General features: G+C 71.5%; 107 protein-coding genes and 2 tRNA genes (2 of these 109 running past the window's edge). 67 read left to right on the plus strand and 42 right to left on the minus strand.

The features are described 5' to 3' along the window. Positions 1-161, plus strand: partial view of a hypothetical protein gene (locus tag ACFE7H_RS00520; RefSeq protein ID WP_375399237.1) — the end only. 589 nt of this gene lie to the left of the window's left edge; 161 of the gene's 750 nt are visible here — the last part of the coding sequence; its start codon lies off the left edge, out of view; it ends in the stop codon at positions 159-161. 214 nt (positions 162-375) lie between these two features. Here ACFE7H_RS00520 and ACFE7H_RS00525 read toward each other — a convergent pair whose 3' ends face one another. Genes ACFE7H_RS00525 through ACFE7H_RS00545 form a run of 5 tightly spaced genes read right to left on the minus strand, consistent with a single transcriptional unit; the run spans position 376 to position 4,459 of the window. Further along, complete coding sequence (locus ACFE7H_RS00525; RefSeq protein WP_375399238.1) at positions 376-1,113, minus strand: class I SAM-dependent methyltransferase; 738 nt, start codon at positions 1,111-1,113, stop codon at positions 376-378. Continuing rightward, positions 1,110-1,811 (minus strand): DUF2064 domain-containing protein, encoded by a 702-nt coding sequence (locus ACFE7H_RS00530; protein ID WP_375399239.1) that lies wholly within the window; start codon positions 1,809-1,811, stop codon positions 1,110-1,112. Before ACFE7H_RS00530 ends, ACFE7H_RS00525 begins: the two co-directional genes overlap by 4 nt. Beyond that, a complete protein-coding gene (locus ACFE7H_RS00535) occupies positions 1,808-2,521 on the minus strand; it encodes a glycosyltransferase family 2 protein (protein WP_375399240.1) in 714 nt (237 codons plus the stop codon). The genes ACFE7H_RS00530 and ACFE7H_RS00535 overlap by 4 nt, the downstream gene beginning before the upstream one ends. After that, positions 2,518-3,585 carry an NAD-dependent epimerase/dehydratase family protein gene (locus ACFE7H_RS00540; protein WP_375399241.1) on the minus strand — a complete coding sequence of 356 codons (1,068 nt, stop codon included), beginning with the start codon at positions 3,583-3,585 and terminating at the stop codon, positions 2,518-2,520. Before ACFE7H_RS00540 ends, ACFE7H_RS00535 begins: the two co-directional genes overlap by 4 nt. A 40-nt stretch (positions 3,586-3,625) precedes the next feature. Next, complete coding sequence (locus tag ACFE7H_RS00545; protein WP_375399242.1) at positions 3,626-4,459, minus strand: MTAP family purine nucleoside phosphorylase; 834 nt, start codon at positions 4,457-4,459, stop codon at positions 3,626-3,628. Between the two features lie 129 nt (positions 4,460-4,588). Here ACFE7H_RS00545 and ACFE7H_RS00550 point away from each other — a divergent pair, with 129 nt between their 5' ends. Beyond that, the gene (locus ACFE7H_RS00550; RefSeq protein WP_375399243.1) at positions 4,589-6,373 is read left to right on the plus strand and encodes an ABC-F family ATP-binding cassette domain-containing protein; all 1,785 of its coding nucleotides are present in this window, start codon (positions 4,589-4,591) and stop codon (positions 6,371-6,373) included. Between the two features lie 16 nt (positions 6,374-6,389). Here ACFE7H_RS00550 and ACFE7H_RS00555 read toward each other — a convergent pair whose 3' ends face one another. The 5 genes from ACFE7H_RS00555 to ACFE7H_RS00575 form a co-directional block, all read right to left on the minus strand. Continuing rightward, positions 6,390-6,857: a ribose-5-phosphate isomerase gene (locus ACFE7H_RS00555; protein ID WP_375399244.1), complete on the minus strand. Its 468-nt coding sequence runs from the start codon at positions 6,855-6,857 to the stop codon at positions 6,390-6,392. A gap of 57 nt (positions 6,858-6,914) precedes the next feature. Further along, on the minus strand, positions 6,915-8,630 hold the full coding sequence (locus ACFE7H_RS00560; RefSeq protein ID WP_375399245.1) for a dihydroxyacetone kinase family protein: 1,716 nt from the start codon (positions 8,628-8,630) through the stop codon (positions 6,915-6,917). Then, positions 8,627-9,643 (minus strand): sugar phosphate isomerase/epimerase family protein, encoded by a 1,017-nt coding sequence (locus ACFE7H_RS00565; protein WP_375399246.1) that lies wholly within the window; start codon positions 9,641-9,643, stop codon positions 8,627-8,629. Before ACFE7H_RS00565 ends, ACFE7H_RS00560 begins: the two co-directional genes overlap by 4 nt. Positions 9,644-9,821: 178 nt before the next feature. After that, a complete protein-coding gene (locus ACFE7H_RS00570) occupies positions 9,822-11,099 on the minus strand; it encodes an MFS transporter (RefSeq protein WP_375399681.1) in 1,278 nt (425 codons plus the stop codon). A 118-nt stretch (positions 11,100-11,217) separates the two neighbouring features. After that, positions 11,218-11,976, minus strand: coding sequence for an SDR family oxidoreductase (locus ACFE7H_RS00575; protein WP_375399247.1), 759 nt, complete (start codon positions 11,974-11,976; stop codon positions 11,218-11,220). Positions 11,977-12,053: 77 nt separating this feature from the next. On the opposite strand from ACFE7H_RS00575, the gene ACFE7H_RS00580 reads away from it, so the two are divergent. The 9 genes from ACFE7H_RS00580 (at position 12,054) to ACFE7H_RS00620 (ending at position 21,516) form a co-directional block, all read left to right on the plus strand. Continuing rightward, positions 12,054-13,064 (plus strand): SMP-30/gluconolactonase/LRE family protein, encoded by a 1,011-nt coding sequence (locus ACFE7H_RS00580; RefSeq protein ID WP_375399248.1) that lies wholly within the window; start codon positions 12,054-12,056, stop codon positions 13,062-13,064. A gap of 191 nt (positions 13,065-13,255) precedes the next feature. Then, positions 13,256-13,327 (plus strand) — tRNA-Gln (locus ACFE7H_RS00585). A 59-nt stretch (positions 13,328-13,386) separates the two neighbouring features. Then, positions 13,387-14,892: a bifunctional UDP-N-acetylglucosamine diphosphorylase/glucosamine-1-phosphate N-acetyltransferase GlmU gene (gene glmU / locus ACFE7H_RS00590; protein ID WP_375399249.1), complete on the plus strand. Its 1,506-nt coding sequence runs from the start codon at positions 13,387-13,389 to the stop codon at positions 14,890-14,892. Further along, positions 14,889-15,866 (plus strand): ribose-phosphate diphosphokinase, encoded by a 978-nt coding sequence (locus ACFE7H_RS00595; RefSeq protein ID WP_375399250.1) that lies wholly within the window; start codon positions 14,889-14,891, stop codon positions 15,864-15,866. Before glmU ends, ACFE7H_RS00595 begins: the two co-directional genes overlap by 4 nt. 51 nt (positions 15,867-15,917) lie before the next feature. Next, complete coding sequence (locus ACFE7H_RS00600; RefSeq protein ID WP_375399251.1) at positions 15,918-16,562, plus strand: DUF2510 domain-containing protein; 645 nt, start codon at positions 15,918-15,920, stop codon at positions 16,560-16,562. 349 nt (positions 16,563-16,911) lie between these two features. Next, entirely contained in the window at positions 16,912-17,985 is a 1,074-nt protein-coding gene (locus ACFE7H_RS00605; RefSeq protein ID WP_375399252.1) for a CoA transferase, read from the plus strand. A 124-nt stretch (positions 17,986-18,109) separates the two neighbouring features. After that, positions 18,110-18,421, plus strand: coding sequence for a putative quinol monooxygenase (locus tag ACFE7H_RS00610; protein ID WP_375399253.1), 312 nt, complete (start codon positions 18,110-18,112; stop codon positions 18,419-18,421). 82 nt (positions 18,422-18,503) lie between these two features. After that, the gene (locus ACFE7H_RS00615) at positions 18,504-20,360 is read left to right on the plus strand and encodes a cytochrome c biogenesis protein CcdA (protein ID WP_375399254.1); all 1,857 of its coding nucleotides are present in this window, start codon (positions 18,504-18,506) and stop codon (positions 20,358-20,360) included. A 145-nt stretch (positions 20,361-20,505) separates the two neighbouring features. Next, the gene (locus tag ACFE7H_RS00620; protein ID WP_375399255.1) at positions 20,506-21,516 is read left to right on the plus strand and encodes an aldo/keto reductase family protein; all 1,011 of its coding nucleotides are present in this window, start codon (positions 20,506-20,508) and stop codon (positions 21,514-21,516) included. A gap of 52 nt (positions 21,517-21,568) precedes the next feature. On the opposite strand, the gene ACFE7H_RS00625 is transcribed toward ACFE7H_RS00620, so the two are convergent. Continuing rightward, the gene (locus ACFE7H_RS00625) at positions 21,569-21,934 is read right to left on the minus strand and encodes a VOC family protein (protein WP_375399256.1); all 366 of its coding nucleotides are present in this window, start codon (positions 21,932-21,934) and stop codon (positions 21,569-21,571) included. Positions 21,935-21,988: 54 nt separating this feature from the next. On the opposite strand from ACFE7H_RS00625, the gene ACFE7H_RS00630 reads away from it, so the two are divergent. From ACFE7H_RS00630 to ACFE7H_RS00680, 11 genes are all read left to right on the plus strand, one after another. Beyond that, the gene (locus ACFE7H_RS00630) at positions 21,989-22,462 is read left to right on the plus strand and encodes a MarR family winged helix-turn-helix transcriptional regulator (RefSeq protein ID WP_375399257.1); all 474 of its coding nucleotides are present in this window, start codon (positions 21,989-21,991) and stop codon (positions 22,460-22,462) included. Beyond that, positions 22,459-23,496, plus strand: a complete 1,038-nt coding sequence (locus ACFE7H_RS00635; protein ID WP_375399258.1) for an LLM class flavin-dependent oxidoreductase — start codon at positions 22,459-22,461, stop codon at positions 23,494-23,496. Before ACFE7H_RS00630 ends, ACFE7H_RS00635 begins: the two co-directional genes overlap by 4 nt. A 213-nt stretch (positions 23,497-23,709) precedes the next feature. Continuing rightward, complete coding sequence (gene msuE / locus ACFE7H_RS00640) at positions 23,710-24,342, plus strand: FMN reductase (protein WP_375399259.1); 633 nt, start codon at positions 23,710-23,712, stop codon at positions 24,340-24,342. Positions 24,343-24,386: 44 nt separating this feature from the next. Further along, entirely contained in the window at positions 24,387-25,328 is a 942-nt protein-coding gene (locus ACFE7H_RS00645) for an NAD(P)-dependent oxidoreductase (RefSeq protein WP_375399260.1), read from the plus strand. 126 nt (positions 25,329-25,454) lie between these two features. After that, complete coding sequence (locus ACFE7H_RS00650) at positions 25,455-26,870, plus strand: O-acetylhomoserine aminocarboxypropyltransferase/cysteine synthase family protein (RefSeq protein ID WP_375399261.1); 1,416 nt, start codon at positions 25,455-25,457, stop codon at positions 26,868-26,870. Between the two features lie 10 nt (positions 26,871-26,880). Continuing rightward, the gene (locus ACFE7H_RS00655) at positions 26,881-28,200 is read left to right on the plus strand and encodes an LLM class flavin-dependent oxidoreductase (RefSeq protein WP_375399262.1); all 1,320 of its coding nucleotides are present in this window, start codon (positions 26,881-26,883) and stop codon (positions 28,198-28,200) included. 215 nt (positions 28,201-28,415) lie between these two features. Then, entirely contained in the window at positions 28,416-28,823 is a 408-nt protein-coding gene (locus ACFE7H_RS00660) for a BLUF domain-containing protein (RefSeq protein ID WP_375399263.1), read from the plus strand. A gap of 264 nt (positions 28,824-29,087) precedes the next feature. Continuing rightward, positions 29,088-30,425, plus strand: coding sequence for a mannose-6-phosphate isomerase, class I (gene manA / locus ACFE7H_RS00665; protein ID WP_375399264.1), 1,338 nt, complete (start codon positions 29,088-29,090; stop codon positions 30,423-30,425). Positions 30,426-30,572: 147 nt separating this feature from the next. After that, positions 30,573-31,349: a CDP-alcohol phosphatidyltransferase family protein gene (locus ACFE7H_RS00670; protein WP_375399265.1), complete on the plus strand. Its 777-nt coding sequence runs from the start codon at positions 30,573-30,575 to the stop codon at positions 31,347-31,349. A 39-nt stretch (positions 31,350-31,388) separates the two neighbouring features. Beyond that, a complete protein-coding gene (locus ACFE7H_RS00675; protein WP_375399266.1) occupies positions 31,389-32,117 on the plus strand; it encodes a hypothetical protein in 729 nt (242 codons plus the stop codon). Between the two features lie 256 nt (positions 32,118-32,373). Continuing rightward, a complete protein-coding gene (locus ACFE7H_RS00680; RefSeq protein WP_375399267.1) occupies positions 32,374-34,008 on the plus strand; it encodes a hypothetical protein in 1,635 nt (544 codons plus the stop codon). A 105-nt stretch (positions 34,009-34,113) separates the two neighbouring features. Here ACFE7H_RS00680 and ACFE7H_RS00685 read toward each other — a convergent pair whose 3' ends face one another. Further along, a complete protein-coding gene (locus ACFE7H_RS00685; protein ID WP_375399268.1) occupies positions 34,114-36,630 on the minus strand; it encodes an oligosaccharide flippase family protein in 2,517 nt (838 codons plus the stop codon). Between the two features lie 151 nt (positions 36,631-36,781). On the opposite strand from ACFE7H_RS00685, the gene ACFE7H_RS00690 reads away from it, so the two are divergent. From ACFE7H_RS00690 to ACFE7H_RS00700, 3 genes are all read left to right on the plus strand, one after another. Continuing rightward, positions 36,782-38,062 carry a hypothetical protein gene (locus ACFE7H_RS00690; RefSeq protein WP_375399269.1) on the plus strand — a complete coding sequence of 427 codons (1,281 nt, stop codon included), beginning with the start codon at positions 36,782-36,784 and terminating at the stop codon, positions 38,060-38,062. Positions 38,063-38,171: 109 nt separating this feature from the next. After that, the gene (locus ACFE7H_RS00695) at positions 38,172-39,581 is read left to right on the plus strand and encodes a hypothetical protein (RefSeq protein WP_375399270.1); all 1,410 of its coding nucleotides are present in this window, start codon (positions 38,172-38,174) and stop codon (positions 39,579-39,581) included. Between the two features lie 34 nt (positions 39,582-39,615). Further along, entirely contained in the window at positions 39,616-40,653 is a 1,038-nt protein-coding gene (locus ACFE7H_RS00700) for a glycosyltransferase (protein ID WP_375399271.1), read from the plus strand. A gap of 74 nt (positions 40,654-40,727) precedes the next feature. Here ACFE7H_RS00700 and ACFE7H_RS00705 read toward each other — a convergent pair whose 3' ends face one another. Then, a complete protein-coding gene (locus ACFE7H_RS00705) occupies positions 40,728-41,720 on the minus strand; it encodes a glycosyltransferase family 2 protein (RefSeq protein ID WP_375399272.1) in 993 nt (330 codons plus the stop codon). 154 nt (positions 41,721-41,874) lie between these two features. Here ACFE7H_RS00705 and ACFE7H_RS00710 point away from each other — a divergent pair, with 154 nt between their 5' ends. The 4 genes from ACFE7H_RS00710 to ACFE7H_RS00725 all read left to right on the plus strand — a co-directional run bounded on the left by ACFE7H_RS00710 (position 41,875) and on the right by ACFE7H_RS00725 (position 44,666). After that, the gene (locus tag ACFE7H_RS00710; RefSeq protein ID WP_375399273.1) at positions 41,875-42,519 is read left to right on the plus strand and encodes a hypothetical protein; all 645 of its coding nucleotides are present in this window, start codon (positions 41,875-41,877) and stop codon (positions 42,517-42,519) included. Between the two features lie 116 nt (positions 42,520-42,635). Next, a complete protein-coding gene (locus ACFE7H_RS00715; RefSeq protein ID WP_375399274.1) occupies positions 42,636-42,818 on the plus strand; it encodes a hypothetical protein in 183 nt (60 codons plus the stop codon). Then, entirely contained in the window at positions 42,815-43,606 is a 792-nt protein-coding gene (locus tag ACFE7H_RS00720) for an HNH endonuclease family protein (RefSeq protein WP_375399275.1), read from the plus strand. Before ACFE7H_RS00715 ends, ACFE7H_RS00720 begins: the two co-directional genes overlap by 4 nt. A gap of 166 nt (positions 43,607-43,772) precedes the next feature. Then, on the plus strand, positions 43,773-44,666 hold the full coding sequence (locus ACFE7H_RS00725; protein ID WP_375399276.1) for a DUF2382 domain-containing protein: 894 nt from the start codon (positions 43,773-43,775) through the stop codon (positions 44,664-44,666). Between the two features lie 249 nt (positions 44,667-44,915). On the opposite strand, the gene ACFE7H_RS00730 is transcribed toward ACFE7H_RS00725, so the two are convergent. Next, a complete protein-coding gene (locus ACFE7H_RS00730) occupies positions 44,916-45,119 on the minus strand; it encodes a cold-shock protein (RefSeq protein WP_375399277.1) in 204 nt (67 codons plus the stop codon). Positions 45,120-45,431: 312 nt separating this feature from the next. Here ACFE7H_RS00730 and ACFE7H_RS00735 point away from each other — a divergent pair, with 312 nt between their 5' ends. Next, positions 45,432-46,745, plus strand: a complete 1,314-nt coding sequence (locus tag ACFE7H_RS00735) for a UDP-glucose dehydrogenase family protein (RefSeq protein ID WP_375399278.1) — start codon at positions 45,432-45,434, stop codon at positions 46,743-46,745. Positions 46,746-46,851: 106 nt separating this feature from the next. Here the strand turns inward: ACFE7H_RS00735 and ACFE7H_RS00740 are convergent, their stop codons facing one another. Continuing rightward, complete coding sequence (locus ACFE7H_RS00740) at positions 46,852-48,009, minus strand: right-handed parallel beta-helix repeat-containing protein (RefSeq protein WP_375399279.1); 1,158 nt, start codon at positions 48,007-48,009, stop codon at positions 46,852-46,854. Positions 48,010-48,140: 131 nt separating this feature from the next. Then, complete coding sequence (locus ACFE7H_RS00745; protein ID WP_375399280.1) at positions 48,141-50,087, minus strand: hypothetical protein; 1,947 nt, start codon at positions 50,085-50,087, stop codon at positions 48,141-48,143. 414 nt (positions 50,088-50,501) lie between these two features. Between ACFE7H_RS00745 and ACFE7H_RS00750 the strand changes: the two genes are divergently transcribed. Then, positions 50,502-51,290: an HAD-IIB family hydrolase gene (locus ACFE7H_RS00750; protein ID WP_375399281.1), complete on the plus strand. Its 789-nt coding sequence runs from the start codon at positions 50,502-50,504 to the stop codon at positions 51,288-51,290. Positions 51,291-51,296: 6 nt separating this feature from the next. Here ACFE7H_RS00750 and ACFE7H_RS00755 read toward each other — a convergent pair whose 3' ends face one another. Beyond that, complete coding sequence (locus ACFE7H_RS00755) at positions 51,297-51,995, minus strand: SOS response-associated peptidase (protein ID WP_375399282.1); 699 nt, start codon at positions 51,993-51,995, stop codon at positions 51,297-51,299. Between the two features lie 270 nt (positions 51,996-52,265). Between ACFE7H_RS00755 and ACFE7H_RS00760 the strand changes: the two genes are divergently transcribed. From ACFE7H_RS00760 to ACFE7H_RS00785, 6 genes are all read left to right on the plus strand, one after another. Then, positions 52,266-52,682 carry a hypothetical protein gene (locus tag ACFE7H_RS00760; RefSeq protein ID WP_375399283.1) on the plus strand — a complete coding sequence of 139 codons (417 nt, stop codon included), beginning with the start codon at positions 52,266-52,268 and terminating at the stop codon, positions 52,680-52,682. Positions 52,683-52,730: 48 nt separating this feature from the next. Beyond that, positions 52,731-53,699, plus strand: a complete 969-nt coding sequence (gene galE / locus ACFE7H_RS00765; protein ID WP_375399284.1) for a UDP-glucose 4-epimerase GalE — start codon at positions 52,731-52,733, stop codon at positions 53,697-53,699. 445 nt (positions 53,700-54,144) lie between these two features. Then, positions 54,145-54,465 (plus strand): WhiB family transcriptional regulator, encoded by a 321-nt coding sequence (locus ACFE7H_RS00770; RefSeq protein WP_375399285.1) that lies wholly within the window; start codon positions 54,145-54,147, stop codon positions 54,463-54,465. Between the two features lie 305 nt (positions 54,466-54,770). Beyond that, positions 54,771-57,782: a glycosyltransferase gene (locus ACFE7H_RS00775; protein WP_375399286.1), complete on the plus strand. Its 3,012-nt coding sequence runs from the start codon at positions 54,771-54,773 to the stop codon at positions 57,780-57,782. Further along, complete coding sequence (locus ACFE7H_RS00780; protein ID WP_375399287.1) at positions 57,779-59,281, plus strand: DUF5719 family protein; 1,503 nt, start codon at positions 57,779-57,781, stop codon at positions 59,279-59,281. Before ACFE7H_RS00775 ends, ACFE7H_RS00780 begins: the two co-directional genes overlap by 4 nt. Positions 59,282-59,446: 165 nt before the next feature. Then, on the plus strand, positions 59,447-60,694 hold the full coding sequence (locus tag ACFE7H_RS00785) for an acyltransferase family protein (protein ID WP_375399288.1): 1,248 nt from the start codon (positions 59,447-59,449) through the stop codon (positions 60,692-60,694). A 90-nt stretch (positions 60,695-60,784) separates the two neighbouring features. On the opposite strand, the gene ACFE7H_RS00790 is transcribed toward ACFE7H_RS00785, so the two are convergent. Continuing rightward, entirely contained in the window at positions 60,785-61,225 is a 441-nt protein-coding gene (locus ACFE7H_RS00790) for a metallopeptidase family protein (RefSeq protein WP_375399289.1), read from the minus strand. A 73-nt stretch (positions 61,226-61,298) separates the two neighbouring features. On the opposite strand from ACFE7H_RS00790, the gene ACFE7H_RS00795 reads away from it, so the two are divergent. The 3 genes from ACFE7H_RS00795 (at position 61,299) to ACFE7H_RS00805 (ending at position 64,084) form a co-directional block, all read left to right on the plus strand. Continuing rightward, positions 61,299-61,547 carry a DUF3499 family protein gene (locus ACFE7H_RS00795; RefSeq protein WP_375399290.1) on the plus strand — a complete coding sequence of 83 codons (249 nt, stop codon included), beginning with the start codon at positions 61,299-61,301 and terminating at the stop codon, positions 61,545-61,547. A gap of 173 nt (positions 61,548-61,720) precedes the next feature. After that, positions 61,721-62,821, plus strand: coding sequence for a glycoside hydrolase family 6 protein (locus ACFE7H_RS00800; RefSeq protein WP_375399291.1), 1,101 nt, complete (start codon positions 61,721-61,723; stop codon positions 62,819-62,821). Between the two features lie 201 nt (positions 62,822-63,022). After that, positions 63,023-64,084, plus strand: a complete 1,062-nt coding sequence (locus tag ACFE7H_RS00805) for a glycoside hydrolase family 6 protein (RefSeq protein ID WP_375399292.1) — start codon at positions 63,023-63,025, stop codon at positions 64,082-64,084. An 18-nt stretch (positions 64,085-64,102) separates the two neighbouring features. On the opposite strand, the gene ACFE7H_RS00810 is transcribed toward ACFE7H_RS00805, so the two are convergent. Together ACFE7H_RS00810 and ACFE7H_RS00815 are read right to left on the minus strand one after the other, a co-directional pair. Continuing rightward, positions 64,103-64,987 (minus strand): HNH endonuclease, encoded by an 885-nt coding sequence (locus ACFE7H_RS00810; protein WP_375399293.1) that lies wholly within the window; start codon positions 64,985-64,987, stop codon positions 64,103-64,105. Then, positions 64,984-65,388 carry a hypothetical protein gene (locus ACFE7H_RS00815; protein ID WP_375399294.1) on the minus strand — a complete coding sequence of 135 codons (405 nt, stop codon included), beginning with the start codon at positions 65,386-65,388 and terminating at the stop codon, positions 64,984-64,986. Before ACFE7H_RS00815 ends, ACFE7H_RS00810 begins: the two co-directional genes overlap by 4 nt. 227 nt (positions 65,389-65,615) lie before the next feature. Here ACFE7H_RS00815 and ahcY point away from each other — a divergent pair, with 227 nt between their 5' ends. Both ahcY and ACFE7H_RS00825 read left to right on the plus strand, forming a co-directional pair. Continuing rightward, positions 65,616-67,112 carry an adenosylhomocysteinase gene (gene ahcY / locus ACFE7H_RS00820; RefSeq protein WP_375399295.1) on the plus strand — a complete coding sequence of 499 codons (1,497 nt, stop codon included), beginning with the start codon at positions 65,616-65,618 and terminating at the stop codon, positions 67,110-67,112. A 261-nt stretch (positions 67,113-67,373) separates the two neighbouring features. Then, positions 67,374-67,790: a hypothetical protein gene (locus ACFE7H_RS00825; protein ID WP_375399296.1), complete on the plus strand. Its 417-nt coding sequence runs from the start codon at positions 67,374-67,376 to the stop codon at positions 67,788-67,790. A gap of 113 nt (positions 67,791-67,903) precedes the next feature. On the opposite strand, the gene ACFE7H_RS00830 is transcribed toward ACFE7H_RS00825, so the two are convergent. Further along, on the minus strand, positions 67,904-68,740 hold the full coding sequence (locus tag ACFE7H_RS00830; RefSeq protein ID WP_375399297.1) for an RDD family protein: 837 nt from the start codon (positions 68,738-68,740) through the stop codon (positions 67,904-67,906). Between the two features lie 69 nt (positions 68,741-68,809). Between ACFE7H_RS00830 and ACFE7H_RS00835 the strand changes: the two genes are divergently transcribed. Then, entirely contained in the window at positions 68,810-69,805 is a 996-nt protein-coding gene (locus ACFE7H_RS00835; protein WP_375399298.1) for a stage II sporulation protein M, read from the plus strand. A gap of 61 nt (positions 69,806-69,866) precedes the next feature. On the opposite strand, the gene ACFE7H_RS00840 is transcribed toward ACFE7H_RS00835, so the two are convergent. From ACFE7H_RS00840 to ACFE7H_RS00870, 7 genes are all read right to left on the minus strand, one after another. Further along, positions 69,867-70,274 carry a GNAT family N-acetyltransferase gene (locus ACFE7H_RS00840; RefSeq protein ID WP_375399299.1) on the minus strand — a complete coding sequence of 136 codons (408 nt, stop codon included), beginning with the start codon at positions 70,272-70,274 and terminating at the stop codon, positions 69,867-69,869. A 102-nt stretch (positions 70,275-70,376) separates the two neighbouring features. Continuing rightward, positions 70,377-70,646 (minus strand): DUF1778 domain-containing protein, encoded by a 270-nt coding sequence (locus ACFE7H_RS00845; RefSeq protein ID WP_375399300.1) that lies wholly within the window; start codon positions 70,644-70,646, stop codon positions 70,377-70,379. 89 nt (positions 70,647-70,735) lie between these two features. Next, positions 70,736-72,067 (minus strand): DUF58 domain-containing protein, encoded by a 1,332-nt coding sequence (locus ACFE7H_RS00850; RefSeq protein WP_375399301.1) that lies wholly within the window; start codon positions 72,065-72,067, stop codon positions 70,736-70,738. Positions 72,068-72,116: 49 nt separating this feature from the next. Then, positions 72,117-73,070 (minus strand): AAA family ATPase, encoded by a 954-nt coding sequence (locus ACFE7H_RS00855; protein ID WP_375399302.1) that lies wholly within the window; start codon positions 73,068-73,070, stop codon positions 72,117-72,119. Continuing rightward, entirely contained in the window at positions 73,067-74,365 is a 1,299-nt protein-coding gene (locus tag ACFE7H_RS00860; RefSeq protein ID WP_375399303.1) for a DUF4350 domain-containing protein, read from the minus strand. The genes ACFE7H_RS00855 and ACFE7H_RS00860 overlap by 4 nt, the downstream gene beginning before the upstream one ends. Next, complete coding sequence (locus tag ACFE7H_RS00865) at positions 74,362-75,018, minus strand: DUF4129 domain-containing protein (protein WP_375399304.1); 657 nt, start codon at positions 75,016-75,018, stop codon at positions 74,362-74,364. The genes ACFE7H_RS00860 and ACFE7H_RS00865 overlap by 4 nt, the downstream gene beginning before the upstream one ends. Next, positions 75,015-76,241 carry a hypothetical protein gene (locus tag ACFE7H_RS00870; RefSeq protein WP_375399305.1) on the minus strand — a complete coding sequence of 409 codons (1,227 nt, stop codon included), beginning with the start codon at positions 76,239-76,241 and terminating at the stop codon, positions 75,015-75,017. The genes ACFE7H_RS00865 and ACFE7H_RS00870 overlap by 4 nt, the downstream gene beginning before the upstream one ends. 164 nt (positions 76,242-76,405) lie before the next feature. Here ACFE7H_RS00870 and mtrA point away from each other — a divergent pair, with 164 nt between their 5' ends. The 6 genes from mtrA to secA all read left to right on the plus strand — a co-directional run bounded on the left by mtrA (position 76,406) and on the right by secA (position 85,371). After that, positions 76,406-77,086: an MtrAB system response regulator MtrA gene (gene mtrA, locus ACFE7H_RS00875; RefSeq protein ID WP_375399306.1), complete on the plus strand. Its 681-nt coding sequence runs from the start codon at positions 76,406-76,408 to the stop codon at positions 77,084-77,086. 10 nt (positions 77,087-77,096) lie between these two features. After that, positions 77,097-78,824, plus strand: coding sequence for an MtrAB system histidine kinase MtrB (mtrB, locus tag ACFE7H_RS00880; protein WP_375399307.1), 1,728 nt, complete (start codon positions 77,097-77,099; stop codon positions 78,822-78,824). A 50-nt stretch (positions 78,825-78,874) separates the two neighbouring features. Then, positions 78,875-80,563, plus strand: a complete 1,689-nt coding sequence (locus tag ACFE7H_RS00885) for a GerMN domain-containing protein (protein ID WP_375399308.1) — start codon at positions 78,875-78,877, stop codon at positions 80,561-80,563. A 152-nt stretch (positions 80,564-80,715) separates the two neighbouring features. Then, positions 80,716-81,378: a ComF family protein gene (locus ACFE7H_RS00890; RefSeq protein ID WP_375399309.1), complete on the plus strand. Its 663-nt coding sequence runs from the start codon at positions 80,716-80,718 to the stop codon at positions 81,376-81,378. Positions 81,379-81,551: 173 nt separating this feature from the next. Then, on the plus strand, positions 81,552-82,334 hold the full coding sequence (hpf, locus tag ACFE7H_RS00895) for a ribosome hibernation-promoting factor, HPF/YfiA family (RefSeq protein WP_375399310.1): 783 nt from the start codon (positions 81,552-81,554) through the stop codon (positions 82,332-82,334). A 151-nt stretch (positions 82,335-82,485) separates the two neighbouring features. Then, positions 82,486-85,371 (plus strand): preprotein translocase subunit SecA, encoded by a 2,886-nt coding sequence (gene secA, locus ACFE7H_RS00900; RefSeq protein ID WP_375399311.1) that lies wholly within the window; start codon positions 82,486-82,488, stop codon positions 85,369-85,371. Between the two features lie 283 nt (positions 85,372-85,654). On the opposite strand, the gene ACFE7H_RS00905 is transcribed toward secA, so the two are convergent. Further along, positions 85,655-86,089 (minus strand): Rv3235 family protein, encoded by a 435-nt coding sequence (locus ACFE7H_RS00905; protein ID WP_375399312.1) that lies wholly within the window; start codon positions 86,087-86,089, stop codon positions 85,655-85,657. 148 nt (positions 86,090-86,237) lie between these two features. On the opposite strand from ACFE7H_RS00905, the gene ACFE7H_RS00910 reads away from it, so the two are divergent. Further along, complete coding sequence (locus tag ACFE7H_RS00910) at positions 86,238-86,828, plus strand: hypothetical protein (RefSeq protein ID WP_375399313.1); 591 nt, start codon at positions 86,238-86,240, stop codon at positions 86,826-86,828. Between the two features lie 31 nt (positions 86,829-86,859). Here the strand turns inward: ACFE7H_RS00910 and ACFE7H_RS00915 are convergent, their stop codons facing one another. Beyond that, positions 86,860-87,132 (minus strand): helix-turn-helix domain-containing protein, encoded by a 273-nt coding sequence (locus ACFE7H_RS00915; protein WP_375399314.1) that lies wholly within the window; start codon positions 87,130-87,132, stop codon positions 86,860-86,862. Between the two features lie 122 nt (positions 87,133-87,254). Between ACFE7H_RS00915 and ACFE7H_RS00920 the strand changes: the two genes are divergently transcribed. The 4 genes from ACFE7H_RS00920 to ACFE7H_RS00935 all read left to right on the plus strand — a co-directional run bounded on the left by ACFE7H_RS00920 (position 87,255) and on the right by ACFE7H_RS00935 (position 91,771). Beyond that, a complete protein-coding gene (locus tag ACFE7H_RS00920; RefSeq protein ID WP_375399315.1) occupies positions 87,255-87,884 on the plus strand; it encodes a hypothetical protein in 630 nt (209 codons plus the stop codon). Next, positions 87,881-89,149 carry a CpaE family protein gene (locus tag ACFE7H_RS00925; RefSeq protein ID WP_375399316.1) on the plus strand — a complete coding sequence of 423 codons (1,269 nt, stop codon included), beginning with the start codon at positions 87,881-87,883 and terminating at the stop codon, positions 89,147-89,149. The genes ACFE7H_RS00920 and ACFE7H_RS00925 overlap by 4 nt, the downstream gene beginning before the upstream one ends. A 58-nt stretch (positions 89,150-89,207) precedes the next feature. Further along, positions 89,208-90,074 carry an aminotransferase class IV gene (locus tag ACFE7H_RS00930; RefSeq protein ID WP_375399317.1) on the plus strand — a complete coding sequence of 289 codons (867 nt, stop codon included), beginning with the start codon at positions 89,208-89,210 and terminating at the stop codon, positions 90,072-90,074. Between the two features lie 200 nt (positions 90,075-90,274). Then, complete coding sequence (locus ACFE7H_RS00935) at positions 90,275-91,771, plus strand: sensor histidine kinase (RefSeq protein WP_375399318.1); 1,497 nt, start codon at positions 90,275-90,277, stop codon at positions 91,769-91,771. Between the two features lie 75 nt (positions 91,772-91,846). Here the strand turns inward: ACFE7H_RS00935 and ACFE7H_RS00940 are convergent, their stop codons facing one another. Further along, positions 91,847-92,095, minus strand: a complete 249-nt coding sequence (locus tag ACFE7H_RS00940) for a WhiB family transcriptional regulator (RefSeq protein WP_375399682.1) — start codon at positions 92,093-92,095, stop codon at positions 91,847-91,849. A 268-nt stretch (positions 92,096-92,363) separates the two neighbouring features. Between ACFE7H_RS00940 and ACFE7H_RS00945 the strand changes: the two genes are divergently transcribed. Next, complete coding sequence (locus ACFE7H_RS00945) at positions 92,364-92,789, plus strand: hypothetical protein (RefSeq protein ID WP_375399319.1); 426 nt, start codon at positions 92,364-92,366, stop codon at positions 92,787-92,789. Between the two features lie 55 nt (positions 92,790-92,844). Here ACFE7H_RS00945 and bcp read toward each other — a convergent pair whose 3' ends face one another. Continuing rightward, complete coding sequence (gene bcp, locus ACFE7H_RS00950; protein ID WP_375399320.1) at positions 92,845-93,321, minus strand: thioredoxin-dependent thiol peroxidase; 477 nt, start codon at positions 93,319-93,321, stop codon at positions 92,845-92,847. 65 nt (positions 93,322-93,386) lie between these two features. Here bcp and ACFE7H_RS00955 point away from each other — a divergent pair. After that, a tRNA-Lys gene (locus tag ACFE7H_RS00955) sits at positions 93,387-93,462 on the plus strand. 60 nt (positions 93,463-93,522) lie between these two features. Here the strand turns inward: ACFE7H_RS00955 and arr are convergent. Together arr and ACFE7H_RS00965 are read right to left on the minus strand one after the other, a co-directional pair. Next, positions 93,523-93,930: an NAD(+)--rifampin ADP-ribosyltransferase gene (arr, locus tag ACFE7H_RS00960; protein ID WP_375399321.1), complete on the minus strand. Its 408-nt coding sequence runs from the start codon at positions 93,928-93,930 to the stop codon at positions 93,523-93,525. Between the two features lie 496 nt (positions 93,931-94,426). Continuing rightward, positions 94,427-95,398 (minus strand): alpha/beta hydrolase, encoded by a 972-nt coding sequence (locus ACFE7H_RS00965; protein ID WP_375399322.1) that lies wholly within the window; start codon positions 95,396-95,398, stop codon positions 94,427-94,429. 667 nt (positions 95,399-96,065) lie between these two features. On the opposite strand from ACFE7H_RS00965, the gene ACFE7H_RS00970 reads away from it, so the two are divergent. The 8 genes from ACFE7H_RS00970 to ACFE7H_RS01005 all read left to right on the plus strand — a co-directional run bounded on the left by ACFE7H_RS00970 (position 96,066) and on the right by ACFE7H_RS01005 (position 102,954). Then, positions 96,066-96,284: a DUF4177 domain-containing protein gene (locus tag ACFE7H_RS00970; protein ID WP_375399323.1), complete on the plus strand. Its 219-nt coding sequence runs from the start codon at positions 96,066-96,068 to the stop codon at positions 96,282-96,284. Then, complete coding sequence (locus ACFE7H_RS00975) at positions 96,281-96,706, plus strand: arsenate reductase ArsC (protein ID WP_375399324.1); 426 nt, start codon at positions 96,281-96,283, stop codon at positions 96,704-96,706. The genes ACFE7H_RS00970 and ACFE7H_RS00975 overlap by 4 nt, the downstream gene beginning before the upstream one ends. Before the next feature lie 261 nt (positions 96,707-96,967). Further along, positions 96,968-98,002 carry a glycosyltransferase family 4 protein gene (locus tag ACFE7H_RS00980; RefSeq protein WP_375399325.1) on the plus strand — a complete coding sequence of 345 codons (1,035 nt, stop codon included), beginning with the start codon at positions 96,968-96,970 and terminating at the stop codon, positions 98,000-98,002. A gap of 173 nt (positions 98,003-98,175) precedes the next feature. Beyond that, positions 98,176-99,315, plus strand: a complete 1,140-nt coding sequence (locus ACFE7H_RS00985; RefSeq protein WP_375399326.1) for a glycosyltransferase — start codon at positions 98,176-98,178, stop codon at positions 99,313-99,315. Then, complete coding sequence (locus tag ACFE7H_RS00990) at positions 99,312-100,331, plus strand: glycosyltransferase (protein WP_375399327.1); 1,020 nt, start codon at positions 99,312-99,314, stop codon at positions 100,329-100,331. The genes ACFE7H_RS00985 and ACFE7H_RS00990 overlap by 4 nt, the downstream gene beginning before the upstream one ends. Next, positions 100,328-101,815, plus strand: coding sequence for a glycoside hydrolase family 130 protein (locus tag ACFE7H_RS00995; RefSeq protein WP_375399328.1), 1,488 nt, complete (start codon positions 100,328-100,330; stop codon positions 101,813-101,815). The genes ACFE7H_RS00990 and ACFE7H_RS00995 overlap by 4 nt, the downstream gene beginning before the upstream one ends. A 38-nt stretch (positions 101,816-101,853) precedes the next feature. Next, on the plus strand, positions 101,854-102,300 hold the full coding sequence (locus ACFE7H_RS01000) for a GNAT family N-acetyltransferase (RefSeq protein ID WP_375399329.1): 447 nt from the start codon (positions 101,854-101,856) through the stop codon (positions 102,298-102,300). Positions 102,301-102,372: 72 nt separating this feature from the next. Continuing rightward, positions 102,373-102,954 (plus strand): type II CAAX prenyl endopeptidase Rce1 family protein, encoded by a 582-nt coding sequence (locus tag ACFE7H_RS01005; protein ID WP_375399330.1) that lies wholly within the window; start codon positions 102,373-102,375, stop codon positions 102,952-102,954. Between the two features lie 40 nt (positions 102,955-102,994). Here ACFE7H_RS01005 and ACFE7H_RS01010 read toward each other — a convergent pair whose 3' ends face one another. After that, positions 102,995-103,327: a hypothetical protein gene (locus ACFE7H_RS01010; RefSeq protein WP_375399331.1), complete on the minus strand. Its 333-nt coding sequence runs from the start codon at positions 103,325-103,327 to the stop codon at positions 102,995-102,997. Beyond that, positions 103,219-103,662, minus strand: coding sequence for a hypothetical protein (locus ACFE7H_RS01015; RefSeq protein WP_375399706.1), 444 nt, complete (start codon positions 103,660-103,662; stop codon positions 103,219-103,221). Before ACFE7H_RS01015 ends, ACFE7H_RS01010 begins: the two co-directional genes overlap by 109 nt. Before the next feature lie 138 nt (positions 103,663-103,800). On the opposite strand from ACFE7H_RS01015, the gene ACFE7H_RS01020 reads away from it, so the two are divergent. Next, positions 103,801-104,616: a mycofactocin-coupled SDR family oxidoreductase gene (locus ACFE7H_RS01020; protein WP_375399332.1), complete on the plus strand. Its 816-nt coding sequence runs from the start codon at positions 103,801-103,803 to the stop codon at positions 104,614-104,616. A 172-nt stretch (positions 104,617-104,788) separates the two neighbouring features. On the opposite strand, the gene ACFE7H_RS01025 is transcribed toward ACFE7H_RS01020, so the two are convergent. The 4 genes from ACFE7H_RS01025 to ACFE7H_RS01040 all read right to left on the minus strand — a co-directional run bounded on the left by ACFE7H_RS01025 (position 104,789) and on the right by ACFE7H_RS01040 (position 107,398). After that, positions 104,789-105,031 (minus strand): hypothetical protein, encoded by a 243-nt coding sequence (locus tag ACFE7H_RS01025; protein WP_375399683.1) that lies wholly within the window; start codon positions 105,029-105,031, stop codon positions 104,789-104,791. Between the two features lie 234 nt (positions 105,032-105,265). Continuing rightward, on the minus strand, positions 105,266-106,468 hold the full coding sequence (locus ACFE7H_RS01030) for a hypothetical protein (protein ID WP_375399333.1): 1,203 nt from the start codon (positions 106,466-106,468) through the stop codon (positions 105,266-105,268). 52 nt (positions 106,469-106,520) lie between these two features. Continuing rightward, positions 106,521-106,781 (minus strand): hypothetical protein, encoded by a 261-nt coding sequence (locus tag ACFE7H_RS01035; protein ID WP_375399334.1) that lies wholly within the window; start codon positions 106,779-106,781, stop codon positions 106,521-106,523. 161 nt (positions 106,782-106,942) lie between these two features. Beyond that, entirely contained in the window at positions 106,943-107,398 is a 456-nt protein-coding gene (locus ACFE7H_RS01040) for an SRPBCC family protein (RefSeq protein ID WP_375399335.1), read from the minus strand. 253 nt (positions 107,399-107,651) lie between these two features. On the opposite strand from ACFE7H_RS01040, the gene ACFE7H_RS01045 reads away from it, so the two are divergent. Beyond that, the gene (locus ACFE7H_RS01045) at positions 107,652-109,160 is read left to right on the plus strand and encodes a collagen binding domain-containing protein (protein ID WP_375399336.1); all 1,509 of its coding nucleotides are present in this window, start codon (positions 107,652-107,654) and stop codon (positions 109,158-109,160) included. A gap of 71 nt (positions 109,161-109,231) precedes the next feature. On the opposite strand, the gene ACFE7H_RS01050 is transcribed toward ACFE7H_RS01045, so the two are convergent. Together ACFE7H_RS01050 and ACFE7H_RS01055 are read right to left on the minus strand one after the other, a co-directional pair. Beyond that, positions 109,232-111,013 carry a glycoside hydrolase family 15 protein gene (locus tag ACFE7H_RS01050; protein WP_375399337.1) on the minus strand — a complete coding sequence of 594 codons (1,782 nt, stop codon included), beginning with the start codon at positions 111,011-111,013 and terminating at the stop codon, positions 109,232-109,234. Positions 111,014-111,083: 70 nt separating this feature from the next. Continuing rightward, complete coding sequence (locus ACFE7H_RS01055) at positions 111,084-112,595, minus strand: amino acid permease (protein WP_375399338.1); 1,512 nt, start codon at positions 112,593-112,595, stop codon at positions 111,084-111,086. Between the two features lie 177 nt (positions 112,596-112,772). Between ACFE7H_RS01055 and ACFE7H_RS01060 the strand changes: the two genes are divergently transcribed. Next, a protein-coding gene (locus ACFE7H_RS01060; protein WP_375399684.1) for a glutamine synthetase family protein crosses the window boundary here: on the plus strand, positions 112,773-113,004 show its 5' portion. The gene runs 1,169 nt beyond the window's last position; 232 of the gene's 1,401 nt are visible here — the first part of the coding sequence; its start codon is at positions 112,773-112,775; the stop codon falls past the right edge of the window.

Below are 113,004 nucleotides of genomic sequence, written 5' to 3' on the forward strand. Positions count from 1 at the left end.
TGAACTGCGCCTCCGTCGGGTCACTCGCCGCGGGTGCGAGCGTGACCTTCGCGATGCGGGTCACCATTCCGGCGGACGCGCGGGGCGAGACGAAGGTCACCTGGTCCCTCGAGTCGCCGGGCGCCCCCAGCGTCGTGGCGGAGCGCCCGGTCACGCCCTGAGCGGGTCCAGCAGCGGCGTCCGGTCGCCCTAAAGCTGTGGGGTGTCGAAGTCCTCCGAGGCGACGCGGGAGCAGGACAGCAGGACAGGGTCCCGACAGCAGGTTCGTGGTCGACCACCAGCCTGCGATCGGGACCTGGTCCTGCTGACGGGACGGACGGATGGACGGGAGTGACGGGACGGACAGGTGGGTGGGGACGGGCGGGCGGGGGAGCGTCAGCGGCGGCGGAAGCGGCTGAAGGTGCGCTCGCCCACCTGCCAGGTCGCATCGACGTCGAACCCGGCCGTCGTCGCCAGTGCCGCCAACGGGTCGGCCCCCAGTTCGGTCCAGGGGAAGGAGTCGCTGCGGCCGCCGGTCGCGTCGACCAGCGTGCCGAGGAACGTGCGGTCGTGCGCGGGAGTCGGGTGCGTCTCCGCCACCAGCATGCCGCCGGGGCGCAGCAGGTCGGAGCAGCGGGTCAGCAGCGCCGCGACCGCGCCGCCGATGCCGATGTTGCCGTCGAGCAGCAGCACCGCACCCCAGCGGCCCTCGCGCGGCAGCCGATCGAAGACGGAGCGACGCAGCACGGGCAGGCCGGCGCTGACACAGACCTCGACCGCCGCGTGGGCGACGTCGATGCCCATCGCGTTCAGGCCCGCGTCCAGGGCCGCGCGCACCATGCGGCCGGGTCCGCAGCCGATGTCGAGCACCGGCCCTTCGAGTCCGTCGAGGGTGCGGCGGTCGGTGGAATCCGCGGCGGCGGACCAGCGGTCGAAGGCCAGCGCGTGGTCCGTCGAGGGAGCCTCGTGCTCGGCGACCAGGTAGAGGGCCCGGCCCGCTCCGCTGAGCGCGGCGGTCCAGGGTTCCTCGCCGCCGGCGCCGAAGGTGGGCGTTGCAGACGCCGGCCGCTCGCGTGCGAGGACAGAGGCGAGGGCCACGTGCGACCGCGCCGGCATCGGGGGCACCGCGCTCACGATGCGACCGGCTGCAGGCGCTCGACCCGCGGCAGTTCGGCGTCCAGCAGTTCGGGCCGCAGGAGTCCGGTCCGCAGCAGCTCGGGCCGCAGGAGTTCGGCATGCAGCGCCGCGGTGAATGCGGAACCCGGCAGCAGCGCCGCCACCTGACGGGCGGAGTCGATGGTGTCTACATCCGTGACCACCGGCAGGTCGCGCACCCGCAGCCCCGCTGTGGTCAGCCGCGCCCGCTGCTCCGCTCCGGTTGCTGCGAGCGACATGCCGACGCCCCGGATCAGGTCGCCGCGCGGTCGATCCATGCCCAGGGCCCAGAACCCGCCGTCGGTGGCCGGACCGAACCAGGCGTCGGCGCCGGAGTCGTCGTCCAGCACGGACTGCAGCACATCCCGCTCGAGCTGCGGCGTGTCCATCCCGATCAGCAGTGTCCGGTCCGTCATCGCGTCGAACAGGGCCGCCAGCCGAACGTCGAGCGTGCCGGCCGGCTGCTGCAGCACATCAAAGTCCGCCGCCGCCGCCGGAGGCGCCCCCTGCAGAAAGAGCACATGCCGGTCGGCGCGGACGGCACGCGCGGTACGCAGGGTGGCTTCCAGACTCGCCGCGGCGACGCGGGCCGCGCCGGCCGGGCTGAGCGGCGGGGTCAGGCGCGTCTTCACGGCTCCGGGCAGGCACTCCTTCGCGATGACGACAAGAGTGCTCACGCAGATTGGTTCGGCGCGGACGGCGTTTGCGCCTGGTCGCCGGCGTGAGCCGCAAGCGCGACCCGCATATCGCGGATGGCGGTCAGCGTGCCCCGCAGCGTGCCGGTGACCTTCGACCGGCCCACGCGCGGCCGGTACGGCACGCCGATCTCGCGGACGCGCCAGCCCCGAGCGGCCGCCGCCAGCAGCATCTCCAGCGGGTAGCCGCTGCGCCGATCCGTCAGGCCCAGGTCCAGCAGATCCTGGCGCCGCGCGACCCGCATCGGCCCCAGGTCGTGGATACGCAGGCCGGTGGCCCGGTGTACGCGGGCGGCGAGGGCGCGGTTCGCCAGCCGGGCATGCAGGGGCCAGGCGCCGCGGGAGGCGGGTAGGCGGCGGCCCAGCACCAGATCCGCGGTGCCGTCCTCCACCAGCCGGATCAGCGCGGGCAGATCGGCGGGATCCAGGGAGGCGTCCGCGTCGCAAACGGCGACGAGCGGAGCGGTCGCCGCGGTGATCCCGGCGTGCACTGCGGCGCCGAAGCCGCGCCGCTCCTCCGTCACGACCAGGGCACCGAGGTCCGCCGCGATCGCCGCGGAGCCGTCCGTCGACCCGTTGTCGACGACGATCGCCCGCACCCCCCCCGGCAGCCGGCCGAGCACCCAGGGCAGCGCGCCCGCCTCGTCCAGGCACGGCAGCACCAGGTCGACCGCGATGGATTCCTCGGTCATGCGTCCGAGACCGCCGGACGCAGCGGTGCTGTCGCGAACTCGGCGACGCCCTGCTCGAACGGAACCGGATCCGGCACGTCCAGTTCGCGGCGCAGGCGGGCGGAGGAGGCGGTGATGTGCCGCACGTCGCCCAGCCGGTAGCCGCCGGTGACCACGGGCTCCGGCCCGCCGCGCGTCCGGCTGAGGGCGGCCGCCAGGTCCCCGATCGTGTGCACCGCGCCGCTGCCGACATTGAACGGCCGCACCGTGCCGGCCGGTCGCTCGGCCGTCCACGCCAGTGCCGCCACGTTCGCGGCGGCGACGTCGCGCACGTGGACGAAGTCGCGGCGCTGTCGCCCGTCCTCGAGCACCGTGGGCGCCTCGCCCCGCTGCAACTGCGAGCGGAACAGGCTGGCCACCCCGGCGTACGGGGTGTTCTGCGGCATGCCGGGGCCGTAGACGTTGTGGTACCGCAGCGCCGCCACCCGGCCGCCGGTCGCGCGGGCCCATGCCGACGCCAGATGCTCCTGTTGCAGTTTCGTCGCCGCGTAGACGTTGCGGGGGTCCATCGGCGCGTCCTCGTCCACGAGTTCGGGGTCGAGCGGCGCTCCGCTGACCGGGTCGAGCGGCTCGAACCGGCCGGCGTCCAGGTCGGTGACGGCCCGGGGCGGCACGCGCACCGGCATGCCGCCGCTCGAATACGCGCCCTCGCCGTAGACGACCATCGACGAGGCGAGCACCAGGCGGTCGATGCCGCGCTCGGTCATGCCCGCCAGCAGCACCGCGGTGCCCAGGTCGTTGGACCGCACGTAGTCCGGAGCGTCGCGGAAGTCGACGCCCAGCCCCACCTTCGCGGCCTGGTGGCAGACCGCGGTGACGCCGTCGAGGGCCGCGGCGACCGCTGCGGGGTCGGCCACATCGCCGATCCGCACGTCCATGCCGTTCGCTGCATGTATCGCTTCGCCGTGCACGTCCGAACGCAGGGAGTCGAGGATCCGCACCGCCCAGCCGGCCGAGACCGCCGCGCGGGCGACCTCGCCACCGATGAAGCCGGCCCCGCCGGTGACCAGCAGCAGCCCGCTCATCGCAGGACGCTCAGCGCGACCCGGATCGTAACAACCCGGATCACGGCACGACCGGGCGCGTGAGCACCTGCTGCACGGCGTCGTCGGCGATGCCCGTGCGAGGCTCGAAGTCGTCTGGGACCCCCGCCACCACCGCGGCGATGGCCGTCCGGATGACCGGCTGGGCGTCGGCGAGCCGCCGCAGCACCAGCTCGCCGGAAACCGCATCCGCGTGGCCGCGCTCGACGGCGGCGTCGCTGTCCGTGACGAAGGACAGGTTCACGGTGCCGATGCCCAGTTCCAGGGCGAGCGGTACCTCCGGGGCCAGGGTCATGTTGATCGTGTCGCCGCCCATCGCCGCGTACCACCGCGACTCCGCCCGGGTCGAGAAGCGGGGACCCTGGATGACGACGGCGGTGCCGTGGTCGAACAGGGGCACCGCCTGCTGCCCGAGGGCGTCAACCGCCAGCGCGCGCAGTGCGGGATCGAAGGGGTCGGCAGCCGCCAGGTGCTCCACGCGGCCCTCGTCGAAGAAGGTGCTGTCGCGCCCGGTCGTGCGGTCCACCAGCTGATCGGTCACCACGAAGGTGCCGGGAGCCACGTCTGCACGCAGCCCGCCGACGGCTGAGGACGTGACCAGTGCCCGCACGCCGAGCGACGCCAGCGCCCAGATGTTGGCGCGGTAGGGGATGCGGTGCGGCGGCAGGGTGTGGCCGGAGCCGTGCCGGGTGAGGAATGCGACGCGGCGGCCGCCCAGCGTGCCGACCGTGATCGGCGATGAGGTGGGCCCGTAAGGCGTGGCGATGTCGCTCTGCGCGGCGTCCTCGAACAGCGAGTAGAGGCCCGACCCACCGATCACGCCGATCGTCGCCGGTGCGTCCGATCCAGCGGTCACACGGCTCACCCCCTCGGCGTCAGCAGGCGCTCGGCCGGCGTCGTCCCGACCTGATTCTCCCAGGTGTTCGGTGCGGATCACCCGGGCGACTGCAGGGCACCCGCCGGCGCCGCCTACCCTTGGGTTCTCGTGGCACACCTGGTCGGCGCGGAGCGCATCCGCCTGGAGTATCCGACCCGGGTCGTGCTCGACGAATTGAGCCTGGGTATCGAGACGGGCGACCGCATCGGCGTAGTCGGCCGCAACGGCGAGGGCAAGTCGACGCTCTTCGGCATCCTCGGCGGCACGATCGCGCCGGACGACGGCCGGGTCACCCGGCGGGGCGGCGTGACCATCGGGATGCTCGACCAGCGCGACGCGGTCTCGGGCGAGACCGTGCTCGCGGCCGTCGTGGGCGCGCGGGCCGAGCACGAGTGGGCGGGCGACCGCCGCATCCGGGATGTGATGACCGGGCTGCTCGACGGGCTGGACCCCCTCACCCCGCTGGACGACCTCTCCGGCGGCCAGCGCCGACGGGTCGCGCTCGCCGCGCTGCTGGTCGGCGACTGGGACGTGCTGATGCTGGACGAGCCCACCAACCATTTGGACCTGGAGGGCGTGCGCTGGCTGGCGGCGCACCTGCAGGCCCGCTGGGCCACGGGGCAGGGGGCGCTCGTCGTCGTCAGCCACGACCGGTGGTTCCTGGATGCGGTCTGCACCGCGATGTGGGAGGTGCACGACCGCACCGTCGACGCGTTCGAGGGCGGGTACGCCGCGTATGTGCTGCAGCGGCTGGAGCGCGATCGGCAGGCGAACGCGATGGAGTCGCGGCGCCAGAACCTGCTGCGCAAGGAGCTGGCGTGGCTGCGCCGCGGCGCTCCCGCGCGCACGTCCAAGCCGAAGTTCCGCTTGGATGCCGCCAGCGAGCTGATCGGCAACGAGCCCGATCCGCGCGACGGCGTGCAATTGCAGCGGATGGCGACCGCCCGCCTGGGCAAGGACGTGGTCGACCTGCTCGACGCCTCCGCCGGCTACGGCGACGCGCCCGTGCTCCAGCACGTGGAGTGGCGCATCGCGCCGGGCGAGCGCACCGGGATCCTCGGCCGCAACGGCGCCGGCAAGTCCACGCTGCTCGCCCTGATCGACGGAGCGCTGCAGCCCTCCGCCGGTCGGGTGAAGCACGGCAAGACCGTGCACATCCGCCGGCTGACGCAGCAGTTGGAGGAGTTGGCCGGCATGGAGGACGAGCGCGTCCGCGACGTGCTGGCCACGATGCGCACCGCCTACCGGGTCGGCACCACCGAGTTGAGCCCGTCGCAACTGCTCGAGCGGCTCGGCTTCCCGAGCGCCCAGTTGTCCAGCCGTGTCGGCGAGCTGTCCGGCGGGTGGCGGCGGCGCCTGCAGTTCCTGCTGATCCTGCTGGACGAGCCGAACGTGCTGATCCTGGACGAGCCGACGAACGACCTGGACACCGACATGCTGACGGCGATGGAGGACGTGCTCGACTCCTGGCCGGGCACCCTGATCGTCGTCTCGCACGACCGGTACCTGATCGAGCGCGTCACCGACCAGCAGTACGCGGTGGTCGGCGGCCGGTTCCGGCACCTGCCCGGCGGCGTGGACGAGTACCTGCGGCTATCAGACGCTGTCGCGGGCGAGTCGGGCCAGAGCGCGGTGGCGTCGGCCACCGCGGCGTCCCGGCTGGGCGGAGCGGAGCGGCGCATGCTGGAGAAGGAGGTGGCGTCGCTCGACCGGCGCCTCGCCCGCGCGGCCGACGGCATCCGGGCCGAGCACGACGCCCTTGCGTCCCACGACCAGGCCGACTACCCGGGCCTGGAAACGATCGCCGCCCGCCTGCGCACCCGCGAAGCGGAGCAGGCCGCCCTGGAAGCCGCCTGGCTCGCGGCCGCGGAGCGCCTGGAACAGGCCGGCTGACCACCCGCCTGTCGCGCTATGCGGTGACCGGCTCGTAGGAGCAGATCGCGTCCACCTTCTGCGCGGAGGCCGAGGTGGGGTCGAAGCGGTAGTTCAGCCACTCCTTCGCCAGCCGGCGGGCCAGCTCGATGCCCACCACCCGTTGCCCGAAGCACAGCACCTGGGCGTCGTTGCTGAGCACCGCGCGCTCCACGGAGTAGCTGTCGTGCGCCGTGACGGCGCGGATGCCCGCCACCTTGTTCGAGGAGATGGCGACGCCCAGGCCGGTGCCGCACACCAGCAGGGCGCGATCTGCGCGGCCGTCCGCCACCATGCGCGCCGCCTCGACGGCCACGTGCGGGTAGTCGGTGTGCCCGTCGGCGGTCACGCCGACATCGGTGACCTCGGAGACGCGGTCGTCCTGCTGCAGGTCGGCCTTCAGGATGGTCTTGTAGTCGTATCCGGCGTCGTCGCTGCCGACGACGATTCGCCACTGCTCAGCCATGGTCTCTCCTTCGTGTGGTCGTGTGGTCGGTGGTCGTCTCACGATTCTGCGCGCTTACTAGCCGTTCCGGATGCGCTCGGCGATCCGCGCGGCGATGCGCGCGAACGAGACCGCCCCGGGATCGGGGTGACCGATGCTCTTCTCCGCGAGCGGCCGGGCGCGACCGAGCTTGGGCTTCAGGTCGGCGGTGGCCTGCGCGGCGGACTCGGCGGCGTCCGCGGCGGCCGCCCAGGCGTCCGCCAGTGAGGCGTTCTGATCGGCGGCGTGCTGCAGCGCGTCCACCAGCGGCGCGAAGGCGTCGATCAGGGTCTTGTCGCCGACCTGCGCCTTACCGAGCCGCTGCACGGCCTCGAGTGCGGCCGCGGTCGCCCGCGCGCTCGCCTCGGTCGAGCCCACCTGCTTCTCGCCGGCCAGGCTCGCGCCGGCGCTCGTCAGCAGCACGCCCCAGATCGCTCCGGAGGTGCCGCCGGCGTGCTCCGACCAACCGTCGCCCGCCTCCGCCAGCAGCGGTCCGATACCGGCGCCGCGCTCCGCGGCGTACTCTGCCGACTCGACCGCAGCCGTGACTCCGCGGGACATCCCGATGCCGTGGTCGCCGTCGCCGGCGATCGCGTCCAATCGGCCCAGCTCGTCGGAGGCGGCGATGATCAACTCCGCCACGTCCTGCAGGCCGGCGAGCACCGCCGTCGCCTCCGCGGCGTGCCGGGTGTCCTCGTCGGCGAGGTCGTCCTGCTGCGCCTGCGCTTCGTCGCGGTCGGCGGTCGCGGCGGCCTCGGCCGTCGCCGGAACCTTGGTGTACGCCGGGCTGGAGGCCGGCGCCGCCCACAGCTCCAGCAACTCGTCGTCGAGCCAGCTGAGGGTCAGCGAGACCCCGGACATGTCGAGGCTCGTCGTCGTCTCGCCCACCTCGGGCTGCACGATCTGCACACCGGCGTCGCCCAGCCGCTCGGCAACCAGGCCGTACAGCACGAACAGCTCCTCGTACTTGAAGGTGCCGAGGCCGTTCAGCAGCACGACGGCGCGATCGGGGGAGCCGTCGGGCCGCTGCGCCAGCAGCCGCTCGGTCAGCAGGTCGGCGAGCTGCTCCGGCGACGGCAGGGGCAACTCCTCGATGCCCGGCTCGCCGTGGATGCCGAGGCCCACCGACATGGTGCCGGGATCGACCGTGAAGAGCGGTTCGTCGGCGCCGGGCAGGGTGCAGCCGGCGAACGCGACGCCGAACGAGAAGGTGTTCGCGTTGGCCCGGCGTGCGACGGCCTCCACGCCGTCCAGATGCTGCCCCGCCGCGGCGGCCGCTCCGGCGACCTTGTAGACGACCAGGGCACCCGCGATGCCGCGGCGCTTCGCGACCTCGTCCGCGCCGCCGCTTGCGATGTCGTCGGTCACCTCGACGACGCGCACGTCGATCCCTCCGGCGCGCAGCCGCTCCGCGGCCTGGCCGAAGTTCAGCACGTCGCCGGCGTAGTTGCCGAAGGTCAGCAGCACACCGCCGCCGTGCTCGGCCGCCTTCGCGACGCGGTACACCTGGCCGCCGGAGGGGGAGGCGAACACGTTGCCGTACGCGGCGCCGGTCGCGAGCCCCGGGCCGACCAGGCCGGCGAACGCGGGGTAGTGCCCCGACCCTCCGCCGATCACCACGGCCACCCGACCCTGCGGCTCGTCGCCGCGGCGAACCACGCCGCCGTCCACGCGGCGCAGCGCGGGGTTCGCCGCGAGCAGGCCGGTCAGGGCGCGGTCGGCGAACGTGGTCGCGTCGTGCTGCAGCGTGGTCACGGCGTCTGGTGCCCGGTCTCGGCGGGAGGGGTCGCGGGCGCGGTCGACGGAGCGGTGGCCGGCAGGATGCGGCGCAGATACTCGCGGTTCATGGCGCTGACGCCGATGCCGTCGCCGCCGTAGTGCTCGCACACGAACGTCCCGGTGAAGCCCAGCGCGACCGCCTGGCGCACGACGCGGCGGTAGTCGATCAGGCCCAGTTCCAGCGGCGCAGGTGTGGAGAACACGGCGCCGGTCGCCGGATCCTCGTCGCGGGAGTAGTTCTTGATGTGCCAGTAGTTGGCGTGCGGCAGCACCGCGGCATAGGTCGCGGCCCAGTCCACGAGCGGCCGGTGCAGCCGGATCAGGTTGCCGACGTCGGGGTTCAGGCCCACGTTCGGCAGGCCGACCTCCGTGACCATCCGCACGGCGCTCTCGGCGGTGCCGAGGTAGGTGTCCTCGTACATCTCCAGGGTCAGCTGCAGGCCGAGGTCGGCGGCGTGCCGGCCCAGCTCCTGCACGCGGCGCACGACCAGGGCGAAGTGCGTAGCGTCGTCGGGATCGTCGCGCGCCCCGGGCTCCAGCCAGAACCACATCGCCTGCTTCTGGGCCGGGGTGAGTGCCTGGTGGAAGCCGATGGAGACGATGCCGGCCCCGAGGCGGGCGGCGGAGTCGAGGGTGCGGTGCGAGTACGCCAGGTTCTGCTCGCCGTGCTCGGGGTCCGTGACGCTGGAGCGGACGATGGCGACCGAGCCGGGCGCCAGGTTCGCTGCCCGGCCGGCCTCGGCCAGCTCGTCCACGCGCTCGCCGGTCAGGTCGCCGATCCGCAGCCAGTTGTCGTTGACCTCGACGCGGTCGAAGCCGACGTCGGCCAGCTCGGCGAAGGTCGCGGCCCACGCCTGCCCGGAGTCGTCCTGCACGCGGCTGCCGTCGGGGTGCACCGCCGGAAATTGCAGCATCGCCCCGGCGATCGGCCAGTTCTCGCGCGTCAGGGGGGTCGATACGGCGGAGGGATCGAGCGGCGCGGGTGACAAATCGGACTCCTTCGTCCCGTCGGGTGCGAGCGATCCGATCCTAGAACGCGTCCATCCCGCGTTCACCGGCCGAGGAATTCAGGAGAAATCGAGAATTGAGGGCCGGATCAGCCGGTTCGCGCCTTCATTTCGCAATTTCTCCTGAATCCCTCAGCAGGCAGGCAGGCAGGCAGGCTGCTCAGACAGCGGCGTGCTGCCGGCGGCGCAGCACGACTGCGGCCACGACGAGCGCGCCGACGGTCAGGGCGACGCAGCTCGCGGCCAGCGCCACCGGGACGCCGATCAGGCCGCCGATGAAGCCGACGGTCACGCCGCTGCCCACCCGCAGCCCGTTCGCCGCGACGCTGTACACGCCGATCACCCGGCCCCGCTGCTCCGGAGCCGCGCGCAGCTGCACGACCGTCTGCCCGATCGACATCGCCGCGATGCTGGCCACACCGGCGACGAACAGCAGCAGCACGGCGATCACGAAGCTGCTGGTCAGGGCGAAGCCGAGCGTCCCCAGCCCGAAGACGACCGTGGTCCAGACCGCGGCGCGCACGTCGGGACGCAGCCAGCCCGTCGCCTCCAGCACCAGGCCGCCCACCACGCCACCCGCACCCGCCGCGAACAGCAGCAGGCCGTAACCGAGCGGCGAATCCGGCCCCGCCAGCGCGTCCGCGAACACCGGCATCGCCGACTGCAGCGCCTGCCCGACGAACAGCGAGGTGAGCCCGGCGAGCGCGATCATGGCGACAATCGTGCGGTCCGCCGCCACCTCGCGCAGCACGCGGACGGAGTCGAGCAGCCCGACCCGCGGGCGGCGCGCGGTGCCGTCGCGGCGGTGCCCGGTGGCGCGGGTGCGGAACAGGAAGATCGTCAGCGGCAGATAGATCGCGGCGTTGACGAAGATGCCCGCCTCGGGTCCCAGCCCGGTCAGCAGGGCGGCGCCGACGACCGGCCCGAACAGGATGCCCAGGCTGCGGAAGGTGGCGTTCAGCCGCACGGCGCTCGGCAGCGTGGCGGTGCCGACGAAGTCCTGCAGCATCAGCTGCTCCGCCGGTCCCCACAGCGAGCCGGCGATCCCGTGCAGGACCAGTAGCACGCAGGCCGCGGGGATGGAGAGGGTGTGCGTGACGAACAGCACGCCCCAGGCGATGGAGACGAGTACGAACAGTCCCTGCGCGGCCTGGATCACGCGGCGGCAGTCGTACCGGTCGGCCAGTGCGCCGAACCAGACGGAGAACAGCAGGAACGGCAGCCAGTGGCTGATCACCTCGAAGCCGACAAGGGCGGGGGAGTGGAACTGCTGCCACAGCACCCAGTACGTGATGACGTGCTCGACGTTGTCGGCCATCATCGACAGGCAGCCGCCGACCAGGTACGTGCGGCAGTCGGGCACCCGCAGCGCGGCGAAGCGGATCGGCGCCGCCGCCGCTCCTTCCTCGGCACCCCCTCCCTCCGCCGAGGAATTCAGGAGAAATCCAGGACTGCGGGCCGGATCAGCCGATTTGCGCCTTCGTTTCTCAATTTCTCCTGAATTCTTCGGCGGGAGGCGCACGGGAGGGAGAGCGGAGGGAGGGGGCGGGCCGGGTTCAGCCGCGGCCGACGAACGGCATCTTCGTCGCCATGATCGTCAGGTCGGCGACGTTCGTGTGCAGCGGCAGACCCGCCATGTAGAGGACCGCGCGGCCCACCTCCGCGACGTCCATCACCGGCTCCGGCCGAACCGTGCCGTCGGCCTGCGCCGCCCCGCCCGCCAGTCCGCTGCCCATCGAGGTTGACGCGTTGCCGATGTCGATCTGGCCGCAGGCGATGTCGTAGGGCCGGCCGTCGAGCGATGTCTGCTTGGTCAGGCCCGTCACCGCGTGCTTCGTCGCGGTGTAGGCAATCGATCGCGGCCGCGGCGAGTGCGCCGCCATCGAGCCGTTGTTGATGATCCGGCCGCCCTGGGGCGTCTGGGCGCGCATCACCCGGAACGCCTCCCGCGTGCACAGGAAGACGCCGGTCAGGTTGACGGCGACCACCGCGTTCCAGTCGGCCAACTCGAGCGCGTCGATGTCGGTGGGCGGGGTACCCGTGCCGGCGTTGTTGAACAGCAGGTCCACTCGGCCGAACCGCGCCACGGCCCCGTCGAACAGGTCGCGGACCGCCTGCTCCCCGGTGACGTCCGTGGGGACCGGATGCAGCGAGCCCGGCAGGTCCGCGCCGGAGTCGGCGACCTGGCGCAGCGCCTCCGCCCGCCGTCCGGCCAGCACCACGTTCCAGCCGGCAGCCGCGAGCGTCGTCGCGACCGCCGCGCCGATGCCGCTGCCCGCGCCGGTCACCACCGCCGTGCGCGCTGTGTCCGCCACTGAGTCCCCCTCTGTGGGTGCCATCCGACCCTCCGCTCGCCGGGCCCCATTCTGTCGGTCGCCGTCGAGTCGGCGCCGTGCGCCGTGGGACCCTGATCGAGCAGCAGATCGCCCACGGCGGAGAGGCCGACACGATGCCGTTCGAACCCATCCCGGCCGACCGCTGGCCGGACGCGCCGGCCCGCTACCCCGACCCGTCGTTCCGGGTGCTCGACCCGCGGTTCGAGCACGTCGTGCTGCACAACGCGGCGGTGGAGCGGATCGCGACCGGGTTCGTCTGGACCGAGGGTCCGGCCTGGTTCGGCGACCACGACTGCCTGATCTTCTCCGACATCCCGGCGGACCGGATGTACCGCTGGGACGCGAAGTCGGGGGCGACCTCGGTGTTCCGCGACCCGTCCGGCCACGCCAACGGGAACACCCGCGACCGCGCCGGCCGCCTGATCACCTGCGAGCACCTGGAACGCCGCGTCACCCGCACCGAGCACGACGGATCGCGGACCGTGCTCGCGGACGCCGTCGACGGGGTGCCGCTGAACGCGCCCAACGACGTGATCGTCGCACCCGACGGCGCGGTCTGGTTCAGCGATCCGGGCTACGGCATCCTGACCGACTACGAGGGGCGGCGGGCGGAGCGACAGCTGCCGCCGGCCGTGTACCGGGTCGACCCCGACTCCGGCGCGATCGAGCGCGTGCTCGACGACCTGACCGGCCCGAACGGCCTCTGCTTCTCGCCGGACGGCACGCGCCTGTACGTCGTCGACTCCAGCGGCCCGCCGCGGGGCATCCAGGTGTACGACCTGGTCGACGGCCGGCCCACGGGCAGTCGGCCGTTCACGGACATGCGCCCCGGCTCCTCCGACGGCATCCGCTGCGACATCGACGGCAATCTGTGGGCGGCGGCGACCGTGGGCGGCGACGGGTTCGACGGCGTGCACGTCTTCGCGCCCGACGGCACGCTGATCGGCCAGATCGTCCTGCCCGAGATGTGCTCCAACCTCTGCTTCGGCGGCCGCCACGGCAACCGCCTGTTCATGACCGCCAGCAGGTCGGTCTACGCGGTCTACGTGCACACCCGCGGCGCCTGACCCGCCGCGCCGACCCCTCCGCACCGCCCGTCCTCCGCCGAGGAATTCAGGAAAAATCGCGGAATGAAGGCGCGACACGCGCGGATCTGCCTGCATTGCTCGCGATCGCCTGAATTCCTCGAAGTGGAGTGGAGGATCGGCACCCGATGGGAGGGGCTGGCAGACTTGACGCCCGTCCCGGATGCGGGCGATCCGCCTTGGTGTAACGGCAGCACGACAGCCTTTGGAGCTGTTAGGACTAGGTTCGAATCCTGGAGGCGGAGCAGCGTCAGCAGCCGGTCCGGGCTCCGCCGTGCGGCGACGGACAGGTGAGGACGGCCCGATGACCGACTCGCAGTTGGCCGTCGTCGTGCTCGCCGCGGGTCAGGGCACGCGCATGCATTCGCGCGTGCCGAAGGTGCTGCATCCGATCGCCGGGCTGCCGATGATCGCGCACGTTCTCGGCGCCGCAGTGGCGCTGCAGCCGGCGCACCTGCTGGTCGTCGTGCGCCACGAGCGGGACGCCGTGGCGGCCGCCGTGCAGCAGGCAGCGCCGACGGCCCGCGTCGTGGACCAGGACGAGGTGTCCGGCACCGGCCGCGCGGTCGAGGCGGCGTTGGCCGCGCTGCCCGACTTCGGCGGCGACGTGCTGGTGCTGAACGGCGACCTGCCGCTGCTCGACTCGGCGACCGTCCAGGCGCTGCTCGACGCTCATCGCGACGGCCGGGCGGCGGCGACCGTGCTCACCGCGCGCTTCGCCGACCCCTCCGGCGCCGGCCGTATCGTCCGGGGCGCGGACGGCGCGATCGTCCGCATCGTCGAGCATCGCGATGCGACGCCGGCCGAGCGGGCGATCGACGAGGTCAACGCCGGCGTCTACGCCTTCCGCACCGACGGCCTGGCGCCGCGCCTGGCCGCGCTCGGCACGGCGAACGATCAGGGCGAGCGGTACCTGACCGACATCGTGGCCGCGCTGCTGGCGGAGGGGGCGTCGGTCGCCGGGTTCGAGGCCCCCGACGAGCGCACCGTCGCCGGGGTGAACGACCGCGTGCAGCTGGCGGAGGCTGCCGCCCACCTGAATGCCGCGATCGTGCGCCGCTGGCAGCAGGCGGGCGTGACCGTGCAGGATCCGGCCACTACCTGGATCGACGTGACCGTCACCATCGCCGAGGACGTGACGGTGCTGCGCAACACGCACCTCGCGGGTGCGACGGTTATCGCCCGCGACGCGATCGTCGGCCCCGACAGCACGCTCACCGACTGCGAGATCGGCGAGGGCGCGCACATCCGCAGCAGCGAGGCGACCCTGGCCGTGGTCGGTGCACGCGCGGAGGTGGGTCCCTACAGCTACCTGCGCGCCGGCACGCTGCTGGGTGCGGACGGCAAGATCGGCGCCTACGTCGAGACGAAGAACGCGCAGATCGGCGCCGGTACCAAGGTGCCGCACCTCAGCTACGTGGGCGACACCGTGGCGGGGGAGCGGTCCAACATCGGCGCCGGCACGATCACCGCCAACTACGACGGGGTCGACAAGCACCGCACGGTCATCGGCTCCGATGTGCGCATCGGATCGGGAAGCACCCTGATCGCCCCGGTTAGTGTGGGCGACGGCGCCTACACCGGTGCCGGCGCGGTGGTGCGCAAGGACGTGCCGCCTGGCGCACTGGCCCTCACCGTGGCTCCGCAGCGCAACATGGCGGGCTGGGTGGAGTCGAAGCGTCCGGACAGCGCGGCGGCACGGGCCGCGGCCCGCGCAGCGGAGCAGCAGACGGCGACCCCTCGGGCCGCCGGGCAGGACGAGGCGGCCACCCGGACCGCCCGTGATGCAGGAGAGGGCGACCGGACGTGACCGGCATCAAGGCCACCGGAGAGAAGCGGCTGGTGGTCGTCAGCGGCCGCAGCCATCCCGAGCTGGCCGAGGCGGTCGTGCGGGAGTTGAACACCACCCTGCTGCCGGTCGACGCCCGCACCTTCGCGGACGGCCAGATCTACACCCGCATGGACGAGAGCGTGCGCGGCTGCGACGTGTTCGTCATCCAGAGCCACGGGTCGCCCATCAACGAGTGGCTCATGGAGCAGCTGATCATGGTGGATGCACTGAAGCGCGCCTCCGCCAAGCGCATCACCGTCGTCGCTCCGTACTACCCGTACGCGCGCCAGGACAAGAAGCACCGCGGCCGTGAGCCGATCTCCGCCCGCTTGATCGCCGACCTCTTCAAGACCGCCGGCGCCGAACGCATCATGTCGGTCGACCTGCATGCGGCGCAGATCCAGGGCTTCTTCGACGGTCCGCTCGACCACCTGTTCGCGATGCCGGTACTGATGCATCACATCCGCGACACCGTGGACACGCAGAACCTGGTCGTCGTCTCGCCCGACATGGGCCGGGTGCGCGTGGCGGACGTGTGGAGCGACAACCTGCACGTGCCGCTCGCGATCATCCACAAGCGGCGCGATCCGATGGTGCCGAATCAGGTGTCGGTGCACGAGATCGTCGGCGACGTCGCCGGCAAGATGTGCCTGGTCGTCGACGACCTGATCGACACGGGCGGCACGATCGTGAAGGCCGCGCAGGCGTTGAAGGAGGCGGGCGCGATCGGCGTGATCGTCGCCGCGACCCACGCGGTGTTCTCGGGCGACGCCGTGCAGGTGCTGAACTCCGAGCACATCCATCGGCTGATCGTCACGGACACGCTGCCGCTGCCGCCGGAGAAGCGGTTCGAGAAGCTGACCGTGCTGCCGATCGCCCCGCTGATCGCCCGCGCGATCCACGAGGTGTTCGAAGACGGCAGCGTCACCTCCATGTTCGACGGCGCCGCCTGACCCGCGCCGCTCAGTCACTATGGACGCTCGGGTACCGGAGGGGGAGCGACCGTGAGTGAGCCGACCAGGCTGCCGCCCGCGGGGTGGTTCCCGGATCCGAGCGGCAGCGGCCGTCAGCGGTACTGGGACGGCACCGCCTGGACCGAGCACACCGCCGAGACGCGACCCGCTGCCGCACCGGCCGCGATCGAGCAGCCGCCCCTGCCGGACGGCGCGCGCGTGAACACGCTGTGGGCCTGGCTGCTCGCGTTCCTGCCGCTCGTCACCCTGATCTCGCTCCCGCTGCTCGACCTTCAGGCGTTCATTCAGAACAGCCTGAATTCGGCCGCCGACCCCACGGCGACCCTGCGCCAGTTCTCGAACGCGGGCCTGCTCCTCTCCCAACTGATCGGCGTGCTCGCCATCGCCGCCACGGTGGTGTTCGCCGCCCTCGACCACCGCGCGCTGCGGGCCGTCGGCATCGTGCGGCCGTTCCATTGGGCGTGGGCGTTCCTGCAGCCGACGTACATGATCGGCCGCGCCGTGGTGCTGCGACGGCGGGTGCACCGCGGTTCGGCGCCGACCTGGGTCTACTTCGCGGTGTACCTGCTCGTGCTCATCATCACCTTCACGGTCATCGGCATCGCGCTCGCCGCCGCCTTCGCCGATTTCGACCCGTCGTCGTTCAGCTCCGCGGGCCTCAGCAGCGGCACCTGAGCAGCGGCACCTGAGCGGAATCGCATGACGGCCGACGACGCGGCGCTCACCGACCTGCGCACGCAGATCGGAGCTGCACTGCACACGCCTCCGGCAGCCGAGGTGACCGGCTCGGGCAAACTGCGGTCGGTCTTCCCGATCTCTGCGCTCGCCACCGCTGCGATCTGCGCAGTCGCCGACCAGACCGCCGCGCTGGCCGGCCAGAACACCGCGCCGGTCGTCGACCGCGCCCTCGCCGACGCGTGGTTCGTGCAGGCGCTGCGCCCGGTCGGCTGGAAGCTGCCTTCGCCCTGGGATGCGGTCGCCGGCGACTACCGCACCGCCGACGGCTGGATCCGCCTGCACACCAATGCGTCGCACCATCGCGCTGCCGCGCTCCGCGTACTCGGCGTCGCCGCCGACCGAGCGCTCGTCGAGCAGGCGGTCGCCCGGTGGGGCGCCGACGAGCTGGAGTCGGCGGTGGTGGGCGCGGGCGGAGCAGCGGCGACGATGCGCAGCGCCGCCGCGTGGGCCGCACATCCCCAGGGCGTCGCGGTCGCGGTCGAGCCGCTCATCGGGCTGGAACGCACCGAGAGCGAGAGACGCATCGGCAGCGAGAAGTCGGGCTCCGCGCACCGCATCCCGGTGGCAGCCGCAGCCCGGCCGCCCGCTCGCCGGCCTGCGCGTGCTCGACCTGACTCGGGTGCTGGCCGGGCCGGCCGCGACGCGCGTGCTGGCAGGCCTCGGAGCGACGGTGCTGCGCATCGATCCGCCCGACTGGGACGAGCCGGCGATCGTCCCGGAGATGACCCTCGGCAAGCGCACCGCCCGCCTCGACGCCCGCGAGCCGGGCGGGCGGGCGCAGCTGCACCGGCTGCTCTCGCAGGCGGACGTGCTCGTGCACGGATACCGCGCGGGCGCGCTCACCCACCTGGGCCTCGCGGCGGACGAACGCCGCCGGATACGGCCGGCACTCATCGACGTCGCCCTGACCGCCTACGGCTGGACCGGTCCCTGGGCGAACCGGCGCGGTTTCGATTCCCTGATACAGCTGTCGACGGGGATCGCGCAGGCGGGCATGCAGGCCGCGGCAGCGGACCGGCCGGTGCCGCTGCCCGCCCAGGCGCTGGACCACGCGACGGGCTGGCTGCTCGCCGCGGCGGTCCTGCGAGGAGTGCGCGATCGCGCGGCCGACGGGCTCGGCACGACCGCGCGGCTGTCGCTCGCGCGCGCCGCGGCGGCGCTGCAGGGTGTGGCGCCGTCCGCATCGGCGGCCCGCCTGGAATCGGCCGATGCGTCGACCCTGCCCGCCGACCGGATCGACACTCCGTGGGGCGCGGCCGACTTGCTGCACCCGCCGTTCACGGTGGCGGGCGTCGAGTTCGCGTTCCGCGCAGGTCCCGCTCCACTCGGCAGCGATCCGGCGGAGTGGCCGGAAACCTGAGCGAGACCGGCCGTTCCGGATCTGGCGTCCCGCACATCTGCTCGCGCGGGTTGCGTCGTACGGTGAACCCGCCGCACCAGGACCCGCCGCACCAGGACCCATCGCGCCAAGGAGAGGACAACCCATGCCCACGATCGTCACCGCCGTGTTCACGCCGAAGGAGGGGGCGAAGCAGTCGCTGATCGAGGCGTTCGAAGCCACCATCCCGGCCGTGCATGCGGAGCCCGGCTGCGAGCTGTACTCCATCCACGACGCCGAGGACGGCACCATCACCATGATCGAGAAGTGGACGACGCGCGAGCAGCTCGACGCCCACGGTCGGGGCCAGGCGGTGGCCGCGCTCGGCGCCGCCGCGGGCCCCTACCTGCAGCAACCCGCGGTCGTCACGTTCATGACGCCGCTGCCCGCGGGTACTGCGGAGCAGGGCGCGCTCTGACCTGAGGGCGCCCCGGTGCATGGGAGAGGCGCCTACAGTTCGCTCCAGCCCGCGCTGAACGGTACGCCGGAAGGGGATGCGCGTGATCGTCACCCTGCTGTTCATCGGCCTGGTCGGCGGGCTGATCACCGGGATCTCGCCCTGCATCCTGCCGGTGCTGCCGGTCATCTTCCTGTCCGCCGGCGCGCAGGCCGCCCGCCCCAGCACCTCCGGCAGCACCACCTCCGGCCCCACCACGTCCGGCAGCACGACCTCCGAAAGGCCGGTGCCGCCCGCCGCGCCGCCGAACAGCGAGCTGTGGGGTTCGACCACCCAAGCGCCCACCGCTGTCGTCGCCACCCGTCCGGTCGCCGCCCAAGCGTCCCCGCAGGTCTCCAGCTCGCGCCCGTTCCTCGTGATCGCCGGCCTGGTGGTCAGCTTCAGCGTCTTCACCCTGATCGGCACCCTGGTGCTGTCGCTGCTGCACCTGCCGAGCGACCTGATCCGCTGGGCCGGGCTCGTCGTGCTGATTCTGATCGGCCTGGGCCTGATCGTGCCCCGCCTGGAGGCGCTGCTGGAGCGGCCGTTCGCCCGGCTGCCCCGACGGAACGTCGGTACCGACCGGGGCGCGTTCGGCCTGGGGCTGGCGCTCGGCGCGGTCTACGTGCCCTGCGCCGGACCGGTGCTCGCCGCGATCACGGTCGCGGGTGCGACGGCCCGCATCGGCGCCTCGACGATCGTGCTGACCCTCGCGTTCGCCGTCGGCTCCGCCGCCCCGCTGCTGGTGTTCGCGCTCGCCGGACGCCGCGTCGCCGAACGCGTGCGCGCCTTTCGTGCCCGGCAGCGGCAGATCCGCGTTGTGGCGGGCGTCGTGCTGATCGCGCTCGCGGTCGGGCTCACCTTCAACGTCACCGACGCGATCCAGCGGGCCATCCCCGACTACACGGCCGCGTTGCAGCGGGCGGTCGACGATCCCGGTGCGCTCGGCAGCGGCGCCGGCGGCGGCGCCGACGGTGGATCCGCCAGGCTCAGCACCTGCGTGGCCTCCGCGCCCACCGGCCTGACCGACTGCGGTCCCGCGCCCGCACTCGCCGGCCTGACCTCGTGGAGCAACACCGCGCAGAACGCGCCGCTGACCCTGAAGGCGCTGCGCGGCAGGGTGGTGCTGCTCGACTTCTGGGCCTACTCCTGCATCAACTGCCAGCGCGCCATCCCGCACGTGGAGGCGTGGTCGAAGGCGTACGCGACGGCCGGCCTGACCGTGATCGGCGTGCACGCCCCCGAGTACGCCTTCGAGCACAGCGCGGCGAACGTGCGGGCCGGCGCCGCCCGGCTGGGCATCACCTATCCGGTCGCGCTCGACAACGACTTCGCCACCTGGAAGGCATATGCGAACGACGCCTGGCCCGCCGACTACTTGATTGACGCGAGCGGCGCGGTCCGCTCCGTCGCTCTGGGCGAGGGCGACTACGGGCAGTCCGAGCAGGACATCCGCACCCTGCTGACCGCCGCGCGTCCCGGAGTCGCCCTGCCGAAGGCGACCGACGTGGCCGACACGACGCCGACGAATCCTGCCCAGACCCGCGAGGCGTACCTGGGTGCCGATCGCGCGCAGACCTTCGCCGGCGGCATCCTCACGCCCGGCAGTCGCTCCTACCGCTATGCCGCCCTGCTGCCGCAGGATCAGTTCGCGCTCAACGGCCGATGGACCATCACGGGCGAGTCGCTGACCGCCGCCGCCGGCAGCGGCCTTGCACTGCACTACAACGCGGCCAAGGTGTACCTGGATGTGGGCGGCACCGGCACCCTCACCGTGCAGCGCGGCGGACGTACTACGCACTTCGCGGTGTCCGGCGCACCGAACATCACGGCCGTCGTCGACGACACGAAGGCCTCGCGCGACACCGTGCGCATCACCCTGTCCAAGGGCCTGTCGGTCTACTCGTTCACATTCGGATAAGCGCCTGGCACGTTCGGCTGAGCCGACCGGCACCCCTCGGCTGCGCCGCGCCGTCCAGTCGCCGTTCGGCTGCCGCTCAGTACCCTCGGAAGCGGTCATCAGGCGCGGACGGTCCTGCCTGCGGCTCGGACGGAAGGCGCACCACATGCAGTACCGCTACCTCGGCAACTCCGGGTTCAAGATCTCCGAGATCACCTACGGCAACTGGCTCACCCACGCCAGCCAGGTCGAGAACGACCAGGCCATCGCCTGCGTGAAGGCGGCGCTCGAAGTCGGCATCACCACCTTCGACACGGCGGACGTGTACGCGAACACCGGCGCGGAGTCGGTACTCGGCGAAGCGTTGAAGGGCGAGCGTCGAGCGGGCCTGGAGATCCTGACCAAGGTCTTCGGGGCGACCGGCCCCAAGCAGCACAACGACGTCGGCCTGTCCCGCAAGCACCTGTTCGACTCGATCGACGGGTCGCTCACCCGCCTGCAGACCGACTACGTCGACGTGTACCAGGCGCACCGCTTCGACTTCTTCACGCCGCTGGAAGAGACGATGCAGGCGTTCGCCGATCTGGTGCGGATGGGCAAGGTGCGCTACGTGGGGGTCAGCGAGTGGACCGCGGACCAGCTGCGTGCCGGAGCCGCGCTGGCCAAGGATCTGGGGTTCCAGCTGATCTCCAACCAGCCCGAGTACTCCGCCCTGTGGCGGGTCATCGAGAGCGAGATCGTGCCGACCTCGAAGGAGCTCGGCATCTCCCAGGTCGTCTTCTCGCCTATCGCGCAGGGCGTGCTGACCGGCAAGTACGTGCCGGGCGCCGACCTGCCCGCGGGCAGCCGCGCGACGGACGAGAAGGGCGGTGCCGGCTCGATCCAGCGCTGGCTGCGGGACGACGTGCTGACCGGCGTGCAGCAGTTGCAGCCCATCGCGAAGGAGTTGCACCTCTCCATGGCGCAACTGGCGGTCGCGTGGGTGCTGCAGAACCAGAACGTGGCCGCCGCGATCGTCGGCGCCTCCCGGCCGGAGCAGGTGCGCGACAACGCGGGAGCATCCGGCGTGCAGATCCCGGAGGAGTCGATGAATCGCATCGACGCGGCGATCGGCGGCGTCGTGGAGCGCGACCCGGCCCGCACGGCGGAGCGCTCACCCAAGCAGCGCGAGGCCTGAGCGTCGGGCATCGTTCCGGCGCGGGACATCCGCGTGGTGGACGGACAGGCGATCAGATCCGGTCGTGCAGGGTGACGTGGTATCCGTCCGGGTCGGCGAAGGCGAAGGTGCGGCCGAAGGGCCCGTCGAACGGGTCCGTGACGATCGGCACTCCCGCTGCCTTCAGGGCGTCGTGCACGTCCTGAGCGTCGGGCGCGTGCAGCCAGACGGCGACACCCATCCCCGGGTACGGAGCCGCGTCCAAGTCGACGTCGGCGTCGGGCGGCCGGACGGCGAGCGCGATCGGCTTGGTGTCGAACACCACGGCGTTCGGCGGCCCGGCCTGCCGCTGCAGCCCCAGGTACTCCTCGTAGAACGCGGCGGAGCGCGGCACGTCGCGCACCTGCAGCGCGATGAAACTCGGTCCGGTGACCGTCATGATGACTCCTTCTTTGTCACTTTCCTGACACGCGGAGTATGTCAGGCTTCTGACATGAGTCAACACGGGGAGGTCCAGCTGGCCGGCTCGGTCGGGTACCTGCTGAAGGAAGCGGCCTACGGGCTGCGCGTCGCGCTCGACGCGGTGCTCCGCCCTCTGGACCTGAGCGTGACGGAGTACTCCTGCCTGGAGCTGCTCGCGCAGCGACCCGGACTCTCCAACTCCGAGCTGGCCCGCAGTGCCTTCGTCACCCGACAGTCGATGAACGTGGTGCTGCAGGCGATGGAACGCGACGGGCTGATCGTCCGCCCGGCCCAGGCGCCCGCCGGACGTGCCCTGCCGGCGCAGTTGACGGCGCTCGGCCAGCAGCGCCGAGCGCAGGCGAGCACAGCGGCACGAGCGGTCGAGGACCGCATGCTGACCGGTTTCGGGCCCGGCGAGATCGATCGGCTGCGGGAGTTGCTGCAGGTCTGCGCGGCGTCCGTGAACGACGAGCGACGCGATCCGGTCAGCGCGGGCCGTCCATGAGCTTCGAGCTGGGGGCGTACAGCTTCGGCGTCGCGGGACGCAGCCCGGATGGCGAGGTCGTCTCCACCGCGCAGGCGGTGTGGAACATGCTGGAGCAGATCAGGCTCGCCGAGCAGGTGGGCCTCGACTTCTACGGCGTCGGCGAGCACCACACCGCGGCGATGCCCGTCAGTTCGCCGGCGTCCGTGATCAATGCCGCCGCAGCGATCACGTCGACGATCACCCTCTCGACGGCAGTGAGCGTGCTGTCCACGGACGACCCGATCCGGCTGTACCAGCAGATCGCGACCGCCGCGATCGTCAGCGGCGACCGGGTGGAGATCATCGCCGGGCGCGGGTCGTCGACGGACTCGTTCCCGCTGTTCGGCCACGACCTCGGCGACTACGACCGCCTCTACGCCGACAAGCTGGGGCTGCTGCTCGCGATCAACGACAGCGAACGGGTCAGCTGGGAGTCGCCGTTCCGCCCGCCCCTCGAGGACGCGCTGATCGTGCCGCGACCCGAGAAGCCGATTCCGATCTGGCTCGGCACCGGCGGCAATCCGCCCTCCACGGTGCGCGCCGCCCGCGCCGGCCTGCCGGTCTCGTACGGCATCCTCAGCGGCACTCCGCAGTACTGGGGTCAGATGGGCACCCTCTACCGTCAGGCAGGCGAGCAGGCCGGGGTCGAGCCGTCCAAGCTGGCGATCTCGGTCGCCGGCCACGGCTTCATCGGCCGCGACGGCGCCGCGGCGAAGCAGACGTTCTTCCGGCACGAGTCGGCGGCGTACGCGGCCTCCGGCCGGTTCGCCCCCCGCTCCTATGCCGAGGTCGAGGCCGGCTACGCGCCCGGCGGCATGGTGTTCGCCGGCGACCCGTCCGAGATCGCGGACCGCATCATCGACCTGCACCACCACCTCGGCCACCGCCGTCACTTCCTGCAGATGGACATCGGCGGTATGCCCCACGCCCAGGTGCTCAGCTCGATCGAACTGCTCGGCACCGAGGTCGCTCCCCGAGTGCATGCGGAGTTGGACGCCCGGGTCGCGCAGTGATGAGCTGCTTGACGCTCCACTGAGCCTCGACCCCGCGTTCTCACTCACCGACATCCGTGTCGATCAGGTGGAGCGGTCGGATCCTCGCCCTACTGACCGACCAGCGGGTGATCCTCTCGGGCACGATTGTGTCCTGGTGTGACGCGGGTGCGGCGGGCGCACCGGCTCGGTTCCTATCGTCGGAGGGTCCACCGAACCGAGGGAAGCGCCCCTATGACCCGTGCCCGCGTCGTTGCCGTCTCCGGCAGCCTGCATCATCCGTCCAAGACCACCGCGCTCGTCAGCGAGATCACCCGGTCGCTCGGCCGGGTGCTGCCGATCGAGTCGCGGCTGATCCGCATCGACGAGCTTGGGCCGCAGTTCGCCGGGGCGCTGCGCCGGTCCGATCTGCCCGCGCCGGTCGAGGACGCGCTGCGGGCGATCGAGACCGCCGACGTGCTGATCGTCGGCACACCCGTCTACCGGGCGTCGTTCACGGGACTGTTCAAGCATCTCTTCGACTTCGTGGACCAGTTCGCCCTGGTCGATCTGCCGATACTGCTCGCCGCGACCGGTGGCAGCGAGCGGCACTCGCTGATCATCGAGCACCAGTTGCGGCCGCTGTTCGGGTTCTTCCAGGCGCTCACGCTGCCGGTCGGGGTCTACGCCCACGACTCGGACTTCACCGATCATGCCGTCAGCGGCGCCCGCCTGACCGAGCGCATCGACAAGGCGCTGGAGCGAGCGCTTCCCCTGATCAGGTCGTCGTTGGCCGAGTCGCAGCGGATCCGCGCCGAGGTGGAGGCCGGTGATGGCGCCCAGCCGACGACGGCGGATGAACCCCGCCCGGTGCGGCTGATCTCCTGACCCGCCCCCGGCACGCGCAGCCACCCGTCGCGGTGACGGCGCCCATGATCCCTGTCGGCGAACCGGCGATCGACCGCATCGGCGTACTCGGAGTCGGCCGGATGGGGCTCCCCATCGCGACGCGGCTGGCCGTGGCGGTGCCGGTGCGCGTGTACGACCTCGACCCAGCGGCGATCAGGGCTGCGCGTGTCGCCGGCCTCGATGTCGTCGCCGACGCTCCGACGCTCGCCGCTGACGTCGATGTGATCATCGCCGTCCTGCCCGGCCCGGTCGAACTCGAGTCGGCGATGAGCGGCCCGGACGGGCTCCTTGCGTCCATGCCGCCCGGGGCATGTTGGCTCGATCTGACCAGCGGCGACCCCCGGATCAGTGAGCGCCTGGCCGCCGAGGCGGCCGACCGGAACGTGGCGAGTATCGCCGCGCCGATGATCGGGGGAGTCGCCGCGGCGCGCGACGGGTCGCTGCGGTTCGTAGTAGGTGGAGAGGCAGCGGTACTCGACCGGGTGCGGCCGATCCTGGCCCTGCTCGGCCCGGCTGCCGGGATCGACCACGTCGGGACCAGCGTCGGCGCGGGACAGACCGCCAAGCTGCTGGGCAACCTGCTGTGGTTCGGCCAGGTGGTCGCGGTCACCGAGGCGCTGCTGCTCGGGCAGCGGCTGGGGCTGGCACCGCAGGTGCTTCGCGGAACCCTGGCCGCCGGCCCGGGCGGCAGCGCGTTCATCGATCAGCACCTGGACGCGCTGCTGCACGGCGACTACTTGACCGACTTCGGTATCGACCGATGTCTGGAGGAGCTGCAGACCCTGCAGTCGCTCGCCGCCATCGCGGGCGTGCCGTGGGAGCTGTCCAGCACGGTCACCCGTCTGCACGCTGAAGCGCTCGACCGTTTCGGGCCCGTCGGCGGTGAGTTACTCGCGGCCAAGCTGCTGGAGGAGCGCGCCTCAGCCATCCTGCGCGCCGCAGGCGACGGTGGTCTCGGGACGTAACAGAAGCGCTGATCGGCGGGTCGGAACGTCGTCCGATGCCAGGGTGGGGGCCGGGGATCGCCTGACCAGCGGCCGGCCGAGCATCCGTCCTTCCATCCATTGCATCTGTTCGAGAGGGGAACGACCGTGGGGGAAGTGGACGCCGCGGCAGCCGGGAGCGGCCGGGTCGCGCCGATCGTCGGCGGATTCACCACCGAGCAGGTGCACGGCGGCGCCCTGCCCGATGCCGCATTCGGCTCGCGCGTACCGCCCATCTACCTGAGCGCCGGGTTCGTGTTCGACGACTTCGAGCAGGCCCGCGACCGCTTCGACGGCGACGAGAGCGGCTACACCTACACCCGGCTGGGCAACCCGACGAACGCCGCGGTCGAGCGGCGGATCGCGGGCCTGGAACGCGGCGCGGAGGCGATCCTGGTCGGCAGCGGCCAAGCCGCGGTGACCGTGGCGATGCTCGGCCTGCTGCAGGCGGGCGACCACCTGCTCTCCGCCGGCAGCATCTACGAGGGCAGCCGCAATCTGTTCCTGCACAACTTCGCCCGCTTCGGCATCGAAGTGGAGTTCGTCGACAACGCCGCCGATCCCGCCGAATGGGTCCGCCGCATCCGCCCCACCACCCGTGCCCTGTTCGGCGAGTCCATCCCGAACCCCAAGAACGATCTGCTCGACATCCGCATGGTCGCCGACATCGCGCACCGCGCGGGGCTGCCGCTGGTCGTCGACAACACCCTGGCCACGCCCTACCTGGTGCGGCCCATCGAGCACGGCGCCGATGTGGTGGTGCACTCGGCCAGCAAGTTCCTGGCCGGCCACGGCACGGCGATCGGCGGAGTGGTCGTGGACGCCGGCCGGTTCGACTGGGCCGGCCGGTCGGAGGAGCAGGGCCCGTCGGACCAGCACGGCCGGTTCCGCCACCTGACGGAGCCCGACCGCATACTGCACGGCGCCAGCTACGTGGAGCGTTACGGGCGCCGCGCCTACATCGTCTACGCGCGGGACATCGTGGCGTCACGGCTCGGCCCGTCCCCGTCGCCGTTCAACGCCTTCCTCATCCAGCAGGGCATCGAGACCCTCTCGCTCCGCGTCGAGCGGCACTGCGCCAATGCGCTGGCCGTCGCGCGGTGGCTGGAGCGGCAGCCGGAGGTGCTCTCGGTCGACTACGCGGGCCTCGACTCCAGTCCCTACCGCGCTCTCGCCGACCGGTACCTGCCGCGCGGCGCGGGTTCCGTCTTCGCGTTCACGCTGGACGGCGGCGAGCCGGCCGCGAAACGCTTCGTGAACGCCGTCGCGCTGTTCAGCCGCATGACGCACCTGGGCGACGTGCGGTCGCTGATCCTGCACCCGGCCTCCACCACCCACGCGCATCGCGCGGCGGACGAGTTGCGCACCGCCGGTATCGGCCCCGGCCTGCTGCGCCTCTCGATCGGCATCGAGGACGTGGACGACCTGATCCTGGACCTGCAGCGCGGCCTGGCCGCAGTCCGTGCGCCGGCGGTGCGCGAGCCCGCCGACACCGCCCGGGACCGCTTGGTCCGCTCCGCCTGAAGGGCGAACCATGCCCCGTCAGCAGCACTTCGGCTGGTTCTTCGCCCGCGGCTTCGGCCCACAGGGCTGGGGCAGGCCCACCTACGACTGGAACCATCGGTGGACCAGGCCGGAGCTGTACCAGCAGTCGGTGCGCGAGCTGGAGCAGGCCGGCTTCGACCTGCTGATCATCGAGGACGCCCTGTCGCTGGGGAACCCGCAGACGCTGAACCTGCGCACCCGGCGGGCATACGGCGGCCCCAAGCACGATCCGCTGATGCTGGTGCCGTACCTGTTCGACGTGACCTCGCACATCGGCATCACCCCAACCGTGAACGCGGGCGCCTACCCGCCGTACCTGGCGGCACGGCAATTCGCCACGCTGCAGCACCTGAGCGACGACCGGTTCGGGCTGAACCTGGTCACCGACACCGGCAGCGCCCGGCACTTCGGGCTGGAACCGCTCGGGCACGACGCAGCGTACGACCGGGCGGAGGAGTGGCTCGCGGTCGTGCGTCGGCTCTGGCACAGCTGGGGCGAGGGCGCCCTTGTGCAGGACCGGGCGACCGGCCGCTTCGCCGACGGCGACCGTCTGGACGCGTTCCAGCACGACGGCGAGTACTTCTCCCTCGCCGGTCCGCTGAACGCGGTACCGTTCGACAACGGCGATCCCGTCGTCGTGTCGCCGGGCGGGTCGCCGCGCGGGCTGACGTTCGCCGGAACCCAGTCCGACGTGCAGCTGGCACTGGCTCCGCTGCACATCGAGACCGTGCGCGACTACCGCGGCAGGATCATCGCCGCCGCCGAAGCCGTGGGCCGGTCCGCGGCCGACATTCGAATCCTGTTCGTCTTCGCGCCCGAGATCGTCTCGAGCGCCGAGGAGGCCGATCGCGTGGTGGCCGCCTCCCTCCACCCGGGCGACGACGTGCTGCTGGCGATCGCGGAGGGGCAGTCCAGCGACCTGGAGACCGACTTGACCGGCCTCGACCTGGACCGTCCGATCGATCCGGTGATCTTCGGCGAGCATGTCTCGCGCGGCACGATCAAGGGCCTGCTCGGCCGGGTCGACAGCTTCGCGGACGCCACCCTGCGGCAGCTCTTGACGGCGAAGGCCAAGAAAGGCCGAATCAGCGACCGGTCGGGCTTCGTGGGCACCGCGGAGGAGGTCGCCGACTTCATCGAGCAGTTCGGCGACGAGGCCGACAACGACGGCTTCATCTTCTCCGGCGACCTGCATCCGGTGACCCTGCACCGCATGCTCGACGAGCTCGTCCCCGTGTTGCGCCGCCGCGGCGTGCTGCGCGCGGAATGGGGCGACGGCGGCCTGCGCGCGAACCTGCACGAGTTCTAGCCGCACTGCCTCTCAGCGCACTCCTGCTCAGCGCACTCCTGCTCAGCGCACTCCTGCTCACTGCACTCCTGCTCACTGCACTCCTGCTCAGCTGCACTGGTGCGGCGCAGCGGTGACCAGACGCTTCTGCCCCCAGAAGTGCCGCTGACGTGGGCAACACACGACGTGAGCGTTACCGTGACTGCTGCAGTTTTCGGCGAGAGGAGGTGGAGGCGGTGTTCACCACCGTGTACATCAGCAGATCGACCACGGATCTGAACGCGGACGATCTGACGGCGTTGCTCACGGAGTGCCGTATCAAGAACCGAAGACGGGGCCTGACCGGGATGCTGCTCTACCGCGAGGGCCAGTTCATCCAGGCCCTCGAGGGCCCCGAGTACATGGTCCACGCGACCATGGACCGCATCATGAAGGACCCCAGGCACGTCGAGGTCGAGGTCCTCGCCGAGGAGGAGGTCAAGGGGCGGCAGTTCCCCGGCTGGTCCATGGGCTACCGCGAGATCGACGAGGCCGCGTCCCTGACCATGCCCGGCTATCGGGGCGTGCTGACCAGCGGCAGGGGAGCGGCGCAGAGCTCGACGACGGAGGCGAAGCTGCTTCTGGAATGGTTCCGCGCGAACTGACCGCAGCGCCGTGCCCGGCCGATGCCGACGCTCCTGACGAGCACCTCGCTGCTGCTGCGGCGGCGTGACCTCACAGTTCCATCCCGTTGCGAAAGCAGGACCAGGTCCCGACAGCAGGTTCGTGGTCGACCAGGGTCCTGCGATGCGGACATCGACCTGCTGTCGTGCTCGCGAAGACGCCTGCCCGGCCGCGGGTGGGAGGACACGCGGCGGGTGGGAGGACAATCGGGGCGGCCGTCTGCCGCACCACCCGGGAGGACACCCATGTTCATCGCCATCAGCAACGAACCCCGCGACTACGCCTGGGGGTCGCGCACCGCGATCGCCGAGCTGCTCGGCCGCGCCCCGAGCGGCGGGCCCGAGGCGGAACTGTGGTTCGGAGCCCACCCCGGTTCGCCCAGCCGCATCCTCGAACCCGGCAAGACCGGCGGAGCGACCACGCTCGACGCCTGGATCGAGGCCGAGCCGCTGGTCGCCCTCGGCGCCGGGCGCAGCGGCCTGCCCTTCCTGCTGAAGCTGCTCGCCGCCGATCGCGCCCTGTCGCTGCAGGCGCATCCGAACGCCGAGCAGGCCCGCGCCGGCTTCGAGCGCGAGAACGCCGCCGGCTTGGCCGTCGACGCCCCAGGCCGCAACTACAAGGATCCCTTTCCCAAGCCCGAGCTGGTCCTGGCTCTGTCGGAGACGTTCGAGGCTCTCGTCGGCTTCCGGCACGTCAGCGAATCGCGCCTGCTGCTGGCCGAGCTGTCCGCGTTCGCCACCGGCGCCGACCGCGCCGCGATCACCCGGTTCAATGAGCAGTTGCAGGCCGGCGCCGATCCCGCGGCGGCCGGCGCCACCGGCAGCGCGCTGGACGTGGGCCGATACGGCGCCCCGTCCACGCCCGAAACCACCCCGGCCGACGCCGACGGCGACGCGAACCCGCTGCACCAGGCCGTGTCGTGGATCCTGGCCGGCGGCGCCGAGATCGAGGAGCTGGTTTCGGCGATCACGACCGCGGCTACGGCGGCGGGCACCGGATCCAGCTTCAGCCGCGAATGGCAGACCGTCGCCACGCTCGCCGAGCAGTACCCGGGCGACTCCGGTATCGCGATCAGCCTGCTGCTCAACCACGTCTCGTTGCGGCAGGGCCAGGCCATGTACCTGTCCGCGGGCAGCATCCACGCCTACTTGAGCGGCGTGGGAGTCGAGATCATGGGCGCCAGCGACAACGTTCTGCGTGGCGGCCTGACCGAGAAGCACATCGATGTCGCCGAGCTGCTCGATACCGTCGCGTTCACGTCACTGCCCGCGCCGATCGTGCAGACCGACTCGCCCGTCGACGGCGTCGTCGCCTTCCGCGGCGACACCGAGGAGTTCGTGCTTGCGCAGGTGACGCTCGGCGAAGCCGGCTACGACCATGGGTATCAGCTGTCGGGCCCCGCGGAGGCGACGTTCGGTCTGACCGGACCGGCGATCGCGTTCGTCCTGACCGGCGGAGTCGGTGTGCGCGGCCAGCACGACCGCGCGTCGCTCGGGCGGGGGGACGCCGTCTACATCACCCCCGACGAGGATGCGCTGACGTTCACGGGGTCCGGGCTGGTCTTCGTCGCGACCACGCCCTGACGCCCGGGCCACCCGAACTGGGGGCCTGCACGCCCCGCGGCGGGCCGCCTAGTCTCGAGTACGGACGCGTACCCCGCGCGTCGACCCGCTCACCGCTTCAACGGCGTACCCCCGCCGGTGGTGAATCAGCTACGAGGTATCCCCCCAATGCCTGCCGAGCCCACGGTCCGCGCCGCGTCGCGCCCGCCGGTCGAGCACGTCCGCTACGGCGACGTGCTCGACCGGCTTCGCTCCGCCCAGAAGCCCGCCGGCAGGGGTGCGCCGGCGTACTCCATCTATGTCAATCGGCGCCTCGGCCGGTACATCGCCGCGGGGGCCTACCTGGCCGGGCTGACGCCGAACCAGATCACGCTGATCAGCGCCGCCCTGACCTTCCTCGCGATCGCCGGCCTGGCCGTGCTGCCCGCCTCCTTCGGGCTCGGCATCGCCGTGACCGTGCTGCTCGCGCTCGGCTACGCCTTCGACTCCGCCGACGGCCAGGTCGCCCGGCTGCGGGGCGGAGGCAGTGCCGCGGGGGAGTGGCTCGACCACGTCGTCGACGCGATCAAGTCGTCCGCCCTGCACGCAGCCGTGCTGCTGTCGCTGTTCCGGGTCCTGCCCGTGCGGCAGCAGGGCTGGCTGCTGCTGCCGCTCGGCTTCATGGTCGTCGCCAGCGTCGCGTTCGCCGTGTTCATCCTGAACGACCTGCTGAAGGCGGCCCGCAGCGGCGGTGACACGCTGAGCGTCATCCGCACCGGCAGCACGCCGCTGCGCTCGCTGCTCGGCGCCCCGACCGACTACGGCGTACTCGTCTACGTCTTCCTGCTGCTCGGACTGCCGCCGGTGTTCGTCACCGTCTACGGTCTGCTCTTCGCAGCGAACGCCGCCTACCTGCTGCTCGCGCTGCCCAAGTGGTTCCGCGACCTCCGCGCCCTCGGCGCCTGACGTCTTCGCACGAACACGAAGCAAGAAGGACCCGAATCGATGTCCGACCAGAACCCCGAGCCCACCTCCGGCACGCGCCGCGGCACCGTCGCGATCATCGCCGCGCTCGCCGTCGTGATCGTCGCCGCCGTCGTGGTCGGCATCGTGTCCGCACAACGGCAGCACACCGACACGGCGCTGACGTCGCCGACGTCGTCCGCGTCCATCTCGGCCGCGCCCACCTCCGCCGCGCCTGTTTCCGGAGCGTCGACCGCCGCTCCGACATCCGCAGCTCCGGGCGCTGCCGCGACCCCATCGGCCTCCGCGGCGCCGTCCGCCCCTGCACCGTCCGCGAGCGCGCAGTCGTCGTCCGCCGCTCCGGCCCCGCAGCCCACGACGACCGCCGAGATCGCGAAGCAGGCCGTCATCGTCAAGGCCCTCACCGCCAAAGTGACCAAGCAAGCCGCCGTCGTCGGCACGGCGCAGGGACCCGGCGAGATCGCCGGACCCTCCGTGCAGTTCACCATCCAGATCCGCAACACCACCGGCACGACCGTCGACCTGACGAGCGCCGTCGTGAACGCCTACTCCGGCACCGACCGGGCGCCGGCCACGCAACTCGAGGAACCCGGCGGCCGCGCCTTCCCCGACTCGGTGAGGAACGGCCGAACCGCCACCGGCGTCTTCGTGTTCAATATCCCGGTCGCGCAGCGGGGTACCGTACTCGTGACCCTCGATACGTCCGTCGCCAACGCCGTCGTCGCCTTCAAGGGACCCGCACCCAGGTAATCCTCCGGCCACCCCGCCGATCCGGGCTGTCTCCGATATCCGTCAGCTCACCCGCCCGCAGGTCCACCCGCAGTTCCTTTTCTTGTCCAGCCCACCCGCAGTTCCTTTTCTTGTCCCGCCCACCCGCAGTTCCTTTTCTTGTCCCGCCCACCCGCAGTTCCTTTTCTCGTCCCGCCCACCCGCAGTTCCTTTTCTCGTCCCGCCCACCCGCCCTGAGGCGGCCCACCCCGGCCGCCGCTCTCGAAAGTGAACCCCAGTGGGTCGACCCAACTCCCGCCGTCGTCGCGTCATCGCGTTCGTCGTGATCCCCCTGACGACCGCAGCCCTGGCCATCGGCGGTACCACCGCCGCTCTGGCCGACACCCGGCCGCAGAACTCCGGCCCCGCCACAGTCAGCGCCGACGCCCTGCCCACCGCGCAGATCAACGGAGTCGCCTGGACCCAGGTGATCGTCGGTGACACCGTCTACGTGGGCGGCGAATTCACCAAAGCCCGCCCCGCGGGCGCGAAGCCCGGCAAGGACGAGGTCAGCCGGCGCGACCTGCTCGCCTACCGCCTCTCCACCGGTGAGCTGCTGCCCTGGGCGCCCAAGGTCGACGGCGCCGTCAAAGGCCTCGCCGCCTCCGACGACGGCGCGACCATCTACGCCGTCGGCACCTTCGACACCGCGAACGGCGCCAAGCACCAGCGCATCGCCGGCTTCGACTCGCAGTCGGGCGACGTGCGCGACAACTTCGACCCCGGCCTCAACAGTGCCGCCTACGCCGTCGCGGTGAGCGGCGACACCGTGTACGTCGGCGGACACTTCACGAGCGCCAACGGCAAGGCCCGCGCGCATGCGGCCGCCTTCACCCGCACCAACGGCTCGCTCACGGCCTGGGCGCCGAAGACCAACGAGAACGTGCAGGCGATCGTCGTATCCGGCTCAGGCAACAGCGCGGTGCTCGGCGGCCGGTTCACGAAGGTGAACGGCGAGACGCAGCGCGGCAGCGAGCGGGTCAGCACCTCAGGCGTCGGCAAGAACCTCAGCTGGAAGCTCAACTCGGTCGTCGGCAACAACGGCCCCGACGCGGCCGTCTACAGCTTGAGCACCAGCAACGGCATCGTCTACGGCACCGGCTACTCCTTCCACCCGAAAGCCGGCACGCCGGGCAAGCGCATCGAGGGCACCTTCGCGGCCAGCTTCGACGACGGCTCGATCAAGTGGCTCGAGGACTGCCACGGCGACACCTACGGCGCGACCGCGAACAACGGCGTCGTCTACATCGCCGGTCACCCGCACTTCTGCGGCAACGTCGGCGGCTTCAAGTCGGTCCCCTACAACTTCCAGCGCGCGCTCGCCTTCACCACCGCGGCGACGCACAAGCTGAAGGCCAACAAGGTGAAGCCGTACTCCAGCTTCGGCGGCGAGCCGGCCCCCTCGATCCTGCAGTGGTACCCGTACTTCGAGGCGGGCTCCTACACCGGTCAGAACCAGGGCCCCTGGACCGTCGCCTCGTCCGGCCGATACGTGGCCTACGCGGGCGAGTTCAAGCACATCAACGGGCACCTGCAACAGGGCCTGGCCCGGTTCGCTCCGCCCGAGCTGGCACCGAACAAGCAGGGCCCGCTGCGGCACGGCACGGCGTTCACGACGAGCGCCAAGTACGCCAAGGGCAAGGTGACCGTCACCTGGCTGCTGAACTCCGATCGGGACAACCAGTCCCTGAACTACGCCGTGTACCGCGGCTCGACCCTGATCGCGACCGTGAACCGCAGTTCCAAGGTGTGGTACTCCGGAGCGAAGACCTCGCTCACCGACTCCGGCGGCAAGAAGGGCGACACGTACCACGTCGTCGCCACCGACCCCTTCGGCAACTCGGCGACCGGAGCGACCATCAAGGCCAAGTAGCCCGCGAGCGCACCGCGCTGCACCGCGCACGTCGCGCGGTACTTGGGCCTTCGCGCGATATGCATGCCTACCGCGCGAAGGCACAGCTACCGCACGACGGCCGGGCTACGCGCCCACGGTCGCAGGGTTCGGCCAGAGGCGGCCGAGGGTGGCGGTGAAGGTGCCGCCGTGCTCGTCGGCGTGGATCTGCGCGGCCAACAGCACGGTGCACTGCATCAGCAGGTCGTCGTCCACGGGTCCGGTCACCTCTGCCGCCCGGTGCAGGGCGCCCAGTTCGTGGGCGAACGCGCCCGCGCGCAGCTGGTCGAGCAGGATCCGGTCGCGCAGCAGCAGGGAGTAGGCGTCGAAGAAGTAGGGACGAGGCCCGGCATCCTCGAAGTCGATGGCTGCCCACGAGCCGTCGGCGTCCGCGAGCACGTTCTGCCCGGTCAGGTCGCCGTGGGACAGCGCCAGGGGGCTCGCCGCGGCCAGCCGGTCGACCCGCTCCTGCAGCGCCGTCACGTCGGTCGTCGACAGCACGGAACTGCCCGCGGTCGCGGCCGCCCAGCCCATGGCCGCGGTCAGCATGCCGCCGGAATCCCCGAAGCTGCGACCGGCGACGGCCGCCGCCGATGCCGTGATCACGCTGCGGGCTAGAGCGATGCGCGCGGCGGGTTCGAGCAGGCCCGCCGGCACCCCAGGGGCGAGGGCCTCGGTCAGCACCCGGCCGGACGGGTCGAGCGACCAGGAGGGGTTCGGCAGGTATGCCGACAGCTCGCTCCGCCGCTCGGCGTAGTGCTGCGCGAACGGCTCGCGGCGCACGTGCAGCACCCGTCCGCCGGCGTGGTCGAACAGCACGAGGCCGCCGTCCTTGGTCAGGCGCGCCTCCACGGCACCGCCACCCGCGCCGCTCTCGATCACCACCGCTCGGGGGCCGGCGACGGACAGGCGCAGCGCGATCGCCCGTCGGCGGAGGCCCGCGGGCGAAGCGGCGCGCGCCGCCGCACCACGCTGCGCCGCGCGTCCCTCGGGCCCGGCGTGGAACGCCGACGAGCCGGAGGCGACGATCCAGCGGCCGGCGCGCAGGTGCGGTGCAGCCGTCACCAGCGAATCGACCAGCCTCTGCTTACGGTCGGCATCGCGGGCGAACCCGCGCAGCAGGCGCGCGAACGCCGCTCCGGCCCGGTCGCCGGCCATGCGGGAGCCGAAGCTCAGCACCGTGGCGACATCGCGACGGACGGGCGGCAGGACGATCGCCAGTAGGGCGAAGTACGCCAGGGCGAAGGTGCCGCCGCAGAGCAGTTGCAGGATGGGGGCGATCGGCAGCAGTGAACCGAGGTAGGCGACCACGCCGCTCGGCAGGCTGACCAGGAACACGGTGCGCATCGCGTTGACGAACAGCGGCCGCGTGCTGATGCCGGTGACGACACCCACGCGCCAGAGCGACACCGCCCAGTGCAGCAGGTACGCGACCGACTGGCCGATCGCGACGCCCACCGGACCGAACGGCAGCCCGCAGAGGATGAGCGCCACCATGATCGGCCGGGTGGCGAGGAACATGCGCAGCTGCGCACCCGTGCGCGCCTTGGCCAGGTACATCCAGTACGACACCTGCGCGATCGAGCGGAACACCCCGCCGATCGCCAACGCCGTGAAGATGCCGGCCACCCCGCTCCAGCGTGGCCCGAACAGCACGGCCACGAGCGGTGTGGCGAGGCCGGCGGACACGGCGAACACCGAGGCGGTCAGGTAGCAGCCGATCAGCTGCGCCTTCTGCAGGTACCGCGAGAAGTCCGCATCCGACGTCGCTCGCGACAGGATCGGCAGCGCCACCCGCGTCATCGGCGCGTTGATCTGGTTCAGCGGCGTCATCAGCAATTGGTACGCCCGGTCGTAGAGGCCGAGCGGGCCGGCACCCCACACCGCGCCGACGCCCACGTTGTCGACGTTCTTCGTGATGTACGACAGGCCCTGCGTGCCGAGCACGCCCAGCCCGAACCGCACGAACCGCCGGATCGAGACGTGGCGCTTCGGCCAGCCGGGGTGCCAGGCGGAGTTGATCGCGTTCTGCACGCACGAGAGCACGGTGGTGGTGATCTGCTGGATGACGATCGACCAGTATCCGAAGCCCAGCACCGCGAAGACGATGCCGATCGCGAAGCCGCCGCCGACACCCACGACATCGCTGATCGCCAGCGCCTTGAACCGGAACGACCGCGTCAGGTCCGCGCGGAACTGGGTGTTGATGCCGCTGACCAGGAAGGCGGACGACATCGCGACGACGATCCAGGTGAGTCGCGGCTCGCCGTACAGGGCCACGATCAGCGGTGCGAGCGCGATCATCACGAGCCCGCAGGCGCCCCCGAGCGCCGTGTTCAACCAGAACAGGTTGGTGCGTTCGTCGTCGCTGACGGTCTTCGCCTGGATCGCCGCACTGGAGAGGCCGAAGTCGCGCACCATCTCGGAGATGCCGATGATCGCGGCGACCATCGCGATCAGGCCGAAATCCGACGGGCTCAGCAGTCGCGCGAAGACGACCGTGGCGGCGAATTGCAGGACCGCGCGAGCCGCCTGGCCGAGCAGCGTGATGCCGGTACCGCGGGCGGCGATCGCGCCGACGCCATTCGCTGCACCGGTACTCATATGCCTCTGTACATGTGATCTGCGTGAGGGGGAGAGGATTGGAATTCGAAGGAATGCGGGCACGCTTGAATCGCCCCCGGGCACCAGAGTACATTCATATCGCTCCACGCAGACGACGGTTTTTGCGCGAGCGGCGAATCCGGGGGAATCCATGTCGATCGATATTCGATCAACACGCGAGGTCACCGCGCCGGTCGAGTCGCCGACCGGATTGCGCTTCGCCCGATCCGCCGCCCTCATCACGCTGTTCCTCCTCGCGTCGCGGCAGTTCCTGGGCGAGGGGGTGACGCTCGGCCACGTCGCCGCGCTGCTGACCGCGCCCCTCTGGCTGCCGGCGCTGAAACGCACCGTCGGCTGTGTCTGGATCGGCATCGGCTGCGCAGTCGCGGCGATCGCATCGGTGTGGCTGACGATCGCGGCGAGCGCCGACCACGCGTGGACGATGAACAGCCTGGTCGCCGACACCGTGCTGATCGCCGGGGCCGGCGTCGCCATCGGCGTGCTCGTCTGGGCGCGCGAGGTGCTGCCGCTGTGGCTCGTCGGCCTGGTCTACGGCATCGGCATGCTGGTGGCGGCCCTGACCCGCTCCGACCCGTTCGGCGTCAACGCGTGGAAGTTCGCCCTGGCCATCCCCGTCGCGATCATCGCCCTGTCGCTCGCGCATCGCAGCGGGCGTCGATGGGTCGACATCGCCGTACTGGTCGCGCTCGGCGCCGTCTCGGCGGGGCTCGACTCCCGGTCCTACTTCGGCGAGTTCGTCATCGCCGCCCTGCTCGTGGCCTGGCAACTGCTGCCGGCTCGCAGACGGCGCCGTGGTGCCGCAGCGCGGGTCATCGGACTCTTCGGCGTCGTCGCCGTCGCGGTCTATTACGCGGGAACGGCGCTGCTGGTCAGCGGTCTGCTGGGTGCGCACACCGCGGAGCGCTCAATCGATCAGATCCGGCGGGCCGGGTCGATCATCGCGGGCGGCCGCCCCGAGATGGGCGGCACCGCCGCGCTGTTCCTCAGTCGGCCGTTCGGTTTCGGCGGCGGCACGCAGGCGAACAACGCCGACGTGCAGACCGCGAAGGCCGGCATGGCTCGGCTGCACTACGACTCCACGAATGACAGCTACGTCGAGCACTTCCTGTTCGGACGGTCCAAGATCGAACTGCACTCGTCGGTGGGCGACCTGTGGGCGTATGCCGGATTCGCCGGCATCGCATTCGGCGTGATCCTGGTCGTGCTGCTGCTGGTCGTGGTCGGCCACGGTATCGCCGGGCGCACCGCATCCGGAGTCGTGCTGTTCCTCGTGGTCGACTCGCTGTGGAACTGCTTCTTCAACCCGCTGTACGGGTCGACGCCCATTCTCGTACTGGCTCTCGGGCTGGGTCTCGCGCACCGATCCCGGTCCGCCGCCGCGAATGACAGCGTGGTAATTCCCTCGGGGTGAACGGCCGGGTCCGCGGTGTCCCGTGCACTGGGGTGGCATTCGTTTCTCGGCGCAGTAGTGGCGCGCCTACCATTGGTATTTCCTGCCCGATGAAGGATTCCCCCAGCACATGACCGCGGACCAATTCTTACTGGCGCTGTCGAAATATTGGCGCGGCGGCATGGCCCTGGTGCTGGTCGGTCTTCTCGGCGCGCTCGGCTTCGCCGCCACGCGGCCCGTGCTCTACGAATCCCGCAGCACCGTCTACGTGTCCGCCGACGAGGCGGGCAGCCGCGGCGGGGTCATCCAGTCCTCGCACTACGTCGACACCGCGGTGCAGTCGCTCGCGAAGATCGGCGCGACGCCCGCCGTGCTGAACCCCGTCATCACCGCGCTGGGCCTGCGGGCGACCGCTGCGCAGTTGGCGCAGCGGGTCTCGGTGGACGTGGGCACGAACACCGTCGTGCTGACGGTGCGGGCGCTGGCCGGTACACCCGCGGACTCGGTGCGGCTCGCGAACGCGGTGCGGACGTCCCTGTCGCGCCAGCAGGCAGTGCTCTCCACTCGCGTCATCGACGGGAGCGGCCTGGTCGTGCCGGCCCTCACCGTGCACCTGATCACCGCACCGCGGCTGCCTTCGGCGCCGGCGTCGCCGAACCTCCACCTGATCCTGGCCACCGGCGCACTGATCGGTCTGCTGCTCGGGCTGTTGTACGCCATCGCCCGCCAGCTGGTCGGCACGCGCGTGACCTCGGTCGCGGAGCTGCGTGGCGTGGCGTGCGCCGACAGCGTGCCCTTCCTCGGCGCCGTCCCGCCGACCGACCCGACGGCGGATATCGATGCGCGCGACGCGTACCGCACGGTCGCCCTGCATCTGGGGGTGCCCGGCGCCGGTCCTCGTACGCTGGTGGTCGCCGGTACCGGCCACGACGACAGCGTGACGGCTGCTGCGCGCGGAATCGCGCAGGCGGGCGCCGAGCGGTCGGAGCGGGTGCTGCTCGTCGATGCCGACCTGCGTCGCCCCGTCGCCGAGCAGCCCGGGCTCGGCCTAGCCGAGGTGCTGCAGGGGACCTCGTCGCTGCAGGATGCGGTGCAGCAAGGGAGCGCCTTCACCGTGCTCGCCGCAGGCACTCCGCCTGCGGACCCCGGCGCACTGCTCGGGTCCGACGCCGCACGCCGGCTCATCGCACAGCTCGCCGAGCGGTTCGACCTGGTCGTGATCCAGGCGCCCGCCGTCCTCGCCGGACCGGACGCCGTGGCCTTGGCCCTGGCCGCCGACGGGGCGGTCCTCGTGGCTCACGGCGGTGCCACTCGGGCGGCGGACGTCACCCGCAGTGTCGAGTCCGCGCACTTAGCCGGGGTGACGCTGACCGGCATCGTCTTCGAGCGCCCGCGCCCGCGCCGCGCTCTCCGCCGCACGCGGCCCTCGACGGTGCGCTCCGGCTCCGCGGCCGCCGCGCCGACCGCCTCTGACGATCATCCGGCTCCGGCATTCGCGGCGGCTGCACCAGCGGATACGGCGCCCGTGACCACGCCGTGACCGTCTCCGTCTCCGTCCGGGACCGTCCGCGACCGTGACCGATCGCGCCGCCCGACTGACCGTGCTGCAGTCGTTCCCCGAGCGCAGCGCCGCCACGAACCCCTACCTGCTGCAACTGGTCGACGCGCTGCGCCGAGCCGACCCGGATCTGCGCGTCGTCGGCTTCGGCTGGCGGGCCGCGCTGCTCGGCCGTGTGGACGTGTTCCATGTGCACTGGCCGGAACGGCTGGTACGGGGTTCGAGTCCGCTGCGCACCGCGCTGCGCCGGGCGGCGTTCCTGCTGTTCCTGCTCCGCATCGCCGCCACCGGCGTCGCCGTGGTCCGCACCGTGCACAACCTCGACAGCCACGAGCGCGGGGGCTCGGTGGAGCGCATGCTGCTGCGGGCACTCGATCGGCGGGTGACGGTGCGGGTGCGCCTGAACCCGTTCACGCCGATGCCGGACGGCGCCGTGACGCGCACGATTCTGCACGGCCACTACCGCGATTGGTTCGCAGCGCCGACGCATTCGCCGGTCCGCGGGCGCCTCCTATTCTTCGGTCTCGTCCGCCCGTACAAGGGGATCGAAGAGCTCATCGACGCGTTCCGGGGCGTGCGCGACGCCCGGGCGTCCCTGCACATCGTCGGTGGTGCGCAGGACGCCGCCCTGACGACCACGCTGCGGTCCCTGGTGGATCAGGACCCCCGCGTGCAGGCGCACTGGGCCTACCTGCCGGACGACGACCTGCGCAACGAGATCGGCGAGGCGGAACTGGTGGTGCTGCCCTACCGCTCGGTGCACAACTCCGGAGCGGCCCTGCTGGCGCTGTCCCTCGAACGCCCCGTGCTGATGCCCAGCGCCGACACGACGGAGTGGCTGCAGGCCGAGGTGGGTGCCGACTGGCTGCCCACCTATGGGGTGCAGCTGACCGCGGTGGAGCTGCAGTCGGCCCTCGCGCGGGTGCGCGCCCGCACGACGGCGCAGCCCGGGCTGACCGACCGGGACTGGGGCCCGATCGCGCATCAGCACATCGAGGCGTACGAGACCGCGTTGCGCCGAGTCGGCCGCCCCCGCGCGCGGCCGGGTGCCTGACAGCCCGTCAGTCCGATCTCGCGCGGTACCTGTGGCCTTCGCGCGGTGTGCACACCCACCGCGCGAAGGCAGAGCTACCGCGCGACCTCGTCGGCGGCGCTCGGGCTGCGGCGGTACTCCACATAGGCGCGGCCGAGGGCGCCCGCCAGCATGCCGGCGCCGCGAGCACGACGCCGCGATCCTCGAGCCGCCAGCGGCAGCGACCCCGTCAGGTGGCCGATCAGACCGGGGACCGCTCCGGCCACCACCCGCGCGGCGCCCCGGGCGAGGAACCGCAGCCGGACGGCGGCGCGGCCCGCATCGCTCGCCATGGCGACGGCGGTCAGTGCGTCGCTGTTGCCGCTGCGGTACGCCCGGTGCATCACCCACTCGCGGCTGACGCGGGACGCCGGCACCACGTCCGTGACGATCGCCTCGTCGCACCAGACCATCCGCCCGCCCGCGGCGTACAACTGTCGCGTGAACAGCGTGTCGGAGCCGCCCGTCAGGCCGAACCGCTCGTCGAAGCGCAGCGCGTATCCCCGCACGACCCGCAGATCCAGCAGCAGATTGTTGGTGGCGGCGACCTGCACCTGCGTTCCGGTCGGCATCCGCCTGCGGCTGAAGAACCGCCCGGCCTGCACCCACGGCGACGGCTGCTCGTCGAAGGTCGACACGACCGGTCCGATCACCGCCGCTGCCCGCGTTCGCCGCCAGGTGGCGACCAGCAGTGTCAGCCAGCCCTCGACGGGACGTTCGTCGTCGTCGATGAAGACGAGCAGGTCGGCGTCCACCGCCGCGTCGAGCGCCGCGTTGCGGGCGGCGGCGATGCCGGGCGCCGCCGCGTGCAGGTAGCGCACGCCGCCGCCGAAGTCTTCGACCTGCCGCCGGGCCCCTGCTTGCGGGTCGTTGTCGACAATCAGGACCTCGACCGGGCCGCCGGTCGATCGCGCTTGACTGCTGATCGCTGGCAGCAGCGCGGCCAGGTCGTCCGGCCGCCGGTAGGTCAGGGCGGCGACGACGACGCGCGGCTCGGCGGGCGGCCCAGGGTCGCCCGCTCGCGGAACGACATCCGACCGGCTCGACACGCCGATAATCGTAGGGAGCGGGCCCGCCGGACCCCTCCGCACCGCTGTCACCAGTTCGGAGGGCGCGCGGCGCGGGCCGGGAGTCGGAGTCGGAGTCGGAGGCCGGTCAGCGATGCCGGGCGAGCGATGACGGGGGAGCGAGGACGGGGGAGCGATGACTGACGAGCGCGACCAGGTTCGTGTGCTCGTCGTCTGCACCGCCAACATCTGCCGGTCGCCGCTGGCCGAACGCACGCTGCAGCGCGCGTTCGCCGGGTCGCCCGCGCTCGCCCACCTCACCGTGCGGAGCGCCGGCACCTTCGCCGAGCAGGACGCGGCCATGTGCGCCCTTTCCGCCACGCTGCTGGACCGCGACGACGACGGCGACTGGGTGCAGGCGCACCGGTCGCGCCGGCTCACCGCCGAGCTCGTCGCCGCCAGCGATCTCGTCCTGACCATGGAGCGCGAGCAGCGGTCGATCGCGGCCCGGCTCGCACCCGGATCGCAGGCGAAGATCTTCACGATCACGGAGGCCGCCCAGCTCGCGGAGCTGCTCGCCGACGACCGTGCGACCTCGGGGGACCGCTCGATCGTGTCGCTCGCCCAAGGCCTGCACGGCAAGCGCGGCTACGCCCCGCAGCCACCGGCGCCGCCGCGGCGGTGGGGTCGTCGGCGGGTGGAGCCGGTCGATCACCTGACCGTGCCGGACGGGCACGGGCAGAGCGAGCGGGTGCACCGCCAGGCCGTCGAGGCGACACGGGCGGCGGCGACGCGGCTCGCAGCAGCACTCGAGCGGGCGATCGGGGCAGACGGGGCCTGAGGCCCGGCGGATCTCTGGACTACAGACGAGCCCGACGCAAGCGGCCCGGGCCGGGCAGGCGCGACACGCCGCAGCCGTCCGCGGGCGTCGTCGGCGGTGCGGGGGACCATCGACGGGTGAGCGATTCGGAACTGCCCGGCCCCGGGCCCGAGTCTGCGCCCGTTTCGCTCGACCCGGTCGACGCCTCCCTGGACACACCGAATTGCGAGGCGTGCCTGAACCGGATGGAGCCGCAGGTCACGCCCACCGGGGCGGCCTACTGGTCCTGCCCCGAGTGCGGGCAGACCCGTATCGCGTGAGCACATCCCGACACGGCGCCGGCGTCGGCGCGGTTCTGATGATCGTGCTCGCGGTGATGGCGCTGGCGGTGCTCGGCGGGCGCTCCGCCGCCTCGTCGGCACCGCGGGTGACCCCGGGTTCTTCCGCGCCGCGCGCAGTGCAGGGTTCGTCGGCGCCGCGTGCGACGCAGAGTACGGCTCCGTTCCTCGACTCCGCGGCGAGCCACCCGCCCGGCACCGCGCTCGCACTGCTTGCGACGCTGCCGGTGAAGGGGCGGGCGCCGTTGACGGGGTACGACCGCGTGCGCGACTTCGGGCCCGCCTGGTCGGATGTGGACCGCAACGGCTGCGACACCCGCAACGACGTGCTGCGGCGTGACCTGACCGGGATCACCGGCACCGGCTGCCGGGTGCTGACCGGCACCCTGCACGACCCGTACACCGGGGCCGTCATCCGGTTCCGCCGCGGCCAGAGCACGAGCACCGCGGTGCAGATCGATCACGTCGTCGCGCTGGGGGAGGCGTGGCAGACCGGCGCGCAGCAGTTGACGGCCGTGCAGCGTCGTGCGTTGGCCAACGATCCGGTCAACCTGTTCGCGGTCGACGGTCCCACCAACGAGTCGAAGGGCGACGGCGACGCGGCGACCTGGCTGCCGCCGAACAAGGCGTTCCGCTGCACCTATGTGGCACATCAGGTGGCGGTGAAGGCCGCCTACCACCTATGGGTGACGCGCGCGGAGCGGACCGCGATCGAACGCGTGCTGAGCAGCTGTCCGGACAAGAAGGCGCCCCGGGACTCGGCCGGCTGATCGCGACGGCTGCTTGCGACGGCTCCTCCGCCGGCCGGCCCCGACGACGAACCGCGCTGCTGCACCGGTCGTTAACCGAACGCTCAGGACGGTTGCAGGTGCCGCCCACAGGGCTGTCAGGCGACCCGGCCAGCGTTGTCTCACGACCCACAGAAAGGACCAACGCATGATCGCAACACCGGACATCGACGAGATCATCGGAGCCGACGTGGTCGACGCCGAGAACAACAAGGTCGGCAAGGTCGGCCAGGTGTACCTCGACTCCGAGGACAACCACCCCAGCTGGGTCAGCGTGAAGACGGGCCTCTTCGGCACCTCCGAGACCCTCGTGCCCATCGGGGACGCGACCTGGGACCAGTCGGCCCTGCACGTCTCCTACGCGAAGGACCGTATCAAGGACGCCCCCCGGGTGGACCCCGACCAGGACCTCTCGCCCGAGGAGCAGGACCGCCTCTACAGCTACTACGAGCAGGGCGGCGCCTACACCGACTCCGTCGGCACGACGGCGACGGCTGGCGACTACAGCGACAGCAGCACCTCCGACTACACCGGCACCGAGGGCGCGACGTCCGTGCAGGGCGTGCAGATCGACGACGGCGCGAGCCGCGGCAGTACGGAGGTGCAGGACGCGACCGTCGTGTCGGACACCGCCGGAGGGCACGACACGTCCGGCCCGAACACCGACGACGCGATCACCCGTTCGGAGGAGCGCCTGAACGTCGGCACCCAGTCCGTTCAGACGGGCAGGGCCCGCCTGCGCAAGTACATCGTGACGGAGCAGCAGAGCGTGACCGTGCCTGTGACGCACGAGGAGGTCCGCGTCGAACGCGAACCGATCACCGACGCGAACGCGGCCGACGCCTACCGCGGCGCCGACCTCTCGGAAGAGCAGGCGGAGGTCACGCTGAACGAGGAGCGGGTCGTCGTCGACAAGGAGACGGTGCCCGTGGAGCGGGTCCGCCTGGAGAAGGACGTCGTCACCGAGAACCAGAACGTGACCGAAGACGTCCGCAAGGAGCAGATCGACTACGAGGACGGCACGCCGGGCACCCGAGCCTGACCCGCGCGGGTCCACCCCGAACGCCGCTCGCCGACTCCGGTGGGCGGCGTTCGCCGTCACCGATTGCCGAGTCCCTGCCGGCGATCCCGAGCACGACAGCAGGACCAGGTCTCTCAGGCAGGTCCCCTATCGACCGGCGACCTGCTGTCGGGACCCTGTCCTGCTGTCCTGCTGTGCGGGTCGGGTGTGTGGGGCTGAAAATGGAGGAGGGCCGGCGGTTCAACCGCCGGCCCTCCTCCACTCCGCCGCTCAGAGCGGGCGAATGTTCGCTGCCTGGGGGCCCTTCGTGCCCGGGGTGACCTCGAACTCGACGCGCTGGTTCTCCTCCAGGCTGCGGAAGCCGCGGCCGTCGATGGCGGAGTAGTGCGCGAACAGGTCGGGACCCTGGTCGTCGGGAGCGATGAAGCCGAAGCCCTTTTCGCTGTTGAACCACTTGACGGTGCCGGTTGCCATGCTTTGTTCTCGTTCCACAATCATTGAGGTGTCACTGTTGTGAGGTGTACCTCTTGGGGATCGCCGCGCCTACCGCGGCGGTCGCATCACGCTGCCTATACGCGTTCCAAGAAACGTCCGACCGCTCGCGCGGCGATTCCGTGTCGCACAACGCTCAACACAACTGCATCGCCATCTTATGGGAGACATCGCCCGTTCGGGAGCCCCGGATACCGCCCCATGATCCAGGTCGTCACCGGGTAGCGCCGCCATCCGCTTGACTTGGTTCGGCTCGTGTCCGAGTCGAACCCGCGGAGAGACGAGAAGGACGGCATGCGGCTATCGGTGATCGGGTGCGGGTATCTCGGCGCGGTGCATGCGGCGGCGATGGCCCAACTCGGCCACGACGTCGTCGGCATCGATGTGGACGGCGCCAAGGTGGCGGCGCTGTCGGCGGGGAGCGCGCCGTTCTTCGAGCCGGGGCTGGCCGACATCCTGCGCGCGTCGATCGGCTCGGGGCGGCTGCGATTCTCGACCGACATCGCCCTCGTTGCCGACGCCGAGGTGCATTTCGTCGCGGTCGGCACCCCGCAGGCCCGGGGCGGAGGCGCGGCCGACCTCACCTACGTGGACGCCGCCATCGAGTCGTTGCTGCCGCACCTGAAGGCCGGCTCGCTCGTCGCCGGCAAGTCCACGGTGCCGGTGGGCACCGCAGCTCGGCTGGCGGAGCGCCTGCAGACCGCCGGCACCGGGGCGATCCTCGCGTGGAACCCGGAATTCCTGCGCGAGGGCTACGCCGTGCAGGACACCATCTCGCCCGACCGCCTCGTGTACGGGCTGCCGGCCGACGACGGCCGCGAGCACGCGAAGGCGGCCCTCGACACCGTGTATGCGTCGGCGCTCGCCTCCGGCACCCCCGTCGTCGAGACCGACTACGCGACCGCGGAACTCGTCAAGGTGGCGGCCAACGCCTTTCTGGCGACCAAGATCTCGTTCATCAACGCGATGGCCGAGATCGCGGAGGTGACCGACGCCGACGTCACCGCCCTCGCCGACGCGATCGGTCATGACACCCGCATCGGCCGTCGGTTCCTGAACGCCGGCATCGGCTTCGGCGGCGGATGTCTGCCGAAGGACATTCGGGCCTTCACCGCCCGGGCGGAGGAGCTGGGCCGCGGCGAGAGCGTCGCGTTCCTCAAGGAGATCGACGCGATCAACATGCGCCGTCGCCAGCGTGCGGTCGATCTGGTCGTCGACGCCCTCGGGGGATCGGTCTACCGCAAGAAGGTGGCGGTGCTGGGGCTCGCGTTCAAGCCGGACTCCGACGACGTGCGGGACTCTCCGGCTCTCGACGTCGCGGTCCAGCTGAACGGCCTTGGCGCCCGCGTGATCGCGACCGATCCGGCGGCGATCCCCAATTCCATCCGGCTCCACCCTCAGCTGGGCTTCGCCACCGACACGATGGACGCCCTGCACGAGGCGGACGCGGTGGTGCTCGTCACGGAGTGGCGCGAGTATCGCGACCTCGATCCGGTGGTGACCGCCGCTCTGGTGCGGGACCCGGTGATCATCGACGGCCGCAACGTGCTGGACCCCGCGGTGTGGCGGGCGGCCGGCTGGCGCTACACCGGCATGGGACGGCCCTGACCGCAGGCGGCGTCTGACCAGGTCCCGGTCACGTGCGGCTGCGCGCGCAGCGGCAGGAGTCGCGGATCGGAGCGGAAGGGTCAGCGGGCGGAGCAGTCCGCCGGGGTCAGTCGCCGATGAAGCGCACGAGCTGTTCGGTGCGGTCCTGGCCGTGCACGATGAGGTGTACATCGCTGCGTCGCTGCAGATTCGGGCGGTCGTAGTAGGTGCGGGGCAGCACCACCGTGAAGTGCGATCCGGAGAAGACCGGATCCACGATGGTCACCTTGGCGCTGCCGCGGTCGGAGGCGATGCGGATGGGGCCCTGGTGGTTGCCGAGCAGCACCGGGCGCACCATCCTGACCGCGCCGCTGACCCGCTCCAGGTTGATGCCGACGCGGCCGTTGTCGGTGGCGATCGTGTCGATCAGCGTGATGCCCTGCACCTCCCAGAACGTGGCACCCATGCTGTAGCGGTTGTCGTGGAAGTAGCTGTCGCGGATCGTGATGTTCTTCGACACGTTCGCGCCGAACCCGGCGCCGCCCACTCCTGCCCCGTCCACCTCCACCCGGGTGTAGACGGAGCCGTTCGTGCGGTAATCGTTCAGGCCGAACGTCTCCCCGGGCGGTGACGACGACGAGCCGGGCACGCCCTGCACCTTGACGTCGTGCACGTCGAGCCGGTCGGCGTGGTCGATTCGCAGCCCGTTGTACAGGTGGCCCTGGTTCGTGCCGCGAAGGGTGAAGCCGCTGACGGTCAGGTCGTCGCCGGTCAGGCGCACGAGCGACAGCTGGTTGGTCGCCGGGAAGGCGCGGGGGATCATCGCCTTCTTCGTCGAGGTGTGCGCCTTCATCTGCAACACGGTCCGGCCCACGCCCGACCCGCGCAGCCCGGTGATCCACGCCGCGACCCCGTTCCAGGTCCCGCCGGTGCCCGCGTCGAAGTCCGTGAACGTGTAGATCCCGGCGCGCAGCGCCACCTGATGGCCGGCCGGAGCGCCGTTCAATGTCGCGGAGAGGTTGGACCGCTTCACGAGGGTCTCGAACTGGCTGATCGTGGGCCCCTTCGGCCCGGTCGTCACCTTCGGCTCCCAGTAGGTGGGGATGTCGCCGACGTCCGTCTGGACGGTCGCCTTCGCCGTGGGCTGCGGAGTCGGCCCTGGTGTCGAAGTGGCCTGCGGTGTTTCAGAGGTCGGCCTGGGGGGACCCGGCAGGTCGGTGGCGCAGCCGCCTAGGCCGAGCGCCACCGTCAGCGCCAGGCAGGCGGCGCGCAGGAGGATCCTCACGGTGGGCACGACGGGACATGCCTTTCGGCGGTCGACAACAGGGGCCCGGGTCCGGCCCCGCGTTCAGTGTAGGTGCGCCGCCGGCGGCAGGACGGGGGCCGCCGACCGGCAGACGGGCCGCCTCCGAGTGCTCAGCCGACCCACTGGACCACCTGGTCGGTGCGATCGACGCCGTGCACCAGGACGCGGATGTCGCTGCGTTTCTGATCGTTGTGCGAGCCCATGTAGTGCGGCTGCAGCATGATCCGCAGCTTGGATCCGGAGTACTCCGGATCGATGATCGTGTACCGGGTGCTGCCGCGGTCCGAGCCGATGTGCAGGTCCACCTTGTTGCCGTGGAAGACGGGCCGGTCGATCAGCACCGAGCCGCTCGTTCGCTCGAAGTTCAGGCCGGTCTTGTTGTCGGTCGAGATCACGTGCTTCAGCGTGATGCCGTGCGTCTCCCAGAAGGCGGCCCCGGCGCTGTGCGGGTTGTCGTGCAGGTACGAGTCGACGATCGTGACGTCCTTCGACATGTTGGTGCCGATCCCGGTCGCGCCGACCCCCGATCCGTCCACCTCCACACCGTCGTAGACGGTCCCCGATGTCCGGAAGTCGTTGATGCCGAACGTCTCGCCCGGATTGACGTGGTCGTCCCCCGGAATGGCCTTGACTCGCACATTCGTCAGTCGCGCATCATGCGTTTTCGACAATCGCAGTCCGTTGTAGAGATGACCCTGCTTCGTGCCGAGCAACGTGAAATCGGAGAGGTTCGGGGAACCGCCGACCCGCATGAGCGACAACTGATTCGTGGAGCCTTTGGCGCGCGAGGCGTGGGAGCCCTTTGTGGAGGAATGCGGCGTCATCTCCAGGATGGTGCGCGCGGTGCCGTCGCCGTGGATGCCGGCGCCGCCCAGGGACACGCCGAGCAGGTCGTCCGTGAAGTTGGAGAAGCGGAACGCTCCGGTGCCGAGACGCAGGGTGGCGGACGGCGAGACGTGGCGGACCAGGGTGCGGAGCGGTGCGGCCGGAATCGGATTCGCTGTCGGGCTGGGCGTCGGCGTCGCGCTGTGGGTGGGTGCCGGGCGGGGTACAGGCGTACCCGTGGGCGTCGATGTTGGCGGGCTCGGTGTCCGCGTGGGCGTGGGATCGGCGGAGGCCGTGGGCGCGGGCGCGGCTGTCGGTGTCGGTGTCGGCGTTGCGGTCGGTGCGGGACCGAGCGACGCGACAGGTGCGGGCTGAGTGCTCGGGTTGGCCGGGCTGCTCGGGAAGACAGGGCTTGTCGGATGGGTCCGGCGGTGGCTGTTCAGCTGTCCGTTCAGGTCGCGTTCCGATCGGCGCGGTACCGGAGTCGGTGCGGCGGTCGGTCCAGCAGTCGGTGTCGGGGTGGGGCTCGGAGTCGGCTGCGGCCGGGGTGCGTCGCCGAGCCCGGGAACGGGCACGGTGTGTGCGGGCTGGGACGGGGCCGGCGTTGCTCCGATGGTCGGGCGGACCACGGGCCCGACGCTTCGACGCACGGGGATGCCGATCGGGCGGCAGGAGCCGAGAACCTGGCCGGCGCGCAGGCCGGGAGACGCGGTGTCGATGCGGGTGGTCGGCGTCGCCGTGCGCAGTGGGACGACGCCCGCCCCGGCCGCGGCCTGCTGCCCGGGGAGCAGGATCGCGCCGGTGGTGACGACGCCCAGCACGGCCACCGCGTAGGTGGCCGCGGTGCGCTGCTGTCGGGTCCTGCGGTCGGCGGTCTGCTGCGTCCGGCGCGGCACAGCCGCTGGCGAGGGCACCGCGCGGCGCGGCGCGCGCTCGAACGAGGAGCGGCTCTCGGCCGTGGCGCTTCTGGGGCGGACCGCGAGCGCCGCCATGCCGGTGTCCGCCGGCGGATTCGCCCGTCCGATATGAGCGGTGCGCGAAGTGCTGCGTCGGCTGCTCGATTCCGGTGCCGTGCGGGACAGCGCGGACGGGAGAGTGACGGTCGGCGCGGTGAAGGACGACGGCACGTAGCCGTCGACCGCGTCGATCGGCAGCGCCGCCGCGTGCCGGCCCTGACGCTCCGAGGGTTCCGACGGTGCCGACCCGGCGGCGTGGCGGCCTGCGCCGGTCATCGGTCGCGCCGAGCGGCTGCCGCCCCACACTCGGCTCCGCAGGTCCGGGAAAGGCTGCTTCGGTGCTGCATGTGCTGATTCCTCTGAGCTGATTCTTCGGGGCTGATTCTTCAAGGCGCTATGAAGGAAAAGGATCCGGCGGGTCCGCATCTGAGGGGTGACGGTAATCGCGCCGTGACGCGCTCGGCAATTCAGAAACGGCTTCGCCGACCAATTCGCCTCAGGGTCAACCAGAGGATGACGCGAATTCGCGGACGAATATCGAATTCACCCGCGTGTCCGCCGCCCAGGACGCCGACCCTGTGAGAAAACCCGCCGTGCTCCGTCGCCGGCGACGTGACCGGCTCGGACGGGCGGCCGGGGTCGACCGCCTGGAGTCGACGGGCCCGGAAGGCACGGTCTAGCGTGATCGGGATGGACCAGGCGCAGACCGGCACCGGGGCGCGGCCCGCGCTCGTCGCGTTCGACCTCGACGACACTCTGGCGCCCTCCAAGGCGCCGCTGCCCGATCCCGTGCGCGAGGCGCTGGTGCACCTGCTCGGCGTGGTGCCGGTGTGCGTGATCTCCGGCGGCCAGATCGACCAGTTCCGCCGGCAGGTCGTGGAGCGCCTCGGCGCCCTCCCGCCGGAGCGGGCCGCGCGCCTGCACCTGATGCCCACCTGCGGCACCCAGTACTGGCTGGTGACGGACGGGCAGCTCTCCCGCGTCTACGCGGAGGACCTGAGCGAGGCAGAGAAGCAGGCCGCCATCGTCGCCCTGGAGCAGGAGTCACGCCGATTGGGTCTGTGGGCGGCCACGACCTGGGGGCCGGCCATCGAGGACCGCGGGTCGCAGATCACCTACTCCGCCCTCGGCCAGCAGGCGCCGCTGCCCGAGAAGACCGCGTGGGACCCCGACGGCGCCAAGAAGAACGCGCTGCGGGCCGCCGTGCAGCAGCGGGTCCCCGACCTGGAGGTGCGCTCCGGCGGCTCCACCTCGGTGGACGTGACCCGGCGGGGCATCGACAAGGCCTACGGGATGCGGCGCCTCGCCGAGCTGACCGGTATCGCGCTGGCCGAGATGCTGTTCGTCGGTGACCGGCTGGACCCGGACGGCAACGACTACCCGGTGAAGGCGCTGGGTGTCCCCACCCGAGCGGTCACCGGATGGGAGCAGACGGTCGGCGTGATCGACGACGTGATCGCGGGCCTCACCGCCTCCTGACCGCGGTCAACCGGTCGCCAGGGGGCGGATGAGGTCGGGGGAGTTGTTGCGCACGTTGCCGACGGCGCGGTCCACTTCGTAGTGGGTCAGCGTCTCGGCCACCTGCATCGACTCCGCTTCGAGCAGCCGCAGCAGCTGGTCGGGCGACGAGTCGGCGCGCAGCCACTCGTCATAGCCGTCCGGGGTGAGGCAGGCCGGCATGCGGTCGTGCACCTCGCCCGGAGCGACGTGCGCGTCGCGCGTGATGATCGCCATGGAGAGCCGCCACCGGTCCGGGTCGTCGCGGGGCAGCGCCGGGTCGGCCCAGGCGCTGAGCACGCCGGCCATCGCCAGCGCCGCATCCGGTGCGCCGATGAAGTGCGGCTGCTTGCCGCCCGCAGTGATCGTCCACTCGTAGTAGCCGATCGCGGGCACGACGCAGCGCGCCTGCGCGAACGCGCGACGGAACATGCCGGAGGCCCCGACGGTCTCCAGCCGGGCGTTGATCGGCTGCGGCTTGGCCCTCGCATCCTTCGCCCAGCCCGGCAGGAACCCCCAGGACGCCCGGGTGACGGCCCGCTGCTCGTGCCGCTCGCGCACCACCGGCACGAGCGCCGTAGGAGCGACGTTGTAGTCGTCGTTCAGATCGCCGGAGTCCGCGAGCAGATCGGGCAGCAGGTCGGCGACCGCTCTCGTCACCACGTACCGGCCGCACACGACCGCCATTGTCTCGTGATGCAGAACCCGTGCGCACGGCGGCGCAGCAGCCGCGGTTCACGTGTCGTTCCGGTAACGAGGGGTACCCGTTCGGGGGGCACGCGGATACGGTTGGACCCGGCCAGGGAACGCAGGGACCTCGACGAAGCGGTCCGATGATTCCGGGCCCCGCAGCACCGAACAGCACGGCGATCAACCGGCTCCTTCCACCCGTTCCGGGTGCCCCTTCGGCCTCTTCTGCCGAACCTCATCCCGCCGACTGGAACGGCAGGCATGCATATGACCAGTTTCGTGAGCGACGATCCCGGCACCCGAGACGACTCCGGCACCCGAGACGACTCCACCCAGGCCGGTGCCGCGTCCCCGCAGCGGCCCGCCGCCCAGCACGTCGCCGCACGGTCCGTCGCGGTCGAGTGGCGGTCCACCACCAAGGGCCTGTGGATCGGGCGGGCGGGCGACCGCCACATGGGGATGATCGAGCACGGTCGCGACTACGCCGTCACCGACGCCGACGGACGGCGCCGCGGCTCGTACCGCAGCCTGAACGCGGCAAGGGCGTCCACCGCCGTCGAGGACGCCGGTGCCGGCGAGTTCGCTGCCGACGTCGCGCCGGCCTGGGAGGGCATCGCACTCGCGACCACGATCATCGGGGCGGCGACCGTGCTGCTCGCCGCGTACGGGCTGACCCTGCTCTGAGCCGTCGGAGGCCCGTCCTAGGCTCTGGCGCATGACGGGCTTTCGCACATGACGTGGTTGGTCACCGGCGGGGCCGGCTACATCGGGGCGCACGTGGTGCGGGCGCTGCTCGCCGCGGGCATCGACGCGATCGTCTATGACGACCTGTCCACGGGCCGAGCAGCCTTCGTACCGAGCGACGCCCGACTCGTCCGCGGCACCATCCTGGATGGCCGCCTGCTGAGCGACACCCTGACCGAGCACGCGGTCCAGGGCGTCGTGCACGTAGCCGGCTTCAAATACGCCGGCGTCTCGGTGCAGCGGCCGCTGCACACGTACGAGCAGAACGTCACCGGTACGGCCGTGCTGCTCGGCGCGATGGCGCAGGCGGGTGTCGAGCGAATCGTGTTCTCCTCCTCCGCCGCCGTGTACGGCACCCCCGACACCGACCTGGTCACCGAGGACACCCCCAAGCGGCCGGAGTCGCCGTACGGGCAGTCCAAGCTGATCGGCGAGTGGCTGCTGGCCGACCAGCACGTCGCCGCCGGTCTGCAACACACCTCCCTGCGCTACTTCAACGTCGTCGGATCCGGCGACCCGGCCGTGTACGACGTCAGCCCGCACAACCTGTTTCCCCTGGTCTTCGACGCCCTGCTCGATGGTCGCACCCCCCGCATCAACGGCGACGACTATCCGACGCCCGACGGCACCTGCGTGCGGGATTACCTGCATGTGGCCGACCTGGCGCAGGCGCATGTGGCGGCGGCGCGACGACTGTCGGCGGGCGAGCCAATGGAACCCGTGTACAACCTGGGATCGGGCGACGGAGTGAGCGTCGGCGAGATCATGCGCACCATGGCGCAGGTGACCGGCATCGAATTCACCCCCGAGATCGCCGCGCGCCGTCCGGGCGACCCGGCGCGCATCGTCGCTTCCGGCGAGCTCGCGGCGCGCGACCTGGACTGGCGCATGCGCCACACACTGCAGCAGATGGTGCAGAGCGCCTGGGACGCCCGCCGACGTGCGGAGGCCGGCTGAAGCTGCCGGCGGCGATACCTCGACTTGGCGACGCCGACCCGACAGCGCCGCCCGCACCACTGTTCCACTGATTCGTTCGAACATCCTTTCGGCGACACGCCGCGCGGTCCGTTCTCGTTTGTGAACATCGTGTTACCGGCGTCTGGGAGCCCCTCGGCGTGTCGTGGGACTTCGAGCAGCGGTTGAGAGTTGTGCGTCTGCCGTGAGCCGTGCGGCACTGAAGACGAAACGCCCGTTCACGGCCCTGAATGCGGCCTTCGCAGAGGCTTCCGGTGCCCTTGTTGCCGGACCGTGATCTTCTGTGTTACGGCGTGGCGCACTGCGACGAAATGCGCCGCGAGGGATAACGAGCGCCCCTTGACGCCTGAGAACGACATGTGTGTAATTACCCACACGCTTTCCGGGCGCGGGGCTCGGAAACGTATTTGTGAGAGGACGATCTTCTATGACCGTTTCCGACTTCCAGGCTTCGGTGCCGAACGACTGGTTCGTCGATCCGATCAACCTGGGTGTCCCGGGGGTTCGTCGCGTCGCTGCCGACGACGAGAACCCCTTGGCGTGGCAGGCCGACTCGCTCTGCGCACAGACCGATCCGGAGGCGTTCTTCCCCGAGAAGGGCGGATCCACGCGGGAGGCGAAGAAGATCTGCACATCGTGCGAGGTGCGTTCCCAGTGCCTGGAGTACGCGCTCCAGAACGACGAGCGGTTCGGCATCTGGGGTGGCCTCAGCGAACGCGAGCGCCGCAAACTGCGCAAGGCCAGCTGACCCGCGCGTCAAGCGGGCATCGCTACATCGCACACCGCAGCACTGGAGCGGGCGCGAGGATCGCTGATCCCGCGCCCGCTTTCCTTCGCCGTCGAGAGAGCCGAAGGATTTGCAATACCCTCCGAACGGGGGGCACGTGAAGGCCTTTCGATAAGAGACGTATTCGACGGCCTTCGGGTGAGTTCGCCACTCAGGCAGGCAGAACGGCGGCCGCCGGACCCGTCACCGACGCAGCACCGACGCCCGGGCGGCGGTGCCCGGCGGGTCGGCCTGGCCGCACGATGGCACACCCGTACCGTGGGCAGGTGACGCCCACCGTGACAGCGATTCTCGTCGCGGCAGACGGCGCCGACTATCTGCGTCTCACCCTGCAGGCGATCGCGGCTCAGACGCGTCGACCGGATCGCCTGCTGGTCGCGCAGGTCGGCGCCAATCCGGTGACGAGCGGCGTGATCACCGCCAGCGCGCCCGCGGAGCACGTGCGGATCGGCGCCCGGGCCGGTTTCGGCGCCGGGATCGAGGCCGCCCTGCAGGCGGGCGGCCCGCCGGCGTCGGAGGGCGACTGGCTGTGGCTGCTGACGACGGACTCCGCGCCCGCGCCGGATGCGCTCGAGCGGCTGCTGGTCGCCGTCGACGCGGCACCGTCGGTGATGATCGCCGGGCCCAAGCAGATGCAGTGGGACGCCCCGGACTACCTGCACTCCTACGGCGAGTCGATGACGCCGTTCGGCACCGCGGTCGAACTGGCGGAGCCGGAGTTGGACCAGGCCCAGTACGACCGGACGAGCGACGTGCTCGGCGTCGCGGCCGGCGGGATGCTGGTGCGCGACAGCCTGTGGCGGCAGCTGGGCGGGTTCGATCCGGCTCTGCGCGCCGTCGACGACGCCCTGGACTTCTGCGTGCGCGCACGCCTCGCCGGGCACCGCATCCAGCTGGTCCCAGCGGCCCGCGTGCGCTCAGCCGGACCGGCCGGTCCCGGTTCGCGCCTGCTCGGCGCCGCCGCGACCCCCGGCCGCCGGGCCCGCTTCGCGCGGGCCGCCCAACTGTACCGACGCCTGGTGTACGCGTCGCCGGTGCTGCTGCCGGTGCACTGGCTGAGCATCCTTCCGCTCGGCGTCGTCCGCGCGATCGGCCAGCTGCTGCGCAAGCGGCCCGGAGCAGCGCCGGCCGAGCTCGTCGCGGCGATCGTCGCGTTCACGACCTGCTTCGCCGGCGTCGCGCGCGCCCGGCACCGGCTGCGGCGGACACGGGTGACGGGCTGGGCGGCGATCGAGCCCCTGCGGCTGTCGTGGAGCGACGTGCGCCACCGCCGCGCGCTGCTGCGCGACAACGGCCGCGATCCCGGGCGTCGTCTGCCTGTGCGGTTCTTCACCGGCGGCGGCTTCACCGTCGTACTGGTGACGGCGGTGGTCGGCCTCGTGCTCGCCTGGCCCCGGGTCGGGGCGAGCGCGCTGAGCGGAGGCGGCCTGCTGCCGCTCGGCGATCTGCGCTCGCTCTGGGCGTCGGTCGGCTGGGGCTGGCATCCGCTCGGCACCGGATTCACCGGCCCCGCCGATCCGTTCGCCCTCGTGCTCGCGGTGCTCGGCTCGATCACCTTCTGGCATCCCTCGGCCGCCCTCGTCGGCCTCTGGGTACTCGCGCCGGCGATCGCGGCCCTCGGCGGCTGGCTCGCCGCCAGCCGCTGGACCCTCCGCCCGGGGCTGCGGGTCGTCGGCGCGCTCGCCTGGGTGCTGGCGCCCACCCTGCTGGTCGCGCTCGACACGGGGCGGCCCGCGGCGGTGCTCGTGCACCTGGCGGCACCCTTCGCCTTGCTGGCCGCCACCGCCGCACGCCGGTCGTGGACCGCCTCGGCGACTCTCGCCCTGCTGGCCGCCCTGATGCTCGCGTGCGCGCCGTCGCTGCTGCCGCTGTTCGTGCTCGCCTGGGTGGTCGCCCTGGTCGCGACGATGCTCGGTGCCGATCGTCGTCGCATCGTCCGGTTGCTGCCGCTGCCGCTGCCGGCCGTGGTGCTGATCGCGCCGGTCGCCCTGCAGCAGGCGCGCCTTGGTCACGCGCTCGCCGTGCTGGCGGACCCCGGAGTCGTGCTGCCCGCCTCCGCCGCGCCCGATCTGGCCGGTCTGCCGGCGCCGATCGTGCAGCTCGTCCAACTGTTCACCGGCTGGCCGGAGTGGCTGGGGCAGACGTGGGCCGTGCTGGCGGCCCCCACGGGGCTGACCGGTGCAGCCGCGGTGGCGGTGGTGCTGGCGCTCGTGCTGCCGTTGCTGCTCCTCGGCGCCGTGGGACTGCTCTGGCCCCGGCGCACCCTGCCGTTCCGGGCCGGACTGATCGGTGCGGGGGCGCTGCTGCTGGCGGTGCTCGACACGCGCTTCGTCGTCGCGGGGGTGGGCATCCAGCCGGTCGCTCTCTGGCCGGGCGCCGCCCTCAGCCTGACCTGGCTCGGCCTGATCGAGTGCGCGGTCGGCGGCCTCGATCGGCTCGCCTCGGGAGTGCGCCTGGAATCCGGCGCGCGCGCAGCCGGAGCCGTCCGCGCCGCCCGGCCGGCGTTCGCCGCCGGGGTCGGCCTGCTGGCGGTCGCCTGCCTGGCCGTCGCCGGAGCACCACTGCTGGTCGCCGCCCTCGCCGGCACGTCGCCCGTCCGGGCGGGTGCCGCGACCACGGCGCCGGCGCTCGTGGCCGCCGAGGCCGCTCGTCGGCCGTCGATCGGCCTGCTCACGCTGACCGGCCAGCCCGACGGCGGTGTCCGTCAGCAGCTGTCCCGGGGGAGCGGCCGCACCCTGGAGCAGCTGTCCACTCTGCAGACCACGGGCACCGTCCCGGACGACCTGGCCGCTGCGCGGGTCGCCGCCGCGCTGGTGCAACCTTCCGGCGACGACGTGCGCACCGACCTGGCCGCACTGGGGGTGGAGTACGTGCTGCTGCGTCCGGCCGCTGCGGATGCGGACGCGGCGAGCCGTGCGGTGACCGCCCAGGCCGCGGCGGTGCTCGGCTCCAGCGACGTGTTCGCGGCGGCCTCGCGCACCGCCTCCGGCACCTTGTACCGGGTCGCATCCCCGATGCCGCGAGTGGTGGTGCAGGGACCCGCCAACACGGGTACCCCGGTCGGCCTGGCTGTCCTGGCGATCCAGGTCCTGGTGCTCGCACTCACGCTGCTGCTGGCCCTGCCCACCGGCCGGCTCGCGGCCAGGTTCCGGCCGGACGCTGCCCTGGCCGCGCCGCGCAGCGATGTGCAGGCGACGCGGCGCGCGCAGGAATCCCTCGGCCGTCCGCTGGCGCTCGGCCCGCGTCCGCTGGCCGCACCGCGCGAGGTCGTCCCGTGAGCCGACGGTCGGTCGGTGCTGTCGTTGCGGTGCTCGCCGGCGCTGCGGCCGCCGCGCTCGGTTCGCAGGTGCCCGTATTCGGCGCCGTGCCCGAGGGGCGGACGGTCACGCCGGCCGCCGCGGTGGTGCGACTGGTCTGTCCTGGTGCCGTGGTCGAGGTCGGTGCGGACGGCGGCACGGCGAACGCCGTCACCGCGGTCGGCAGCCCCCGGCGGACGAGCGGTACCCCGGGCGGTGCGTCATCCACCACCGCACCCCGCACCGCGCGACTGAGCGACGGGCCGATCGTCGGCACCCGTGCCTCCGCCCCCCGCCTGGTGTCCGGCGGGCCGACCGTCGTGGCAGCGCAGTCGCAGGTGGTCACGACCGGAGACGCCACAGGCTTCGCGGCGTCCGCCTGCCGCGCCCCGGGGACGGGGGCCTGGTTCGCCGCGGGGGCCACGAGCACGGGCCGCGTGCAGGTGCTGCTGCTGACGAACGCCTCCCGCGTCGCCGCAAGCGTCACGACTGCGGTGTGGACGGAGCGCGGACCGGTGGCCGGGTCCACGGGCGCGGTGCAGGTGCCGGCCCGCAGCACCCGCGCAGTCCCCGTCGCGTCGCTCGCGCCCGGTGCCGCCGCGGTCGCCCTGCACGTGACGAGCACCGGTGGCCTGATCACCGCGTCGGTCGAACAGCGGGTCGTGCGCGGCCTGGAGTCCGGCGGCGTGGACCTCTCGGGCGCGACGATCGCCCCGGCGACCGTGCAGGTGATCCCCGGCGTGCGCATCCTGCACGGCTCGGCCGTGGCCGCGGCGAGCGGGGAGCAGGATTCCGGCGATCTGGCGCCGGTGGCGCGAGTGCTGGTCCCCGGGTCCGCCGACGCCGACGTGCGCGTCACCGCGGTCGGCGCGGACGGCGTCGCGGGTGGTGCCGCGGTCGCTCGGCATGTGGACGCCGGCACGGTCACTGACATCCCGCTCGGTGGCCTGACCGACGGCACGTTCACCGTCACGATGCGCTCGACCAGGCCGCTGATCGCCGCGGTGCGTGCGGCCGTGATCAACGCCGGCGTGCAGGCCACCAACACCCAGGCCACCAGTGCCCAGGCCGCGAACGGTGGGAGCGCCACCGCGAGTTCGGGAACCGAGGTCGGGATCGACGGGGCCACGACTGCACCGGTGACCGGATCCGGGCGCGGGATCGACATCGCGTGGTTCGTCGCGGCGCCGGAGCTCGGCGGAGCCACGTCGGTCGCGGTGCCCGATGGCCCCGCGGCGCTGCTCAGCCTGACCAACCCCACCACCGCCGCCGCGCACGTGACCCTGGCCGGAGCGACCGGCACGACCGTCGATGTGCCGGCCGGACGCACGATCGCGGTGCCGGTGTCGGACGGCGTGCTGACCGTCGCGGGAACGGCCGGGCTGCGGGGCGCGCTCAGCTGGGCGGGTCCCGGGGCGCTCGCCGGCCTGCCCCTGCAACCGGCCGCGCCGGCCGCGCGCGCAGTCCATGTGACCGGTTGAACCGACGCCGGTCGATGCCGACCTGCGGGCAGTGCACTCAGCCCGCTCATAAGTGACGTCCAGGAGTCGTGGACGGGCGCTGACTACCGTGCTTTCTCGGCGGAGCGGCCGGTGCCGCCGATCCGCGGTGCCGCGGCTCCCCGAACGACCGGGAGACCAGCCACCATGACGATGCAGCAGGACCGAGCCGCGATCGCGCGCTCCGACTCCCCTGCGTCGATTACCTCGCCCGGCCCCGGCGAGCAGCCCCGTCAGCAGCCCGCAGCGCGGCTCAGTGCGCTCGACGGCCTACGGGGCATCGCCGCGTTCGTCGTGGTCTTCCACCACATCTCCCTGATCGCGGCACCCCTGATCGAGCCCCGGCCCGGTGAGGCCGTGCAGGTCTTCAGCCTCTGGTGGTGGCTGGAGTACACCCCGCTGAAGCTGCTCACCGGCGGCCGCGAAGCCGTACTCGTGTTCTTCGTGCTCTCCGGCCTGGTCGTCGCGCTGCCGGCGCTGAAGCACCCCGACTTCTCCTGGCCCGGATTTCTGGCCGGCCGCTTCGTGCGGCTCTATCTGCCCGCGTGGGGCGCCATGCTGCTCGCGGCCGGCCTGATCCTGCTGCTGCCGCGGTCGCTCGACCGGGTGACCAGTACAAACTGGATCGGCACCACCAATGCGCAGGGGATCGATGTCGGCCGGTTCCTGAACGAGATGACCCTGATGGTGTCGGGCCCCAAGGTCGACAACGTGCTCTGGACCCTGCGGTGGGAGGCGACGTTCTCGGTCCTGCTGCCGGTGTTCGTGCTGCTGGCGGTGCTGCTGCGCCGCTGGTGGCTGCAGACCGCCGCCCTCGTCGTGGGGCTCGGCGTGCTGGGCGCCGTCATCGGCAGCGAGCCGCTCACCTACCTGCCCGTGTTCTTCCTCGGCACGCTGACCGGCGTCCACGTGCAGCAGATTCGGTCGTGGGGCGACCGCCTGCGCGCCCGCACGAGCGGCATCCGCTGGACCGTCGTCGTCCTTGCGGGCCTGCTGCTCCTGATCCTCAGCTACCTGCTGCAGCCCGTCATCCCGCTCGGGACGGACGGCAACCAGGGCCTGCAGCAGTTGGCCGCGCTCGGCGGTCTGCTACTCGTGTTCGCCGCGATCGCGCAGACCGGCTGGCGGCGGATGCTGGAGAGGGCGGTGCCGCAGTTCCTCGGCCGCATCTCCTTCAGCCTGTACCTGGTGCACGTGCCGGTGATCGTCACCATCGCGTATTTGATCGGCGACTGGAACTGGTTCCTGCTGCTGCCGATCGGCGTCCCGGCCGCGCTGCTGACCGGGTGGGCGTTCTACCGGGTGGTCGAGGTGCCGCTGCATCGGCTGGCGCGCACCGCCAACGCGGGAGCGACGAAGGCGATCACCGCGTTTTCCTCCCACGCCGCGCGGTAGCCCGCCGTTCTGCCCGGATTCGCACCTGCTGCCGCGCGCGCACGGGCAGTCGTCTCGAGTCCGCGCAGACGGGTCGCAGGGCGGCGCGCGTCAGAAGTGGTGGAAGCGGTCCGGAGCCAGGTCCCACGGGTCCTTGCCGAGCAGTTCGCTGACGGCCTGCACGACGCAGTGCTCCACATACATGCGCTGGTGCGCCTGGTCGTCGATGTGCAGGTGCGCGAGCCGTTCGATCGGCAGTCGGTAGAGGATCACGCGGTTGCGGGTCGTGTCCGCCCACCAGCGGTCCAAGCCCGAGCCGCCCACCGAGCGGGGAATGCCGGCGATCTCGAAGGTGACCGTCGCCAGCTCGGCCGGCCAGGCACCGCGCAGGTAGTCGGCGGTCTCGGCGACGATGTTCTCGAACGCCTCCGCGCGCGTCTGCAGCACCGGCAAGTGGGGCCCGGTGACGGAGGAGCGCAGCCCGCGCCCGTGCCGGTTCCGGAAGCCGCCTCGCGCGGACGGCGGCAGGGACACGCGTCGGGAGCGGGCCATGCGGTGAGCCTACCCGCGGCACGCCGGGTAGGACGCAGACGCGGCGGATGCGACGCGTAGGGTGACGCGGGTCATGACGAAACGGCCGTGTTCACGGGTGACCTGCTCCGCACCGGCCGTCGCCACCCTCACCTACGTCTACGCCGACTCGATGGCCGTGCTCGGTCCGCTCAGCATGAAGGCGGAGCCGCACGCGTACGACCTGTGCGCCCAGCACGCCGAGCGCCTCTCCGCGCCGCAGGGCTGGTCGGTGCTGCGCATCGCCGAACCCGAGGACATGCGGGATCCGCAGCCCAGCAAGGGGACGCTGTTCGGTCTGTGACCGGCCGCGGGCGGCGCCCCAGTTCGGGTTGTCCCCGCTCTGGGGTCTGGGCGCGGTGACGGCTTCGCCTGCAGGATGCGACCGGCGCCGCATACCCGTGCGGAGTCCGCCTCGACCTTGAGGCGATACCCCGTTGCCCTCCCCAGGGCACTCCTCCCCAAGGTTCCCCCGCCATGGCCACCCAGCCGTGTTCCTCCTCCGTCGTCGTCGCGCCCCGAGCCTCGACCGCCCGCCGGCTGCTGTCTGCCGCCGTCGCGCTGCAGGGCCGTGCGGCCGGATACGGTGCCGACCGGCGTGGCACCCGGCGCCGTACCGTCGGCCGCCGTCCGAGTCGACCCGCCGTGCGGTGGGCTGCCGCATCCGTCGTCGCCGCCCTGACCTCGGCGCTGCTGGTCGCCGGCGCGCCCGCCGCCCAAGCCGCTGATCTCGGCCGCTACGGCGCCGCGTTCGATCGCTCCCCGTCGGCTGTGGGCTCGCTCGGCGGCTCCGGCGCCGGTGATGCGGCACTGAGGGCCAAGCTGACCTCCTCGCCGGTCGCCGACTGGTACGGCGACTGGAACACCGCCGTCGGCGCCGACGTCGCGCAGCGTGTCGATGCGGCGGCCGCCCGCGGCGGCGTCGCCGTGCTCGTCACCTACGACATCCCGCGGCGCGACTGCAGCACCGGGTCGGGAGCGCGCTCGGCCGCGCAATACCGCTCCTGGATCAGGGATTTTGCTTCAGGACTCGCGGCTGATCGGGCGATCGTCGTGGTGGAGCCGGATGCGCTCGCGCTCGAGGGCTGCCTCAGTGCCGCCGGTCGTGCGCAGCGGGAGGCGCTGCTGCGATACGCCGTTGCACGCATCGGCGCGACCGGTTCCTGGGTGTACCTGGACGCCGGCCACGCGGGCTGGCAGACGCCGGCGACGATGGCCGGCCGCCTGCGCCGCGCGGGAATCGTGCACGCCGCGGGCTTCAGCCTGAACGTCGCGAACTACCGCCCGACCACCGACTCCCTGACCTACGGGACGGCGCTGTCCGGCCTGACCCGAGGCACGCACTTCGTCATCGACACGGGCCGCAACGGTGGCCGCACGGCGCCCGGCGACTGGTGCAACGCCGCCGGTGCCGGGCTCGGCCAGCAGCCGACCACGCACACCGCCTCTGCGCTGGCCGACGCGTACCTGTGGATCAAGCCGCCCGGCTACTCCGACGGCACCTGCCACGGCGGCCCGCCGGCGGGCCAGTGGTACCCCGACGCGGCCCGCTCGCTGGCGCGGCACGCGGCGTTCTGAACCCGGTCGACTGGGTGCAGTCGGTAGAGCCGGACCCGCGTTCGGGTAGTCCCGGTCGAAGCCACGGAGGAGGACGACTTCGTCCAGCAACGCCTGCAGATGGCGCTGATCAGGTGTTCGTAGCGCGAACTGGGGGGTTCTACCTCGAACACCTGTACGTACCCTGATGGCCGGTCGACCCGCGGCCGGAGGGAGGTACCCATGCGCCCTACGCAACTCGACCGGCCGCGCCCGCAGGACGAGCCACCATCGCTGTACCCCGAGGCGGTCGCCCGGGCGAAGGCCGCAGCGGCGAAGGCCGAGTCGACTCGCAAGTTCGCGGTCGGGCTGGTCGTCTCCGGACTGGTCGCCATCATCACCGGCACCGCGTTCTTCGCGCTCGCCGCGAACCTGCACCAGGACACCTACGGACGCTTCGGCGCACCCTTCGACGTGGAGCCGCACCCGGCGGGGCAGACGCTGCGCGCCAACGGCACGGTACCCGCGGCCGATACCGCGCTGCTCGCCAAGCTGACCACGACGCCGACCGCGACGTGGTTCGGGCCCTGGAACGGCAACATCCGCGCCGACGTCGCCGCGCGGGTGGACCAGGCCGCGGCCGACGGCAAGATCGCGGTGCTCGTCACCTATGAGCTGCCGCACGGCGACTGCGGCAGCGGGTCGCCCAGTATGGCCAGCGCCTATCGGACGTGGATCCGCCAGTTCGCCGCGGGCCTCGGCCACCACCGGGCGGTCGTCATCGTCGAGCCGGACGCGATCCCGCTGATGGACTGCTTGAACGCCACCGGACAGCGTGAGCGTGTCGCGATCATCAAGGACTCCGTGCAGCAGATCGAGCGCAGCGGATCGTGGGCGTACATCGACGCCGGGCATTCCGCATGGAAGAGCGCGTCGGTGATCGCGTCCCGCCTGAAGGCGGCCGGTATCGCGCAGGCCGCCGGCTTCAGCCTGAATGTCGCCAACTACCAGCCGACCAAAGACCTGATCGCATTCGGCTCGCAGGTGTCCGCGCTGACGGGCGGCAAGCACTTCGTGCTCGACACCGGCCGCAACGGGCGCGCCGTCGCGGGGAACGCGTGGTGCAACGCCTCCGGCGCCGGGCTCGGAGCACGCCCCACGACGCACACCGCATCGCCGCTCGTCGACGCCTACCTGTGGATCAAGACCCCGGGCAGCTCCGACGGCACCTGCAACGGCGGCCCGCCCGCCGGGGTGTGGTGGCCCTCCTACGCCCGCATGCTCGCCACCCGCGCCTCCTTCTGAACGACCGGTTCCCGGGATTCAGAAGGGCGGGTCGTCGGGGAGTTCCGTAGCTATCCGTGTTTTCACGCTGAGGGCTGGCCGGGTGATCCGCTTGCCGCCCCACTTGTCCCGCCACCTGATACTCCCATCGGGGAGTGGTTGAACGTCGAAGTAGCCCTCGTCTTTCATCTGGTGACTCTTGCGACACAGCACTTGCAGGTTGTCGTGCCTGGTCCGACCGTCGTGTTCGACCCGGATGATGTGGTCAATGTCTGCTCGGTGTGCGGGTAACCCGCAGTCGTCGCCCGCACACGACGGTGTTCGGAGGTGAAGGAGTTTTCTCAACCCGGCCGGGAGGTAGCGGTCGTGGGAGTCGATGCCGAGGATCGAGTCATCGATTGGGTCGACCCCCACGCGCGTCCAACTGCGGGTGTGTTCGACCACCTGTCGTGCGGTTTCCGCGTCGATCGCTCCCATCCCCGCCAGTTCCGCGGGTGTGTTGTTGGCACCGGTTGCCGTGTCGGCGGGAACGACGACGAGGACGGTGGCCTTGACGGCTTTCCGGTGGGGTGCTTTCAGCGATCCGATGCGTTCCATCGGGTAGGCCGGGTCGCTCACCTCGGCTGCGGGGACCGCGAGACCGTGCAGGATCACATCGGTGGCGACATCGGCCATGAGTTGTCCGAGGGTGCGGCATTCCCCGTCCCACCCGTGCAGGTCGACAGCGGCTTGCCGGATCCCGTCGTACATCGCCGCGACATCGATCGCAGTGGAGTGCACCTCGAGGACGGCCATCCCGTCGCTGTCGGGCCTGGCGCTGACCCACCGTCGGGTCGCTGCCTGTTCGTGGCGTTCGATCGCCCCGTCCGGGTCGAGCCGGTCCCGCAGCAGCCCGAGACGCTTCTCGACCACCGTCGGCTTCACCGCCTGCACGAGATCCGCGGCCTTGGCATCGAACTCGGCGAGCGCTCTCCCGCCTTCAGTCCGATGGTCTGGCGGGCGGCGGCCCTGATGGCTTCTTCGGAGGCGAGCCCGTCGAGGAACACCGCCCAGGTGGTGGGGAGCTTCTCCCGCACGGTCCGGCCGTCGTCGATGCGATGTTCGATCGCGTGCCGGGAGACGCGGAGCACGTTGGCCTGGTGCAGGCAGAACGCCCGCACAGCCGCATCATCCGGCCGCAACGCCCGCCCGGTCTCGGCTTGCTCCTCCAGCAGCATCGCATCGAACCCGGCCAGCATCACCTGCAAGCGCATCGCCTCGGCCGTGTTCACAACCCGATCCGCCTGCTCCAACGCCGACGTGAACAGAGCCTCACGCGCATCCAATGCAGCACCATTCGATGGCGTCGGACTGAGCTCGCCTGATCCCTCGTCGGGTGGATCATCCGCTCCGTCTTGCTGTGTCATGTTCGATAGTGTACAATACAAATTGACGTTTCATAGAACACGTGTTCACTTCATTTGAAGTACCGGAATGAGTCCGTTCGGAGCCGCGGAAGCGCACCTTGCCCGCTCACGGACGGCGGTCGGCGGGCGATGGGAGGATGGTGGGCATGAGTATCACGGAGGCGCCGCGCGCCGACCATGCACGCCAGATCGACCACCTGGTCGCCGACCTCGCGCTCGCCGAGGCCGGGCGGCACCAGATCCGGCTCGCCGAGCACGAGATGCCCGGGCTGATGCGCCTGCGCGACGAGTTCGGCCCCACGCAGCCGCTTGCCGGCGCACGTATCGCCGGCTCCCTTCATATGACGGTGCAGACGGCGGTGCTGATCGAGACGCTGACCGCGCTCGGCGCCAGCGTGCGGTGGGCCAGCTGCAACATCTTCTCCACCCAGGACGAGGCTGCCGCCGCCGTGGTCGTGGGACCCACCGGCACACCGGAGCAGCCGGCAGGCGTTCCGGTCTTCGCCTGGAAGGGCGAGACGCTGACAGAGTACTGGGCCTGCACGGAGCGAATCTTCGACTGGAGCGCCGAGTCCGCCGCCGCGGGGACGGACTTCGCCGGCCCCAACATGCTGCTCGACGATGGCGGCGATGCGACCCTGCTGGTGCACCGCGGTGCCCAGTTCGAGCGCGCGGGCGCCGTCCCGGCGACGACCGCAGCCGACTCCGCCGAGTATGCGGTGGTACTCGACGTGCTGCGCCGATCGCTGGATCGGGAGCCCGACCGCTGGCAGCGCATCGCGGCAGGCATCCGCGGGGTCACCGAGGAGACCACGACCGGGGTGCATCGCCTGCACGAGCTGTCCGAGGCCGGGCAGCTGCTCTTCGCGGCGATGGACGTCAACGGCTCGGTCACCAAGAGCAAGTTCGACAACCGCTACGGCATCCGCCACTCCCTCCCCGACGGGCTGAACCGCGCCACGGACGTGCTGATCGGCGGCAAGACCGTCTTCGTCGCCGGCTACGGCGACGTCGGCAAGGGAGCCGCGGAGGCGCTGCGAGGTCAGGGCGCCCGGGTGATCGTCAGCGAGGTGGACCCCATCAACGCCCTGCAGGCGGCGATGGACGGCTTCCAGGTGGCGCGGCTGGACGACGTGGTGGAGCAGATCGACATTCTGATCACCGCCACCGGCAACACCCGCGTCGTCACCGCCGACCACCTGCTGGGCCTCAAGCACCTGGCGGTCGTGGCGAACGTCGGGCATTTCGACGACGAGATCGACCTGGCGGGCCTCGCCGCTGTCTCCGGCGTCGACACGGTGCAGATCAAGCCGCAGGTGCACGAGTGGCGACTGCCCACAGGGCGCAGCGTGCTGGTGCTCTCCGAGGGGCGACTGATGAACCTCGGCAACGCGACTGGGCACCCCTCCTTCGTCATGTCGACCAGCTTCGCCAATCAGGTGCTGGCCCAGATCGAGTTGTTCGCCGACGGTGCGGCCTACCCGGTCGGCGTCTCGGTGCTGCCCAAACTGCTGGACGAGAAGGTGGCGCGCCTGCACCTGGACGCGCTCGGCGTGCGGCTGACCGAGCTGTCCGACGAGCAGGCGCAGTACATCGGCGTCGACCCCGCCGGGCCGTTCAAGCGCGACGACTACCGCTACTGACGGGCGGGATCCCTCCGACTCGCACACCCGCGGGAGACACGCACACCCCGGCGCCGGGGAGTGCGTGTCCCGAACGGGCGTGTGCTGGGCGCGTGAACGCTGGGAGGGGTACAGCCGTACCCCGGCATGTACCCCCAATCCAAGGGTTATTCGGGGGAGAACGAGGTTTCTGTACCCTCCTCGGCTTGCCTCCGTACCCCTGAATTTCTACTGTCAGGGGTACGAGGCGCGGGGGCGCCACCGTACCGGGGAGACACAACGATGAGCGTTCTCAGCGCAGGGACCACCGTCCGCATCCGTCGCAGCACCGCGGCGTCATACCTGCAGCCCCAGACGGCGCAGGCCACTCAAGTCTTGTCGTGGACGACCTCTCGCGACGGTCTCTGGACCGCCCGCATCGGTGAGACCGGCACCGACGCCGATTCCCGCATCGCCGGCACGATCGAGCGCACTGCCGCCGGGTTCCAGGTCCGCGATTGGCGGGGCACCGTCGAGACAGTCCACCCCACCCTGGAGGCGGCCCAGTTGAGCCTGGAGCCCGCTGTCCGTGCCGCGGCCCGCACCATGACCGCCGCCATCCAGCGACGCGCCGGTCTGCTCGCCTCCTCCACCGTCGTTACCGCACTGGTCGGCTTCACCGGCATCATCGCCACCTGGATCGCCATCAACCCCAGCTGAGGCTAGAGCCGCTCGCAGGCGCCACTCCCAGCTCGTGCGGTACCGGTGCATTCGCGCAGGAGGCATGCCCACCGCGTCAAGCCCGCAGTACCGCGTGAAGTCCCCGGCGCGGTTCAGCGGTCGGGGAAGCCGTTCGGGTTGGCGGTCAGCACGTCGCCGAGGCGCTCCATGCGCGTCTGCTCGGCGGTGAGCGCCGCCAGTTCGCGTTCGCGCCGCACCGCCGCCACCGCCGCCAACACCAGCCGTGGCGCCGCGTCGGGTATCGGCGCCACGAACGGCGCCGCCTCGGCCAACAGATCGCTCGCCAGCCGGTCCCGGCTCGTCGCGCTCATCCGACCGGATTGGATCAGGAAGGACGCGATCCGTCGGGCAAGGCGATCAGGCAGTCGCGCGACGTCGGCGGTGACGGACCAGTCGCGCAACTCCGCGGGGACCGAGAAGGCGGTGCTCGGCACCTTGGGCATCCGCTCCAACTGGCTGATCGTGCCGGCCAGCAGGTCGCCCAGCCGCTGCGCCTTGCGCGTGACGAGCCCCGTCAGCGCGGCGATGCCTCCGAAGGTGACGACCAGTTCCACCGTGCCGACCAACGCCCGGATGAACGCGTGCCGGGCCGAGATCGCGCCGCCGTCCACCCGGACGATTCGGCCGCCGACCACCAGCTTGCCGAGCGACCGGCCGTGCGTCGCGGTCTCGAGCACCGCGGGTGCGATCACGAACGAGAACACGAGCACGATCACCGCCAGGGCGCTGCCGAGGCCGTCGTCGAGCCCGGCCACGAGCGACAGCACACCGATGCCCAGGAAGAGGCCGATCGCCAGCAGCACCTCGGCGGCGACGTCGATGGCCGCACCGGCGGCGCGCAGGGCGTAGCCGGTCGGCCGCACGTCGACGCTCACGGCCTCGCCGGTGACGATGCCGAGGTCGGTCGGCGCGGTCCACGAGTCCGTCACGCCGCTTGCCGTTCCATCGCGCCTGGTCCTCCCGCACGGCGCCGTGCGCGCCGTGGTTACCATCGTGCCGTGGACCTGGACGCGCTCCGCGCAGCGCGCGAGCAGGAGTGGGCCAGGCTCGACACGCTCGCGCGCACACGCCGCCTGGGCGGCCGCGAGGCGGATGAGCTGATCCTGCGCTACCAGGACGCGGCGGCGGACCTGGCCGCGATCACCGCCACGGCCGGCCCCACGCCCCTGACGGACCGGCTGTCGATCACCCTGTCCAGGGCCCGCATCCGCTTCACCGGCACCGGAGCGAATCTGCTGAGCAGCGTGCCGCGCTTCGCCGTGCTGCAGTTGCCGGCGGCGCTCTACCGGTTGCGGTGGTGGACGCTCGCCATCGCGGTCATCACCGCAGTCGTCGCAGTCGTCTACGGCGTCTGGGCGGCGAACAGCCCGGCGGTGCAGGCGGCGATCGGCGATCCGGCGACGCTGAAGAAGCTGGTCGATCACGACTTCGTCGACTACTACAGCGAGAACCCGGCCGCCTCGTTCACCGGCGAGGTGTGGACGCACAACGCACTGCTGGCGGCGGAGTGCATCGCGTTCGGCGTGCTGGGGCTGTTCGTGCCGGTGATCGTGCTGCAGAACGCGCAGAACATCGGTATCGACGGCGGCATCCTGATCGCCTACGGCCGCGCGGACACGTTCTTCCTCTACATCGCGCCGCACGGCCTGCTGGAGCTGACCAGCCTGTTCGTGGCCGCCGCCGCGGGGATGCGCATCTTCTGGGCATGGATCGCGCCGGGCGCCCGATCGCGCGGCCAGGCGCTCGCCGAGGACGGCCGCGCCCTGTTCACGGTCGCGGTCGGACTGACGGTCTCCCTGTTCGTGTCCGGCTGCATCGAGGGCTTCGTGACCCCGTCGCCCCTGCCCTGGCCGGTGAAGATCGGCATCGGAGCGCTCGCCCTGGCGGCGTTCCTCACCTACATGCTGGCCGTCGGCCGTCGAGCGACGCGGGCGGGCCAGACCGGCGACCTGGACGAGTTCGCCGCCGGCGCCCGCTGCATCGCGGCCGCCTGACCCGCGCCTGTCGTGGCGGGTACTTCGTCCGTATCCGTGCCACTTCTGGGCGAACAGCAGCTCAGAGTGAGGTGATCGTCTTCTCGGCGTCGTCGATGAGCAGGTACAGGGCCCGCCGGCTGTCGGGCATGAGTGTGAAGTCGTATCGCTGGTAGAACCGCACGGCAGTCTCTGAGAGCGCGTCCACCAGGATGGCTCTCGCCCCGATGAGGCGGCTCGCCTCGATGCTCTTGAGTGCGGCGTCCTGCAGCAGTGAGGCGCCGAGGCCCACACCCCGGTATCGCTGATCCACTGCCAGGCGGCCGATCAGCACAGTAGGGATGGGACTCGGCATGTTCCTCCGTACCGCGCCGGGAGCGTCCTCACGTTGCAGGGATCCGGCGGAGAGGCAGTAATAGCCGGCGACGACCCCTGCGTCCTCGTCGAGACTGACGAAGGTGCGCGACGCCCCGTTCGTCTCGTTCTTCACCGCCCTGAGCTGGATCCACCTGTCGAGGGCAGGCTCACCGCATTGAAAGGACGAGCTGTCGTCGCTCGGCCGGATGGGGCGGGGCCTGCGGAGCCGCACGCCCTACTCGACGAAGACGGAATCGCGGCGCAGCAGTTCGGCGAAGGCCTTGAGCGGGCGCGCGGGCTGCTCGATCGCTCGCCCGAACTCGTCCCATGCCGTCTTGGGCAGCGTCAGTTCGTGGTCGCGTCGCAGGACCTCGGCCGCCTCCTCGGTCAGGACGGACACCGAGAAGTCGGTGACGGTGCGCCCAGCGATCGCCGCCGCCCGCTCGATGTCCATCTTCTGGTCGTCCGTCAACCGCAGCTCGAGGCGTTGCGTCTTGATCGGCATGGCGCAAGTGTACGGCAATTATCCGTACATCCAGATACTGAGTCCTGCGAGGAGAGAGACGCTCCTGATCCGGTCGTCGCGGGGCGCGATCAGAGGCGGCCGGCTGCCTTCAGGGCCAGGTAGCGGTCGGCGAGGGCCGGCGGCAGGTCGGCGGGAGTCGCACTGACGACGTCGGCGCCCGATCGGCGCACCGCGTCGGCCAGCCGGGCGGCGTCCAGCAGGCTGCGCTCGGCGGCGGCCGCCAGGAAGACCGAGTCCCGGTCGCGCCGATCCGAGGTCAGTCGCTGCACATCCGGATCACTGACCGCGGCGACGAGCACGGTGTGGCGCCTCGTCAACTGCGGCAGGACGGCCAGCAGGCCGCGCGCGGAGCCCGCACCTTCTAGCGGGGTCAGCAGGACCACGAGGGCCCGCTGCGCGGTCAGCGCGCGCACCTGCGCCGGCACGGCACTCCAGTCCGTCTCCAGCAGCTCCGGCTCCACCGGCGCCATCGCCTCCACCATGCGGTGCAGCACGTCCGACGGCGGCGCGTCGTGCACCCGAGCGCGCAGGCGGCGGTCCCACACCAACAGGTCCACGCGATCGCCGGCCCGGGTCGCCAGGGCGGTCAGCAGCAGGGTCGCCTCGAACGCCGTGTCCAGCCGAGGCTCGTCGCCGATCCGTGCGGCGGAGGCGCGCCCCGCGTCCACGACCACGACGATGCGGCGGTCGCGCTCCGGCCGCCATGTGCGCACCATCAGCGTTCGGCCGGCACCCGGCAGGTCGGGGCGGCGGGCGGTGGCGCGCCAGTCGATCGAGCGCATGTCGTCGCCCCGCACGTACTCCCGCAGCGAATCGAACTCGGTGCCCGCGCCGCGCACCTGCAGCAGGGTGCGTCCGTCCAGCTCGCGCAGGCGCGCCAGTCGCGACGGCAGGTGCCTGCGCGAGTTGAAGGGCGGCAGCACGCGGATAGCGCCCGGCGCCGACAGCGTCGCCTGGCGGCCCGCGAGGCGCAGCGGCCCCATCGATCGCACGGTCACCTGCTGCACGCGGCGCTCGCCGCGGCGCGTCGGCACGAGCGTCGCTCCGAAGGCCCGCCGCTCGCCGGCGGGCAGGTCGAGCGGCCAGCGGGTGGGGCTCGCTCCGGCGGAGGGCTGCCATGCGTCCCGCAGTGCGCCGCGGATGGGTCGGCCGCCCGCGCTCGTGACCAGCAGCAGGACCTCTGCCGGCTCCCCGAGCCGAACCGAGTCCGGCGACCGCCGCTCGAGCGCCACCGCTCTGGGCGAGGCCGCGACCGCCACATCGACGACGAGCAGCAGCACGACGAGCGCCAGCCACGCAAGCAGCACCGCGACGGCCGCGTCGGGGATCGCGGCGCCCAGCACCACCACCGGAACCGCGCCCACCACCACGAGCAGCGGCACGCGCCCGGTGATCAGCACGCCGAGCCGCTCACCGTGCTGACACGGGCACCGCTCACAGCGCCACCGCTCACAGCGGCACCTGCACCGACGACAGCACGGTCGTGAGCACGGCGTCGACCGAGACCCCCTCCAGCTCCGCCTCGGGACGCAGTCGGATGCGGTGGCGCAGCACGGGCAGAGCGACCTCCTGGATGTGGTCCGGGGTCACGCTGTCGGCGCCGCGCAGCCACGCCCACGACTTGGCGGCCGCCAGCAGCGCCGTCGCTCCGCGGGGGGAGACCCCGATCTGCACGGACGGCGCCGCGCGGGTGCCGCGCACCAGGTCCACGGCGTAGCCGAGCACGTCGGGGCTGCTCGACACCCGCAGTACCGCGGCCTGAGCGGCGGCGAGCTGCGCCGGGCTGAGCACCGGATGCACGCCGGCGGCGGCCAGGTCGCGCGGATCGAACCCGGCCGCGTGCCGGGTGAGCACCTCCACCTCCGCCTCGCGGGGCGGCAGGTCGAGCACCGCCTTCAGCAGAAAGCGGTCCAGCTGCGCCTCGGGCAGCGAGTAGGTCCCTTCGTACTCCACGGGGTTCTGGGTGGCGGCGACCAGGAACACCGCCGGCAGGGGCCGCGAGACGCCGTCGACCGTCACCTGCCGCTCCTCCATCGCCTCCAGCAGCGCGGACTGCGTCTTCGGCGGGGTGCGGTTGATCTCGTCGGCGAGCAGCAGATTGGTGAACACCGGACCGGGCCGGAAGTCGAATCGACCGGAGGCGGCGTCGAAGACCGTCGAACCCGTGATGTCGCCCGGCATCAGGTCGGGAGTGAACTGCACGCGCTTGGTCTCGAGGGCCAGCGACGCCGACAGCGCCCGCACCAGCAGGGTCTTCGCGACGCCGGGCACCCCCTCCAGCAGCACGTGGCCGCGGGCCAGCAGTGCGATCATCAGCGCCGTGACGGCGGCGTCCTGGCCGACCACCGCACGGCCGACCTGGGTGCGGACGGCGAGGAATGCGTCGCGGAGATCGTCGGTCATTCGGGTTCCCTTTCATGCGGGGCCGGAGGGGCGTGCGGGCTCTGCGGAGCCCGGGAGGTCTGAGGAGGTGGAGTGGCCTCACGGTCCTGCGGGGCCGGAGTCGTGGGGCGCGTGGGGCCGATGGCGGCGGCCCGCACCGCCCGTTCCAGGTCGGCGAGGCGATCGCTGAGGGCGATCAGGTCCCGCTCGCTGCCCGGGGAGGCGGCCAGCAGGGTGTCGCGCACGGCGGCGGCCGGTCGCCCGGTGGCGGCCGCGGCGGCGCGCGCCACATCCTCGACGTCGGTGCGGCGGGACAGCCCGAGCAGCGGTGCGATGCGGCCGAGCACGCCGATGCGCAGCGCGTCCGCGGCGCGCAGCCGGTCGCCGCCGCGCTGGTAGAGCCGGGCGCGTCCCTCCACCGTCTCGCGGGCGCGCACGATCACCGGTAGCCGTTCGACGACCAGCGGCCCGAACCGCCGGCCCCGCCAGACCGTGGCCGCCACTCCGGCGAGCAGCAGCAGGATCGCGAGCGGCGTGACCCAGGCGGGCGTCAGGTCGGCGAGCGTGGGTGCCGCCGCGCCGGGGACGTCGAGCGGGCTGGGCCGGTACCAGGTCAATTCGGGCGTCGCGCCCAGCAGGTTGAGGGCCAGGGCGGCGTTGCCGGCGACCGCGATGTGCTCGTTCGTGAACGGGGCGCTGCTCGCGAGCAGCAGTACGGTCGTCTCGCCCGTGCGGACGCGGACCAGCTGGGCGCCCTCGCCCGGCGCCCGATAGCAGGTGGACCCCGGCCGGCCTGCGGCCAACCGCAGCCCCGTCGCCGTGTCCGGCAGGCGCAGCGCGCCGGATCGCACCGCCGCCGCCACCGTGCAGCCCGGCCGCACCGTGGTCGCGGTCACGAGGCCGGACTGATCCACTCCGGGTGCCACGACGCGCAGCGCGGTGAACGCCGGCCCGACCACGATCAGCCGACCCGTACTCGCGAGCACCCGCCGCCACTGGGCTGCGGTCAGCAGACCGGCGGAGTCGTCCACCAGCAGGGTGGACTGCGGATCCGCGATCGCGGCAGCCAGCCGGCCGACCGACCGCACCTGGACGCCCTGCGCCGTCAGCACCTGGGCGAGGGCCCGGCCGCCCGCCGGATGGGCGTTGTCCGGAGCGAAGTCCGCCGTCGACGACCCGCCCCGGCTGACCAGAGCGACCGCGAGGGTGCCGAGCAGCACCAGGACCACGGCAACGACCGCGAATCGCCACCGCCCGAGGCTCTGCCGGACAGTCGGAGTGACGGGCGCCGCGCGGGCGAGCGTCGGCGCGCTCACGGCAGCGGGACGAGCTGCGGGCGGGTCGCCTCGGCGCGCTCGTCCAGGGCCGTGATCTGCCGCCACTGCGCCTCGGTGCCGGGCCTGCCCGCGTAGCGGACGTCGTCGAAGGCGCTCGCCGCATCGCGCAGGGCCGCGGTCTCGGTGGGCAGGGGCCCGGCTGCGGAGCGGGCGAAGCCGACGGCGGTCGTACCGGGGGACAGGGAGACGAGCGTCCGCTCCTCCAGTCCTCGTGCCAGCGCGCGGAACGCCTCCACCACCGCCAGGGAGTGGTCGCCGGTGGCGGCGGCCCGGGCGGCGGCGGCCCGGATCTGCGCGGCGCTGCGCCGATCGGCGGCTCCGAACAGGGCGTCCCCGGCCAGGCGGCTGCGGCGGTTGACCCGGGGCAGGCCGTACAGCAGCAGTGCCGCGACCAGCAGGGCGACGACGACCAGCACGCCGACCACCAGCAGCACCCGCGACGCGGGGTCGCCGCTCCTCCCGAACAGCGAGGCGAGGAACCGGCCGACGGCCTGCGCGAGCAGGTCGAACGGGGTCGGCCTGGCCGCCTGGTAGGGCTGCTTGGCCAGCTCGTCGACCAGCAGGCGGCGGCCGTCCGGACCGTCCGGCTGCAGGGGGACCGACCACGGCGCGAGCAGTGCCACAGCCGTCATGCGGGCGGCGGGCCGTACGGGTCCTGCTCGCCCACCTCGCCGGACTCGACCAGGGTGCGCAGGCGGATGTCCAGGCCGTCGGTGCGCATCCGCAGGTCGATGTAGAGCAGGGCGATCGCCGCGACCTCGGCGATCAGGCCGATACCGGCGACGATCGCCGTCACGGCGCTCGCCGGCAGCGCGGCGAGGATCGAGGTCTGCAGCAGGGCCCCGGTGTCGCCGGTGGCGCCGTTCGGCAGGACGAGTGTGGTCAGCAGCGAGCCGAGCAGTTGGAACGGCAGGCTGATCACGCCGGCGACCACCTGGATGATCAGCCGCGGCAGGGCGATCAGGCCGAACGTGCGCCAGAACGATCCGCGGGTCAGGCGCCACGACCGCCGGACGGCAGCGACGATGCCCGCTCGCTCTAGCACGATCACGCTCGGTGCCACGGCGATCCTCACGCCGATCCACACCGTCAGCACGATGCCGCCGAGCGCGCCGAGCACGAGCAGCACGATCGCCAGCACCACCCCCGCCGTCTGGCCGGCGGCGACGCCGACCGCCACACCCAGCAGGGCGGCGAGCCCGGCGATCACGGTGAAGCCGACCACCAACGCGACGCTCTCGAGCAGGGAGTACAGCAGCAGGCGCCAGAACCGGCGGCCCACCCGCGCCAGCACCGCGCGGATCGTCGGCTTCTGCCCGAGCGCCCCGCGTGCCACCACGACGACCACGAGGCCCTGCATCAGGGCGGTGAAGACCGTGCTGACCGCCAGCACCGCTCCGCTCGCGAGCAGCAGCTGCCCGACCCCTCCGGCGACGATCGCCTGGCGATCCGCGTCGCTCGCGTCGAAGAATCGGCTGGCGACACCGATCAGCGTCGTCTGCAGGCCGAGCACGCTGATCGCACTCTGCAGCAGTGACACGACGACGGCGGGGGCGACGAGCGCCCGCGCGTTCCACCGGATGGCACTGAACGCGGTGCCGAGCAGCGTGCCGAAGCCCAGCGGATGCAGCGGGATCAGGCCCGGCTTCGGCGGCGGAGTCCAGCCGCTGCTGCTGTTGCCGCCGCCGAGCGGCGCAACGGCGACCGCCTGCGGCGGCGTGTCCGGCGCAGAGGAGGGAACCCGCACACCGAACCGGGGCGGCGCCTCCTGGCCCGTCGACCGTGGGAGTGACTGGCCGGCCTGCGGGGAAGCAGGAGCGCCCGGCGGCGTCCATTCATCGCCCTGACCAGCCACGTCGAGCATCGTGTCACGGATCCGCCGTCACACGGTCGTCATCCTCCGCCCCTCCGCGTGCCGCCGTCTCCCCTCGTTGCACGCCCCCGCCGTGGCGCGGCGCTGGCGTTACCATGACGTGACCCGCCACGGTCCGGCGGCGGTGGCAACACGAGACGAGGCGCATGACCGGGCGCATCCTGGTCGTCGACGACGACACGGCGCTGGCCGAGATGATCGGCATCGTGCTGACCACGGAAGGGTTCGAGCCGTCGTTCTGCGCCGACGGCGGCGAGGCGATGGACCTGTTCCGTGTCCTCGACCCGGACCTGGTGCTGCTCGACCTGATGCTGCCCGGCATGGACGGCATCGAGGTGTGCCGCGCGATCCGCACCGACAGCGGGGTGCCGATCATCATGCTGACGGCCAAGTCCGACACCACCGACGTGGTGGAGGGGCTGGAGTCGGGTGCCGACGACTACATCGTCAAGCCGTTCGACCCCAAGGAGCTCGTCGCCCGCATCCGCGTGCGGCTGCGGCCCGTCACCGCCGCGCCGGGCACCCTGCTGCGGATCGGCGACCTGACGCTCGACGCCGCCGGCCACGAGGTGCGGCGGGGCGGGACGCCGATCGCCCTCACCCCGCTCGAATTCGACCTGCTGTACGCGCTGGCCGCCAAGCCCCACCAGGTCTTCACCCGCGAGATGCTGCTCGAGCAGGTGTGGGGCTACCACTACAAGGCGGACACCCGCCTCGTGAACGTGCACGTGCAGCGCCTGCGCGCCAAGGTCGAGCAGGACCCGGAGCAGCCGCGCATCGTCTCGACGGTTCGCGGAGTCGGCTACCGCGCCGGTGCCGCGGGCTGAGGCTCGTCCCGTGGCGCTGCGATCGGAGTTGGACAGGCCGTTCCGCGAGCCCGTGACCGTCGAACGGCGGCCGGGCCAGCGGGTCGTGGTGACGCCCGGCTTGCGCCTGCTGCAGGCACGCCGTTCCATCGCGGCTCCGTTCCTCGCCGTCGTCCACTTCTGGCGTCGCTCGCTGCAGGTGCGCACGGTGACCGGCAGCGTGCTGCTGTCCGCGGTCGCCCTGCTCGCGGTCGGCACCTACGTCTCGTTCACCGTCAGTCGGGCCATCTTCGAGGACCGGGTGCAGCAGGCCCTGGTGCAGTCGGAGCGGGCGACGGATGTCGCCACCAAGCTGTTCCAGGCGTCGCCGGCCGCCGATTCCGCAGCGGCCGGCGCCGTCGCGGACAATGCGCTGCAGGCCGCGCAGACCACGGCGGCCGCCTCCAGCGGGTACGCCCTGCAGGCGGCCGACGGCCCCGGACCGGTCCTGCTGCAGACCCGGGCGAGCGGCGACGGGATCTCCACGTCGCCCAGCGAGGAGTTGCAACGCGCGGTCACCCGCACCCCGAGCGGCACCCACTGGCAGTCGGTGGGCATCCCGGTCGCCAGCGGCGCGGTGCATCCCGGGATCATCGTCGGCTCGACCCTGCAGATTCCGGGTGCCGGGGGGCAGTACGAGCTGTTCCTCGTCTACGACTTCGAGGATCTGCAGAGCACCCTCGACTTCGTGCAGCGCACGCTGTTGCTCGGCGGTGCCGCGCTCGTGCTGCTGATCGGCGCCGTCACCCTGCTCGTCGTCCGCCTGATCGTCGTCCCGGTGCGGCAGGCCGCCGCGGTCAGCGAGCAGCTTGCCGGCGGCCGGCTCGACCGCCGCATCCCCGAGCGCGGCGAAGACGTGGTGGCCACGCTGGCGCGCTCCTTCAATCACATGGCCGACGGCCTGCAGCGCCAGATCACCCAGCTCGCCAACCTGTCGCGCGTGCAGCAGCGCTTCGTTTCCGACGTCAGCCACGAACTGCGGACGCCGCTCACGACCATCCGGCTGGCCAGCGACGTGCTCTACGACCGACGGGACCGCTTCGACGCACCGACGGCCCGATCGGCGGAGCTGCTCCGCGCGCAGGTGCAGCGGTTCGAGTCGCTGCTGGCCGACCTGCTGGAGATCAGCCGCATGGATGCGCACGCGGCGGAGCTCAGCGTCGAGCCGGGATCGGTGGTGGACGTGGTGCGCGAGGCGGTGGACGCGCTCGGCAATCTGGCCGAGCAGACCGGCACCGAGGTGCGCCTGGAGACCCCGGGCGGCCACGGTGAGGTGCAGATGGATGCGCGGCGCGTGGCCCGCATCGTGCGCAACCTGCTGGCCAACGCGATCGAGCACGGGGAGGGCCGACCGGTCGTCGCCACGATCGACAGCTCCGCGACGGCCGTTGCGCTCGGAGTGCGGGACCACGGCGTGGGAATGACCGGGCCGCAGACGCTGCGGGTGTTCGACCGCTTCTGGCGGGCGGATCCCTCGCGGCATCGTCGTATCGGCGGCACGGGACTCGGGCTCGCGATCAGTCTGGAGGACGCGCAGCTGCACGGCGGCACGCTGGAGGTGTGGAGCGCGCCGGGCCAGGGTGCCCACTTCGTCCTCACGCTGCCGCGGGCGACCGCCGTGCCCGCGGGCGAGTCGCCCATCGCGCTCGTCCCGCCGGATGCCCGCGCCGCCGGTCCCGCGGTCCGACCCGCTCGCCGGCGTGAGCGGGTGCGCTCATGAGGCGCCCTCCGTCGATCAGGCGCGCTGTGTCCGTGCGATACGGCTCCGCTGTGCCCACCCGGCGCGCCGCCGCGGTGCTCGCCGTGGCGGTCGCACTGCTGCTGGCCGGCTGCGCCGGCATCCCCGTCAGCGGCGGCGTGAACGTCGGCGTCGTGCAGAACGCCGACGTGCAGGGCGCGTCGTCGTTCACCCCGCGCGGCCCGGCCGGCAACGCCTCGCCCACGGACATCGTCCGTGGCTTCATCGATGCCGGCACCGGTCAGAAGTCCGCCATCGGCAAGAACAACGGGTACGGGGTCGCCCGCTCGTTCCTCACGCCCGCACTCGCCACGCAGTGGGATCCGAACGCCCGGGTGCTGGTGCACGCCACCAACTACAGCGTCACCCGGTCGGGGAGCGATGCGTACACGGTCACGGTGCCGACCGTGGCGCGGGTCGACGCCCGCGGTTCGTATACGACGACCGCTGATCCTTCCTCGTCGGGCGCGGTCAAGCCCAGGTCGGTGGCCCTGCGCATGCAGCTGACGAAGACCGCCAAGGGCTGGCGTATCGCGAGCGCGCCGGCCGGCATCGTGTTGCTGCAGGTGAACTTCGACAAATTGTTCTCCCCGACGCCGCTCACCTTCTTCGATCCCACCTTCACCCGCACCGTTCCCGACCTGCGCTGGTACGCGAACTCCGCCGACGTGCCCCACGCGGTGCTCGCCGGCCTGGCGGCTGGTCCGGCCGGCCCCATCGCCGCGCCCGTGGCCGTGTCGGCGTTCCCGACGGGCAGCCGCGTGACGAGCGTGCGAGTGACCTCCGGAGTCGCCGCCGTCGACGTCACCACGCCGTCGCCCCTGCCCGCCGTGACGGTGCAGCGCATCCGCACGCAGGTGCAGTCCTCCCTGCCGGCCGTGAGCGATGTGCAGGTGTCCGTCGACGGCGTGCAGCAGGCGAGCACGGGGACGCCGGCTGGGCAGACCGACTCGCCCGACCCGAATCCGCTCATCCGTCGCGGGGCGGCGGTCGGCTTTCTGGAGGGCTCCATCCTGCGCCGCGACACGGTGCTGGGGCGGCAGGTGCAGGCGGTCGGGCCGCTCGGCGCGACCGTCTCCGATCGGCTGCGGATCGCCGCTGTGCGCACCGCGGACGGGGTGCGCGTCGTGACCCCCACCGCGCATGCGCTCGTCGACGCTCGGGACGGCCTGATCGACCCCTCCCTCGACCCGCTCGGCTGGACGTGGTCGGTGCCGCGCGACGATCCCGACGGCCTGATGGCGTTCCACGGCCACGACCGGGCGCAGCACCTGCACGGGCCGTTCGGCGCTGCGCAGTCGATCGACACGATCGAGGTGTCGCGCGACGGCACCCGGTTGCTGGTGCTGCTTGCGACGCAGGCCGGCCCGGTCGGCCGGGTGATCGGCATCGAGCGCGATGCCAAAGGTGCCCCGATCGGCCTCTCGTCGCAGTGGTACGCGGTACCTGCACCGGGTGCGCGGGGCCTCGATGCCACCTGGGTCGACTCCGGCACCGTCGCGGCACTGACCAGTACCGCCGACGGCGATCAGGTGACCCAGGTGCAGGTGGGCGGCGCCCAATCGGTGCCATTGGCTCGGCCGGGCGACGCCACCGCCATCGTCGGCGGCGCCGGGCGGAGCGAACTGACGGTGCTGCTGCGAGGTGGCGGCCTCGCCCGCTACGACGAGGCGTGGCGCACCATCGGCACCGGCGTCTCCCTGCTGGCCGTGCAGCGCTGACCCGCCTGCTCCCTGGCCTGCTCCCTGCCCCGCCGCACTTCCCATCCGCTCCTCCCCGTCCGCTCCTCCCCAATCGGGGAGCGACGCCGGTTTTCGCCCGGTCTGCCGGTCACGCCGCCCGCGCGGAGTGAGTGCGCAGCACACTGCTCGTCGTGGCGGGATCGGGCTGGCGTTCGGCGGCCCTGGAACTGGTCGACCTGGTGCTGCCGGTGGACTGCGTGGGCTGCGGGTCGCCCGGTCGCACACTCTGTGGGACGTGCGCGGCGCTGCTGCAGGTGCGGCCGCGCTCTCGAAGCGTGGCGGGCGTCGGCACGGTGGTCAGCGGTGTCGAATACGACGGCGTCGCACGGGCGGCGGTCCTCGCGTTCAAGAATTCGGGTCGCACCGATCTGGCCGGGCCCCTGTCGGGTGCGCTCGGCGTCGCCGCGCGGCACGCGCTCGAGCCCCTGGCGGCGCCGGTCGCCCTGGTCCCGATGCCACCCACCCGGCGTTCCGCGGTCGAGCGGGGCTACGACCCGGTGGCCGTGCTGCTGCATCGGGCGCGGCTTCCCGCCGTCCGGCTGCTGTCGCTGCAGCGCCGAGCCTCCGACCAGGCGTCCCTCGCGCGGGCGGCTCGCCTCCTGAACGCCGCGGGCAGCATGCGCGCCGCACCCGCGGCGGCCGGGCTGCGGGTGGTTCTGGTCGACGACGTCGTCACGACAGGCGCGACGCTGCTCGACGCGGCGCGCGCGGTGCGGCAGGCGGGCGGCACGGTCCTCGGTGCCATCACGTTGGCCAGCACTCCCGAGCACCGACCCATCGGCACCGAGCAGTGATGCACCGACCCCGAGCATCGATTCACGACGCAGTGCAGACAGCGCACCGGTCGCCGCCGTAGGGTGCGGATACGGCGAACAAGACCGCCTCACGGACCACGCACACGCCTTCACGGACGTGCGTCGCGGCCCTCCGAACCGAGGCGACGCGCCGCTCATCGGGGAGGACGCTGATGGATATCACGATCACCGGACGCAACGTGGGGATCACGGACCGGTTCCGCGAGTACGCGGTCGAGAAATCGGACCGGGTCACCAACCTGGCCGACCGGGCGCTGGCGCTCGAGGTGCGCCTGTGCCGGCACCACGAGACCCACGGGTCGTCCGGGGACGACCGGGTGGAACTGACCCTGATCGGACCGGGCCCGGTCGTGCGGGCCGAGGCCGCCGGCATCGACAAGTACGCCGCCTACGACGCGGCGCTCGCCAAGCTGCTGGAGCACATCCGCCGTGCGCGGGACCGCAAGAAGCTGCACCGCGGCCACGGCAGCCGCATGACCAGCCTGCGGGAGGCGAGCGCGAGCGGTTTCCAGGGCGTGGGCGTGGTACCCGCCGACGGCGACTCGCTGCGGTGGGCGGCGACGGGTCCCACCGGCCCCGAGACCCTGCCGCCGACCGCCGCCGACATGGAGGGCGACGCTCGGGGCGTTGGTCGGGACGGGGATGAGGAGGGTGCCGACGAGGAGTACACGCCCGTCAACATCCGCCGCAAGACGTTCGAGGCCGCACCCATGAGCGTCGACGACGCGCTGTACCGCATGGAACTGGTGGGCCACGACTTCTACCTCTACTTCGATTCCGAAACGCAGCGCCCGAGCGTCGTCTACCGCCGCAAGGGGTGGGACTACGGGGTGATCGGCTTGCAGCAGCAGGTCTCGACCGACGGCGCACCGGACGAGACGCGAGAAGACGCGCGAGAGGATGCGCCGGTGCAGGCGGTCGCGGCGGCCCGCTGAGCCGCGGCGGCCGCCCGGCCGAGTGGGGTCCGCTGAGCACGGCGGCGCGGGTCCACCTGCGCCGCGCGGGTAGCCTGGGTCGTTGATCCGGGCCGTGCTCGATGCGGACTTCCGCCACCCACGCCCTCCGATCGACGATAAGGAGACACGCGTGGCATCGGTGCTCGAGAAGGCACTGCGCGTCGGCGAGGGTCGAATCCTGCGCCGGCTGCAGCAGGTCGTACGGTCCGTGAACGCCCTCGAGGACGACTTCCGCCACGTCAGCGACGACGAGCTGCGCGCCGAGACGGCGGAGTTGCGCGAGCGCTACGTCAGCGGCGAGACCCTGGACGACCTGCTGCCGGAGGCGTTCGCCGCCGTCCGTGAAGCGGCGGCGCGCACCATCGGACTGCGCCCCTTCGACGTGCAGGTGATGGGCGGCGCCGCCCTGCACCTGGGCAACATCGCCGAGATGAAGACCGGCGAGGGCAAGACCCTGGTCGCCACCCTGCCCGCGTACCTGAACGCGATCGCATCGCGCGGTGTGCACGTCGTGACCGTGAACGACTACCTCGCCTCGTACCAGTCGGAGCTGATGGGTCGCGTGTTCCGCGCGCTCGGCATGAGCACCGGGGTGATCCTGGCCGGCCAGACGCCCGAGCAGCGACGCGAGCAGTACCTGGCCGACGTGACCTACGGCACGAACAACGAGTTCGGCTTCGACTACCTGCGCGACAACATGGCCTGGCAGCCCGCCGACATGGTGCAGCGCGGCCACTACTACGCGATCGTCGACGAGGTCGACTCCATCCTCATCGACGAGGCCCGCACGCCCCTGATCATCTCCGGCGCCGCCTCCGGCGAGGCCAACCGCTGGTTCGACGAGTTCGCCGCACTGGCGAACCGCCTCCAGCCCGGCGAGGATTTCGAGGTCGACGAGAAGAAGCGCACCGTCGGCGTGCTGGAACCCGGTATCGAGAAGGTCGAGGACTACCTCGGCATCGACAACCTCTACGAGTCGGCGAACACTCCGCTCATCTCGTTCTTGAACAATGCGATCAAGGCGAAGAGCCTGTTCAAGCGCGACAAGGACTACGTCGTCATGAACGGCGAGGTGCTGATCGTCGACGAGCACACCGGCCGCATCCTGGTCGGCCGCCGCTACAACGAGGGCATCCACCAGGCGATCGAGGCCAAGGAGAACGTGCAGGTCAAGGCCGAGAACCAGACCTACGCGACGATCACGCTGCAGAACTACTTCCGGCTCTACAAGAAGCTCTCCGGCATGACGGGCACGGCCGAGACCGAGGCCAGCGAATTCATGGCCACGTACAAGCTCGGCGTCGTCCCCATCCCCACCAACAAGCCGATGCGGCGCACCGATCAGGCCGACCTGATCTACAAGAACGAGCAGGCCAAGTTCGCGCAGGTGGTGGAGGACATCACCGCTCGCCACGAGGCCGGTCAGCCGGTGCTCGTCGGCACGACCAGCGTCGAGAGGAGCGAGTACCTCTCCAAGCTGCTGGCCCGCAAGGGCGTCAAGCACGAGGTGCTGAACGCCAAGAACCATGCGCGCGAGGCGTCGATCATCGCCCAGGCGGGGCGGATGGGCGCCGTCACGGTCGCGACGAACATGGCCGGACGCGGTACGGACGTGATGCTCGGCGGTAACGCGGAGTTCCTGGCCGTCGCCGAGATGCAGCGGAACGGCCTGTCGCCGACCGAGACGCCCGACGAGTACGAGACGGCGTGGGACGCGGTGTTCACGCAGGTCAAGCAGACCGTGGAGCAGGAGGCGGCGCGGGTCGTGGAGGCCGGCGGCCTGTACGTGCTCGGCACGGAGCGCCACGAGTCCCGGCGCATCGACAACCAGCTGCGCGGCCGCTCGGGACGCCAGGGCGACCCGGGTGAGAGCCGCTTCTACCTCTCCCTCACCGATGATCTGATGCGCCTGTTCAACTCCGGAGCGGCGGAGGCGCTGATGGGCCGGGGCGGGGTGCCCGACGACCTGGCGATCGAGTCGAAGGTCGTGTCCCGCGCCATCCGCTCCGCGCAGTCGCAGGTGGAGGGGCGCAACGCCGAGATCCGCAAGAACGTGCTCAAGTACGACGACGTGCTCAACCGCCAGCGCGAGGCGATCTACAGCGACCGGCGGCACATCCTGGAGGGCGACGACATCCACGCCCGGGTGCAGACGTTCCTCACCACGGTCATCGACGACGTGCTGAACACGCACACCGGCGAGGGGTCCGGCGACGACTGGGACTTCGACGCCCTGTGGGCAGAGCTGCGCACGCTGTATCCGATCTCGATCACGATCGAGGAGGTGCTGGCCGAGGCAGGTAGCCGTGGGCGCGTGAACCGCGACTTCATCCGCACCGAGATCGTCTCCGACGCCCAGTTGGCGTATGCGCGCCGCGAGGAGCAGTTGGGTTCGGAGGCCATGCGCGAGCTGGAGCGCCGGGTGGTGCTGTCGGTGATCGACCGCCGCTGGCGTGATCACCTGTACGAGATGGACTACCTGAAGGACGGCATCGGCCTGCGCGCGATGGCGCAGCGCGATCCGCTCGTGGAGTACCAGCGCGAGGGGTTCTCGCTGTTCCAGACGATGATGGGCCAGATCCGCGAGGAGTCGATCGGGTTCCTGTACAACCTCGAGGTCGAGGTGAACCCGTCGGCCGTCTTCGGCGGACCCGACGTGAACGCGAAGGGCCTCGGCGCCTCCGCGGTGCCCGCTGGCACGCTGCGCTTCACGGCGCCGACGGACGACGGCGGGGTCGAGGTGCGCAACCAGCGCGGCCTGCTGGAGCGCGCCGCGACAGCGCGCGCCCAGGTCGCCGCGGCCCAGCAGTCGGGCTTCGACGAGTTGATGGCGGGCGATGCGGGCCCGGGCGACCTGCCGCCGGTCGACCCCACGCGGCGCCCGCGCACCTCCCCATCCCAGTCCCCGTCGCAGTCGCCGCGCCCCCCGGCCCCGGCGGGCCGCGGCGCCTTCGGCCAGCCCACCTCCGCCCCGGCCAACCGAGCCGCCCGCCGCGCCGCCGAGCGCAACAAGTAGGCGTCGCGCCGCCCCTGCCGAGGAATTCAGGAAATCTAGACTTCCGGCCCCAATATCGGCCGCTTCCAGCCTGCACGCCTCGAAATCTCCTGAATTCCTCGCACCTCAAGTGGCCGCCGACGCGCTAACGGCAACCCGGGCCTGCGCTGGGTCGGGAGCCCGGCCGATTCAGTCGGCCGGGCGGACTGTCCCCGACTCGCGCCCGACGCTGGTTCGGGAGCCCGGCCGACTTGTTCGGCCGGGCGGACTGCCCACGACCCGCGCCGCAGCAGCGGCGGCGCGGTTACAACACATGCAGCGCGGTGGCGCGCCACCGCGAGTCGAAGCCTTCCAGGCGGATGGCGATGGCGCGGGTGCGGGCGCGGCCGTGCATGATGACGGTCGCCTCGATCACGCCGTCGGCCGGTGAGGTGATGCGGGTGGCGCCGAGCTGGAACACGGGTCGGCTGGCGCTGGCGCCGCGCGCGGCGCGGCCGCGGCTGGCGAGCACGACGCGTTTCAGCAGGTGCTGGTAGACGGTCTCGTTCAGCCAGCGGGCGATCTGTTCGATCTCGCGCGCTCCGCTCAGCACCTCCACGACGCTGTGCGCGAGGTTCTCGACCAGGGGTCGGGGATCGGGCAGGCGCGCCGTCGAGGTGGGTTGCGGGGCGAAGTACGCGTCGGTGTCGACAGCATGCAGCGGTCTGGGACGGTCGACGACGGGTGGAACGGCGCTCATGGGGACTCCGGCGGGTGACGAAGCGTCGCGGCCTGGGGTGACCGGCGGGGTAACACAAGCAGTCCCGCATCCCGTGCGTCCAGGCCGTGGCGCAATCTGTGGATAAGTCCTCGTCGCCGGTGGGGCCGGCCGGTACGGTGCAGTCGCCATGCGCTGGGACGAGCTGTTCGCCGACCTCGAGGGTCAACTCGAGGCGGAGTTGACGGCGGGCGAGCGTGAGGAGCAGGTGGAGGAGGAGCGGCTGCGCCTCGGCCGACTGTCGCTGCGCGACCGGATCAGCGGTATCGCGGGCGCAGCGGAACCGCATCGTGCGGTCCGGCTCGTACTGACCAACGGCGACCTGCTTGCGGTACGCACCCGAACGGTCGGGCGCGACTGGATCGCCGGCGACCTCGCCGAAGCGGCCGACGGCGCCCAAGTGGTGCTGCCGTTGGCTGGGATCGCCGCTCTCGTGCCGACTGCGGCTCAATTGGAGCCCAGCCTGTCCCCGCCGGTGGCGACCTCCGGGGCGCTCACCGACCGGCTGGGCCTCGCGTTCGTGCTGCGGGACCTGGCCCGCCGTCGGCGAACTGTGGAGGTGCGCACCCTGTCCGGCGTGTTGACCGGCACGTTCGACCGCGTCGGACGCGATCACGCGGATCTGGCCGTACATGCCGCGGACGCGCCGCGACGCAGCAGCGCCGTGCAGCAGCTGCGGCTGCTGCCCTTGACCCAACTCGTGGTCGTGATCGTGCGCTGAGCGATCGTGCGCCGACCCCGCCGCGCCTCACTCAGAGCAGGTCGGTGCGCAGCTCGGGCAGGATCGCGAATTCGGTCTGGTTCCAATGCGCGCGACGCCGTGATTCCTCGTATCCGGCCTCGATGTATGCCTCCAACTGCACACGTTCCACGCGCCAGTGATTGCCGGCGCCGACGCGGATCGCCGGCAGTTCGCCGGAGCGCACCAGCGAGTAGACCTGGTGCAGCGAGACGTTCAGCACCTCCGCCGTCTCGGCAACGGTGAGGAAGCGCCCGAGTGCGTCGGTGTGCTGCTCAGGAGGCATGGCGGGAAGTCTGGCACCGGGGTTGTGAGCCGAGCCGACCGCGACTTCTCCTGTGGATAACTTTCGTCGACGGCGCGCCGGTTCGAGCACGATGGCGTCGTTCGCACGGAAGGGGTCTGCTCATGGCCACCATTTCGCTCCCGTTCCGGGCGCGCCGCACCTGGTTCGATCCTCGCGTCGCCATCGGGGTGGCGCTCGTCGTGGTGTCGGTGCTCGGCGTCGTCGGCGTCGTGGCGGCATCCGACCGGACGCAGGTCGTGTACGTCGCGGCCCAGCCGCTCGCCGCAGGTAGCCGCGTCACTGGCGCCGACCTTTCGCCGGCCCATGTTCGGCTCGGCTCCGCGAGCGACCTGTATCTGACTGGACCCGTTCCGGCCGGCGGCTATGTGGCCACCCGCAGCGTGGCTGTCGGAGAGATGGTGCCCGTCTCGGCGCTCGGTCGTGCGGCCGGTGCTCATACGGCCGCGATGGTGCTGACCCTGGCGGACGAGTTGCCGGGCATGGTCGCCGCCGGATCGATCGTGGACGTCTGGGCGGCCCCGAAGACGACCGCCACCGCCTACGGACCGCCCGAGGTACTGGTCACTGCGGCGACAGTGGTGCGCATCGTGCCGGGCGACGGTCTGATCTCATCGGGCGACCGGACGCGAGTGGAATTGCGGGTGCCGAGCGGCGACGTCGCCCGGGTGCTGCAGTCGGTCGCCGGCGGCGACCAGATCTCGGCGGTCAGCATGGGGGAGCCGCTCCGATGACCGCGCCGCGCACCGTGGTCCTCAGCCTCGCCCCGCTGGTCGAGGACCGGCTGCTGCCCCAGCTCATCGACGCCGGCGTCGTCGTGGCCGCGCGTCCGGCGGGGACCGCCGAGGCCGCCGCGCTAGTACCGCGGGTGAGTGCCGACCTGGTGCTCGCCTCCGCCTCCACTCGGCATCTGGATGCGGCCCTCATCGCCGCGTGCCGAACAGCGGGTGTCCGCCTGGTCGTGCTCGCCGACGGGCCCTTCGAGCGGGATATCGCCGCAGCGCTCGGCGTGCTCGATCCGCTGGACGGCGACGCGCCGCTCGACGCGATCCTCGCGGCCGCAGACCGAAGCGACCTCGAGCTCGACGGCAGCGGAGCGAGACGGCCGTCCGACCTGGCTGCACCCGCCGCGCGGCCGGGCGGCTCCGTCGTCGCCGTCTGGGGTCCGACCGGTGCGCCGGGCCGTACCACCACGGCCATCACCCTGGCCGTGGAGTTGGCCGCCACCGGCGCCCGGGTCGCACTCGTCGACGCCGACAGCGTGGGTGCTGCGGTCGCGCCGTCCCTCGGTCTGTTCGACGAAGCACCCGGGTTCGCTGCGGCTTGCCGGCTGGCTGCAGCGGGAGCACTGACGAGCGGCGAGTTGGATCGAGTGGCGCAGCGGTACCGGTTCTCGCGCGGCGTCGTCTCGGTGCTGACCGGCATCGGCAGGCCGGCCCGGTGGCCGGAGTTGTCCATGGACCGGGTGACGCGCGTGCTGGAGCAGTGCCGGTCGTGGGCGGATGTGACCGTGGTCGACGCCGGGTTCAACCTGGAGGCGGACGAGGAGATCGTCAGCGACCTCTTCGCGCCGCGGCGGAACGCCGCGACCATCGCCGCCGTGCGGGCCGCCGACCATGTCGTGGCGGTCGGGGCGGCCGACCCGGTGGGGCTCGCCCGGTTCGTGCGGTCGTACGGCGACCTGATCGAGACGCTCGAGTCGCCCACCGTGTCCGTCGTCATCACCAAGGTGCGCGCCAGCGCGGTCGGGCTGAATCCCGGTGGGCAGGTGCGGGCGACGCTGCTGCGGTTCGGCGGCATCGACGATGTGACGCTGGTGCCGTGGGACGCGGCGGGCTGCGACGCCGCCTTGCTGACGGGGCGGGCGCTGTCGGAGGCGGCACCCCGGTCGCCGGCGGTCGCCGCACTCCGACGCCTGGCGGCCGATCGGCTGGCCGTCGCGTCTCCTGATCCAGTCGCCCGCCGACGTCTGCGCCGGCCGCGAGTCGCGACCGCCTGACCACGTCGCCCATCCGGCGTGCCGGGCCCCGGTGCGGCTGGAAGGGCAGACTGCCGGCATGCCGTCCCGTGTCGTCGCACTGTTCGAACCCGTCGGCGTTCCGCACGCGCGGCTCGTGTCGCCCGGCTCGCCCGTCGTGCTCGCCTCCGACCTGGGCGCGACGCGGGGCGACGGCGTCTTCGAGACGATCGGCGTCGTCGCCGGCCGTCCGCAGGCGCTGCGGCTGCATCTGGACCGGTTCGCGCGGTCCGCGCGCCTGCTCGAGCTGCCCGACCCTGACCGGCGGGCCTGGACGAAGGCGATCCGGGAGGTGGTCGCGGCGTTGCCGCCCACCGGCGAGGCGTTCGTGAAGATCGTCTTGACCCGCGGCGACGAGGGCGGCGACGGAACGCCGACCGGCTGGCTGCTCGGTGCGCCGGCGCCCGACCACACGAACGCGCGGACCGAGGGGATCGGTGTCGTGCTGCTGGAGGCCGGCCGGTCGGCCGGCACCGCGCAGCAGGCGCCGTGGCTGCTGCTCGGCGCCAAGACGCTCTCCTACGCCGCCAACCGCGCCATGCTGCGGGAGGCGCAGCGGCGCGGCGCCGACGACGCGCTGCTCCTCAGCACCGACGGTCTGCTGCTGGAGGGTCCGACCTCCACGGTCGTGCTGCGGACCGGCGACCGCCTGCGCACGACCCCGCCCGAGTTCGGCGTACTCCCCGGGACGACCCAGGCGGATGTGTTCCGGTTCGCCGCGACGCGCGGGTTCACCTGCGCTGTCGAACCCCTGACGACGGCCGACTTGCAGCGGGCGGACGCGGCCTGGCTCGCCTCCAGCGGACGCCTGATGGCACCCATCCGCGCCGTCGACGACACACCCCGCCCAATCGACGCGCCACTCACGGCCGACCTGAACGCCTGGCTGCTCGCCCGCCTGAAGTAGCCGCCCCGCCCGAGCAGGACGAGCACAACAGCAGGACAGGGTCCCGACAGCAGGTTGCTGGTCGACGGCGAACCTGCCGTAGGGACCCGGTCCTGCTGTCGAGACGCGGGAGTGGCCCGTGGGGGCGCGGGACGCGTGAGGGCGTGGCGTGGGCGTGGGCCTGCGGACGACTGCCGACGGCCGCGCCGTACGCTTGCGGTGTGCCGACGTTGACCGAGCTCGTCACCGCCCAGGGGCGGACCAACGAGGACGACCTGAGCTGGCTGCACGCCCTGCTCGGCGATCTGCAGCTGCTTGCCGACCTCGCCTTCGCCGACGTCGTGCTGTGGGCGCCCGCCCCGGACGGCGGATTCGTGGCCGTCGCGCACGCCCGCCCCTCCAGCGCCGCGACCCTCTTCTACCGCGACTTCGTGGGCCAGGTCGTCAAGCCGGACTGGCGCCAGATCGTCACCGAGGCGTTCGACACCGGCACGATCGTCGACTCCTCCGCGCTCGACTGGTTCGAGGAGACCCCGACGCGCGTACGAGCCGTGCCGGTCTTCCGGCGCACTGGCAGCAGCGTGATCCCGCAGCAGGTGCTCGGCCCGATCGCGGTCCTGACCAGGCATTCGAACCTGGCTGAGGCGCGGATGCCCAGCCGGCAGGAGCTGACCTTCAACGAGTGTGGAAACGACCTGTTCCGCATGATCGCGGCGGGGGACTTCCCGCAGCTCGCCGCCCCGACCGCTCCCCGTCGCGGCGCCCCCCGCGCCTCCGACGGCCTGATCCGCCTGGACCAGGAGGGCACCACGGTGTTCGCCAGTCCGAACGCCCTGTCGGCGGTCAACCGCATCGGCTTCACGGGCGAGCTGGAGGGGGAGTCGCTGGCCGAGGTGGTGGCCGAGCTGCTGCCCGACCGCCTCGCGATCGACGAGACGCTGCCCCTGGTCGTCACCGGCAAGGCGCCCTGGCGCACGGAGGTGGAGGCGCGCGGCGTCACCGTCTCGTTCCGGGCGATCCCGGTGCGGGAGGGCGGCGAGCGCGTCGGTGCGATCATCCTGTGCCGCGAGGTGACGGAGCTGCGTCACCAGGAGCAGGAGCTGATCACCAAGGACGCGACCATTCGCGAGATCCACCATCGCGTCAAGAACAACCTGCAGACGGTCGCCTCGCTGCTGCGCATCCAAGCGCGGCGCTCCAACTCCGACGAGGCGCGGGAGTCGCTGACGCAGGCGACCCGGCGGGTGTCGGCGATCGCGGTCGTACACGACACCCTGGCGCAGGGCCTGACGCAGAGCGTCGACTTCGATGAGGTCTTCGACCGCGTGCTGATGCTGATCGCGGAGGTCGCGTCGTCACACGGAACGCGCGTCCACCCGATGAAGAAGGGCGCTTTCGGAGTGCTGCCGAGCGACTACGCGACTCCTCTCGCCCTGGCGCTGACCGAACTCGTGACCAACGCCGTGGAGCACGGGCTGGCAGGCCGCGAGGGGACGGTCGTGATCACCGCGCACCGGTCGGAGGAGGGCATCACCGTCAGCGTGCGCGACAACGGCGTGGGCTTGCCGGAGGGCAAGGTGGGCGCGGGACTGGGCACGCAGATCGTCCGCACCCTGATCGAGGGCGAATTAGGCGGGATCATCGACTGGCACACCATGTCGGGCCGCGGCACCGAAGTGACCATCGCGGTTCCGTTCCGCTTCATCCCCGAGCGCTGAAGCGAGTCGCCCGAGAGTCGAAGCCGCGGGCTGGACGCCGCCCAGCCGACCAGTACGGCGGAGCGAGCAGCCGGGTCAGGCGGAACGGCGGGCGCGCGCGGCGCGACGCTTCAGCGCGCGGCGCTCGTCCTCGCTGAGGCCGCCCCAGACGCCGGAGTCCTGGGACGTTTCCAGGGCATACTGCAGACAGGACTCCGTGACGGTGCAGCGTCCGCAGACGGACTTCGCGCGGTCGATCTGGTCGACGGCGGGCCCTGTGTTCCCGATCGGGAAGAACAATTCAGGGTCTGCAGTGAGGCAAGCTGCCCGGTCACGCCAATCCACTCGCGTGCCCTCCATTCGTCGTCGCGCACGCAGGCGTGCATGGCCGGTGCTCAACCCGAGGGTCTGAGACGCGGAAGTGTCGGTCGACGGCATGTCGTGGGCAGCCGGATGATGGGGAGTCCGCACGCGTGCCCGGTGCTGGCGGGAACGGTGCTCCCGCCATCCTGCGCTGCCACATGCCCGCGTCGATGGGGGCACCGTTAATCAACCTGAAACATCGTTGCATACGGCCGACCGGCCGGACAAGGGGTGGAAGTGTGAGCTCACCATGAGCGGAGTCGGCGGTCCCCGCCGCTCGGAGGAGGATTCTGCGCCGATCCGGACGCCTGCAGTCGTCGCTCTTGCGGTTCTGCTGCTCGCCGAAGGCGTCGCGCTCGTGGTGATCACGGTGGTTTTGATCGTCGAGACCTTCACGGCTCCGAGCACCTCGATCACGAGCGCGATCGCCCTGGCGGTCTGCGCGGGGATCGCCGCGGCGGCGATCCTGGCGGCGGGTCGGGCGACCCTGCACGCCGCGAAATGGGTACGCGCGTTCGCCTTCACGGCCGTGATCGTGCAGGCATTCGTCGGGCTTTATGCGTTCCAAGGCCCGCAGCCGAGGCCGGATGTCGGGGCTGCGCTGGTCGTGCCGGCGCTCGCGATCCTGATCCTGCTGTTCACGCCGAGCGTGATCGAGGCGACCAGGCGGAACTGAGCTCGGTCAGTCGGTGTGACCGGTCGACGATGTGCCGGTCAGTTGATCAGCACAGTCAGTCGATGTGGAGCTTCTTGCGCAGGCTGCTGACGTGGCCCGCGGCCTTCACGTTGTACAGCGGCAGGGTGACGGCACCCTGCTCGTCGATCACGAAGGTGGAGCGGATGACGCCGGTCACGGGCTTGCCGTACATCGACTTCTCGCCGTACGCGCCGTAGGCGCGGTGCACGGTCAGGTCGGGATCGGACAGCAGCGGGAAGTTCAGCGCCTCCTGCTCCGCGAACTGCGCATTCGCGGCCGGCTCGTCCTTGGAGACGCCCAGCACCTGGTACCCGGCGCCGGAGAGGGAGTTGAGGTTGTCGCGGAAGTCGCACGCCTCGGTGGTGCAGCCGGGCGTCATGGCGGCCGGGTAGAAGTAGAGGACGACCTTGCGCCCGGCGTAGTCGCCGAGCGACACCGGCGAGCCGGTGGAGTCGTCCAGGGTGAAGGTCGGCGCGCTCGCGCCGGGCTCGAGTCGGGTGCTGTCAGTCATGGGGTTGCCTCCGCCCGCCATGCTAATCTGAGCGACCGGCCGAAGCGGACGCCGAAGCCCGCCAAGCACCTCTAGCTCAATTGGCAGAGCAACTGACTCTTAATCAGTGGGTTCCGGGTTCAAGTCCCGGGGGGTGTACCAGAAGTCCTAATCAGGCACGGGATTCATGTCCGGCGCCTGAGTCGTTTCCGCCGAGTACCCCTAGTTGGTGATCTCGCCTTCGACGTTGTTCAGCCGCTCGCGCCAGTCCTGCAGTGCCTGAGGTGTCAATCGGCGCCAGTCGGCGACCTCGCCCGTGATCAGCAGGGGCTCGGCGCTGCGGTAGGACCGCGTCGGGTTGCCCGGGAACTTCTTGTCCGTGACGTTCGGATCGTTCTCGAAGGGTCCAGTGAGCTGCACGACGTACACCCGTGGAGGTCCGTCGCCTCTCGCGAGCTCCGCGGCAAGGCCTGCGCCGTCGGACAGCGCGGTGAAGTAGACGTGGTCCATGACGACTTCCGGCCGGTAGTTCGAACGGAAGCCGCCAGTGATGAGATCGCCGACGCTCAGGTCGGCTCGCGTTCCGTGGAAGAAGGGTCCTGGATCGGAGGTCGGTTCGTACAAGCTCATCAGGTGCTCCTCGAGATCGTCGATCGGTTTGCGGTTTGCGGTTTGCGGTTTGCGGTTTGCGGTTTGCGTTCGTCGACCGATCCATCGGCGAGGCAGCCGGTGCGACGCGATCCGACGCTCCCCGTGGGCCTCGTAGGTCGAGCAGTGCGCGGAAGGCAGTCATCCGCTGACGACGTCCCGTGAACCGGGCCCGGACAGCCGTTACGGCCGGTACTCCGCCGGCCTGCTCCTGTCGAGCGGCCGGGGAGGAAGCCGCCGTCCGTCAATGGCTATGAGTCGATTGGCCGTTCAGTGGGTTCCGGGTTCAATTCCCGGGGGCTGGATGCGATCCGCGTCACGCGCAAATGCGTGGGCCGGCCGGGGAATCGGCCCGATCGAGTCCTCACCGATCAGGCGTACTCCCACCTCACGACCCGACAGGTGTTGCGTCGATGCGGCATCGAATTCACCGGCAACGGTCGGCGGCTGGCACGGGCGTGCGGCGCAGAGGCGGTGCTCAGGCCTGCGCCGCGAAGTAGGACTCCAGGAATCGGCTGAACTGCTGCTGCTTCCACGCTTTCGCGTCCCTGGCGACCTTCGCGCGCGGCGCGAGGGCGTCGAATGCGTGCCACGCGCCTTCGAACTCGCGGAACGAGACGGGGACTCCGGCCGATCGCAGGTTCTCGACGTAGGCGATGGTCTCGTCGCGGAACGGCTCGATCCCGCCGACGAATGTCACCGTCGGCGGCAGTCCGCGATAATCCGTCTCCCGCGCCGGAGCCGCAGTCGGCGGGACATCGCCGCCGTAGAGGTCGCCGAGGTACACCTTCCAGTTGGACTCATTCGATGTCCCGTCGTACAACGGCGCATCGTTGTCCTTCGACGACGGTGTCGGCCGGTCGTCGATCATCGGATACAGCGGCATCTGGAACGCGACGTTGACCTCGCCCTCGTTCCGCGCCCGAATGGTGACTGCAGCGGTCAAGCCGCCGCCGGCGCTGCCTCCAGCGACGATGATCTGGTCGGTCCTCACCCCCAGTTCCGCTGCGTGCTCCTTCAGCCACAACAGCGCCAGATAGCAGTCGTCGAGAGCGGCGGGATACGGCGCTTCGGTGCTGAGTCGGTAGTTCGGAGAGACGAACACCGCGTCGGTCAAGCCGAGTAACTCCTTGATCGCCAACAACTCGCCCTGCGCGGTACCGATCGAGTACCCACCGCCGTGTATCCACAGGATGCCGGGTCGGTCGGTTCGAGTCGACGCCGGTCGGGTCGCGACGATCACCTTCAACTCCGTGCCATCCGCCCGCGTGATCCCACGCTTGGCCACGGACACGCCACGCAGCGGCAGCGCGCCGACGACTCGCATCGCCAGCGGCGTCCTGGAGCTGCGCACCTGCGCCTCCGACGACTGTCCCTTTCCGAACAGCAGCCGGAACAGTCTCGCCGGGCCTCGAAGTTCCGGATCGATCATGTCTTGGGTTACACGCATGACGAGATCCTCCTCCAGCAGTGGGCCATCGATGTGACGGCAGCGTTTCGTTTCGAACCCATACCGGTCCTCGAGGACCTGCGGTGTCGACCGCGGCCGCCCATGGGGCGCTCGTCCAACGGGCGGAGGCGGGGAGTCTCGGTCGCCGTGAGGATGGGCGTGGGGGCCTGATCCGCCGGACGGCAGACCGACACCTCGCGCGTGTCGCGCCCACGACGCGCAGCAATCGAGTCGGCGGCGTCGACGATGAACATCGCCGCCCCGCTCTCGGTTGACACTCGACCGCCTCCTGATTCGCCGCGCCGCGCCTCAGCAGGGGCTTTCGCTCCTACCGGCTCACCTGCATTGCCAGGTGGACGCGCCGACTCGGCTCGGGTCGACAACGGGCCGCTTCCGACGAGGCTGACCGCTGTCGCGATGAGCGCCGGTCCCCAGCCGACTGAGTCTTCACGCGTCAGTCACACCAGTTCGGGGACGAAGACGCGGCGTTCCTCGACATTCGCCACCGGCTGAGACATCTTGCACACCCAATGTCGAGATGGGCGCCCGCTGGCAGACGGCGAACCAGCGGGGACCGGCCGGCCTCATTGACGGGCACGGTGGGCTCGATACGGTCTGCCCGATGGATGGGCCGCGTCGCGGCCCGCGCAGGTGAGATGGGGTTTCGGTGGCCGACGGGATGAGCTACGTCGTCCTTCAGGTTGTGCTGAAGGAGAAGCTGGTGGGGACCGGATCGGGAAACCTCACCGAGCTGGAGAAGTCGATCAACGCCCAGGCCGCACTCGGCTACCGGCGTCACACCGGTACAACGGCGTCCTCCGCGAGCACAGGTTTCGCAGGTGGTGACCGCGTCCAGGCCACGACGGTCTTCGAGCGCCGGGCATGACAGCGATCGCTTCGCGGGCAGGTCGCGAGCGGCCCTCGATTCTGTTCGTCTGCGTGCACAACGCCGGCCGGTCGCAGATGGCGGCCGGGTTCGCTGCGACCCTCGGGGACGGGTGGGTTCGGGTCCTGTCGGCCGGAAGCGAACCCGCTGAGCAGATCAATCGAGTCGCGGTCCGGGCGATGGCCGAGGTCGGGATCGATATTGCCGACAAGCAGCCCCGTGTGCTCGCGGTGGACGATGTGCGCGCGTCCGACGTGGTGATCACGATGGGCTGCGGGGACGCCTGTCCGATCTTCCCGGGCAAGCGCTACGAGGACTGGGGCCTCCCCGACCCGGCAGGGCTGCCCATCGATCAGGTCCGACCGATTCGCGACGAGATCCGCGACCGCGTCACGCGCCTGCTGGCGGGGCTCGACGGCTGAATGACGCGCTCGGTATCGACGCGAGAGCGGGTACGGCGCGACGACGACGACGACGACGCCGCCGCCGCTGAGCGCACCGTGCGTCGCTGTCGACTGGTCGATGTACGTCGCCGAGGGATCGCCAGCCGGACACCTTGAACTCGTCCGTTCCCTGGTGCTCGATCCGCTGAGTCGTGAGAGCAGCGAGGTGTGGTATTCCAGGAGCACTATGCGCCGACCCCGTCGAATCGCGTCCGGGTGTTGCCGCAGGAAGCGCGACGGGTGAGGGTCGCCGTGCTCGCCCCGGTGGCCTGGCGCACGCCGCCGCGCCATTACGGGCCGTGGGAGCGGGTGGCGAGCCTGCTGACGGAGGGACTCGTCGCTCGGGGAGTGGACGTGACGCTCTTCGCGACCGCCGACTCCATCACGACGGCGGAGCTCGACGCGACGGTGCCGCACCCGTACGCCGAGGATCCGAGCATGGACGGGCGGGTGTGGGAGGCGCTGCACGTCGCGCATGCGCTGGAGCGCTCGGCCGAGTTCGACATCGTCCACAACCACCTCGACTGGCTGCCGCTCGCGTTCGCGGGGGCGTGGCGCGCGCCGCTCGTGACGACGATCCACGGCTTCTCCGGGCCCGGGATCCTCCCGGCGTATGCCGCCGCTTCCTTGAACTCCGCCTCCTCCAACGCCGCTTCCTCGAGCTACGTGTCGATCTCCGACGCCGACCGGTCGCCGCTGCTCGACTACGTGGCCACCGTCCACCACGGCATCGATCTGACCGAGCTCGACTTCTCCGCCACGCCGGGGGAGGACCTGGTCGCCTTCGGCCGCATCCACCCCGACAAGGGCACGGCCGACGCGATCCGCATCGCCAGGCTCGCCGGCAGGCGGCTGATCATCTGCGGCATCGTGCAGGACCAGGAGTACTTCGAGGAGGCGGTCGATCCCCACATCGATGGCGATCGCGTCCGCTACCTGGGGTCGGTGGGGCCGTCGGACCGGTCCGCCGTGCTCGGGTCCGCGGCGGTGCTGCTCCATCCGATCCATTTCGACGAGCCGTTCGGGCTCTCCGTCGTGGAGGCCATGGCCACGGGCACCCCGGTGATCGCCTACGCCCGGGGGTCGATGTCCGAGGTCGTCGACCCAGGGGTCACCGGGTTCCTGGTCGACGGAGTCGACGCCGCTGTGGCCGTCGTCGACGCGGCATCGGCACTGGACCGACGCGAGGTTCGCGCGGTCGCCGCACTGCGCTTCGGGGTGGATCGCATGGTGAGCGAGTACCTCGCGGTGTATGAGCGCATCCTCGCCCGCTGAGCCGAGTCGGTGTTAGCCTCGGCGAAGAGCCCCGAGCACAGCCTGTCCGGCTGAGGCAGGGGTGGACCGGACCGCGACGAGGGTGACGCGATTCCCACGGGGGATGCCACTCGGCAGACGTCTCGCCACGTCCGTCCGCGAATCTCGCGGCGGATCCGAGCAGGACGGTCGCCATGACCCGATTCGGTTTTCTCAGCACCTTCCCGCCGACCCGCTGCGGCATCGCGACCTTCACCGCGTCCCTCGCCACGGCCATCGAGGCCGGGCACGAGGGCGAGACGCGCATCGTTCGCCTGCTCGACGCCGAGGAGGCCAACGTGCCGACGGCGCTCCATGCCGCCGGCGTCGCCGGCACCCTGGTCGCCTCCGACTCCGATAGCCGTGGGCGCGCCGTCGCCGTGCTCGATGAGTGCGATGTCGTGATCGTGCAGCACGAGTACGGGATCTATGGAGGCACCGACGGCGACGAGGCCGTCGCCGTGCTCGCGGCGTTGACGGTACCGGCGATCGTCGTGCTGCATACCGTGCTGCGCACCCCGACCCCGGGCCAGCGGACCGTGCTGGAGCAGGTGTGCGCGCTCGCCGACGTCGTGGTCGTGATGACCGACACCGCCTACGACCTGCTTCGCGGGTACGCGGTCGCGCACGAGAAGGTGCGTGTCATTCCGCACGGCGTGATGGCGACTCCGGCGGTAGCGACGCCGAAGTCCCGCGTCCGCCACGAAGGGCGACCTCGCGTGCTCACGTGGGGTCTGATCGGCCCCGGCAAGGGCATCGAGTGGGGGATCCGCGCGATGGCGCGGCTGACCGACCTTGCGCCGCGACCCCTGTACTCGGTGCTCGGGCAGACGCATCCCAAGGTGCTGGCGCGGCATGGTGAGCGCTACCGCGATTCGCTCGAGGTCCTCATCGACGAGCTCGGTGTGCGGGAGTCCGTGACACTGCTGTCCCACTACGTGGAGGCGGAGGAGTTGGCGGCCGCAGTCGCTGCGGCGGACGTCGTCCTGCTCCCCTACGACTCCCGCGAGCAGGTCACCTCCGGCGTGCTCGTCGAGGCGATCGCCGCCGGAGTCCCGGTCGTCGCGACAGGATTCCCGCACGCGGTCGAACTGCTCGATCGCGGCCCCGGCATCGTCGTCGCGCACGAGGATCCCGCCGCGATGGCCGAGGCCATCCGATCCATCCTGACCCGGCAGGATCTGGCCGGGCGGATGCGGCGGGCCGCGACCGCCGCTACGGCGGAGTCGAGTTGGGCCGATGTCGCGAGGCGCTACGGCCAGCTCGCCTCCGAACTGCGCAGGGTTGCGGCATGACGCCGCCGACCCCGCAGTATGCCCATCTCGCGCGACTCAGCGACGCCCGCGGACTGTTCGAGCACGCGCGCTATGCCGACCCGCGCCCCGAGCACGGCTACTGCACTGACGACGTCGCTCGCGGGCTGCTCGCCACGATCCGAACGAGCGACTCCCTCCGCGTTCCGCCCCACCTGATGACGACCTACCTGGGCTTCCTGGAGCAGGCGATCGGGTCGCAGGGACGCGCGCATAATCGGATGTCCGTCAGCGGCACCTGGACGGACGAGCCCGGTGCCGGTGACTGGTGGGGACGGGCGGTCTGGGCACTCGGAGTGGCGTCGACGACCGCTCCCGTACCCTCGGTCCGCAGCCGCGCGGCACGAGCGTTCGACCGGGCGGCCCGGCAGGCGCCCGTGCACCTGCACGCCGCCGCGTTCGCGACGCTCGGCGCCGGACCCGTCCTGCGCGCCCGACCCGGACATGGCCCGGCGGAGCGCATCGTGCGCCGATTCGCGGAGATGGTGACGCCGGGCGACGACACGGTCTGGCCCTGGCCGGAGGCCCGCCTGCGCTATGGCAACGGCTCGATCGCCGAGGCGACCATCCTCGCCGGCGTGGTTCTCGGTGACGATGCGGTACGACGGCACGGCTTACGACTGCTCCGGTTCCTGCTCGATACGGAGGTGCGGAACGGTCGGCTGTCCGTCACGGGTGTCGGCGGCCGCGGGCCGGGGGAGCACGGTCCGCAGTTCGACCAGCAGCCGATCGAGGTCGCTGCGATCGCCGATGCCTGCGCCCGCGCGTTCGCGGTGACGGGCGACCCGGCGTGGTTGGACGGGATCCGCCTGGCGTGGTCCTGGTTCGAGGGGGACAACGACAGCGGCGTTCCGATGGTCGACCTGGCGACGGGTGCGGGCTTCGACGGCTTGGAACCCGCGGGGCGCAACCAGAACCGAGGAGCGGAATCGACGTTGGCCGCGCTCAGCACCTGGCAGCACGCCGTCGCACTGCCCGAGGCGCGGGTGGCGGCATGAAGCCGGCGGTCACGCTGCACCCGGGTCAGCTCGCCTCCGACCCCTCCCGGGTCGTGGCGCAGCTCTTCCTTCCCGGGGAGGGAGTCGCCTCCACGCACTCCCGAGCCGCCCAGATCGTGCAGCGGGTGCTCGCCGTCGAGCCGGAAGCAACCGCCGCGCTCGCGGCCGCCCTGCTCGAGGACTTCGGAACGCGCCACGTCGACACGCCGGGGATCCTGCGGGCGAACGCCAGCGCGGTCGGGTCACGGGTGGGCGCCAACGCGGCCGTGCTCTCCGCGGATGAGGCGATCGTGCTCGGCGCGAGCTTCACCGCCGAGTACGCGATCGAAGGTGCGGCGCTCTGCAACCCGAGCGTGGTGGAGCACCCCGACCAGCGCGATGTCGGACCGGGCCGCCTGCGCGTCGCGGTCGCTCTGCGCGCCATCGGCGAAGGGCACTTGTCGTGCATCGAGTTCTGCGAGGCGATCATCGGGCCGGGGGAGCACTGGACGTTCCTGCCCCGCCCGACCCCGCCCGCCACCGCGACGGTGACGCCCGGGCGATGGCACGCCGACCGGCTGCGCAACTCGCTCGAGTACGAGAACCAGCTGAACGAGCTCTCGTCCTGGGCTCTGGAGGCGCTGCCGGCCGAGTTCACCGCCGACGACGTGGAGCGGGCGATCCTGTCCCTCCCCGCCGAGCTCGTCCACCATCGCGACACCCTCGAGGGGATGAGCACGCTCCGAGCGATGGTCTCGTCCGCTTATGAGGCGGAGTTCGATCCCGCAAGCGATCTCGGGCAGCGTGTGCTGCTGCCCGCGGCGGTGGAGGAGCACCACGGGATGGAGGACGCTCGGTTCGTCCGCTTCACGGACGACACGGGCGGGTCGGAGTACCGCGCGACCTACACGGCCTACGACGGCCGGGACATCGCGCCGCGGCTGATCACGTCCCCCGACCTGCGGACCTTCGCCGTCCACCGCCTCAGCGGCCCTTCCGCTCGCAACAAGGGCATGGCACTCTTCCCGCGGCTGGTCGGAGGGAGCCACCTCGCGCTCGCGCGCACCGACGGCGAGAGCATCTCGCTCGCCCGGTCGGACGACGGCTTCGGCTGGAGCGATCCGACCGTGATCCACGTGCCGACCGAGCCGTGGGAGCTGGTCCAAACGGGCAACTGCGGCTCACCGATCGAGACCGACCGCGGCTGGCTCGTGCTGACGCACGGGGTGGGGCCGTTCCGCGTCTACTCGATCGGCGTGCTGCTGCTCGATCTGGACGACCCCTCCATCGTGCTCGCCCGCTCGTCCCAGCCGCTGCTGCGGCCGACGGGCAGTAACCGGAACGGGTACGTGCCGAACGTCGTCTACTCGTGCGGCGGCATCGTGCACGAGGGCACGCTGTGGGTGCCCTACGGCATCGGCGACGCCCGCATCGGCGTGTTCTCCACCGACCTGGAGGAGCTGATCGATTCGCTGGAGCCGGTGGCCGAGGCCGCACGGCGCTGATCCCTCCGCGCTGATCCCTCGGGCGATACGGTCGGGCAGTGACGACGATCGCCGCTCTCACCGCCGCAGACCGCGACGAGTGGCTGCGGCTGTGGGACGGCTACCTCACGTTCTACGAGCAGGTGCTGCCGGCGGCCGTGACGGAGGACGTGTTCGAGCGCCTGACCGCCGGCGCCGGTATCCACGGCGCGATCGCCCGCGACGAGCACGGGCACGCCGTCGGCCTCGTGCACTGGCTGTTCCATCCCTCCACCTGGACGAGGTCCGCCTACTGCTATCTCGAAGACCTCTATGTGGCACCCGACAGCCGCGGCGGCGGGGTCGGCCGCGCGCTCATCGCGCACGTGCGCGAGCGGGCGCACGTAGCGGGGGCGGCGAAGGTCTACTGGCTGACGGAGGAGACGAACATCACGGCTCGAACGCTGTATGACCAGGTCGCCGACCTGACCGGGTTCGTGCACTACGAGACGGACATGTCTGAGTAGGACATTGCCGAGTGGACATCGCTGAGTAAGCGGATAGCGGTCGTCCTCGAACCCGACTGCAACACTGTGCGTGTGCAGCATCGTGCCCGAGCCGCATCGCAGATCATGTTCCTTCTGGCCTGGGCCGTCGGCATCAGCATCGTGTTCCTTGGTGCGGTGTGTCCGCGCGTGCAGGGCGGCTGGGTGAGTGTGGTGACTCAAGTCCTCGCCTACGGGCTCATCGCACTTCCGGCTTTTCTCCTTCGCCCACCAGTCGACCTCCCGCTCGGCCTGACGCCACGGGTGCCGGTCGTCGCTGCGGTCCTGATCGTCGCGGCGACGGTGTTCCGAGGAGCGTTCGGCCCTGCGAGCCTGTCGGATGTGCTGCAGCACGTCGCACGCAGCGTGAGCGCGGGCGTCGGCGAGGAACTGCTGTTCCGCGGTGCACTGTTCAGCCGACTCCGAATGCTGATCGGTTCCGCAGTGCTTCAGGACCTGGTCGGTGGCCTGTCCTTCGCGGGATTTCATATTCCCGTCGTCGTGATCACGCATGATGCCCCGGTGGTACTGGCGGTGACGTTCGCGCTCGGTGTTCTCTTCTCGATACTCCGACGCCTGAGTAGGGGACTCCTGCTGCCGGTGGCACTGCACGTCGCGGTCGACATCAGCGGGTGACGTGCCGACAGCGTCGGTCCTGCTGCTGTGCCGGTTCGGGTCAGTCCCAGAGCGTTGCGATCGTCGGTGCGATCGTGCGACCGAGTCGTCTTCCGGCTTCAGCGGCAGGGGCTCGGGTAGCTGGGTCGAGCGGGTTGGCGCCCATCGCGGCCAGGGAGTGATCGTCGGCGTAGACGATCCGCACGCGCGCGTCACGGAGGGCGGCGAGCTCTGCGGGCGGTACGGCGGGACCGAGAGGTGTCGTCTCCGTCGCGGAAATCAGGATCAGGACCCGTGAAGCGCCGGCGGCGAGGTCGGCGTTCGCCAGGCTCCTGATGCCTCCGTCCATGTAGAGGGTGCCGCCGATCTGGACGGGCGGCCAGATCGCGGGCACGGCGCAACTCCGATGCGCGTGCGCGTCTCCTCCGGCGAGGTCGCGCCGGCGATCGCGTCGGCCATCATCGACCCGAACGCCTGGATGTCGAGCGAAACCCGGATCTCCTTCGCCGTTCCGGCGATCTGGGCGTCGAAGAGGTCCTGCAGCGTCGCGCCGCAGGCCAGCTGCGCGGCAACCGTCGAACCCGCCGCCGTGCCGATGGACCGGGTGCGCTCCGCGGCCAGGTGACGGGCGATCGAAGGGCTGCCCTCGGTCAGGCCGAGCAGCACGCCCGTCTCCCGGGCGATCCGGGCGGCGCCTCCGCCGGCAAGCACCAACGCATCCCACTCCACACCGGGAACCTAGGCGGCCCACATCCTCGCGTGCCTCATCGCGTGCAGATCCGGCTTCCGGCATCCGGTGTCAGAGCGGGAGTAGCGTCCAGGCCGGAAGCCCGAGCGGGCGTCCTACTCGACGACGAGGAGCAGAAGATGGCTGATCGGCTGACCGGCAAGGTGGCATTCATCACGGGGGCCGCGCGCGGCCAGGGACGCGCTCACGCGGTCCGGCTGGCGAGCGAGGGAGCGGACATCATCGCGGTCGACATCGCCGGTCCGCTGCCCGGAGTGCCCTACGACTCGCCCACGATGAGCGACCTCGAGGAGACGGTGCGTCTGGTCGAGGGGCTGGACCGGCGCATCGTGGCGAAGCAGTGCGACGTGCGCGACCTTGCGAAGATGCGCGGGCTCGTCGACGAGGCGGTCGCCGAGCTCGGCCACCTCGACATCGTGGTCGCGAACGCCGGCATCTGCATTCCGGCCACCTGGGACGAGACCACGCCGGAGATCTTCCGCGACACGATCGACATCAATGTGATCGGCGTGTGGAACACCGTGATGGTGGGCGCTCCGCACCTCGTCACGGCGGGCGGCGGCGCGATCGTGCTGACCAGCTCATATGCCGGCAAGAAGATGCAGCCGTTCATGGTGCACTACACCGCGAGCAAGCATGCCGTGACCGGCATGACCCGTGCCTTCGCGGCCGAGTTGGGCAAGCACAAGATCCGGGTGAACAGCGTGCACCCCGGTGCGGTGAACACGCCGATGGGCTCCGGCGACATGATCGGCGCGATCACCAGGACCAACGAGAGCAACCCGCCGCTCGCGCAGATGGGCACCCCCTTCCTGCCGCAGTGGGTCGCCGAGCCCGAGGAGATCGCCGCGGCCGTCGCCTACCTGGTCTCGGACGAGGCCAAGTGGGTCACCGCCGAGCACCTGAGCGTGGACGGCGGCGCCCAGTACTTCTAACCCGGGCCACAGATGCGCACCGATTCGGCACTTGGCGGTGTCGAGGGGCAAGCGACGACGTGCCGCACCATCGGTACCGACCTGCGACATCTCCGAGCGATCTGATCCTTCCGGCCGCCTGGCTCAGCACAGCACGGAGGAGATGGCCGACACCGTGTCCATCGGCGCTTGATCACTGCCCGCTCGGCGGGACGACGATGGGTGGTTGGCCGACACCTATCCCCGCTTCGGCGAGGACGTCGGCGATCGTGCGCCGTCGAAGCGTCGACTGCACGGCCTCGGCCGCGTCCGCGTCGATGCCTGCCAGGACGCCCTGAATGCCGCGACCGACGCGGCAGCCCGGGTTGGGTCCGTGCAATCGCACAACGCGCGGGTCGGCACCGGAGACGGCCCGCCACACCTCGTCCAGGTGGATGGTGTCGGCGGGGCGGGCGAGTCCCCAGCCGCCCTGTGTACCTGGACGTGACGACTCCCGCCATCCGCGGCGGCTGGCTGTCGGAGGTCACGGACTCCGTCGCCGCACTCACCGGCCACGCTCCGACCGCCTTCGCCGACCTCGTACCCGCCCCGGCCCACTAGCCAGCGGAGCGCCGCAGCGTCGGAGCGCGGTCGTGCGGGTCCTCGTCACGCCCCGCGTCCGCGCTCGAATTCACGGGTAGCTGAAGAACCACAGCAGGACGACGCCGGCCGGCTGAGAAGCCGCTGCGCAGAGGAGCCAGCGTCGGGCTCGGGCGGTCGTCGCCGTGAAGGTCGATGCGCCGAGGAGCGGTGCCAGCGGCATCAGCAGCCGGGGGAGGCTGAACTGGGGGAGGAACACTGCGGCCAGATACAGCAGGTGGGCGAGGCTGTACGCGCGGATCGGGGTGCCCAGCTCACGACGTGATGCCCGGACGATCCACAGCACGAAGAGGGTCGCAAGGACGAGTGCCAGGACGACTCCGGGCGGGCCGAGCCACCGCGACGCGATCAGGAACCACGGCGTGAACGGGATGAAGTCCGGGCGGCCGACCCAGCCGGTCCACCACGCCAGTTCGGTGTGGAGGTACGCGCCCGACTGCCCGGTGACGGCGTCGGCGACCAGCGGCCACGCGAGGCAGGCCGCCGAGGTGACGAGGACCGCGCCGATCGCACGTCCGACGCCGCGCGGTGCGCGGCGGTCTCGGAACCATTGCACAGCCAGCTGCAGTCCCACTGCGGCCGGGATCGCGATCGCGCCGGGTCGGGTGAACGCGGCGAGGATCGCGAGGGGTATGACGCCGAGGTACCGCTGACGCTGCATCGCCAGCAGGGCCGCGAAGACCAGCAGGAGGAAGACGCTCTCGGCGTACGCGACCTGCAGCAGGAACCCGAGGGGGCCGAAGACGAACAGCGCCACGGTCCACAGTGCTCGGCCTTCCCCGATGCGGGCGGCGAGCAGGCGCTCGAGGACGATCGCAGCCCCTCCGCCGGCAGCCGTGGCGACGATCATCCCGGCTGTATAGGTCGTGACGCCGGTCAGGCCGGCCACTGCTCGCTCGAGCATCGGGAAGACGGGAAGGAACGCCCACGAGTTCGGCAGCACGTGCCCTGCATCGTCGACCGGCAGCACTGCGGGGTAGCCGTGTTCCGCGATGGATCGATAGAACCAGGCGTCCCAGGAACCGGAGAACGTGAAGAACGTGGCATCGCTGCGCACGCTCGCGAACGGCCACTGCAGCGCGTTCGCCAGGAGGAACATCCCGCCGAGCAGCAGCGAGCTGTATGCCCTGGAAAGCGCGTAGACGCCGAGGACACGCACCCAGGGTCGGGCCAGCAGGCCACGTCGCCCTCGATCGTCGGCCCTCGCCGGCGCCAGCGGGAGGGCACTCGACACGTGCTGATCCTGGCAGCGGCCGCAGCGCGAAGCGACTGCGACGCTGGGCGCGTCAGTCCGAGCGGGCCCGGGTCAGCGAGCGCGGCAGGTGGTGCTGCGGATCGGCCTGCAGCGGGGCGCTGATCACGGTCGCTGCTACCGCACCGAGGAACGCCGCCGTCGCTCGGAGCACACCGGAGGCGAAGACCAGCAGGGGCACCGACTCGGGCCGGGCGCGGAGACGTCTCGGCAGCGTCGCGAAGGCCGGGACGGTACCAGTGGGCGTCGTGCCGATCGGCGTGCTGCCGGTCGAGTTCGGGATCGAGGAAGCCATCACGGGCGACGGTAGGGGTTCTCCGTCGACGGGGGGTTACCACGCGCCGTCGCGGAGAGGAACAGTGGACGACTCGACCGATGACGCGACCGGCGCCTTACCGCCGAACACGAACGGCGCCCGACCGGAAGACCCGGTGGACGCCGTTCGAAGGAGCGTGCTCAGTCGCGGGGGACGTCGCCGCGCCACGCGCCGGTCTCGGCCGGCCGTGACTCGATGAACTCCTTGAAGTGCTTCAGGTCGGACTTGATCGCCCGCTCGTCGAAGTTCAGCAGGTCGCCGGCCTTCTCGACGAGCCCCTCCGGAGCCCAGTCGATCTGCACGGTCACGCGCGAGGTCGTTTCGGCGAGCTTGTGGAACGTGACGACCCCGGCGTGCGTGGTCCCGTCGATGCTCTTCCACGCCACCCGCTCGTCGGGGTGCTGCTCGGTGATCAGGGTGTCGAACTCGCGCTCCACCCCGCCGATCTTCACCTTCCAGTGGCTGTGCGTGTCGTCCTGCTGCGTGATCGACTCCACGAAGCTCAGAAAGTGCGGGAACGACTCGAACTGTGTCCACTGGTTGTACGCCTCGGTGATCGGCACGTCGACGTCGATGGTCTCGATGACCTGACTCATGGGTCCTCCTCGGATCTCGGTTCTGCGTCCGATACCGTACGGCGCTCGCTTCGGCGGTTCCTGAACGCTGTCCGTGACCGGCCGGAGAGCGGAGTGGGAGCGGAACGTGGCGCGCCCCCCGGACTGGGGCCGTGGCGTACCGGCGACGGGTATTCGGCCCGGCAGTAGCTTCGGGCCGTCCGCAGCCGGAGACGATCCGGGAGCGACGATCCGAGTGCGACGGGTTGATTCCGACGGGCACATCGAGGGAGCCATGGTCCACGCCGCACTCGGTCGCCTGAGGATCGTCACCACAGCGGTGGTCGCCGCCGCGGTGCTGCTGGCGGTGGCGCTGCTGCTCGCCCTCGCGCCCGTACCCGTCAGATCCGCCGCCGCCGCTGTGCAGCCGCCGGTCGGAAGCGCAGGCACCCCGGTCAGCACGGTCAGTACCGCCGGCATGACCTCCTCGGCGGGCGGCCTCGCCGGCCACGTCATCGGTACGTCCGCGGTCAGCGGCAGCCGCGCCACCGTCACGCTGCGGGTCACGAACGGGCCGGTCGTCGCGGTGGCCCGCACGAATCGCTCCGGCGCCTTCGCGTTCCATGACCTGGCGACCGCGGACTACACCGTCACCACCCATCCCACGGGCGTCCTGCAGGTGTCCGCCCGACGCGTCGTGGTTCCCGAGGCGACGGTGGTGGCCGACCTGCGGCTGCGCACCGGCGGGTCGATCACCGGGCGGGCGATCCGCGCCTCCACCGGCAAACCCGTGCCTCACCTGGGAGTCGAACTGCTGGGCGCGCACGATCGGCACCTGCGCACCGTGACCACGAACGCCTCCGGGACCTACACGCTGGGCGGGCTCGGCGCCGGCGCGTACAAGCTGCACTTCGCCGCGCCGACCGCCGGGGCGAGCCGTACCTACGTGCAGGCGTGGCAGGCGGTGCAGGTGCGCGCCGACGCTGCGACCCACGAGGACGGCTATGTGCAGCGCGGCGGCAGGCTCACCGGGCGGATCGTCGGCGTCGACGGTCGGCCCGTCGCCGGCGCGACGGTGCGGGCGGTGGGTCGGGACAAGGTGATGCATGCGACAGTCGCGTCCGCGAAGGGCGAGTACACCGTGCGCGGCCTGGCCAGCGGCGGATACGCGATCTTCCTGTGGGATCCCCGCCACCGTTCGGCCGGAACGAAGGCGGGCGGAGTCGCGGTGGCGGAGCAGACTCGTACGGCGAACCTGCGGATGGCCCATCATCCGGCGACGATCTCCGGGCGGGTCACCGAGGGCACGCATGCCGCGGCGACCCGAGGCGGCGCGGTGACCGCGCTCTCCAGTACCGGCCAGTGGTATTCGGCCCCCATCTCCAGCACCGGCCACTTCGTACTGAAGGGATTGGGCGTGGGGACGTATCGGCTGCGGGCCATTCCGTTCGGCGCATACGCCCAGACGACGGTGCCCGGACCGACGGTGCGCACGGCGACCGTGTACCCGGATGCGGATGTGCACCTGACCGCGTGGGGTGCGGCCTTGACCGGCGCGGTGCACGACCCGGACGGCGCCGCGCTCGCCGGTATCGGCGTCTCACTGGTCGACCGCGCCGGCACGAAGGTCGCCTACGTGAAGACCGACGCCGACGGGTCGTACGCCCTCGGTTCCGCGCTGCCGACCGGCACCTACACCGCTGCATTCCACTCCTACGCCACCGGCAAGACGGTGCGGGTCGCCGGAGTGGTGCTGGCCCGCGGCCAACGGGTGCGGCTGTCGCAGGTCCTCCCGCCGAAGTAGCAACCCGGCGAGCACTTCGCGCGGGAGCCACGCCTTCACGCGCCACGCATGCGTACCGCGCGACCGCAGGGCTACCGCGCGAGGTGGGCGGCGATCGCGTCCGCGGCGCGCACGAGGGCCAGGTGTGAGAGGGCCTGCGGCGTGTTGCCGGCATGGCGGTGGTCCGCCACGTCGTACTCCTCCGAGAGCAGGCCCACGTCGTTCGCCAGGCCGACCAGGCGATCCATCAGCGCCGTCGCCTGTTCGATCCGCCCGCTGTTCGCGTACTGCTCCACGAGCCAGAACGAGCAGGCCAGGAACGGGTGCTCCCCGGCGGGCAGTCCGTCGCTGCTGGCCTCGGTGCGGTACCGCATGACCAGGCCGTCGACCAGCAGGTCCTGCTCGAGCGCGGCGACCGTGCCGAGCATCCGCGGGTCGTCGGCGGCGAGGTAGCCCACCTGCGGCAGCACCAGCAGGGAGGCGTCCACCTCGTGGCTGCCATACGACTGCACGTACGAGTTGCGCTTCTCGTTGAAGCCGTGCTCCTCGATCTCCGCGCGCACCGCGTCGCGCAGGCGTCGCCAGCGGTCGACCGGGCCCTCCTGACCGAACTGCTCGCACGCCTTGACCGCGCGGTCGAACGCGGCCCACACCATCACCCGCGAATGGGTGAAGTGCCGCTCCCGGCCACGCATCTCCCAGATGCCGCTGTCGGTGCGCCGCCAATTCGACTCCGTGAACGTCATGAGCGACCGCGTCAGCGGCCACGAGTGCTTCGACTCCGCGAGCCCGACCTCGCGGGCCTCGTGCAGCGCCACGATCACCTCGCCGATCACGTCGGCCTGGTACTGCGACACGGCGCCGTTGCCGATCCGCACCGGGGAGGAGCCCTCGTAGCCGGGCAGCCAGGTCAGCTGCCGCTCGGGCAGGTCGCGTTCCCCGGCCAGCCCGTACATGATCTGCACGTCCGCGGGATCGCCGGCGATCGCCCGCAGCAGCCACTCCCTCCAGTGCGACCCCTCCGACTTGAAGCCGTGCTTCAGCAGCACCGAGAGGGTCAGGGAGGCGTCCCGCAGCCAGACGTAGCGGTAGTCCCAGTTGCGTTGGCCGCCGAACTGCTCGGGCAGGCTGGTGGTGGCCGCCGCGACGATGCCGCCGGTGTCCTCGTGCGTCAGGGCGCGCAGCACCAGCAGCGACCGCTCCACCACCGATCCGTACGGACCGTCGTGGGTGATGGAACCCGCCCAGTTCTGCCACCACGCCGTGGTCGCCGCGAGCGCCGCATCGGCGTCGACCCGCGGCGGAGTGTCGCGGTGCGAGGGATACCAGGTCAACGAGATGTCGACGGTCTGCCCCGCAGCCACCTCGAACTCGGACTGGTGCGACTGGCCGCGGGCGCGCAGCCGCGGGCCGTGCACCGAGATCGCGTCCGGACCGGCGACAGCCAGCAGCTCGCGGTCGTCGCCGTCCCTGACGCCCTGCCGCACCCACGGCACTGCCGTGCCGTAGCCGAAGCGGATGCGCAGGTCCTGCCGCATCGTCACGGCGCCGCGGACACCGCGGACGCGCCGCACGATGTCGGCACGCCGGTTGCCGAACGGCATGAAGTCGGTGACCTCCACCTCGCCCGTCCCGGTGATCCAGCGGGTGACCAGGATGAACGTCTTGTCCACGTACGACCGGGATGCGATGGCGCTGTCGTCGGTCGGCGCGACCAGCCACCGGCCGTGACTCGGGTCGCCGAGCAGGGCGCCGAACATGCTGGGGGAGTCGTAGCGGGGGAAGCAGAGCCAGTCGACGCTGCCGTCCCGGCCGATCAGGGCCGCCGACTGGCAGTCGCTGATCATGGCGTAGTCCTCGATCGGCAGCGGCATGCTCACATCCTGGCCCGCCCGGGCCTGCCGTTGCTTCGAGAGCGCTCCGGTGCCGCGGTGGCGAGGATCCTCAGCGCACCGACGACGGCTGCACGTCGCCGTAGCCGTCCTCGACCGGATCGCGGTGCAGGCCGCCGGTCATCGCGTACTCCTCCTCCGGCGACAGCACCAGCCGGTGGCGGCCGATGAGCAGGAACAGCACGAGGCCGATCACGTAGACGACCGCGATGGCGGCGATCGCGATGACGTAGCCGGGGTTGAAGAGGAACGCGATGAAGATGACGAGCGCGATTACGCCGGCGACGACCGCGCCGGGGATGCCGGTGGGGCTGCGGTAGGGACGGACCGCGTTCGGGAAGCGTCTGCGCAGCACGACGAACGAGACCATCTGCAGGATGTAGGCGACGACCGCGCCCCAGATCGCGATGTTCAGCACGACGGCGCCGGCGGTCCCGGCGGTGCCGCCGGCCGCGTCCACGATCACGAGCGCGATGTAACCGATGACGGCGCCGACGATCAACGCGACCCACGGCGTCTGCCGCTTGCCGGTCAGCGACAGGAATCGCGGGTAGTAGCCGGCGCGCGACAGCGAGTACATGTTGCGGCCGTAGCCGAACATGATCCCCTGCAGCGACGCGAGCAGGCCGATGAGCGCGAAGAGCGCCAGGACGCCGGCGAGGCTCTTCGGCACCATCAGCGCGAAGCCGTCGAGCAGGGGCTGGCCGGAGTCGGTGATCGCTTTCGCGCCGTTCACGCCGGTGTTCACGATGAAGACCGCGATCGCGCAGACCAGCAGGGTGAGCAGGGCGACGACACCGGCGCGCGGAATGTCCCGCTGCGGGTTGTGCGACTCCTCGGCGGCGAGCGGCAACTCCTCGATGCCGAGGAAGAACCACATCGCGAACGGGATGACGAGCAGGACCGCACCGAAGCCGCCGGGCAGGAACGTGCTGTTGCCGGCGGTCGGCGTGACGTCGAAGAGCTTGTCGACGGAGAAGCTGCCGGTCGCGAAGGCGACGACCACGAAGACGCCCAGAATCGCGATCGACAGGATGGAGACGACGATCGCCAGCCGGAATCCGATCGCCGCGCCCAGCGAGTTCACGCCTAGGAACACCGCGTACAGGATCAGCCACCACACCGGCGCGGGCAGGCTGACACCGAAGAACGCCTTGGTCACCCCGTCGGCGTAGCCGGCCGAGAAGTAGACGACGACAGCGGTGGTCATCACGTATTCGATGGTCTCCGCGAGCCCGGTGACGAAGCCGCCGAGCGGCCCCATCGCCGCGCGGGCGAACGAGTAGGCACCGCCGGTGTGCGGCATCGCGGCCGACATCTCGCCGATCGAGAACAGCATCGTGAAGTACATGACGATCACGATCACGAAGGCGATCGCCATCCCGCCGAAGCCCGCGGAGGCGAAGCCGAAGTTCCAGCCGGAGAACTCGCCCGAGATCACCGCGGCGACGCCGATGCCCCAGATGCCCCAGAATCCAGCCGAGCGTTTCAGCTGCCGCTTCTCGAAGTAGCCGGCCTCCGCCTGCGTGTAGGTGGTGGACGTGCGGCGGACGGGTGTCGACATGGCGGACTCCGAACGGGGGACGACGGCACGGGAAGAGGCTCGGGCGCAGCCTATTGACCGGTGGACTCCGGATGCGGGTTCGCTCGTTACAGTCGGATTAAGGGGCTGGGCGGATCCACGGGCCGGTCCGGTCACGCGGTGCCCGATAACGTCGCACCGCCCAGCGAAGGAGTCGCCGTGTCCCTCTCCGATCCGCAGGTGCGCACCGGCAACCTCGAGCTGGCCGAGTTGGAGCGCCTGATCGAGGGCGGCTCGATCGACACCGTGATCGTCGCGTTCACCGATGTGCAGGGGCGGCTGACCGGCAAGCGGGTCTCGGCGCGCCTGTTCCGCGAGGACGTGGCGCAGCACGGCGCCGAAGCGTGTGACTACCTGCTGGCCGTCGACATGGACATGAACACGGTGGGCG

The organism is uncultured Amnibacterium sp. (assembly GCF_964250715.1).
Lineage (GTDB): Bacteria > Actinomycetota > Actinomycetes > Actinomycetales > Microbacteriaceae > Amnibacterium.

Excerpts from the sequence above, each read along its gene's own strand:
- ACFE7H_RS01050 (WP_375399337.1), bottom strand. The coding sequence starts at position 111,013 with ATGCCGCTGCCGATCGAGGACTACGCCATGATCAGCGACTGCCAGTCG.
- galE (WP_375399284.1), top strand. The coding sequence starts at position 52,731 with ATGACGTGGTTGGTCACCGGCGGGGCCGGCTACATCGGGGCGCACGTG.
- ACFE7H_RS00755 (WP_375399282.1), bottom strand. The coding sequence starts at position 51,995 with ATGGCGGTCGTGTGCGGCCGGTACGTGGTGACGAGAGCGGTCGCCGAC.
- ACFE7H_RS00965 (WP_375399322.1), bottom strand. The coding sequence starts at position 95,398 with ATGCGTGTAACCCAAGACATGATCGATCCGGAACTTCGAGGCCCGGCG.
- ACFE7H_RS00800 (WP_375399291.1), top strand. The coding sequence starts at position 61,721 with ATGGCCACCCAGCCGTGTTCCTCCTCCGTCGTCGTCGCGCCCCGAGCC.
- ACFE7H_RS00605 (WP_375399252.1), top strand. The coding sequence starts at position 16,912 with ATGCGTCGCACCATCGCGCTGCCGCGCTCCGCGTACTCGGCGTCGCCG.
- ACFE7H_RS00695 (WP_375399270.1), top strand. The coding sequence starts at position 38,172 with ATGACCGCGGACCAATTCTTACTGGCGCTGTCGAAATATTGGCGCGGC.
- ACFE7H_RS00915 (WP_375399314.1), bottom strand. The coding sequence starts at position 87,132 with ATGCCTCCTGAGCAGCACACCGACGCACTCGGGCGCTTCCTCACCGTT.
- ACFE7H_RS01040 (WP_375399335.1), bottom strand. The coding sequence starts at position 107,398 with ATGAGTCAGGTCATCGAGACCATCGACGTCGACGTGCCGATCACCGAG.
- ACFE7H_RS00635 (WP_375399258.1), top strand. The coding sequence starts at position 22,459 with ATGAGCTTCGAGCTGGGGGCGTACAGCTTCGGCGTCGCGGGACGCAGC.
- ACFE7H_RS00675 (WP_375399266.1), top strand. The coding sequence starts at position 31,389 with ATGTCCGACCAGAACCCCGAGCCCACCTCCGGCACGCGCCGCGGCACC.
- ACFE7H_RS00555 (WP_375399244.1), bottom strand. The coding sequence starts at position 6,857 with ATGGCTGAGCAGTGGCGAATCGTCGTCGGCAGCGACGACGCCGGATAC.
- ACFE7H_RS01035 (WP_375399334.1), bottom strand. The coding sequence starts at position 106,781 with ATGGCTTCCTCGATCCCGAACTCGACCGGCAGCACGCCGATCGGCACG.
- ACFE7H_RS00805 (WP_375399292.1), top strand. The coding sequence starts at position 63,023 with ATGCGCCCTACGCAACTCGACCGGCCGCGCCCGCAGGACGAGCCACCA.
- ACFE7H_RS00690 (WP_375399269.1), top strand. The coding sequence starts at position 36,782 with ATGTCGATCGATATTCGATCAACACGCGAGGTCACCGCGCCGGTCGAG.
- bcp (WP_375399320.1), bottom strand. The coding sequence starts at position 93,321 with ATGACTGACAGCACCCGACTCGAGCCCGGCGCGAGCGCGCCGACCTTC.
- ACFE7H_RS00770 (WP_375399285.1), top strand. The coding sequence starts at position 54,145 with ATGACCGTTTCCGACTTCCAGGCTTCGGTGCCGAACGACTGGTTCGTC.
- ACFE7H_RS00925 (WP_375399316.1), top strand. The coding sequence starts at position 87,881 with ATGACCGCGCCGCGCACCGTGGTCCTCAGCCTCGCCCCGCTGGTCGAG.
- ACFE7H_RS00710 (WP_375399273.1), top strand. The coding sequence starts at position 41,875 with ATGACTGACGAGCGCGACCAGGTTCGTGTGCTCGTCGTCTGCACCGCC.
- ACFE7H_RS00990 (WP_375399327.1), top strand. The coding sequence starts at position 99,312 with ATGACGCCGCCGACCCCGCAGTATGCCCATCTCGCGCGACTCAGCGAC.
- ACFE7H_RS00625 (WP_375399256.1), bottom strand. The coding sequence starts at position 21,934 with ATGACGGTCACCGGACCGAGTTTCATCGCGCTGCAGGTGCGCGACGTG.
- manA (WP_375399264.1), top strand. The coding sequence starts at position 29,088 with ATGTTCATCGCCATCAGCAACGAACCCCGCGACTACGCCTGGGGGTCG.
- ACFE7H_RS00975 (WP_375399324.1), top strand. The coding sequence starts at position 96,281 with ATGACAGCGATCGCTTCGCGGGCAGGTCGCGAGCGGCCCTCGATTCTG.
- ACFE7H_RS00945 (WP_375399319.1), top strand. The coding sequence starts at position 92,364 with ATGAGCGGAGTCGGCGGTCCCCGCCGCTCGGAGGAGGATTCTGCGCCG.
- ACFE7H_RS00845 (WP_375399300.1), bottom strand. The coding sequence starts at position 70,646 with ATGCCGATCAAGACGCAACGCCTCGAGCTGCGGTTGACGGACGACCAG.
- ACFE7H_RS00920 (WP_375399315.1), top strand. The coding sequence starts at position 87,255 with ATGGCCACCATTTCGCTCCCGTTCCGGGCGCGCCGCACCTGGTTCGAT.
- mtrA (WP_375399306.1), top strand. The coding sequence starts at position 76,406 with ATGACCGGGCGCATCCTGGTCGTCGACGACGACACGGCGCTGGCCGAG.
- ACFE7H_RS00865 (WP_375399304.1), bottom strand. The coding sequence starts at position 75,018 with ATGACGGCTGTGGCACTGCTCGCGCCGTGGTCGGTCCCCCTGCAGCCG.
- ACFE7H_RS00825 (WP_375399296.1), top strand. The coding sequence starts at position 67,374 with ATGAGCGTTCTCAGCGCAGGGACCACCGTCCGCATCCGTCGCAGCACC.
- ACFE7H_RS00630 (WP_375399257.1), top strand. The coding sequence starts at position 21,989 with ATGAGTCAACACGGGGAGGTCCAGCTGGCCGGCTCGGTCGGGTACCTG.
- ACFE7H_RS00760 (WP_375399283.1), top strand. The coding sequence starts at position 52,266 with ATGACCAGTTTCGTGAGCGACGATCCCGGCACCCGAGACGACTCCGGC.
- ACFE7H_RS00905 (WP_375399312.1), bottom strand. The coding sequence starts at position 86,089 with ATGAGCGCCGTTCCACCCGTCGTCGACCGTCCCAGACCGCTGCATGCT.
- ACFE7H_RS00785 (WP_375399288.1), top strand. The coding sequence starts at position 59,447 with ATGACGATGCAGCAGGACCGAGCCGCGATCGCGCGCTCCGACTCCCCT.
- ACFE7H_RS01045 (WP_375399336.1), top strand. The coding sequence starts at position 107,652 with ATGGTCCACGCCGCACTCGGTCGCCTGAGGATCGTCACCACAGCGGTG.
- ACFE7H_RS00610 (WP_375399253.1), top strand. The coding sequence starts at position 18,110 with ATGCCCACGATCGTCACCGCCGTGTTCACGCCGAAGGAGGGGGCGAAG.
- hpf (WP_375399310.1), top strand. The coding sequence starts at position 81,552 with ATGGATATCACGATCACCGGACGCAACGTGGGGATCACGGACCGGTTC.
- ACFE7H_RS00535 (WP_375399240.1), bottom strand. The coding sequence starts at position 2,521 with ATGACCGAGGAATCCATCGCGGTCGACCTGGTGCTGCCGTGCCTGGAC.
- ACFE7H_RS00985 (WP_375399326.1), top strand. The coding sequence starts at position 98,176 with ATGACCCGATTCGGTTTTCTCAGCACCTTCCCGCCGACCCGCTGCGGC.
- ACFE7H_RS00790 (WP_375399289.1), bottom strand. The coding sequence starts at position 61,225 with ATGGCCCGCTCCCGACGCGTGTCCCTGCCGCCGTCCGCGCGAGGCGGC.
- ACFE7H_RS00620 (WP_375399255.1), top strand. The coding sequence starts at position 20,506 with ATGCAGTACCGCTACCTCGGCAACTCCGGGTTCAAGATCTCCGAGATC.
- ACFE7H_RS00745 (WP_375399280.1), bottom strand. The coding sequence starts at position 50,087 with ATGACCGGCGCAGGCCGCCACGCCGCCGGGTCGGCACCGTCGGAACCC.
- ACFE7H_RS00670 (WP_375399265.1), top strand. The coding sequence starts at position 30,573 with ATGCCTGCCGAGCCCACGGTCCGCGCCGCGTCGCGCCCGCCGGTCGAG.
- ACFE7H_RS01020 (WP_375399332.1), top strand. The coding sequence starts at position 103,801 with ATGGCTGATCGGCTGACCGGCAAGGTGGCATTCATCACGGGGGCCGCG.
- ACFE7H_RS00685 (WP_375399268.1), bottom strand. The coding sequence starts at position 36,630 with ATGAGTACCGGTGCAGCGAATGGCGTCGGCGCGATCGCCGCCCGCGGT.
- ACFE7H_RS00655 (WP_375399262.1), top strand. The coding sequence starts at position 26,881 with ATGCCCCGTCAGCAGCACTTCGGCTGGTTCTTCGCCCGCGGCTTCGGC.
- msuE (WP_375399259.1), top strand. The coding sequence starts at position 23,710 with ATGACCCGTGCCCGCGTCGTTGCCGTCTCCGGCAGCCTGCATCATCCG.
- glmU (WP_375399249.1), top strand. The coding sequence starts at position 13,387 with ATGACCGACTCGCAGTTGGCCGTCGTCGTGCTCGCCGCGGGTCAGGGC.
- ACFE7H_RS00735 (WP_375399278.1), top strand. The coding sequence starts at position 45,432 with ATGCGGCTATCGGTGATCGGGTGCGGGTATCTCGGCGCGGTGCATGCG.
- ACFE7H_RS00855 (WP_375399302.1), bottom strand. The coding sequence starts at position 73,070 with ATGACCGACGATCTCCGCGACGCATTCCTCGCCGTCCGCACCCAGGTC.
- ACFE7H_RS00795 (WP_375399290.1), top strand. The coding sequence starts at position 61,299 with ATGACGAAACGGCCGTGTTCACGGGTGACCTGCTCCGCACCGGCCGTC.
- ahcY (WP_375399295.1), top strand. The coding sequence starts at position 65,616 with ATGAGTATCACGGAGGCGCCGCGCGCCGACCATGCACGCCAGATCGAC.
- ACFE7H_RS00730 (WP_375399277.1), bottom strand. The coding sequence starts at position 45,119 with ATGGCAACCGGCACCGTCAAGTGGTTCAACAGCGAAAAGGGCTTCGGC.
- ACFE7H_RS00540 (WP_375399241.1), bottom strand. The coding sequence starts at position 3,585 with ATGAGCGGGCTGCTGCTGGTCACCGGCGGGGCCGGCTTCATCGGTGGC.
- ACFE7H_RS00930 (WP_375399317.1), top strand. The coding sequence starts at position 89,208 with ATGCCGTCCCGTGTCGTCGCACTGTTCGAACCCGTCGGCGTTCCGCAC.
- ACFE7H_RS00645 (WP_375399260.1), top strand. The coding sequence starts at position 24,387 with ATGATCCCTGTCGGCGAACCGGCGATCGACCGCATCGGCGTACTCGGA.
- arr (WP_375399321.1), bottom strand. The coding sequence starts at position 93,930 with ATGAGCTTGTACGAACCGACCTCCGATCCAGGACCCTTCTTCCACGGA.
- ACFE7H_RS00995 (WP_375399328.1), top strand. The coding sequence starts at position 100,328 with ATGAAGCCGGCGGTCACGCTGCACCCGGGTCAGCTCGCCTCCGACCCC.
- ACFE7H_RS00910 (WP_375399313.1), top strand. The coding sequence starts at position 86,238 with ATGCGCTGGGACGAGCTGTTCGCCGACCTCGAGGGTCAACTCGAGGCG.
- ACFE7H_RS00725 (WP_375399276.1), top strand. The coding sequence starts at position 43,773 with ATGATCGCAACACCGGACATCGACGAGATCATCGGAGCCGACGTGGTC.
- ACFE7H_RS01055 (WP_375399338.1), bottom strand. The coding sequence starts at position 112,595 with ATGTCGACACCCGTCCGCCGCACGTCCACCACCTACACGCAGGCGGAG.
- ACFE7H_RS00750 (WP_375399281.1), top strand. The coding sequence starts at position 50,502 with ATGGACCAGGCGCAGACCGGCACCGGGGCGCGGCCCGCGCTCGTCGCG.